This is a genomic window from Geodermatophilus sp. FMUSA9-8 (assembly GCF_037034165.1).
Taxonomy (GTDB): domain Bacteria; phylum Actinomycetota; class Actinomycetes; order Mycobacteriales; family Geodermatophilaceae; genus Geodermatophilus; species Geodermatophilus nigrescens.
This window is the reverse complement of the sequence record NZ_JBAGKE010000003.1, coordinates 113,394-228,736: the sequence shown is the minus strand read 5'-3', so window position 1 is coordinate 228,736 and position 115,343 is coordinate 113,394. Positions and strand designations below refer to the sequence as shown.

General features: G+C 75.0%; 102 protein-coding genes, 5 tRNA genes and 1 pseudogene (2 of these 108 cut by a window edge). 56 read left to right on the top strand and 52 right to left on the bottom strand.

Annotated elements, in window-relative coordinates; translation table 11 throughout:
• Positions 1–27, bottom strand: a pseudogene (locus WA616_RS24475) (SpoIIE family protein phosphatase) (its annotated part extends 291 nt beyond the left edge of the window); the annotation flags it as partial.
• Between the two features lie 192 nt (positions 28–219).
• Between WA616_RS24475 and WA616_RS08210 the strand changes: the two are divergent.
• Positions 220–678 (top strand): MarR family winged helix-turn-helix transcriptional regulator, encoded by a 459-nt coding sequence (locus WA616_RS08210; RefSeq protein ID WP_336028843.1) that lies wholly within the window; start codon positions 220–222, stop codon positions 676–678.
• Between the two features lie 526 nt (positions 679–1,204).
• Positions 1,205–1,591, top strand: a complete 387-nt coding sequence (locus WA616_RS08205; protein ID WP_336028842.1) for a hypothetical protein — start codon at positions 1,205–1,207, stop codon at positions 1,589–1,591.
• Positions 1,592–1,651: 60 nt separating this feature from the next.
• Here the strand turns inward: WA616_RS08205 and WA616_RS08200 are convergent, their stop codons facing one another.
• Positions 1,652–1,885, bottom strand: a complete 234-nt coding sequence (locus tag WA616_RS08200) for a hypothetical protein (RefSeq protein WP_336028841.1) — start codon at positions 1,883–1,885, stop codon at positions 1,652–1,654.
• A 63-nt stretch (positions 1,886–1,948) separates the two neighbouring features.
• Positions 1,949–3,157, bottom strand: a complete 1,209-nt coding sequence (locus WA616_RS08195; protein WP_336028840.1) for a globin domain-containing protein — start codon at positions 3,155–3,157, stop codon at positions 1,949–1,951.
• A 208-nt stretch (positions 3,158–3,365) separates the two neighbouring features.
• Between WA616_RS08195 and WA616_RS08190 the strand changes: the two genes are divergently transcribed.
• Both WA616_RS08190 and WA616_RS08185 read left to right on the top strand, forming a co-directional pair.
• Positions 3,366–5,813 (top strand): molybdopterin oxidoreductase family protein, encoded by a 2,448-nt coding sequence (locus tag WA616_RS08190; protein WP_336028838.1) that lies wholly within the window; start codon positions 3,366–3,368, stop codon positions 5,811–5,813.
• Complete coding sequence (locus tag WA616_RS08185) at positions 5,810–6,292, top strand: hypothetical protein (protein ID WP_336028837.1); 483 nt, start codon at positions 5,810–5,812, stop codon at positions 6,290–6,292. Before WA616_RS08190 ends, WA616_RS08185 begins: the two co-directional genes overlap by 4 nt.
• A gap of 326 nt (positions 6,293–6,618) precedes the next feature.
• On the opposite strand, the gene WA616_RS08180 is transcribed toward WA616_RS08185, so the two are convergent.
• Positions 6,619–6,694: transfer RNA gene (locus WA616_RS08180), tRNA-Lys, on the bottom strand.
• A 173-nt stretch (positions 6,695–6,867) separates the two neighbouring features.
• Here WA616_RS08180 and WA616_RS08175 point away from each other — a divergent pair.
• The 4 genes from WA616_RS08175 (at position 6,868) to WA616_RS08160 (ending at position 9,961) form a co-directional block, all read left to right on the top strand.
• On the top strand, positions 6,868–8,040 hold the full coding sequence (locus tag WA616_RS08175) for an Ig-like domain-containing protein (protein WP_336028836.1): 1,173 nt from the start codon (positions 6,868–6,870) through the stop codon (positions 8,038–8,040).
• A 61-nt stretch (positions 8,041–8,101) separates the two neighbouring features.
• Complete coding sequence (locus WA616_RS08170) at positions 8,102–8,515, top strand: hypothetical protein (RefSeq protein ID WP_073419079.1); 414 nt, start codon at positions 8,102–8,104, stop codon at positions 8,513–8,515.
• Between the two features lie 85 nt (positions 8,516–8,600).
• Positions 8,601–9,683, top strand: coding sequence for a WD40/YVTN/BNR-like repeat-containing protein (locus WA616_RS08165; RefSeq protein ID WP_336028834.1), 1,083 nt, complete (start codon positions 8,601–8,603; stop codon positions 9,681–9,683).
• The gene (locus WA616_RS08160; RefSeq protein ID WP_336028833.1) at positions 9,680–9,961 is read left to right on the top strand and encodes a ubiquitin-like small modifier protein 1; all 282 of its coding nucleotides are present in this window, start codon (positions 9,680–9,682) and stop codon (positions 9,959–9,961) included. Before WA616_RS08165 ends, WA616_RS08160 begins: the two co-directional genes overlap by 4 nt.
• 4 nt (positions 9,962–9,965) lie before the next feature.
• Here the strand turns inward: WA616_RS08160 and WA616_RS08155 are convergent, their stop codons facing one another.
• Positions 9,966–10,211 (bottom strand): hypothetical protein, encoded by a 246-nt coding sequence (locus tag WA616_RS08155; RefSeq protein ID WP_073419595.1) that lies wholly within the window; start codon positions 10,209–10,211, stop codon positions 9,966–9,968.
• 93 nt (positions 10,212–10,304) lie between these two features.
• On the bottom strand, positions 10,305–10,541 hold the full coding sequence (locus WA616_RS08150) for a hypothetical protein (protein WP_073419081.1): 237 nt from the start codon (positions 10,539–10,541) through the stop codon (positions 10,305–10,307).
• Between the two features lie 173 nt (positions 10,542–10,714).
• Between WA616_RS08150 and WA616_RS08145 the strand changes: the two genes are divergently transcribed.
• A complete protein-coding gene (locus tag WA616_RS08145; protein WP_336028831.1) occupies positions 10,715–11,986 on the top strand; it encodes an MFS transporter in 1,272 nt (423 codons plus the stop codon).
• A gap of 4 nt (positions 11,987–11,990) precedes the next feature.
• On the opposite strand, the gene WA616_RS08140 is transcribed toward WA616_RS08145, so the two are convergent.
• The gene (locus WA616_RS08140; protein WP_336028830.1) at positions 11,991–13,616 is read right to left on the bottom strand and encodes a peptide chain release factor 3; all 1,626 of its coding nucleotides are present in this window, start codon (positions 13,614–13,616) and stop codon (positions 11,991–11,993) included.
• A 437-nt stretch (positions 13,617–14,053) separates the two neighbouring features.
• Here WA616_RS08140 and WA616_RS08135 point away from each other — a divergent pair, with 437 nt between their 5' ends.
• The 3 genes from WA616_RS08135 to WA616_RS08125 all read left to right on the top strand — a co-directional run bounded on the left by WA616_RS08135 (position 14,054) and on the right by WA616_RS08125 (position 16,248).
• Positions 14,054–14,404, top strand: coding sequence for a hypothetical protein (locus WA616_RS08135; protein ID WP_336028829.1), 351 nt, complete (start codon positions 14,054–14,056; stop codon positions 14,402–14,404).
• Between the two features lie 94 nt (positions 14,405–14,498).
• Entirely contained in the window at positions 14,499–15,149 is a 651-nt protein-coding gene (locus WA616_RS08130) for a hypothetical protein (protein WP_336028828.1), read from the top strand.
• On the top strand, positions 15,115–16,248 hold the full coding sequence (locus WA616_RS08125) for an ImmA/IrrE family metallo-endopeptidase (protein WP_336028826.1): 1,134 nt from the start codon (positions 15,115–15,117) through the stop codon (positions 16,246–16,248). The genes WA616_RS08130 and WA616_RS08125 overlap by 35 nt, the downstream gene beginning before the upstream one ends.
• A gap of 47 nt (positions 16,249–16,295) precedes the next feature.
• Here the strand turns inward: WA616_RS08125 and WA616_RS08120 are convergent, their stop codons facing one another.
• The 5 genes from WA616_RS08120 to WA616_RS08100 form a co-directional block, all read right to left on the bottom strand.
• Positions 16,296–17,630: a hypothetical protein gene (locus WA616_RS08120; protein ID WP_336028825.1), complete on the bottom strand. Its 1,335-nt coding sequence runs from the start codon at positions 17,628–17,630 to the stop codon at positions 16,296–16,298.
• Positions 17,627–18,001, bottom strand: coding sequence for a hypothetical protein (locus WA616_RS08115; protein WP_336028824.1), 375 nt, complete (start codon positions 17,999–18,001; stop codon positions 17,627–17,629). Before WA616_RS08115 ends, WA616_RS08120 begins: the two co-directional genes overlap by 4 nt.
• Positions 18,002–18,112: 111 nt before the next feature.
• Positions 18,113–18,499 (bottom strand): hypothetical protein, encoded by a 387-nt coding sequence (locus WA616_RS08110; RefSeq protein WP_336028822.1) that lies wholly within the window; start codon positions 18,497–18,499, stop codon positions 18,113–18,115.
• A gap of 209 nt (positions 18,500–18,708) precedes the next feature.
• Positions 18,709–21,858 (bottom strand): hypothetical protein, encoded by a 3,150-nt coding sequence (locus WA616_RS08105; protein ID WP_336028821.1) that lies wholly within the window; start codon positions 21,856–21,858, stop codon positions 18,709–18,711.
• An 88-nt stretch (positions 21,859–21,946) separates the two neighbouring features.
• Positions 21,947–22,168 carry a hypothetical protein gene (locus WA616_RS08100; RefSeq protein WP_336028820.1) on the bottom strand — a complete coding sequence of 74 codons (222 nt, stop codon included), beginning with the start codon at positions 22,166–22,168 and terminating at the stop codon, positions 21,947–21,949.
• Positions 22,169–22,399: 231 nt separating this feature from the next.
• Between WA616_RS08100 and WA616_RS08095 the strand changes: the two genes are divergently transcribed.
• Positions 22,400–23,902: a YfjI family protein gene (locus tag WA616_RS08095; protein ID WP_336028818.1), complete on the top strand. Its 1,503-nt coding sequence runs from the start codon at positions 22,400–22,402 to the stop codon at positions 23,900–23,902.
• 228 nt (positions 23,903–24,130) lie between these two features.
• On the opposite strand, the gene WA616_RS08090 is transcribed toward WA616_RS08095, so the two are convergent.
• The 4 genes from WA616_RS08090 to orn all read right to left on the bottom strand — a co-directional run bounded on the left by WA616_RS08090 (position 24,131) and on the right by orn (position 30,160).
• Positions 24,131–27,496, bottom strand: a complete 3,366-nt coding sequence (locus WA616_RS08090) for a type ISP restriction/modification enzyme (RefSeq protein ID WP_336028817.1) — start codon at positions 27,494–27,496, stop codon at positions 24,131–24,133.
• 191 nt (positions 27,497–27,687) lie between these two features.
• Entirely contained in the window at positions 27,688–29,142 is a 1,455-nt protein-coding gene (locus WA616_RS08085; RefSeq protein WP_336028815.1) for a tyrosine-type recombinase/integrase, read from the bottom strand.
• A gap of 194 nt (positions 29,143–29,336) precedes the next feature.
• Positions 29,337–29,412 (bottom strand) — tRNA-His (locus WA616_RS08080).
• 58 nt (positions 29,413–29,470) lie between these two features.
• Complete coding sequence (gene orn / locus WA616_RS08075) at positions 29,471–30,160, bottom strand: oligoribonuclease (protein ID WP_336028814.1); 690 nt, start codon at positions 30,158–30,160, stop codon at positions 29,471–29,473.
• 168 nt (positions 30,161–30,328) lie between these two features.
• On the opposite strand from orn, the gene WA616_RS08070 reads away from it, so the two are divergent.
• The 4 genes from WA616_RS08070 to WA616_RS08055 all read left to right on the top strand — a co-directional run bounded on the left by WA616_RS08070 (position 30,329) and on the right by WA616_RS08055 (position 36,139).
• Positions 30,329–31,543 carry a hypothetical protein gene (locus WA616_RS08070; RefSeq protein WP_336028812.1) on the top strand — a complete coding sequence of 405 codons (1,215 nt, stop codon included), beginning with the start codon at positions 30,329–30,331 and terminating at the stop codon, positions 31,541–31,543.
• A gap of 118 nt (positions 31,544–31,661) precedes the next feature.
• On the top strand, positions 31,662–33,476 hold the full coding sequence (locus WA616_RS08065; RefSeq protein ID WP_336028811.1) for a hypothetical protein: 1,815 nt from the start codon (positions 31,662–31,664) through the stop codon (positions 33,474–33,476).
• A 175-nt stretch (positions 33,477–33,651) separates the two neighbouring features.
• Positions 33,652–35,517 (top strand): hypothetical protein, encoded by a 1,866-nt coding sequence (locus tag WA616_RS08060; RefSeq protein ID WP_336028809.1) that lies wholly within the window; start codon positions 33,652–33,654, stop codon positions 35,515–35,517.
• A complete protein-coding gene (locus WA616_RS08055) occupies positions 35,510–36,139 on the top strand; it encodes a hypothetical protein (protein WP_336028808.1) in 630 nt (209 codons plus the stop codon). Before WA616_RS08060 ends, WA616_RS08055 begins: the two co-directional genes overlap by 8 nt.
• Here the strand turns inward: WA616_RS08055 and WA616_RS08050 are convergent, their stop codons facing one another.
• Positions 36,140–37,153 carry an NADPH:quinone reductase gene (locus WA616_RS08050; RefSeq protein ID WP_336028806.1) on the bottom strand — a complete coding sequence of 338 codons (1,014 nt, stop codon included), beginning with the start codon at positions 37,151–37,153 and terminating at the stop codon, positions 36,140–36,142. It lies immediately after the preceding gene.
• 123 nt (positions 37,154–37,276) lie between these two features.
• Here WA616_RS08050 and WA616_RS08045 point away from each other — a divergent pair, with 123 nt between their 5' ends.
• The 3 genes from WA616_RS08045 to WA616_RS08035 all read left to right on the top strand — a co-directional run bounded on the left by WA616_RS08045 (position 37,277) and on the right by WA616_RS08035 (position 43,067).
• Positions 37,277–39,133 (top strand): putative bifunctional diguanylate cyclase/phosphodiesterase, encoded by a 1,857-nt coding sequence (locus WA616_RS08045; RefSeq protein ID WP_336028804.1) that lies wholly within the window; start codon positions 37,277–37,279, stop codon positions 39,131–39,133.
• A gap of 76 nt (positions 39,134–39,209) precedes the next feature.
• Positions 39,210–41,069: a putative bifunctional diguanylate cyclase/phosphodiesterase gene (locus tag WA616_RS08040; RefSeq protein ID WP_336028803.1), complete on the top strand. Its 1,860-nt coding sequence runs from the start codon at positions 39,210–39,212 to the stop codon at positions 41,067–41,069.
• A gap of 87 nt (positions 41,070–41,156) precedes the next feature.
• Positions 41,157–43,067, top strand: a complete 1,911-nt coding sequence (locus tag WA616_RS08035; RefSeq protein ID WP_336028802.1) for a glycosyl hydrolase family 28-related protein — start codon at positions 41,157–41,159, stop codon at positions 43,065–43,067.
• An 85-nt stretch (positions 43,068–43,152) separates the two neighbouring features.
• Here the strand turns inward: WA616_RS08035 and WA616_RS08030 are convergent, their stop codons facing one another.
• From WA616_RS08030 to WA616_RS08015, 4 genes are all read right to left on the bottom strand, one after another.
• Positions 43,153–43,698 carry a hypothetical protein gene (locus WA616_RS08030; protein ID WP_336028800.1) on the bottom strand — a complete coding sequence of 182 codons (546 nt, stop codon included), beginning with the start codon at positions 43,696–43,698 and terminating at the stop codon, positions 43,153–43,155.
• Positions 43,695–44,837: a DUF262 domain-containing protein gene (locus WA616_RS08025; RefSeq protein WP_336028799.1), complete on the bottom strand. Its 1,143-nt coding sequence runs from the start codon at positions 44,835–44,837 to the stop codon at positions 43,695–43,697. Before WA616_RS08025 ends, WA616_RS08030 begins: the two co-directional genes overlap by 4 nt.
• Before the next feature lie 71 nt (positions 44,838–44,908).
• Positions 44,909–47,512: a bifunctional FO biosynthesis protein CofGH gene (locus tag WA616_RS08020; protein ID WP_336028797.1), complete on the bottom strand. Its 2,604-nt coding sequence runs from the start codon at positions 47,510–47,512 to the stop codon at positions 44,909–44,911.
• Between the two features lie 79 nt (positions 47,513–47,591).
• Positions 47,592–48,092 carry a flavin reductase family protein gene (locus tag WA616_RS08015; protein WP_336028796.1) on the bottom strand — a complete coding sequence of 167 codons (501 nt, stop codon included), beginning with the start codon at positions 48,090–48,092 and terminating at the stop codon, positions 47,592–47,594.
• A 34-nt stretch (positions 48,093–48,126) separates the two neighbouring features.
• Between WA616_RS08015 and WA616_RS08010 the strand changes: the two genes are divergently transcribed.
• Complete coding sequence (locus WA616_RS08010; protein WP_336028795.1) at positions 48,127–49,551, top strand: dihydrolipoyl dehydrogenase family protein; 1,425 nt, start codon at positions 48,127–48,129, stop codon at positions 49,549–49,551.
• Between the two features lie 28 nt (positions 49,552–49,579).
• Positions 49,580–50,377 carry an SGNH/GDSL hydrolase family protein gene (locus tag WA616_RS08005; RefSeq protein ID WP_336028793.1) on the top strand — a complete coding sequence of 266 codons (798 nt, stop codon included), beginning with the start codon at positions 49,580–49,582 and terminating at the stop codon, positions 50,375–50,377.
• A gap of 29 nt (positions 50,378–50,406) precedes the next feature.
• On the opposite strand, the gene WA616_RS08000 is transcribed toward WA616_RS08005, so the two are convergent.
• Complete coding sequence (locus WA616_RS08000; protein ID WP_336028792.1) at positions 50,407–52,383, bottom strand: putative bifunctional diguanylate cyclase/phosphodiesterase; 1,977 nt, start codon at positions 52,381–52,383, stop codon at positions 50,407–50,409.
• Positions 52,384–52,507: 124 nt separating this feature from the next.
• On the opposite strand from WA616_RS08000, the gene WA616_RS07995 reads away from it, so the two are divergent.
• Entirely contained in the window at positions 52,508–53,545 is a 1,038-nt protein-coding gene (locus WA616_RS07995) for an LLM class flavin-dependent oxidoreductase (RefSeq protein WP_336028790.1), read from the top strand.
• Positions 53,546–53,649: 104 nt separating this feature from the next.
• Here WA616_RS07995 and WA616_RS07990 read toward each other — a convergent pair whose 3' ends face one another.
• Together WA616_RS07990 and WA616_RS07985 are read right to left on the bottom strand one after the other, a co-directional pair.
• Positions 53,650–54,315: a DUF4333 domain-containing protein gene (locus WA616_RS07990; protein WP_336028789.1), complete on the bottom strand. Its 666-nt coding sequence runs from the start codon at positions 54,313–54,315 to the stop codon at positions 53,650–53,652.
• A gap of 127 nt (positions 54,316–54,442) precedes the next feature.
• Positions 54,443–54,515 (bottom strand) — tRNA-Arg (locus WA616_RS07985).
• A gap of 193 nt (positions 54,516–54,708) precedes the next feature.
• On the opposite strand from WA616_RS07985, the gene WA616_RS07980 reads away from it, so the two are divergent.
• Positions 54,709–55,257 carry a single-stranded DNA-binding protein gene (locus WA616_RS07980; RefSeq protein WP_336028787.1) on the top strand — a complete coding sequence of 183 codons (549 nt, stop codon included), beginning with the start codon at positions 54,709–54,711 and terminating at the stop codon, positions 55,255–55,257.
• 116 nt (positions 55,258–55,373) lie between these two features.
• Positions 55,374–57,044 carry an energy-dependent translational throttle protein EttA gene (gene ettA, locus WA616_RS07975; RefSeq protein WP_336028786.1) on the top strand — a complete coding sequence of 557 codons (1,671 nt, stop codon included), beginning with the start codon at positions 55,374–55,376 and terminating at the stop codon, positions 57,042–57,044.
• An 81-nt stretch (positions 57,045–57,125) separates the two neighbouring features.
• On the opposite strand, the gene WA616_RS07970 is transcribed toward ettA, so the two are convergent.
• On the bottom strand, positions 57,126–57,554 hold the full coding sequence (locus WA616_RS07970; RefSeq protein ID WP_336028785.1) for a phosphatase domain-containing protein: 429 nt from the start codon (positions 57,552–57,554) through the stop codon (positions 57,126–57,128).
• 59 nt (positions 57,555–57,613) lie between these two features.
• On the opposite strand from WA616_RS07970, the gene WA616_RS07965 reads away from it, so the two are divergent.
• On the top strand, positions 57,614–58,045 hold the full coding sequence (locus WA616_RS07965; protein WP_336028784.1) for an acyl-CoA thioesterase: 432 nt from the start codon (positions 57,614–57,616) through the stop codon (positions 58,043–58,045).
• Between the two features lie 3 nt (positions 58,046–58,048).
• Here WA616_RS07965 and WA616_RS07960 read toward each other — a convergent pair whose 3' ends face one another.
• The 5 genes from WA616_RS07960 to WA616_RS07940 all read right to left on the bottom strand — a co-directional run bounded on the left by WA616_RS07960 (position 58,049) and on the right by WA616_RS07940 (position 61,044).
• Positions 58,049–58,489, bottom strand: coding sequence for a YccF domain-containing protein (locus WA616_RS07960; RefSeq protein ID WP_073419104.1), 441 nt, complete (start codon positions 58,487–58,489; stop codon positions 58,049–58,051).
• Between the two features lie 68 nt (positions 58,490–58,557).
• Entirely contained in the window at positions 58,558–59,085 is a 528-nt protein-coding gene (locus tag WA616_RS07955) for an MOSC domain-containing protein (protein ID WP_336028782.1), read from the bottom strand.
• Positions 59,082–59,744, bottom strand: coding sequence for an energy-coupling factor transporter transmembrane component T (locus tag WA616_RS07950; protein ID WP_336028780.1), 663 nt, complete (start codon positions 59,742–59,744; stop codon positions 59,082–59,084). Before WA616_RS07950 ends, WA616_RS07955 begins: the two co-directional genes overlap by 4 nt.
• Positions 59,741–60,487: an energy-coupling factor ABC transporter ATP-binding protein gene (locus WA616_RS07945; protein ID WP_336028778.1), complete on the bottom strand. Its 747-nt coding sequence runs from the start codon at positions 60,485–60,487 to the stop codon at positions 59,741–59,743. The genes WA616_RS07950 and WA616_RS07945 overlap by 4 nt, the downstream gene beginning before the upstream one ends.
• Positions 60,484–61,044 (bottom strand): biotin transporter BioY, encoded by a 561-nt coding sequence (locus tag WA616_RS07940; protein ID WP_336028777.1) that lies wholly within the window; start codon positions 61,042–61,044, stop codon positions 60,484–60,486. The genes WA616_RS07945 and WA616_RS07940 overlap by 4 nt, the downstream gene beginning before the upstream one ends.
• 704 nt (positions 61,045–61,748) lie before the next feature.
• Here WA616_RS07940 and WA616_RS07935 point away from each other — a divergent pair.
• Complete coding sequence (locus tag WA616_RS07935) at positions 61,749–62,117, top strand: hypothetical protein (RefSeq protein ID WP_336028776.1); 369 nt, start codon at positions 61,749–61,751, stop codon at positions 62,115–62,117.
• Between the two features lie 90 nt (positions 62,118–62,207).
• Here WA616_RS07935 and WA616_RS07930 read toward each other — a convergent pair whose 3' ends face one another.
• The 6 genes from WA616_RS07930 to WA616_RS07905 all read right to left on the bottom strand — a co-directional run bounded on the left by WA616_RS07930 (position 62,208) and on the right by WA616_RS07905 (position 70,460).
• Positions 62,208–63,800, bottom strand: a complete 1,593-nt coding sequence (locus tag WA616_RS07930) for an ATP-binding cassette domain-containing protein (RefSeq protein WP_336028775.1) — start codon at positions 63,798–63,800, stop codon at positions 62,208–62,210.
• A gap of 149 nt (positions 63,801–63,949) precedes the next feature.
• Entirely contained in the window at positions 63,950–65,539 is a 1,590-nt protein-coding gene (locus tag WA616_RS07925) for a glycoside hydrolase family 13 protein (protein WP_336028774.1), read from the bottom strand.
• 70 nt (positions 65,540–65,609) lie between these two features.
• Positions 65,610–66,044: a globin gene (locus WA616_RS07920; protein ID WP_336028772.1), complete on the bottom strand. Its 435-nt coding sequence runs from the start codon at positions 66,042–66,044 to the stop codon at positions 65,610–65,612.
• A complete protein-coding gene (locus tag WA616_RS07915) occupies positions 66,041–67,327 on the bottom strand; it encodes an MFS transporter (RefSeq protein WP_336028771.1) in 1,287 nt (428 codons plus the stop codon). Before WA616_RS07915 ends, WA616_RS07920 begins: the two co-directional genes overlap by 4 nt.
• The gene (locus WA616_RS07910) at positions 67,324–68,322 is read right to left on the bottom strand and encodes a mechanosensitive ion channel family protein (protein ID WP_336028769.1); all 999 of its coding nucleotides are present in this window, start codon (positions 68,320–68,322) and stop codon (positions 67,324–67,326) included. The genes WA616_RS07915 and WA616_RS07910 overlap by 4 nt, the downstream gene beginning before the upstream one ends.
• A gap of 32 nt (positions 68,323–68,354) precedes the next feature.
• Complete coding sequence (locus WA616_RS07905; RefSeq protein WP_336028768.1) at positions 68,355–70,460, bottom strand: prolyl oligopeptidase family serine peptidase; 2,106 nt, start codon at positions 70,458–70,460, stop codon at positions 68,355–68,357.
• A 200-nt stretch (positions 70,461–70,660) separates the two neighbouring features.
• On the opposite strand from WA616_RS07905, the gene WA616_RS07900 reads away from it, so the two are divergent.
• The 4 genes from WA616_RS07900 to WA616_RS07885 all read left to right on the top strand — a co-directional run bounded on the left by WA616_RS07900 (position 70,661) and on the right by WA616_RS07885 (position 74,120).
• On the top strand, positions 70,661–71,188 hold the full coding sequence (locus tag WA616_RS07900; protein ID WP_073419113.1) for an HNH endonuclease: 528 nt from the start codon (positions 70,661–70,663) through the stop codon (positions 71,186–71,188).
• 13 nt (positions 71,189–71,201) lie between these two features.
• Positions 71,202–72,065 (top strand): SCO6745 family protein, encoded by an 864-nt coding sequence (locus WA616_RS07895; protein WP_336028765.1) that lies wholly within the window; start codon positions 71,202–71,204, stop codon positions 72,063–72,065.
• Between the two features lie 253 nt (positions 72,066–72,318).
• Positions 72,319–73,470 carry a hypothetical protein gene (locus WA616_RS07890; protein WP_336028763.1) on the top strand — a complete coding sequence of 384 codons (1,152 nt, stop codon included), beginning with the start codon at positions 72,319–72,321 and terminating at the stop codon, positions 73,468–73,470.
• Complete coding sequence (locus WA616_RS07885; RefSeq protein WP_336028761.1) at positions 73,470–74,120, top strand: class F sortase; 651 nt, start codon at positions 73,470–73,472, stop codon at positions 74,118–74,120. Before WA616_RS07890 ends, WA616_RS07885 begins: the two co-directional genes overlap by 1 nt.
• Before the next feature lie 6 nt (positions 74,121–74,126).
• Here WA616_RS07885 and kynU read toward each other — a convergent pair whose 3' ends face one another.
• Complete coding sequence (kynU, locus tag WA616_RS07880) at positions 74,127–75,383, bottom strand: kynureninase (protein WP_336028759.1); 1,257 nt, start codon at positions 75,381–75,383, stop codon at positions 74,127–74,129.
• A gap of 38 nt (positions 75,384–75,421) precedes the next feature.
• Between kynU and WA616_RS07875 the strand changes: the two genes are divergently transcribed.
• The 3 genes from WA616_RS07875 to WA616_RS07865 are packed head-to-tail and all read left to right on the top strand — an operon-like array spanning position 75,422 to position 77,815.
• Positions 75,422–76,855, top strand: coding sequence for an amidase (locus WA616_RS07875; protein WP_336028758.1), 1,434 nt, complete (start codon positions 75,422–75,424; stop codon positions 76,853–76,855).
• 30 nt (positions 76,856–76,885) lie between these two features.
• Positions 76,886–77,299, top strand: a complete 414-nt coding sequence (gene ctaJ / locus WA616_RS07870; RefSeq protein WP_336028757.1) for an aa3-type cytochrome oxidase subunit CtaJ — start codon at positions 76,886–76,888, stop codon at positions 77,297–77,299.
• Between the two features lie 60 nt (positions 77,300–77,359).
• Positions 77,360–77,815, top strand: coding sequence for a DUF5130 family protein (locus tag WA616_RS07865; RefSeq protein WP_336028756.1), 456 nt, complete (start codon positions 77,360–77,362; stop codon positions 77,813–77,815).
• Positions 77,816–77,901: 86 nt separating this feature from the next.
• On the opposite strand, the gene pepN is transcribed toward WA616_RS07865, so the two are convergent.
• Positions 77,902–80,451 carry an aminopeptidase N gene (gene pepN, locus WA616_RS07860; protein ID WP_336028755.1) on the bottom strand — a complete coding sequence of 850 codons (2,550 nt, stop codon included), beginning with the start codon at positions 80,449–80,451 and terminating at the stop codon, positions 77,902–77,904.
• A 138-nt stretch (positions 80,452–80,589) separates the two neighbouring features.
• On the opposite strand from pepN, the gene WA616_RS07855 reads away from it, so the two are divergent.
• Positions 80,590–81,252 (top strand): DsbA family oxidoreductase, encoded by a 663-nt coding sequence (locus WA616_RS07855; protein ID WP_336028753.1) that lies wholly within the window; start codon positions 80,590–80,592, stop codon positions 81,250–81,252.
• Positions 81,253–81,284: 32 nt separating this feature from the next.
• A complete protein-coding gene (locus WA616_RS07850; RefSeq protein ID WP_336028752.1) occupies positions 81,285–82,040 on the top strand; it encodes an SDR family oxidoreductase in 756 nt (251 codons plus the stop codon).
• 66 nt (positions 82,041–82,106) lie between these two features.
• Here WA616_RS07850 and WA616_RS07845 read toward each other — a convergent pair whose 3' ends face one another.
• Both WA616_RS07845 and WA616_RS07840 read right to left on the bottom strand, forming a co-directional pair.
• Positions 82,107–82,889, bottom strand: a complete 783-nt coding sequence (locus WA616_RS07845; RefSeq protein ID WP_336028750.1) for an MBL fold metallo-hydrolase — start codon at positions 82,887–82,889, stop codon at positions 82,107–82,109.
• Positions 82,886–83,554 carry a DUF429 domain-containing protein gene (locus tag WA616_RS07840; RefSeq protein ID WP_336028749.1) on the bottom strand — a complete coding sequence of 223 codons (669 nt, stop codon included), beginning with the start codon at positions 83,552–83,554 and terminating at the stop codon, positions 82,886–82,888. The genes WA616_RS07845 and WA616_RS07840 overlap by 4 nt, the downstream gene beginning before the upstream one ends.
• A gap of 25 nt (positions 83,555–83,579) precedes the next feature.
• Between WA616_RS07840 and WA616_RS07835 the strand changes: the two genes are divergently transcribed.
• A complete protein-coding gene (locus tag WA616_RS07835; protein WP_336028747.1) occupies positions 83,580–84,071 on the top strand; it encodes a ribose-5-phosphate isomerase in 492 nt (163 codons plus the stop codon).
• A 19-nt stretch (positions 84,072–84,090) separates the two neighbouring features.
• On the opposite strand, the gene WA616_RS07830 is transcribed toward WA616_RS07835, so the two are convergent.
• From WA616_RS07830 to WA616_RS07815, 4 genes are read right to left on the bottom strand one after another with little or no spacing between them, the layout of a single operon-like run.
• Positions 84,091–85,332 carry a GNAT family N-acetyltransferase gene (locus WA616_RS07830; RefSeq protein WP_336028746.1) on the bottom strand — a complete coding sequence of 414 codons (1,242 nt, stop codon included), beginning with the start codon at positions 85,330–85,332 and terminating at the stop codon, positions 84,091–84,093.
• 48 nt (positions 85,333–85,380) lie between these two features.
• Complete coding sequence (locus WA616_RS07825; protein ID WP_336028745.1) at positions 85,381–86,136, bottom strand: hypothetical protein; 756 nt, start codon at positions 86,134–86,136, stop codon at positions 85,381–85,383.
• 37 nt (positions 86,137–86,173) lie between these two features.
• Positions 86,174–86,845, bottom strand: coding sequence for a response regulator (locus tag WA616_RS07820; protein WP_442901985.1), 672 nt, complete (start codon positions 86,843–86,845; stop codon positions 86,174–86,176).
• Complete coding sequence (locus WA616_RS07815) at positions 86,836–88,128, bottom strand: sensor histidine kinase (RefSeq protein WP_336028743.1); 1,293 nt, start codon at positions 88,126–88,128, stop codon at positions 86,836–86,838. The genes WA616_RS07820 and WA616_RS07815 overlap by 10 nt, the downstream gene beginning before the upstream one ends.
• A 219-nt stretch (positions 88,129–88,347) precedes the next feature.
• Here WA616_RS07815 and WA616_RS07810 point away from each other — a divergent pair, with 219 nt between their 5' ends.
• The 3 genes from WA616_RS07810 to WA616_RS07800 all read left to right on the top strand — a co-directional run bounded on the left by WA616_RS07810 (position 88,348) and on the right by WA616_RS07800 (position 91,706).
• Positions 88,348–89,985 (top strand): hypothetical protein, encoded by a 1,638-nt coding sequence (locus tag WA616_RS07810; RefSeq protein WP_336028742.1) that lies wholly within the window; start codon positions 88,348–88,350, stop codon positions 89,983–89,985.
• Positions 89,986–90,070: 85 nt separating this feature from the next.
• Positions 90,071–91,072 (top strand): sigma-70 family RNA polymerase sigma factor, encoded by a 1,002-nt coding sequence (locus WA616_RS07805; RefSeq protein ID WP_336028740.1) that lies wholly within the window; start codon positions 90,071–90,073, stop codon positions 91,070–91,072.
• A 121-nt stretch (positions 91,073–91,193) separates the two neighbouring features.
• The gene (locus WA616_RS07800; protein WP_336028738.1) at positions 91,194–91,706 is read left to right on the top strand and encodes a DUF4396 domain-containing protein; all 513 of its coding nucleotides are present in this window, start codon (positions 91,194–91,196) and stop codon (positions 91,704–91,706) included.
• A gap of 24 nt (positions 91,707–91,730) precedes the next feature.
• Here WA616_RS07800 and WA616_RS07795 read toward each other — a convergent pair whose 3' ends face one another.
• Positions 91,731–93,122, bottom strand: a complete 1,392-nt coding sequence (locus WA616_RS07795; protein ID WP_336028736.1) for an FAD-binding oxidoreductase — start codon at positions 93,120–93,122, stop codon at positions 91,731–91,733.
• 34 nt (positions 93,123–93,156) lie between these two features.
• On the opposite strand from WA616_RS07795, the gene WA616_RS07790 reads away from it, so the two are divergent.
• Positions 93,157–93,981, top strand: a complete 825-nt coding sequence (locus WA616_RS07790; RefSeq protein WP_336028735.1) for a M55 family metallopeptidase — start codon at positions 93,157–93,159, stop codon at positions 93,979–93,981.
• Between the two features lie 12 nt (positions 93,982–93,993).
• Here the strand turns inward: WA616_RS07790 and WA616_RS07785 are convergent, their stop codons facing one another.
• Complete coding sequence (locus WA616_RS07785; RefSeq protein ID WP_336028734.1) at positions 93,994–94,755, bottom strand: SDR family NAD(P)-dependent oxidoreductase; 762 nt, start codon at positions 94,753–94,755, stop codon at positions 93,994–93,996.
• 147 nt (positions 94,756–94,902) lie between these two features.
• Positions 94,903–94,976: transfer RNA gene (locus tag WA616_RS07780), tRNA-Gly, on the bottom strand.
• A 45-nt stretch (positions 94,977–95,021) separates the two neighbouring features.
• Here WA616_RS07780 and WA616_RS07775 point away from each other — a divergent pair.
• The 6 genes from WA616_RS07775 to clpX all read left to right on the top strand — a co-directional run bounded on the left by WA616_RS07775 (position 95,022) and on the right by clpX (position 101,261).
• Positions 95,022–96,473 (top strand): amidase, encoded by a 1,452-nt coding sequence (locus WA616_RS07775; RefSeq protein ID WP_336028732.1) that lies wholly within the window; start codon positions 95,022–95,024, stop codon positions 96,471–96,473.
• Positions 96,474–96,487: 14 nt separating this feature from the next.
• Positions 96,488–96,561 (top strand) — tRNA-Pro (locus WA616_RS07770).
• Between the two features lie 85 nt (positions 96,562–96,646).
• The gene (gene tig, locus WA616_RS07765; RefSeq protein WP_336028730.1) at positions 96,647–98,143 is read left to right on the top strand and encodes a trigger factor; all 1,497 of its coding nucleotides are present in this window, start codon (positions 96,647–96,649) and stop codon (positions 98,141–98,143) included.
• A 251-nt stretch (positions 98,144–98,394) separates the two neighbouring features.
• Positions 98,395–99,030 (top strand): ATP-dependent Clp protease proteolytic subunit, encoded by a 636-nt coding sequence (locus WA616_RS07760; protein ID WP_425432411.1) that lies wholly within the window; start codon positions 98,395–98,397, stop codon positions 99,028–99,030.
• Between the two features lie 16 nt (positions 99,031–99,046).
• On the top strand, positions 99,047–99,679 hold the full coding sequence (locus tag WA616_RS07755) for an ATP-dependent Clp protease proteolytic subunit (RefSeq protein WP_073419134.1): 633 nt from the start codon (positions 99,047–99,049) through the stop codon (positions 99,677–99,679).
• 307 nt (positions 99,680–99,986) lie between these two features.
• On the top strand, positions 99,987–101,261 hold the full coding sequence (gene clpX / locus WA616_RS07750; protein WP_073419135.1) for an ATP-dependent Clp protease ATP-binding subunit ClpX: 1,275 nt from the start codon (positions 99,987–99,989) through the stop codon (positions 101,259–101,261).
• 63 nt (positions 101,262–101,324) lie between these two features.
• Here the strand turns inward: clpX and WA616_RS07745 are convergent, their stop codons facing one another.
• Positions 101,325–102,245: a DUF559 domain-containing protein gene (locus tag WA616_RS07745; protein ID WP_336028727.1), complete on the bottom strand. Its 921-nt coding sequence runs from the start codon at positions 102,243–102,245 to the stop codon at positions 101,325–101,327.
• A gap of 175 nt (positions 102,246–102,420) precedes the next feature.
• On the opposite strand from WA616_RS07745, the gene WA616_RS07740 reads away from it, so the two are divergent.
• Positions 102,421–103,350, top strand: coding sequence for an oxygenase MpaB family protein (locus WA616_RS07740; protein WP_336028725.1), 930 nt, complete (start codon positions 102,421–102,423; stop codon positions 103,348–103,350).
• A gap of 43 nt (positions 103,351–103,393) precedes the next feature.
• Here WA616_RS07740 and valS read toward each other — a convergent pair whose 3' ends face one another.
• Positions 103,394–105,979 (bottom strand): valine--tRNA ligase, encoded by a 2,586-nt coding sequence (valS, locus tag WA616_RS07735; protein WP_336028722.1) that lies wholly within the window; start codon positions 105,977–105,979, stop codon positions 103,394–103,396.
• A 42-nt stretch (positions 105,980–106,021) separates the two neighbouring features.
• Between valS and WA616_RS07730 the strand changes: the two genes are divergently transcribed.
• Genes WA616_RS07730 through WA616_RS07720 form a run of 3 tightly spaced genes read left to right on the top strand, consistent with a single transcriptional unit; the run spans position 106,022 to position 108,652 of the window.
• On the top strand, positions 106,022–107,362 hold the full coding sequence (locus tag WA616_RS07730) for a bifunctional folylpolyglutamate synthase/dihydrofolate synthase (RefSeq protein ID WP_336028721.1): 1,341 nt from the start codon (positions 106,022–106,024) through the stop codon (positions 107,360–107,362).
• Positions 107,359–107,751 carry a DUF4233 domain-containing protein gene (locus WA616_RS07725; protein ID WP_336028719.1) on the top strand — a complete coding sequence of 131 codons (393 nt, stop codon included), beginning with the start codon at positions 107,359–107,361 and terminating at the stop codon, positions 107,749–107,751. The genes WA616_RS07730 and WA616_RS07725 overlap by 4 nt, the downstream gene beginning before the upstream one ends.
• A gap of 25 nt (positions 107,752–107,776) precedes the next feature.
• Entirely contained in the window at positions 107,777–108,652 is an 876-nt protein-coding gene (locus tag WA616_RS07720; RefSeq protein WP_336028718.1) for a proline dehydrogenase family protein, read from the top strand.
• Positions 108,653–108,654: 2 nt separating this feature from the next.
• On the opposite strand, the gene WA616_RS07715 is transcribed toward WA616_RS07720, so the two are convergent.
• Both WA616_RS07715 and WA616_RS07710 read right to left on the bottom strand, forming a co-directional pair.
• A complete protein-coding gene (locus WA616_RS07715; protein WP_336028717.1) occupies positions 108,655–109,191 on the bottom strand; it encodes a Clp protease N-terminal domain-containing protein in 537 nt (178 codons plus the stop codon).
• Between the two features lies 1 nt (position 109,192).
• Positions 109,193–109,414: a helix-turn-helix domain-containing protein gene (locus tag WA616_RS07710; RefSeq protein WP_336028715.1), complete on the bottom strand. Its 222-nt coding sequence runs from the start codon at positions 109,412–109,414 to the stop codon at positions 109,193–109,195.
• A 73-nt stretch (positions 109,415–109,487) separates the two neighbouring features.
• Here WA616_RS07710 and ndk point away from each other — a divergent pair, with 73 nt between their 5' ends.
• Genes ndk through WA616_RS07690 form a run of 4 tightly spaced genes read left to right on the top strand, consistent with a single transcriptional unit; the run spans position 109,488 to position 112,495 of the window.
• Complete coding sequence (gene ndk / locus WA616_RS07705) at positions 109,488–109,895, top strand: nucleoside-diphosphate kinase (RefSeq protein ID WP_336028714.1); 408 nt, start codon at positions 109,488–109,490, stop codon at positions 109,893–109,895.
• 43 nt (positions 109,896–109,938) lie between these two features.
• The gene (locus tag WA616_RS07700; protein ID WP_336028713.1) at positions 109,939–110,892 is read left to right on the top strand and encodes an ABC transporter ATP-binding protein; all 954 of its coding nucleotides are present in this window, start codon (positions 109,939–109,941) and stop codon (positions 110,890–110,892) included.
• Positions 110,893–110,894: 2 nt separating this feature from the next.
• Entirely contained in the window at positions 110,895–111,668 is a 774-nt protein-coding gene (locus WA616_RS07695) for an ABC transporter permease (RefSeq protein WP_336028712.1), read from the top strand.
• Positions 111,665–112,495 (top strand): ABC transporter permease, encoded by an 831-nt coding sequence (locus WA616_RS07690; RefSeq protein WP_336028711.1) that lies wholly within the window; start codon positions 111,665–111,667, stop codon positions 112,493–112,495. The genes WA616_RS07695 and WA616_RS07690 overlap by 4 nt, the downstream gene beginning before the upstream one ends.
• 9 nt (positions 112,496–112,504) lie before the next feature.
• On the opposite strand, the gene WA616_RS07685 is transcribed toward WA616_RS07690, so the two are convergent.
• Positions 112,505–114,865, bottom strand: coding sequence for a putative bifunctional diguanylate cyclase/phosphodiesterase (locus WA616_RS07685; RefSeq protein ID WP_336028709.1), 2,361 nt, complete (start codon positions 114,863–114,865; stop codon positions 112,505–112,507).
• Positions 114,866–114,981: 116 nt separating this feature from the next.
• Between WA616_RS07685 and WA616_RS07680 the strand changes: the two genes are divergently transcribed.
• Positions 114,982–115,343, top strand: the 5' portion of a protein-coding gene (locus tag WA616_RS07680; RefSeq protein ID WP_336028708.1) for a TIGR03960 family B12-binding radical SAM protein. It continues 1,567 nt past the right edge of the window; the window shows 362 of its 1,929 coding nt (coding positions 1–362); its start codon is at positions 114,982–114,984; its stop codon lies off the right edge, out of view.

Below are 115,343 nucleotides of genomic sequence, written 5' to 3'. Positions count from 1 at the left end.
CGCTGCCCTGGCGATCGAACCGGACATCTCGCTCGACCCGCCGGCCGGGCCGACCCCCGACCGCCATCGCCGACAGCTCAGGACCCGCTGCCCGACCGCCGATGAGCTCGGTGACGTCTCGGGAGGCGACCGAGGGGCGGGTCCTGCTCCGGGGGCGAGAGGCGCACCATGTGCTTCGGCACCTGGCCGTCGGCGTGCCAGCGGTCGAGAAGGAACGTGATGGAGATGGGCAGCACCGAACGGGCGGCCACGGATGACAACGCCGTGCTGGTCGCTCTGCGGCTCGCCATGGGCATCTCGATCCAGGCCGCGGACGAGATCGGCGATCTCTCGACCGTTCAGTTGCGGGCGGTGACCGTCCTGAGCGAGCGGCCCGGCGCGAACCTCGGGGAGTTGGCGCAGGGGATGGCGGTGTCGCCGTCGGTCACCAGCCGCCTCGTCGACCGGCTCGTCGCGGCCGGCTTCGCCGAGCGCCGCCCCTCGGCCAGCAGCGGCCGCGAGATCAGTCTCTGGCTCACACCGGCCGGCGAGCGGATCCTGCGCCGCTACGACGACCTCCGGCTGAGGAAGGTCCACGAACGGCTGCGCGAACTGCCGCCCGAGCGGGCCGCCGAGGTGGTGGCGGCGCTCCAGAGCCTGATCGCGGCGGTCGGCGGCTCGACCAGGATGCCGACGTAGCCCAGCCGCTCACACCCAGCGCGAGGTTTGCCGCCTCCGTGGAACCGCCATCCCCTGACGGTTGCCTGGTGGCAATGGTCCCGGGGTGACGGATCGAGGACGGAGGTCGGCGTGGAGCTGACGACCACGCAGAGTGTCTGGGGTGCCCTGCCGATCGCGGTGCTCCTCGCGGCACTGCACCTGGCGGCGCCACGCATCAGGAAGCTGCCGGTGGTACCGGAGCGCGCGACGGGCTCCTTCGCCGGCGGGCTCGCTGTCGCCTACGTCTTCCTCCATCTGCTGCCGGAGATCGCCGAGGGCAACGAGGCGATCGGGGAGGCGCTGTCCGATGTCGTGCAGCCGACGCCGCTGACCGACCTCGGCATCTTCGTCTTCGCGCTGGCCGGGTTCGCCGCCTTCTACGGCCTCCAGCGGCTGGCGGACCGACGCGCCCCGCGGCCCGTGGGCGGCGAGGGGGGGGACACCCGGAGCCGGAGGAGGCGCCCGGGAACCGGCCGGCGTCTACTGGCTGCACCTGGGCTCGTTCATGGTCTACAACGCGCTCATCACCTACACCATGGCGCTGCGGCTGCGAACCGGGCTCGCCTTCGCGGTCCTGTTCACCGTGGCGATGGGACTGCACTTCGTGCTCACCGACCGGTCGCTGGAGGAGCACTACCCGCACCGGTTCCCGCGCAGTGGGCGACTGCTGCTGGCTGCGGCTCTCCTGGTCGGCTGGCTGGTCTCCGCCGTGCTGGCGCCCAGCAGTGCCCTCGCCGTCGCGCTGCTCACGGCTCTGCTGGGCGGCTCGATCCTGCTCAACGTCTTCAAGGAGGAACTGCCGTCCACCGGCCGGTCCAGCTACCCGTGGTTCCTCGTGGGGCTGCTCCTCTACGGCGGACTGCTGGCGCTGGTCACCGCCATCAGCGGGTGAGGGGCGGACCCGCCGCCACGTCGTCCCGGAGTCGGTCGGCCCAGGGGGGACGAGCAGCCCTCAGCCGTGGACGACGCCGAGCAGGACCACGGTGTCCTCGTCGGCGTGCAGGCTGTGCCGGCGTGGGGGGATCGGTCCGAGCCTGCTCGCGGACAGCTCGCCCGTCTCTCCACCGGCGACCGGCCGCGCCCGGCCACGCGGGACCTGCAGCGTGGCGTGGATCCGACCCTGCCCGAGCGGTGCGCGGCCGAGGTCCAGCAGGTCGGTGACCGCGCCGTCGGATCCAGGTCTCATCCGGTGCCTCGCTCCCGATGAGGTCCCCGTGGCGGCGCCTCGGTCGCCGCCACGGGAGGACGGTCAGGCGGCGGCATCGGCCTGCCACAGGTCGGGCCCGAACACCTCGTACTGGATGTCCCGAGGGGCGACCCCGCGGTCGATCAGCGAGCTGCGGACGGCCTGCAGGAATGGCAGGGGGCCGCACAGGTAGTAGACGGCGCCATCGGGCAGCGTCACGCCGTCGAGGTCCATGGTCCCCTGATGGGCGCTGTCGACGGGCAGGCTGCACCCGGCGCCGCGCTCGAACCAGACGTGGATGCTGCCGTCGGGCAGGGCACGGACGTCGTCGAGGACCTGGCGGCGCAGGGCCCAGGAGGCCTCGTCGACGTCGGCGTGCAGCAGCGTGACGTGCAGGTGGGTGCCGGCGTTGACGAGGTGGGAGAGCATGCCGGCCATCGGCGTGATGCCGATCCCGGCGCTGCAGAAGACCGCCGGGCGGGAGTCGTCGAGGACGACGTCGCCGAAGGGCAGCGACATGGTGATGGTGTCGCCGACCTCGATCCGGTCGTGGAGCAGGTTCGACACCTCGCCGTCGGGCTTGCCGCCACCGTGCACGCGCTTGACCGCGAAGGAGCGGTGCTCCCCGTCGTCGGCCCTGGTGAGGCTGTACTGCCGGGGCTGGCGGATGCCGTCGTCCATGGGCATGCGGACGGTGACGTACTGACCGGGCAGTGACGTCTTGACCAGCCGGTCGTCGATGCGCTTGACGGTGAACCGGACGACCTCGTCGGTCTCGCGGACCTTCTCGACGACCTCCCAGTCGCGCCACACCGTCTCCGGCCGCACGCCCCGGGCGCTGTAGAGGCCGCGCTCCTGGTTGATCAACGCGAACGCCATCAGCCAGTACACCTCGTCCCAGGCTGCGGCGACCTCGGGGGTCACGGCGTCGCCGAGGACGTCGACGATCGCCCAGAAGAGGTTGTCGTGCACCACCTGGTACTGGTCCGGGCGCAGTCCGAGGGACGCGTGCTTGTGCGCGATCCGCGACAGCAGGGCCTCCGGGAGCCGGTCCGGGTGGTCGACCAGGGCGCTGGCGAACACCGCGACCGAACCGGCCAGCGCCTTCTGCTGGGTCCCCTCGGCCTGGTTGCCTCGGTTGAACAGTCCGTCGAGCAGTTCCGGGTGCTCGCCGAACATGTGCGCGTAGAACCGCTCGGCGATCGCGCCGATGTTCTCTCCCACGACGGGCAGGGTGGCCTCGATGACGGGGCGGGACTTCTCGGACAGCACGTGGACGGTTCCTTCCCCTCGGCGGGGCGGCGGGGTGCCACCCCGGTCGTGAGGGCCTGCCCCCAGCCCGGGGATTCAAACCGCATCGGTTCCGCGATGTGCAGCAGCGGCGGCGGATGTCCGTCGAGAGGCGGACGAGACCAATCCTTGCCATGCTGCAAGAGTCGGCGTCAGCGGGCACCGTGGCGCCTCGAGGAGAGGAGCCCGGATGGGCCGCCTGGACCGGATCGCCGAACCGTGGGGGACACGGACGCCGTACGGGGCGGGGGAGACCTGGCCGACCCGGGTCGACACGTACCTCGACGGCGACCTGACCGAGGCCGATGTGGACCGGTGGGTGCAGTCGGCGACGATCCTGCACTCCAACGGCGACGGCCTGGACATCGCGGTGAAGGACGGCCGGATCGTCGGGGTGCGCGGCCGGGCGGTGGACCGGGTCAACCACGGGCGGCTGGGCCCGAAGGACCTGTTCGGCTGGCAGGCCAACAACTCTCCTGACCGGCTGACCAGGCCGCTGATCCGGCGGGACGGCGAGCTGGTCGAGACCGACTGGGACACCGCGATGGACGCCGTGGCCGGCCGCTGCCGGGAACTGCTGGACGAGCAGGGACCGTCCGCGGTGGGCTTCTACACCTCCGGGCAGCTGTTCCTGGAGGAGTACTACACCCTCGGGCTGATCGCGCACGGCGGCATCGGCACCAACCACGTGGACGGCAACACCCGGCTGTGCACGGCCACGGCCGCGGCCGCGCTGAAGGAGACGTTCGCCTGCGACGGCCAGCCCGGCTCCTACACCGACGTCGACCACGCCGACGTCATCGCGCTGTTCGGGCACAACATGGCCGAGACGCAGACGGTGCTGTGGACCCGCGTGCTCGACCGGTTGGCCGGCCCGAACCCGCCCGCGGTCATCTGCGTGGACCCGCGGGAGACGCCGGTCGCCCGCGCCGCCACGGTGCACCTGGCCCCGCGGCCGGGGACCAACGTGATGCTGATGAACGCGCTGCTGCACGAGGTCGTCACGAACGACTGGGTGGACCGCGCCTACGTCGACGCGCACACGGTCGGCTTCGACGAGCTGGCGGAGCGGGTGCGGGACTACCCGCCGGAGGTCGCCGCGGAGGTCTGCGACGTGCCTGCGGCGGACATCCGGGAGGCGGCGCGGATCATCGGGCACGCCGAGAGGCTGCTCTCGACCGTGCTGCAGGGCTTCTACCAGTCCCACCAGGCCACCGCGGCCGCCGTCCAGGTCAACAACCTCAACGTCATCCGCGGCATGCTCGGGCGGCCGGGCTGCGGGATCCTGCAGATGAACGGCCAGCCGACCGCGGAGAACACGCGGGAGGCCGGGGCCGACGGCGACCTGGCGGGCTTCCGCAACTGGAGCAGCGACGCACAGGTCGCCGACCTCGCCCGGGTGTGGAACGTCGACCCGTTCGACATCCCGCACTACTCGCCGCCGACGCACGCGATGCAGATGTTCCGCTATGCCGAGGAGGGGTCGATCCGGTTCCTCTACGTCACCGCCACCAACCCGGCGGTGTCCCTGCCCGAGCTGGCCCGGATCCGGTCGATCCTGTCCCAGGAGCGGCTGTTCCTGGTCGTGCAGGACGTCTTCCTGTCCGAGACCGCGCAGTTGGCCGACGTCGTCCTGCCGGCCGCCACCTGGGGGGAGAAGACCGGCACCTTCACCAACGTCGACCGGACCGTGCACCTGTCGGAGAAGGCCGTGGACCCGCCGGGGGAGGCGCGGCCGGACCTCGACATCCTCATCGACTTCGCGCGGCGGCTGGACCTGCGGGACAAGGACAGCGAGCCACTGGTCCCGTGGACCGATGCCGAGGGCGCCTTCGAGGGCTGGAAGGAGTGCTCGCGAGGTCGTCCGTGCGACTACTCGGGCCTGTCCTACGCCAAGCTGCGGGGCGGGAGCGGGATCCAGTGGCCGGTCACCGAGGAGGCGCCCGACGGCACCGAGCGGCTCTACGTCGACGGGCAGTTCTTCGCCCGGCCGGACTACTGCGAGAGCTACGGCCGGGACCTGGTCACCGGCGCCCCGCTCGACGACGTCGAGTACAGGGCGCTCAACCCCGGGGGCCGGGCGATCCTGAAGGCCGCGGAGTACCTGCCGCCGCACGAGCTCCCGGGCCAGGAGTTCCCCTTCCAGCTGATCACCGGCCGGACCCTGTACCACTTCCACACCCGCACCAAGACCGCCCGCGCGCCGCAGCTGCAGGCGGCCGCACCGGAGGTGTGGGTCGAGATGTCGGCGTCCGACGCCGCCGATCGCGGCTGGGGCGAGGGCGACCTGCTGGAGGTCACCACCCCCCGTGGGCGGGTGGAGGCGCGGCTGCGCGTCAGCGGGATCCGGCCCGGGGTGCTCTTCCTGCCGTTCCACTACGGCTACTGGGACACCCCCTCCGGGCACGAGCCCGACGGCGCCGGCCGGGCGGCGAACGAGCTGACCCTGACCGACTGGGACCCGGTGTCCAAGCAGCCGATCTTCAAGACCGCGGCCGCGGCGGTGACGCGGCTGGCCGCCTCCGACGGCACCCCGGCGCGGGCGCCCACCACCACCGGCAGCCGGCCGGTGGCCGCCGACGTGCCCCTGACGACCGGTGGCGACGCCGCCCTGGTGGACGAGGGGAGCGCGCGGTGAGACTCGGACTGGCGATCGAGGAGCTGCACCGGTCGGAGCACCACCTCGCCAGAGCCCTGCTGGCGGCGTCGGACCGGCACAAGGCCGACCACGAGGTCTTCCACGTCGCCCGTGACATCGCCGGCTGGTCGAGCCGGCACGTCACCGAGCTGGCCCGCATCGGCACCGACCACGGCGTCGAGCTCGATCCCGAGCCGCCCCACGAGCCCGGCCTGCTCGAGCGCGTGCAGCAGGCGACGGCCGACCTGCTCGGCCGGCGACCCGAGCCCGGGCTGCTGCTGCTCGCCGACCTGCGCCACGTCCACCGCGTCGCGGCAGGCGTCTCGCTGGACTGGGAGCTCCTGGCCCAGGCCGCGCAGGGTGCCCGCAAGCGTGACCTGCTCGAGCTGGCCGAGCGGTGCCACCCCGACACCCTCCGCCAGATGCGCTGGGCCAACGCCAAGCTCAAGGAGTCCGCCACCCAGGCCCTCACCAGCTAGGGGCCCGATTCGACACCAGGACCGCGAGCACCGCGCCCAGCGCGGTGCCGCCCAGGAACGCGGGCCCGGTGACTCACCCGCCTGCTGCTGCACCGAGTCCCGGCACCGGCGCGCACGGGTCGTGACTGTGGCCGGGATCACCCCGGGGGGCCGTCCTCGGGTCGTCCGCGTCCGCGACCCCGCCGCTCGCGGACCGTGCTCGGGGGCGGTGGTCGCCCGAGGGGGATGCCAGGAGCAGGCGCGCCGCGCGCACCAGCCGCGGACTGCAGCCTCTCCGGAGGCCGGTCCGGTGATCCATGAACGTTCTGGTCAGAGGCCTGTCGGCCTGGTGCGCCATCAGGGACTCGAACCCCGAACCCGCTGATTAAGAGTCAGCTGCTCTGCCAATTGAGCTAATGGCGCGTGTCGCCCGGCTGACCGGGCTCCGAGGGGAAACGATACCAGCGCCCCACGGGAGGTCGCCGCCGGGGCCGGGACGCCGAGACGGTGCCGTTCCGCACATCGAGGGGACACTGGGCCCGGACGCGCCGTGCCCGACCGGGCCGCGGCCGGCCGGGGACGAGGAGGCAGCAGGCGTGCGACGGACAGCGGCGCTGGTCACGGCGGGGGCGCTGGCCCTGCTGAGCGGGTGCACCGGGGCGGGCGGCGAGACCTCCGCGGCGGCACCGACGACCGAGGACGCCCCGCCGGCGCAGGTGTCGCTGCTGCCCGGCGACGGCGCGGCCGACGTCGCGCCGTCCTCCCCGGTGGAGATCTCCGTCACCGACGGCGAGCTGTCCGAGGTCACCGTCACCGACGGTGCGGGTGCTGCAGTGCCCGGGCAGGTCACCGACGGCCCCGCCGAGGGTACGGAGCTGTGGACGCCGGACGAGGACCTGGCCTACGGCACCACGTACACGCTGACCGCCACCGCCGCGAGCGCCGACGACGAGCGGGCCGAGGCGCGCAGCACCTTCACCACGGTGACGCCCGCGTCGGTGAGCACGCCCTCGATCGGCCCGCTCGACGGCCAGACGGTCGGCGTCGGCATGCCCATCCGCGTCTACTTCGACGAGCCGATCACCGACAAGGCCGCCGTCGAGAGCCACCTGCTGGTCACCAGCTCCACGCCCACCGACGGCGTGTGGAGCTGGATCAGCGACACCGAGGTGCACTTCCGCCCGTCGCAGTACTGGCCGGCGCAGACCGACGTCACCCTCGACGCCGACCTGTACGGCGTCCCGTTCGGCGACGGCGTCTGGGGCGAGAAGGACCGCACGGTCAGCTTCCGCGTCGGCGAGCGGCACGTCTCCGTGGCCGACGCGAGCACCCATCGGCTGCAGGTCTACGACGGCGACACGCTCGTGCAGGACTTCCCGATGAGCGCCGGCAGCCCCGACAACCCGAGCTACAACGGCCCGCACGTGGTCACCGAGCTCAACGCCGACCGCGTCATGGACTCCAGCACCTACGGCGTCCCGGTCGACAGCCCCGAGGGCTACCGCACGCCGGTCAAGTGGGCGGTGCGGCTGTCGAACAGCGGCGAGTTCGTCCACGGCGCCCCCTGGTCGGTGGCGCAGCAGGGGCGGGAGAACGTGTCCCACGGCTGCATCAACCTGTCGAACGAGAACGCCCGCTGGTTCTACGAGTTCTCCCAGCCCGGCGACGTCGTCGAGATCGTCAACTCCGACGCCGGCACGCTGACCTCCGACATCGCCGACTGGACCGTCCCGTGGGACCAGTGGCAGGCCGGGTCCGCCCTGAAGTGATCTCCGTTTCCGGGCGTCCGCGCCCGGGCACCCCCCGCTCGACCCGAGGAGGGGGACCACCGTGGACACCTGGTTGATCGTGCTCATCGTCGTCGTCGCGCTCGCCCTGCTGGCCGTGCTGGCGCTGGCCCTGGCCAAGCGCAACAGGGTCGCCGGGGCGCGGCGCCGCGAGCAGCAGCGCCAGCAGGCGCGCGAGCACCTCGAGGAGGCGCGCCTGCGCGGTGCGCAGGCGGAGAAGGAGCAGGCGCTGGCCGAGGAGCAGGCCGCCCGCGCCCGCCGCGAGCGCGCCGAGGTCGAGGAGCGCACCCGGCTGGCCGAGCAGGAGGCCCGCCAGCGGGCCGCGCACGCGCAGGAGCACGCCACCGCTGCCGAGAAGCTGCGCGCCGAGGCCGAGAAGCTCGCACCCGGGCTGGCCGACCAGAACGGCCGCGCGCACGTGACCGGCGACGGCCCCGGGGGCGCCACCCGCCGCTGAGCGGCCACCGCTCAGTTCCGGCGGCCGGCCCGGTCTGTCCTCCGAGCGGGGCCGGCCGGGCCCCGCCGGGACCGGGAGGACACCCGTGGCCGACCTGCTCGCCATCGGCACGCGCAAGGGGCTGTGGCTGGCCCGCAGCGACGACGACCGGCGCACCTGGACCCTCGACGGCCCGCACCTGGTGGCCCAGGAGGTGGCCGCCGTCGGGCTCGACGTCCGGGGCGCGGCGCCCCGGGTGCTCGCCGGCGTCCAGTACGGGCACTGGGGGCCGACGGTCACCTGGTCCGACGACCTCGGGCGCACCTGGTCGGAGACCGACGAGGGCGCCATCCGCTTCCCGGCCGACACCGGCGCCGCGCTGGCCCGGGTCTGGCAGCTGCGCCCCGACGTCGCCGCGCGACCGGGCGTCGTGTGGGCCGGCTGCGAACCGCACTCGCTGTGGCGCAGCGAGGACGGCGGCGAGAGCTTCGCGCTGGTCCGCGGCCTGTGGGACCACCCGCACCGGCCCACCTGGGAGCCCGGCGGGGGCGGCGGCGCCGTGCACACCGTGCTGCCGCACCCGACCGCCGACCGGGTGGTCGTGGCGATGAGCGCGGGCGGCGTCTACGCCAGCGAGGACGGCCGCGACGGCTGGGCGCCGCGCAACTCCGGGATCACCGCCGCCTTCCTGCCCGACCCGGCGCCGGAGTACGGGCAGTGCGTGCACAAGGTCGCCCCCGACGCCGGCGATCCCGACCGGCTCTACGCGCAGAACCACTCCGGCGTCTTCCGCAGCGACGACGCGGGGGCGGAGTGGACGTCGATCGCTGCGGGACTGCCCGCCGACTTCGGCTTCCCGGTGCTCGCCTCGCCGCGCACGCCCGGCACGGCCTGGGTCGTGCCGCTGGTCGCCGACGCCGACCGGACGCCCCCGGGCGGGCGCCTGCGCGTGCACCGCACCCGCGACGCGGGGGAGACCTGGACCGAGCTCGGCGCCGGCCTGCCCGAGGCGTCGTGGACGGCGGTGCTGCGCGACGCGGCCTGCGTCGACGAGGGCGACCCGACCGGCGTCTACGTCGGCACCCGCGACGGCTGCGTCTACGCCAGCGCCGACCAGGGCGACACGTTCACCACGGTGGCGCAGCACCTGCCCGACGTGCTGTGCGTGCGCGCGGCCCGGCTGCGGTGACCGTCGAGGTGGTGCTGCCCGGCGTGCTGGCCGACCTGGCCGGCGGCGAGCGGCGGCTGCGGGTCGACCCCGCCACGCCGACCGTCGCCGGCCTGCTCGACGCCCTCGCCGCCCGGCACCCCGTCCTCGAGCGGCGGATCCGCGACGAGGCCGGGGCGCTGCGCCGGTTCGTCAACGTCTACGTCGACGGCGACGACGTCCGCTTCTCCGCGGGCGCGCAGACGCCCGTGCACGACGGTGCGGTGGTGCAGGTGCTGCCCTCGGTCGCCGGGGGCTGAGCCGTCAGAGGCGGGCGAGCTCCGCGCACTCGGCGCACAGCTGGTGCTCCTCGAGCTCGGACGGCGGCCACTCCACCTGGTCGTCGACGGCGACGTAGGCGCCGCACAGCGACTTGCGGCTGCGGCCGTGCACCCGGCCGATCGTGGCGTGCGCCGGCCCGATCTGCCGGGGCTGGAGACCCTCCGGGGTGCCGACCGACCCGACCATCACGACGGCGTGGGCGGTCCCGTAGGCGTAGGCAGTCGTCATGGCGCCAGCGTCCGAGGCGCGGGGCGGGTGCGGCGGCACCCTCCGGGCGCGTGTCCGGCAGCCGGGGCGCAGGAGCCCCGGCTGCCCCGGCCGTCACACCCGCGACGGCACCGGCGCCTGCGCCGGGAGCGCGCTGATGCGCGCCGCGGCCGCGCCGACCCACGGCTGGGTGGGGTCGAGCCCCTCCGCCGTGGCGACGGCCCGCACGGCCGACGTCGTCACCTCCAGCGGTGCGCCCGGCACCCGGTCGGAGGCGAGCTCGTAGACGAGCAGCGCCTTGAGCCGGCTCTCCAGCGGGAGTCCGTCGAGGGAGTCACGCCAGTCCGTCATGGAGGTCCGGTGCCCGCCCGGCGCGCCGGGCATGCGGCGACGGGGGACGCCCCGGCGTGTCGTCGCGGCCGGGCGCGTCCGCGTTGCGCCCCGCGCGGATCGGCGCGTGCCGCGGGGCCCCGCGGGGAACGATGGGACGACCGGCCGGACGCGCCGCCGGGGGAGGAGGGCCGGTGACGCTGCTCCGGGCGCTGGTCCCGCTGCGGACGGCGGCCTACCGGCGGCTGGCGCTGTCACTGGGTCTGTCGCTCGTGGCCAACGGGGCGTGGGCGGTCACCGCGGTGTGGCAGGTCGTGGCGCTCGGCGGCGGGCCGGCGGAGCTGTCGCTGGTCACCGGGCTGGCCGCCGCCGGGACGCTGGCGGCCACGCTGCCCGGCGGGGTGCTCGCCGACCGGGTGCCGCAGCGGCACCTGTTGCTGGCGGTCACGCTGCTGTCGGCGGTGCCGGTCGGCGCGGCGGGCCTGCTGTCGCTGGCCGGCGAGCTCCCGCTCGGCCTGCTGTCCGTCGTCGGCCTGCTCGGCGGGGTGGCGCTGGGCCTGCACTACCCGGCGTACTCGGCTCTGCTGCCCGCGCTGCTGCCGGCCGACCAGCTGCTCGCCGCCAACGGCCTCGAGGGCGCCATGCGGCCGGTGCTCTACCAGGTGGCCGGGCCGGCGATGGCCGCCCTGCTGGTGGCCGCCGTCTCCCCGGGCGCGGCGCTGCTGGCCACCGCGGGCGCGTCGCTGGCCGCCACCACGTGCGTGCTCGGCCTGCCGCTGCTCCCCGTCGCGCGCGAGCCCGGCGCCGGACGGCGGCACCCGGCCCGGGCGCTGCTCGGCGACCTGCGGGAGGGCCTGGCGTTCCTCGTCCGCACCCGCTGGCTGCTGGCCACGCTGCTGTTCGGGTCGCTCATGCTGCTCGCGACCACCGGCCCGCTGCAGGTGCTCACGCCGTTCGCGCTGCGCGACCGGGCCGGCGGCGGGCCGTTCGAGCACGCGCTGGTGCTCGCCGGCTTCGGCGTCGGCGGGGCGCTCGCCTCCCTCGCCGTCGCCTCCCGGCCGCTGCCGCGCCGCTACCTGACCGCGACCATGGCGCTGTGGGCCGCCGGCTGCGTGCCGCTGCTGGCCTTCGGCCTCGCCACGCACGTCGGCGTCATGGTCGGCGCGGCCGTGCTGGCCGGCGCCGGCATCCACGGCGGCATGGTGCTGTGGGGCACGCTGCTGCAGCGCCGGGTGCCGCCCGCGCTGCTCGGCCGGGTCTCCAGCCTGGACTTCGTCGTCTCGGGTGCGCTGGTGCCCGTGTCGGTGGCGCTGGCCGGGCCGCTCAGCGAGGGTGCCGGCGTCGGGCCGGTGTTCCTCGTCGCCGGGCTCGCGCCGCCGGTGCTCGCGCTCCTCACCGTGCTGCTGGCGCGGATGCCCGCCGACGAGGCGGCGCACCCGCTCGACCGGCCGGCGCGGGTGCCCTGACGGCTCAGGCCAGCTGCGCGGCCACCAGCGGCTCCAGCGTCAGGTGCGGCTTGCCGTTGCGCACCATGCCCATGACCCACTTCGTGGTGAACAGCGCGAGCAGCTCGCCGTCGCTGCGCCGCATCACCTCGGTGCCGGAGCTCGCGGTGATGCCCGCGACCGACTCCTCGTCGGTGCGCATGGCCAGCGTGTACGGCAGCGGCTCCAAGTGCACCGGCGCGGAGAACTCCTGCGCCATGCGGTGCGCGGCCACCTCGAACTGCATGGGGCCGACGACGGCGAACACCGGGGACGCGTCCCCGCGGCGGTCGGAGCGCAGCACCTGCACCACGCCCTCGGACTCCAGCTGCTCGATGCCGCGGCGGAACTGCTTGTGCTTGGCGGTCTCCAGGCTGCGGACGACGGCGAAGTGCTCGGGCGCGAACGTGGTCAGCGGCGGGAAGGTGACCGCGTGGCCGGCGTACAGCGTGTCGCCCACCCGCAGCGCCGAGGCGTTGACCAGCCCGACGACGTCGCCGGGGTAGGCGGTGTCGATGCTCTCCCGCTCGCGGCCGAACACCTGCTGGGCGTACTTGGTGGCGAAGGGGCGGCCGGTCGGGCCGTGGGTGACCACCATGCCGCGCTCGAAGACGCCGGAGCAGACGCGGACGTAGGCCAGCCGGTCGCGGTGGGCGGCGTCCATGCCCGACTGCACCTTGAAGACGAAGGCGCTGAACGGGGCGTCGACCGGGCGCGGGACGCCGCCCTCGTCGGGCCGCCCGTCGGGCGCGGGCGCGAGGTCGACCAGCACGTCGAGCAGCGCGGCCACGCCGAAGTTCGACACCGCGGAGGCGAACAGCACCGGGGTGGTCTCGCCGGAGAGGAACAGCTCCTGGTCGTGCGCGCCGGAGGTCTCGTCCAGCAGCTCGACCTCCTCGCGGGCCTGCGCCCACGCCTCCGGCTCGCGGGCGGCCGCGGCCTCGGCGGAGAGGACCTCCTCGGGCGCGATCGTCGCCCCGCCGGCGGTCCGGGTGTAGCGCCGGTAGGAGCCGTCGCGCCGGTCGAGGACGCCGCGGAAGTCGCCGGCGATGCCCACCGGCCACGTCAGCGGGGTGGGCGTGAGGCCGGTGCGCTCGGCGACCTCGTCCATGAGCTCCAGCGCGTCCTTGCCGGGGCGGTCCCACTTGTTCACCACGGTGACGACGGGGATGCCGCGGTGCCGGCAGACGGCGAAGAGCTTCATCGTCTGCTCCTCGAGGCCCTTGGCGGCGTCGATGAGCATGACGGCGGCGTCGACGGCGGTGAGGACGCGGTAGGTGTCCTCGGAGAAGTCGGCGTGCCCCGGGGTGTCGAGCAGGTTGACCACCGCGTCGCGGTAGGAGAACTGCAGCGCCGCCGAGGTGATGGAGATGCCGCGGGCGCGCTCCATGTCCATCCAGTCCGACACCGTGCCGCGCCGGCCGGCCTTGCCGTGTACCGCGCCGGCCTGGCCGATGACCCGGGCGTGCAGGGCCAGCGCCTCGGTGAGCGTGGACTTGCCGGCGTCGGGGTGGCTGATGACGGCGAAGGTCCGCCGCCGCGCGGCCTCGGCGACGACGTCACCGGGGGAGGTCCCGGCGTCGTCGGGGCGGGGCGGGGCGGTCGTGGTCATGCGGAGGTCTCCCGGGGTGGTGCGGTGGTCGCCGGAGCGGCGGGGGCGGCAGCGCGCAGGCCCACCGCATCCTCGTGCAACAGCCGGGGCACCCGCCGCAGTCCCGGGCCGGTGACGCCGGCGCGGCACGCGGAGAGGCCCCGGTCGGCGTGCCGACCGGGGCCTCTCGACGAGGGTGAGTGACGGGGCTCGAACCCGCGAGTGAGGCCGGTCCCGGGCCTGGTGGCCCGGCGTGTGCCCAGGTTAGGCGGTTGATGTGCGTCCTTGACCGTCCCTGAGCCTTGCTGAGCCCTCCTGGGCCTGGCCATTGCCCCCCAATCTGCCCCCCAACTCGCCGAGGCGTCCGGGAGGCGGGGGCGCCCCGGGGGAGGGGTCGCCTGGCGTCGCCGTTCCCAGCCGTCATTGCCCAGCCGAGCCAGGAGCGGACCGGTCCGGCCATGACCGACGAACAGCTCGCCGAACTCCGCGTCTACAAGCCGGCCGAGGTGGCGCGCATGCTCAACATCCCGATCACCCGGGTGGAGACCTGGGTCCGCGAGGACCGTGTCCGTCACCTGCGCGCCGGTGAGGTGCGCGGTGTGGAGTTCACCGCCGAGCACGTCCGGGAGCTTGCCGGGAGGCTGCCCGAACTGATGGGCGGACACCGCGGCGGGCGCGCGGGCGCGTCGGACGGACGGCAGGCTGTCTCGGCCCCGGCTGGTGTGCAGCCGACGCCGGAGATCATCGCCGGGTGGGCACAGCTGACCCCGCACCGGCCCGTACCCCGAACCACGGCGCGGCGCCGCTGACGTCGACCGGCGGGGTCGTCGGCACGCGCGGCTTCAAGTGCCGACACGCCGACGTGTGTCTGGGTGTGACGATGTGTGTAATAACATCACCAGCGTGGACACACCTGGCGTCGAGTTCATCAAGGCGCACCTTGCGCCGCTCTGTGACGACCTGCACGACCTGTTCGAGGACGCCGGTGCGCGGGCGGCCCGGTTCCGACAGCAGAGCGGCCTGACAGCCGCCGTCTACAACTCGCTCGGAGCTGACCTCACTCGGGGACTGGCGCACCGTGCCATCGACGATGCCGGCGGCCTGGGCCCGTGGGAGCTGACCGGTGACCACAGCCGGCGTGGTCAGCTGATGCTCCGACGGGACATGGTGCGACTCCGGTTTCTGCACGACTCGGCCGGGGAGGTCCCGGCCGCGGGTAGCAACGCCGCCCGGCAGGCCTACTACCGCAACACGCCGTTGCTGCCGGACTCGATGTTCGGCGTTGAGGACAGCAACCTCATCGCCGTCTGGCGCATCCTCGACGACGAGACCGGTGAAGTCGGCTTCCGGGTCGTGCGCACGCTCGATCCGGGCGCCAGGCGCGCACCACACGGCGTCACCAACTTGGACCTCGACTTCTCACTGCCGCGCACTGCTCCTGCCCTGGTCGGGCTGGAGTTCTCGCCGGTAGACGACCTCGAGCTGCACATCAACTTCGGTGACGAGGAGGGCACCGGCGATGCTGACGGCGACGCCTCCACCGGCCGCGCCTGAGCGCATCACCGCGGCGCTCGACCTGCTGTCCATGACCCAAGCCGAACTGGCCGACCGGGTAGGCCTCCGCCAGCCCACCATCTCGGCGATCATCGGCCGTACCCGACCGCTCACCCCACAGGTGTACGACAGGCTGCTCACGGCCACCGGACTGCCATCGAGCTTCTTCGCAGTTCACGATGTCATCGACCCAGATCGCGTTCTGTTCCGCCGGCGCAGAACGGCTCCCAGTCGCACAACTAAACGCGCGAAGCGGATGTTCGCGGAGCTTTTCCGGGTGTCGACTGCGCTGATGGAGTCCTCTCGACAGCCGGTGCCTGACCTGCCGATTATCCCATTCGGTGAGCGCATTGACGGGGTTCTCTCCGAGAATAAAATCGAAAGGGCAGCACAAGCCGCGCGCGACGCCCTCGGCCTGAAGGCCGAGGGGCCAGTCTCCAACGTGTTGCGAGCGCTCGAACGCGCTCACGTACCCGGTGCACCGATCGTCTTCGACGACGACCCGGAGGAGCGACCAGCTCACGACATCGGTCACGATGGGATCAGCGAGCGCCTGTCCGATGGACGCGCCGTCATCGCGTACTTCCCGTCCCGCGGCGACCGACAGCGGTTCACGCTCGCGCACGAGCTCGGGCACTTGATCCTGCACCACGATCGCGAACATCTTGACGATCTGACCGCAGAATCCGAGGCCGACCGTTTCGCCGGCGCGTTCCTTGTGCCTCTGGGAACTGCGCGACGCATTCTCGACCAACGCCTCGACCTGCGAGAGTACGCCCGGGCCAAAGCCGAGTTGGGCGTGTCGATTCAGGCCCTCGTCCAGCGCGCGTTCGCGCTGAACTTCGTGGACGAGTCACGACGGACATCGCTGTTCAAGCAGCTTTCCGCGCGAGGGTGGCGCCGAGAGGAGCCGGTGACGGTCCGCGCCGAGCAGCCGTTGTTGCTGCCCAAGCTGCTCGCACACCAATACGGGCCCGAACTGTCTTATCGCGGCCGGGTGTCGGAACTCGGACTCCCGCCCATGCTCCTTCGTTCCTTGATCCCGCCCCCCGGGGCAGAGGCCGTTGAAGGGGCGGCGGCGGTCGTTCGGCTGAAGTAGGGACGTGAACTGGGGGGAGGAGCTCGATGCTCCTCCCCCCAGCGGCGTTACTGCGGCGGTGCGCCGTCGGTGAGGGCGCGATGGGCGTCCTGAACCTGCGCGGCCAGGCTGGCTCGGAGGCCGTCGGCAGTGCCGCGGATGTTGGCCAGCGCCTTCTCCGCGGTGGACACGTGCTTGCTGACGTCCTCGAAGCGGGCCAGCAGGTCGAGCAGGTGCCCGACGGCTGTCCGGGCGCGGCCGACGTCGACGGCGGGGTCCGCGCCGGTCTGTGCGGCGGCCAGCACGGTGAGCTCGCGGACCACTCCGAGGACCAGGTTCATCACCTGTAGATCCTCCGCGGCTACCACCCAGCTGGCGGTGTCCACGCGCGCCCAGCTGCTGCCGGGCGGTCCGGGGACCTGGTCCGCAGTGGGGACGACTGCGAGGGCGGCGTGCGCGCCGCGGACCCGTCGGGCCTCGGCGAGCTCGTCGCGGAAGGCACGCATGCTCGCCCGCCGCTGTCGGTGCTTGGCCTCGACGACCAGCACCGGCTGGTCGCCAGTCATGATGCGGACGAGGACGTCCCCGGTCTTGCGGGTGCTGCTGCCCGGTGCAGGCGTCGATCCGATGTGCTCGACGCAGTCGCCGGTCGCCTGCACCCAGCCGGCCACGGCCAGGGCGACGCTGTCCTCCCAGTCCCTGCCGATGGCGGCGGAGGTCCTGGTCGCCGCGGCCTGGCTGGCCTGCTGGGCCTGCACCAGGGCGCGCACGGTCGCGATGCCCTCCGTCAGTTCGCGCCTGGCGTCCTGCACCTGAGCGGACAGATCGCGCCGCAACGCCGCGATGGGTGAGCCCGGGTTCTCGGTGGAGACGACGGCGCGCACCTGCTCGCTGTGCAGCGCCACCACCCGCTCCAGGGCGGTGACCGCCTCGGCCTGCGCCGTGGCGGTGGCCTGCCGCACGGCCTCGCGGACGTCGCCGGCGCCGGCGGCCAGTGCCGTGGTCAACCCGCGCTCCACCTGAGCCGGAAGCTGGGCCAGCGTCGCCGCGACCGCCTCCCGGGCGGCCTGCTCAGTGGTGTCGACCCGGCCGAGCAGATCGTCGAGCTGCGCGATGGTGACCGCGGCGCGGTTCTGCATCGCCTCGTCGAAGCCGGCGAGGACCCGCTGCATCGCGGCGGTGGTGTCACCGGTGCCGCGTTGCAGCCCGGTGGCCACCATGCCGACGACGACGGCGCCGGTGACGGTGCCGGCCAGCGCGGCCGGCCCGTGCTCAGCGAGCTCGCGCCGGGCGATGGCGACCGTCTCCGGGTGGGTGATCCGCAGGTGCGAGATCTCCACGGCGTCATCGGTCACCGCGACGGGTTCGATGCGCCGCCCGCGCTGCACCGGGACGGCGGTCATCGGGCCGGCTCCAGGCCGACCAGCCGCCGGACGCCGTCCGGCAGGCCGTCGGCCAGCCGGCGGCAGACCAGGCAGCCGGGCGATGACGTCGACCTGTCGCCGGCGTGCTCGGCGTCGAGCATCACCAGCAGCAGGTCGGTCTGCACCGCCTCCCACATCAGCGGGTGCCGCGAGGCCAGCGCCTCCTCGACGGCCCGGAGGGCGTCGGTGAGGTCATCGGCCTCGTCAGCGCCGCCGTGCGCCTGGACGGCGAGCAGGCGGGCGCTCAGCGTCCACCACGAGGTGAGCAGCCGGTGCAGGTCCCGGCGGCGGTGTGCCGGGTCGAGGCTGCGCCTGGCCAGCGCGGTGGTGGTGTGGATGGGTTGTGTCACGGGACCCCCTGGGGTCGCGCGGCGCGGGGGACGGCCCCCCGCATGTCCCGCGGGGTGGCGCTCGTCCACCGCCGGGGACCGTCGCTGCGGCGACCCCAGCCGCAACCCCTCTCAGCGGCCGGAGTCCGGCTGCTGTTCGCGGACCCACAGCAGGCCCACGACGCCGCCGTTCCACACCTGCTCGGCCCAGCTCTCCAGCTGGTCCCAGTCGGTGTCGCTGAGGACCGTCGGCCCGCAGGCCTCGTAGATCGTGTCGACCGCCAGGCGGGACTGGGCGCTGAGCAGCCAGGACGGCGCGCAGCAGCTGACCTCGAGGCGCGCGCAGGGGCAGTGCGTCCCCTCCACGGTCAGCGAGCACGCGTAGCAGGTCGCGCACACCAGCGTCGTCGAAAGCGCCAGGGTCTCCTCGACGGGCAGGCGGTCGCGCACGGCGTTCAGGCACTCCGTGTCGCAGACCATGACATGCGCACCACGGGTGCCGACGGGGATGAAGAACACGGGAGCCTCCACGGGCCCGGCCGGCGACCCGCCGGCGAGGACGGCACCGCTGCCGGCACCGCGGCCGCACCGTGCCGCTCCCTGGTGCGCCGGCATTCGCCTTCGTGGGGTTCCGCGAGCCCCGTCGACGCCTGACAGCGGGCAGGACGAGAGCCCCCACAGGCAGTTCGGCCTGTGAGGGCTCTCGGTCAGGCTGCTGAGGCGGTGGCCTACATGCGCCTGCCCGGGGTGCACTGCACGTGACGGGTCTCCTGCGATGAGGGGGTGTCGTCCCATCGCCAGAGCACCCCGGCGCCGGCGCCGAGGTCCAGGACACATCCGTGACCGGCGCAGTGAGCCCAGGCGCCAGTGCGCACCGGACGGTCCTCCAGCAGCGTCCCGTAGGCCGCCGGGAAGCGCTGGTTGCGGGTCGGCGGCCGCAGGCACGTCCGGCAGAGGACCGTGGTGTCGCTGCCGAGGACCAGTTCGGGGAGGAGCAGGACGCCGGTGGCGACCGGGGAGGGGCAGTCCGGCCACGGGCAGCGGGGGAGGGCCACGGTGCGGTCGGTGAGGGGCAGGGTGCTCGATCCCTTGCCAGACCAGCCGCCGGGCCGGACCAGCGTCGCCGGGACGACGTGCCCGCCGCGCCGCAGCTCGGTGCTGATGGTGGTCAGGTAGGTGACCTTGATGCCCATGAGGGCGGCGAGGTGGGCGACCGGCACGGCGACCGTCGGGTCGGGCAGCGCGGAGAGGACCGTGACGGCGTCCTGGCGGTGGTCGGCCCGGTGGTCGAGGTGGGGGCTTCGGGTCGTCCAAGTCGCGGTGAGCTGGTAGGTGTCGGCGACGAACTCGGCCCAGTCCGGGTCGACCGCGGGGGGCAGCGGGTCCTCGGGGTGGAGACGGCACCAGACCGCGGCTCGCGCGGCCGCTGCCGGGTGGCCGGCGATGGCGGCCTGCAGCCCCTGGCTCGGCAGCGGCCGGGCGGACGCCGCACCTGCAGGCGCGGCGGCGGGGGTGCCGGCGACGAGGTGCTCCCGCATCATGCGGCGGGCGTACTTGGCGTTGTCGCTGCCGGAGAGCGCGAGCATCTCCTCGACGCCGATGCCCTGGTAGTACCAGCGGCGGGTGAGGGCGTTGTACGCCGCTTCGCGGCGCTTGCGCCCGGCCTTCGTGCCGGTGTGCGGCCGGCTGCGGCGCAGCAACGTGCTGCCGGTCTTGCTGGCGAGGGCTCCGTCGTCGCGGCGGACCCGGACGGTGACGGTCATGCGCACGGTGGCCGCGTCGACGAGGTCCAGCCGCGTGTCCGCCGCACCGACCTCGCGGAGCGCGTCCCGGAAGGCCGCCGGCGCCGGCCCAGTCGTGTACGGCCCGGTCAGCCCGGCGAGCACGGCCGCAGGTGTGCCGAAGTCCGCCTTCGGCGGTGCGACCGGGACCGCCGGAGGCGGCGGCGCGGCGGCGAGCCGGTCGGCCTCAGCGTTCAGCCGCTCGGCCTCCACGTCCGCCTCGGTGGCCTGGCGGTCGTAGTTGTCGGCGGCCCGCTCGTCGCCGGCGCGCAGGCGCCGGGAGGCGGACAGCCGCAGCGCGTCGGCGTCGTCTCGACGCTCCTTGACCTGCGCACGCAGCCGGGCGATGGCGCGGTGGTGGGCATCGCTTGCCGCTTCCGTTCCGGAGTCCGGCACGGTGAGGGCGTCGGGCGGCGGCAGGAGCCGGGTCTGGGCCAGCGCCGGCTCGTCGGCGATCAGCTGCTCGTAGAGCTCGAGCGCCAGTCCCGACCACCGCGTGTGGAACTCGGCCACGGTCCAGCTGCTCATCGACTCGCCGTCGACGTCGCGCATGCTGTACGGCGCGCCGGTGGCCTCCGAGCGGCGGGCGTCGGTGTGGGCCTCCCGGCGCCACTCGTACCGCTCGGCTTCGGCGGCCTGGGCCCGGCAGTGCAGCAGGTGGCGGTGTGTTCCGTCGCTCCAGCGCATCATCCCGGAGAACGGGCGGTGCGCGCCGCCGTCGGCGTCGCGGCCGCGCGGCTGGGCGGGCTGCGCGCGCTCGGCGGCCGCCAGGATCTGCTGCCAGTCCCAGCGGTCGGCCGGGTCGGTCCACGCCCAGCCGTCCGGCTCGAAGGTGTCCGGCAGCCAGAACTTGCGCAGGATCCGAGCCCAGCGGGCCGGCTCGACGTCCCAGCTCCACCCGTGGTCCTCGGGGCGCCCCACGCGGATGTCGTAGGTGACCGCGCCGAGGGCGTCGCCCGGGAAGCGCGGGGTCAGCTGGTGCCGGTCGCCGGGGCTGAACTGCCCGGGGGTCACGCCGGTCTCGGTGTGGGCGAGGAGGCCGGTGCAGTAGGCGCGGATCTTGACCGGGGTGAGCAGGAGGCGGCCGGCGCTGGCCAGGTCGCTGAGCTTGTCGATGGTCTGTCCGCGCTCGTCGACGCCGCGGGAGGTGATGCCCAGCTGGCCGCACGCCTTCGCGGCGGCGGCAAAGGTGCGGATGCCGGGGCGGTCGTAGACCGCGGCGATCGTCTGCACCGCCCACCGCTGCTGCGGATCGGGCTGGGGGCGGCTGACGTGCCGCTGCTCGCCGGTGGGGTGCAGGTTGTAGCGGCCCTCAGCGTCGGGGTCAGCCGACGCGCCGAAGCCGCGGGGGAGACCCGCTTCGTTGCCCGGCCAGTTGCCGCTGCGGGCGCGGTTGAGTCGGTTGACGAGGAACCGGCGGGCGGTGTCGTCGCGGCCGCGGGCCGCGCCGAAGGTGATGAGCGTCCACTCGTCCTTCGCGTTCGGTTGGAGTGCGTCGAAGGGGCGCCCGGCGGCGTCGACGAGCGCGTAGGTCTGGGTGAGCGTGGTGTAGATCTCCCAGGCGAAGCCCTCGTTGCGCAGGATGCGGTCGAGCGCGTGCGCCCGCAGGATCGGCCGGCCGGTCGGGTCGTGCGGATCCTGGTGGGCGACGGCCAGCAGGAAGGCCTTGATGACCTCGGTGGCGGCGTTGCGGCCGCGGGGCAGGTCGACCTTCGCCGCCGACGACAGCAGGAAGACGAAGATCCACGAGCCGCGCACCAGCCATCCGCCGATCAGCCGCTCGGACCCGGGCGCGTACAGGGGGTGGACGCCGATGCCGGCGCGCAGCCGGTCGCCGGCGGGGCCGGCGCGGAAGACCTCGACGTCGGTGACGTGCGACTTCACCCAGGCCGCTTCCGGTGCCCAGGTCAGCCAGTCGAGGTCGGTGTCGAGGTTGGCCTGGAACTTCGTCCGGTTCTCGTGCGACACCCGGAGCAGGGCGAGCTCGAACCGGCCGGAGCAGGACCCCGGGCCGGTCGGGGAGGGCTGCAGCGCGGCGCGGATCTGGGTGACGAGGGCGGCCACGTCGGGGTGGTGCTGGTCGAGCAGGCTGCTCATCGAGGTCTCCTCCGGTGGTGGGGGAGGGGACCGTGACGGCGGACCCGACGGACGCAATCACCTCGGCCGCAGGTGCGAGACCGGGCACTCAGTGCGGGACTTGCGGAGACCGCCTCGCTTCATCGTTTCCGCAGCTCAAGGCGGCCTGGGCGCGCTCCGTGCCGGCGATCTCCGCCTTCGAGGCCTCGGTGACGGCCAGCCCCAGCCACAGGGGTTGCCCCGCGAGCACCTGATCGTCGAAGGAAGCGCGGTCGAGCTCGCGCAGCCGCGCGATGCGCGTCAGGAAGGCCTGGGACGAGGCGGTGGTCATGGCCACGACCGTGGGCGGGCCAGGCATCAGGCCAAGTCGGTAGCACCAGCGACCGACTGCTGACGCCCGGCCTCGCCTCGCTCCCATGACGTCGACCGCCGACGCGGTCGCCGGAGGGCCACGGGCCTGATTGCCGTCCGGCGACGTTCTCGGACCTTCACCGCCGTCCGGGATCACCCGGTCGCCGGGAGACGCCCGGAGGCCGCCCCGGCGGAACAAGGGACATGAACCGTGATCGAGCCCGACTGCGTCGCCGACTGGCCGGCACCGACCCCGCTGCGCTCCGTCTCCCAGTTGCCGGCCTTCCCCGTGGGTGTCTTCCCCGGCTGGCTCGCGCAGATGGTGTGCGCTACCGCGGCCGACGTGCAGGTGCCCCAGGACCTGCCGGCGATGCTCGCGCTGGGTGTCATCTCGGCTGCCGCCACCGGATCGGTGGAGGTGGAGATCCGGCGGGACTGGACGGAGCCGGTCCACCTGTACCTGGCGGTGGCGATGGCCCCGGGGTCCGCGAAGAGCCCGGTGTTCCGCCGCATGACCGCGCCGGTGAAGAAGGTCGCGGCCGCGCTGCGGGAGGAGGTGCAGCCGCTGATCCAGGCCGGCGCGGCGCGCAAGCGGATCTTTGAGGACATCGCCGAGCGTGCCGAGCGGACCGCCGCGCGGGAGGCGACACCGGAGGCGGTCGAGCAGGCCGTCAGCGCCCGGATGGCGGCCGACGCGGTGACCGTGCCGATCGACCCGCGGCTGCTGGTCGACGACGCCACGCCGGAGGAGCTGACCTCGCTGCTGAAGAAGCACGGGGGCCGGCTGGCGGTGCTCTCCGACGAGGCCGCCATCTTCACGCAGATGGCCGGCCAGTACGGGGACAAGGCGAACCTCGACGTCTACCTGAAGGCCCACGACGGCGGCGAGCTGCAGGTCAACCGCCGGGAGCGGGACGAGACGATCACCCGGGCGACGATGACGATCGGCGTGGCAGTGCAGCCAGCGGTGCTCGAGCAGCTGGGCGGCAACGCCCAGCTGCGCGGCCGCGGGCTGACGGCGCGCTTCCTGTACTGCCTGCCGCCCAGCCTGGTCGGCTGGCGGGAGATCGAGACGCCCCTGGTGCCGGGGGACGTGCGGGCGCGCTACGACGAGCAGGTCGCGGCGATCGCACGGGCCCTGCTGCCCGACCCCGGCAAGCCGCCGATGCTGCTGCGGGTGGACGCCGAGGGCCTCGCGGTGCTCAACGACTTCCGCAGGCAGATCGAGCCCCGGCTGCGCCCCGACGAGGACCTGGCGAGCCTCGGCGGCTGGATCGCCAAGCTCGCCGGGCACACGGCCCGCATCGCTGCCCTGCTGCACCTGATGTACCTGCCGCCGGAGCAGTGGGCCACGGTCGCCATCGGCGGCACGACGATGCGCGGCGCGGTGCAGCTGGCGTGGTTCTTCATCCACCACGCGCTCGCCGCCTTCGACGTGATGGGAGCGGACGACACGCTGCGCACCGCACAGCGCGTCCTCGACTGGGCCGAGCGCAAGGGCTGCACCCGGTTCAGCCACCGCGACGCGTTCGACGCCCTGCGGAACGGCGGCCTCCGCAAGACCACCGACCTCGACGCTCCGCTGGCGCTCCTCGTCAGCTTCGGGTGGCTGAGCCCCCTCCCGCCCCCACCTCCCGGCCCGCGGGGCGGCCGCCGGCCGTCGCGCCAGTACGCGGTGCACCCGTCCGTGATCAGCGGCTCGGTCGCGCGGTAGCGCCGGCCGTCCGCGGCATCCCGTCCGTGGTTGTGCGGGTTCTGCGGGCTGTGTGGGCCGTGCGGCGGCGATCCGCGTAGACCCTCCGGTCGACGACCCTCCCCCCGGGTAGGTGCGGCCCCCACGGAACCCGCATAACCCGCACAACCACGGAGGGAGGAGGCGCTTGCTGGCGGCCTGCCGACACACCCGACGAGGTGAGGCGGCGGGGAAGGCGGTACCCCGACGTCAGACCCCGGGCAGCAGGTCCTCAGCCGGCGACGCCGACTCAGGCGGCGCCTTCGGCAGGGTGCGCCGCTCCACCGGCACCGGCAGGACGCCCGCCGCGGTCAGCGTCGCCACGCTGATGCGCGGGCCGGCCATGACCAGGTCCAGCACCTGCGCCTGCTCCGGCTCCATCCCCGTGACCAACGTCAGCACCTCGAGCAGCTGCAGCAGGTCCGTGGTGTACGCCGCCGGCCACGAGGTCGGGCGGAGGTCGTCGAGCGCGGACTGCTCCCCGCGGGTCTTCGGCCGGGTCGCCCGCCGGTAGCCGAACCACTTCCGCAGCACGTGCATCCCCGACACCTGGTACTCCCACACCGCCGGCGCGACCGGGCCGATGCGGCCGGCGCCGATGCACAGCACCCGCGTGACCGGGTCGTAGCTGATGTCGTCCGGCATCCCCTCCGAGGTGTCCGGGATGGCGACGAGCACCTTCGGCCGCGCAACCTCGTCGGGGTTCCGCGGCGGACCGGCCGGCCGACCCGCCGACGCGTCGGCCATGCGCTCGCCGCGGGTGTGCAGCCACAGCACCCGTCGACCGATGGCGACGGCCGTCGACCACACCTCCGAGTCGGCGGTGAGCGGCACCCGGATGCCGGGGGTGCGGAGGTCCTCGGCGAAGCGGGCGGTGAACGCAGGGTGCGCGGTCACCGCGGCGACGTAGGCGACCAGGTCCTCCGGCGCCACCGGTGCCCCGAGGCTCTCGCCGAGCAGCTCCAGCAGGCCCGGTGCCACGTTCGGCCGGTCGGTGCCCGACGAGGCGTACAGCGGCAGGACCCGACCACCCGCACTGCCCTTGTAGTGGTCGTTGTCGGGTGTGTGCGCCGTGAAGGTCAGCGCCGGCCCCGGCCGGATGGCCTCGGAGTGCAACTCGGTGATGTACAGCTGGTGGTCGCCCCGGACCCGCCACAGGTCGGTGCGCGGCGTCGAGAGGATGCGGTCGTCCGGGACGAGGTACTGGACGTCGAAGGATCGGTAGGCGACCGGTACGGGGGACAAGCAGGCGCCGCCCTCGTCCGCCACGGGTCGTGCCGGGTGCGGGAAGCCCGGAAGCCCCGGCTTGGCACGGGTCAGGGTCGCGTCGCGCGACTCTCGGAACAGCGCCGGCTTCTCGGCGTCCGGCGCGGTGACCAGGGTGCGCCACCGGTCGTGCAGCGTGTCGGCCAGCGGTGCGTAGACCCAGGTCCGGTTGGGCTTGACCCCGGGGCTGTGCCACGAGAACAGGTCACCCAGCGCGGGGCTGGCCGCCCACTCATCGCCGCCGGCCGGCAGGAACGGCGCGGTCCACTCCGTCGGGCAGGTCTCCCAGACGTCCGGGTCGTCGATGCTGAGCGCCTTGAGCTCGTCGAACTTCTCCGACTGACGGCCGTGCAGCGCCCGGTAGTGCACCGCCGCGGGGGTGTCCGGGTCGGTGTCGCCGCGCCGGACGAACAGGCCGATCGCCACCGGCTGCTGTACGCCGCCGAAGATGCGGGTGTTCACCTCGGGCTGGTGGCCCTCCGGGGTGCCGTCGATGATCCAACCCTCGGAGGCGTGCGCCCGCAGGTAGCGGCGCATGCCGGCGAACCCGGGGCCCTTGAGGTAGCCGGAGGTGGTGATGAAGCAGATGACGCCGTCGCCGCTGTCGGGGTGGGCGTCGAAGACCTTCCAGGTGGCCCACCGCCAGAAGTACACGTACAGGTTGCTCAGCACGTACTCGGCCAGGCCGTTGCCGGGCTCCCGGAAGGCCGCCAGCGGCGGCGTCGTCCACTGGGCGGTGTTCGGGGCACCTTCCTCGATGAAGCCGCCGGAGCCCTTCGCGCGCTCCCGGTACGGGGGATTGCCGAGGACCACGACGACGGGCTCCTCAGCCTTCATCCTGTTGGCGTGGCGGCGGGAGACCGCGATGGGGTCCAGGGTGGCGGCCAGACGGGCCTGCTCGGCGAACGGGTTGTCCAGGGTGTCGGCGACGTAGAGCCGTACGCCGCCGGGCGGGGCGGTGGCGCCGTGGCGGCGCAGGGTCTCGGCGACCCGGAGCTCGGCGACGGCGAACGGGCCGGTCTGCTTCTCCACCCCGACGATGCGGGCGGCGGCGTCCTTGAGCTGAGCGGGGACCGCCCCCGGGCCCTGCTGGGCGCGGGCCGTGTCGGCGACGGTCTCCAGGACGTCGAGGACGTAGGCCCCGGTGCCCATCGCCGGGTCGACGATGGTCACCGTCGGGTCAGCCAGGCCGGCGGTGCGGCCGAGTCGGGTGCGTAGCACCTCGTCGGTCAGCCGGGTCATCGCCGTGACCACCGCCGGCGGGGTGTAGTAGGAGCCGGTGAGCTTGCGCAGCTCCGGGTCGTAGACGGCGAGGAAGTGCTCGTACAGGTGGAGGTAGGGGTCGGCGCGGTGGTGGGCGAACCGGCCGAAGTCGACCACCCCGATGACCCGCACCAGAGTGTCCAGAGTGACGGTCAGCACGCCGATCGTCTCGTCGGTGAGCACCGCGAGGGCCTTGCCCAGCAGCGAGTGCGTGCGGCCGAGCTCGCGGGCGATGCCGTCCACGGACTTGCCGGCGAAGTCGATGTCCTCGGTACGCGCGAGCAGCAGCGCGAAGGTGACCGCCTGGGCGTACTGGTCGGCGAAGGCGGCATCGTCGGCGTCGGGGAACAGCAGGGCACGCCAGTCCCGAGCGATCCGGGTGAAGGGGCCGTCGCCGACGCGCTGCTCGCGAGCGAGGGTGTCGGTGACCTCCTCCCGCAGCAGCCGGGTAAGCGGCGCGACCGAGTTGACCAGCTGGTGGATCGTGCGCGGCCGCTCCGGGCTCCACAGCAGGAAGTCCGCCAGCAACCGGGCGAGGCCGTCGTCCACCACGCTCAGGTGCGCGCCAGCGTCGTGCACGTCGCCGACCAGCGTCACGATCTCGCCGACGCGCTCGCCGGTGCGGTACAGCGCCCACTGCTGCCCGTCGGTGTAGACGACGTTGGGCAGCGCCCGCAGCTTGGCCCACTGCACGCCGTCGTGGCCCCCCGCGGGCCAGCGCGTCGGATCGGCGCCCTTCCCGGGACGCTTGACCTCGACGTAGCCGGTGATGGCACCGTTGACCAGCGTGGCGTAGTCAGGGCGCACCCGCAGGTCGGCCAGGGACGCCTCGCCGACAGCCGAGAACCGGACGCCCAGCGAGGCCGCGGTCGCGTCCAGCAGGCCCTCCAGCGGGCCGCGCATCTGGTCTTCCGGCTCGCCGACCCGCGTGGCCAGCCGCGGGGTGACAGCCGCGCCGAAGGCGGACACGGCGGCCGCGACATCTGCGGCGAGCCGGGCCGGCTCGCCTGCGCCGGATGCGGTCGACCGGGACGCCGTCGTCGTCATGTGTCCCGTCTCGGCAGGCCCGCGGCCCGGCGGCACCGGGTCACTGTGTTCTCCGTGCCCCTGTCGCCTGGCGGGTCGCATGGTGCGTGTGGGGCTGCCGCGTGGCGGTCCTGGAGCCGGCTCCGCCCCTGGCCCTGCAGGCCGGTGCGCCCCCGGTCCGAGGGGACCGGGGGCGCTGCCGCGTCGCGATGTCAGGCGGCGACGTCGTCCTCGTCGTCGATGTCCTCGAACACCGGCAGCCGCTGCTCCGCCTCGGTGAGCTGGATGACTGTCGCGCCCTCGTCGTCGCGGGCGAGGACCTCGGGCAGCCGGCCGTCGACGATGTCGATGGCCTGGTCGTTGGCCTCGACGGTGATGTGCCCGTAGACGTTCTGCGTGGTGGTGGCCGAGCTGTGCCCGAGCCGGGCGGCGACCACCAGCGGCGCCACGCCGGCGGAGAGCAGCCAGGAGGCGTGCGTGTGCCGCAGGTCGTGGATGCGGATCTTCTTCGGCACTCCGGCGCCGGCGGCCTTGACGGCCTCCTTCCAGTACCGGTTGAAGAAGTTGCCGTGGTGCAGCGGCCCGCCCTCGACCATCGTGAACACGTGGTCGTCGGCTCCCTTGCCGGCGACCAGCGGGCGCAGCACCTCGACCAGGCGGGACGGCAGCAGGATGCGGCGGATGGACGCCCTGGTCTTCGGCCGGCCGAGCTTCCACTTCTTGCCGCGCCACTTCAACGCCAGCCGGATGTCGACGTAGGGACGGGCGGCGTCCAGGTGCAGGTGGCGCACCATCAGCCCGGCGGCCTCTCCGTAGCGGGCACCGGTGCCCACCAGGAAGTCGAGCAGGACCTGGAAGTGGCCGTGCATGGCGGCACGGAGGGCGGCGTAGGCGGCGGCGTCGTCGAGGAAGTGCATGTCGCGGCGGTCGTGCTTGGGCAGCCGGATGCCGCGGGCGGGGTTGTCGTTCAGCAGCGGCGGGCGCTCGGACAGGGCCACGTCGAAGCACTGGCCCAGGACGTCGAGCACGTTGTTGATGAACTTGTGGCTGAGGAAGGTGCCGGCGATCGGCCGGCCGACGTTGTTGCGCCGCTCCTTCTTGCGCATCTCCTTGAGCCAGCCGTCCTCGATGTACACGGCGCCGGCCGGGACGTCGGCGGCGCGCAGCGGCCTGGTCCGCAGGATGAGGCCGATGTCGGTGTCGCCGAAGAAGGGCAGCAGGTGGTAGATGCCGTAGCTGGTGTAGTCCGCGAGCGTGCCCTCCTCCACGTGGTGCTGGCGGTCGAGGAAGGTGTGCCACAGCGTGCCGAACGTCACCCCGGTCAGCCGGGGGTCGGCCGACGCGGCGAACGCCGGCGGCGTCCCCAGGGGCGCCAGCGGCAGCCGGTCGGGCGCCGGCGGCGGCGCCGGGTCGGCCGGCGCGAGGCCGCGCTCGGCGAGCGCGGCCTGCAGCAGCGCCGCGGCGATCTGGGGATCCTCGGTGTCGAGGACGCGGCGGGCGGTGTCCAGGCCGAGCAGGCCGGCCATGCCGACGAACCGCTCGGCCTCGGCGCGGCCGTAGAAGGGCAGGTAGGACCGGGCGGGCAGGCCGGCAACGCCGGTGCGCCAGTACACGCGGTGCTGGCGGCCGCGCTGCTCGATCCACAGGCTGGGGGGCTTGAGGGACATGGGGTGTGCTCCGTGCGGTCGGTCGGGAAGGACCGGCCGCACGGTGCGCAGCGGGAGTCGCTGCGCAGTCGCCCCGCCACTGCCCCCCGATCTGCCCCCCAATCGAGGGGGCACCCGGGTGCCGATCGCCGTCGTGAACGGCGCCGGAACGGATGAAGGCCCTGGTCAGCGAACCGACCAGGGCCTCCACCGCGTGGGGTGAGTGACGGGGCTCGAACCCGCGACACCCAGGATCACAACCTGGTGCTCTACCAGCTGAGCTACACCCACCGCGCGCACTCCCGGGACCGTGCGGTGCCGGGGAGCAGGTCGAGGATACCGGAGGCGGTCAGCCCTCCGTCGCGGCCGGGGGTGTGGCGCCGGCCGCGGGGGCCGGCGGGGTGGCGTCGGCGGCGCCCAGGACGCCGGCGAAGGCGCCGGTGACCTCGCCCGCCGCGCGCTGCGCCTGCGACGTCGACGGGCCCGGGGCGTCGACGAACAGCGTCCGCCGGTAGTAGGCCAGCTCGCGGATCGACTCGATGATGTCGGCCAGCGCCCGGTGCGCGAGGCCCTTGGGCGGCTGGGCGAAGTACACCCGCGGGAACCAGCGGCGGGCCAGCTCCTTGATCGAGCTGACGTCGACCATCCGGTAGTGCAGGTGGTCGTCGAGCTCGGGCATGTCGCGGGCGAGGAAGCCGCGGTCGGTGCCGATCGAGTTGCCGCACAGGGGGGCGGTGCGCCGCTCGGGCACCCACCGCTTCACGTAGGCCAGCACCTGCTGCTCGGCCTCGGCGACGGTGAGGGTGGAGGCGCGCACCGCCTCGGTCAGCCCCGACTTCGCGTGCATCTCCGTGACGACGTCGGCCATGCCCTCCAGGTCGGCGTCGTCGGCGGAGATCACCAGGTCCAGGCCGGGGTCGAGGACGTTGAGCTCGGAGTCGGTCACGACGACGGCGACCTCGATGAGCTTGTCACGGCCGAGGTCCAGCCCGGTCATCTCGCAGTCGATCCAGACCAGGTGCCCGCCGTTGTCCGCCACGGCGACCGACCCTACGTCGCCTCCGCCGCGGCGTCCCCTCCGTCCCGGCCGTCCCGTGCGTCCGCCGTCTACCGCACGCGGCACACCGGTGCCACTCGAGGGGTCGGAATCCGCCGTCCGCGCCGGTAGCCTCGGCCCATCCCGACCCGCTTCCCTGGGAGTCCCGTCGTGCCCCGACCCGCCCCCTCCGCGCCTGCCCGGACCGTGCCGCCGGCACCGGGCTCCCTGGGTGCCGGGCTCCGGCACCCGGTCGCGCTGCTGCGCTGGCTGTGGCCGGCCTACATGACGCCCGGCCGGCCCGGGCGCGGGACCACCCAGCAGGAGCTGCGCTGGATCTACACCGCCTGGCTCGGCGCGTTCCTGCTCAAGATGCTCGGCTCGTCCTGGGACGTGTCCTGGCACTTCAAGTGGCTGCGCGACGACCTGGCGCCCCCGCACCTGCTCAACTCGGCGGGCACCGCGGTGGTCATCGCGCTGGTGGTGTTCCACAGCTACACCGGCTACGGCGTCGACCGCCGCGCCCTGCGGCTCATGCAGGCCGGCATCGCCACCTTCCTGGTGGCCATCCCGATCGACATCCTCAACCACCGCATCAACGGGCTCGACATCACCAGCTGGAGCCCGAGCCACGCGCTGCTCTACATCGGCACGGCGATCATGCTCGCCGGCGCGATCCGCGCCTGGTGGCTGTACGCGGCGCCGGGCCGGGTCCGTGACCTGGTGTCGCTGGGGCTGTGGCTGTTCTTCGCCGAGAACGTCGTCTTCCCGAACCAGCACCAGGAGTACGGCGTCCTGTCGCTGCGCGCCTACGAGGCGGGGGAGACGACGGCCGAGCAGCAGCTGCTGGACTTCGCCGCCTCCCAGGGCCAGACGCCCACGATGTTCATGCTGCCGGTGCCCTCCTGGGTGCACCCGGCGTGGTTGCTGTGCGCCGGGCTGCTCTCGCTCGTCGTCGCGCGGAAGGTCGTCGGCCTGCGCTGGACCGCCACCACGGTCGCCGGGGTCTACCTCGCCTACCGCGCCGTGATGTGGCTGGGCCTCGTGGCGCTGGACTTCCCGCCGTCGGTGCTGCCCCTGGTGCTGCTCGTCGGGGCGGTCTGCATCGACCTCGCCGTCACCTTCCGGCTGCCCGGCTGGAGCGCGGCCCCGGCCACGGCCGCGGCGGTCTACGCCGCGGGCCGGCTGCAGGACGCGGCCGGGCTGCTGCCGCCGTGGAACTGGTCCTGGGAGTCGATCGCGCTGGTCCTCGCCACCTTCACGGCGCTGTGGACGGCGGTGGACCTGGTCGCCCGCAGCCGCTGGCTGGCCACCTGGCGGGAGCCGGTCGAGCCCGGCCGCGCCACCGAGCCGGCACCGGCCCTGGGCGGCGCGCCGACCCGCTGACGTCCCGGACCGTCCCGTCACATGACGTAGCGTCGGTCGCGGACGCCCGTGCGGGCCCGTCCCCGGTCCGCGCCGCGCCCGTGCGCCCGCGCACCCCACCCGTTCCCCGGAGGACCCCGTGCTGCCCCTGACCCCCGTGCCGCCGCAGACGGCGGGGGAGCGCGCACTGTTCGCCGAGCTTGCCCGCTGGGACCGCGGGGGCGCGGTGCGCGGCGCCGTCGTCGCCTCGCTCCCCGTCGTCGACGGGCCGATGGAGCGCCGCATCTCCGACGCCGTGCTCTTCGTGCCCGAGGGCGTGGCCGTCGTCCGGGTGGCCGAGGTCCGCCAGGGCGGCGTGGTCACCGCGACGCCGGAGGGCTCCTGGACGATCGGCCCGGGCGCCGGCCCCGGCGAGGTGCTGCACATCGCCGGGGGCGGTTCCACGCCGCTCGACGGCCTCATGCGCGCCGGGATGGACGCCGCCGTGCGGCTGCGCCGCGCCGGGCTGGAGCCGGGGCGGATCGCCCGGCTCACGGTGCTCGTCGGCGACCTCACCGGCCTCGTGCCCGCCGACGGCGACCTCGGCGACGGCGACCAGGTGGCGCTCCTCGAGTCGCGCTCGCTGCTGCTCGGCATCTCCCGCGCCGCCCGCTACGCCGGCGTGGACAACCCGCGGCTGTGGACCACCGCCGACGTGCGCGCCGCGCTGTCCGCGCTGGGCTACGAGGGCCGCGGGCCCACGGTCGAGGAGCTCAACGGCGAGGGCTTCCCGTACTCGCCGTACGTCCTGCGCCGCCGCGAGCTGCTGGCCCCGGCGGCGATGGCGGCCTCCGCGGCGGGCGCCTCCCAGGCGGCTCCGCCCGCCCCGTCCACCCCCGCGCCGCCTCCGGCCGTCCCGGCGCCCACTCCGGCGCGGGCGCCCGGCGGGCCCCTGGTCGACCCGGTGGCCGCCGCGGCCGTGGCCGCCGCCGCCATCCGCGCCGACGAGGAGGCCGCGGCGCGGGCCGCCGCCGCAGGGCTGGCGCCGGCGCCCGACGGACCCCTCGCGCCTCCCTCGGCGCCCTCCGCCGCGCCCGTCCCGCCCCCCGCGGCGCCGGCCACCGCCCGCTTCGACGCGCCCGCCGTGCAGTCCGGCGCCGCCGTCCCGGCACCCGCACCCGCTCCCGCGCCCGAGCAGCCCGCCGACCACACCGGCGGGCTCGGCGGCCTGTTCGCCGACGACCCGACCGGGCCGCCCGGTGGCGGCTGGCCGCACGCCGTCCCGGCCGCGCCCGCCGCGCCGCCGCCGGCCCCGCTCGCCGGCCCGCGGGACCGCCCGCCGTCCGACCGCCGCCGGCTGGCCCTGCTCGCCGTCGCCGGCCTGGTCGTCGTCGCGGTGCTCGTCGGGCTCGTCGTCGGCCTCACCGGCGGCGGGGACGGCGACGCCGCCGCGCAGGAGCCGCCCGCCCCGACCAGCGCGCCGGCCACCCCCACGGCGACCGGGCCGACGCCGGGGGCCACCAGCGTCCAGGACGGGCGCACCTACGTCCTGCAGCAGGTGCAGACGGCCGACACCTGCCTCGGCAACGCGTACGGCGACGTCGCCACCTTCTTCGAGTCCACCGACTGCGCCGGGCTGGCCCGGGCCCTGTGGTCGACCGACGTCGAGGGCCGCGACGTCGTCGTGTCGGTGTCGACGGTCGACATGGGCGACGCTGCGGCCGCCCGCCAGCTGCGCGCGCTCGCCGACACCAACGGCAGCGGCAACGTCAGCGACCTGCTGCGCGAGGGCGTGCGCTACCCCGGCGGGCCCGGGGAGCTCTCCGGCGCCGAGTACGCCAGCTCCGTCGCCGGCACCGTGGTGACGATCGTGGAGTCCTCCTGGGTGGACGGCGGGGACGGCGACACCGCCGACCTCGACGTCGTCGCCGGCACCGGTCTCGCGCTGCCGATGCCGGAGCCGTCCGCCGGCTGAGCGGTCCGCCGGACCCGGACGGTCACGTCCGGCCCGAGTGACCGGTGGGAACGACGGGACGTCGCCGCAGGTCGTGGCGGCGTGTCGGGTCTCCCAGGGCTGTCGGCGCCGGGGCGCGCGGCACCCTCCGTCCGGCTCCTGACGACGGTCGCAGGAGACCGCGTCAGGAGACCCCATGCCCGCCCAGCTCGCTCGATCCCCGTGGCGCCGCGGCGCCTCCCGCGGTGCCGCCCTCGGCCTGGGACTGGTGGTGGTGGCCGGCGCGACCGCCGGCCCCGCGCTGGCGGGCCCGGACAAGGGCGCGGGCAACGGCAACGGCAACGGCGGCGCGAACAACGGCAACGCGCCCGGGCAGAACAGGCCGGCCGACACGGCGCTCCCGTTCAACCCGGTTCCCGGCACGGGGGGCGGGAACGGCAACGGGCAGGGGACCGGCGGCGCCGGCGGCTCGGGCCAGGGCGCGACGAACGGCCAGGGTGTCGGCGACTCGGTCCCGGGGGGCAACGGCGCGGCCAACGGCAACGGCAACGCCACCCAGCCCGTCGTCCCCGCGCCGACGGTGCCCACGACCGAGCCGACGCCGGATCCCACGCCGGAGCCGGCGCCCGAGCCCGGTCCGGAGCCGATCGTCCCCGTCTTCGGCACCGGCAAGGACGTCACGTTCACCGTCGCGCCCGACGGGCCCGTGCCCGCCGACCTCGACCTGTCCGGCACGACCGTCACGCTCACCGCCGTGGACGGGACCGACTGGTCGGCGTCCTGCACCACCGACCTGGAGGGCACCTGCACGGTCGCGGCGACCATGACCGGGCTCTGGGTCACGCCGGAGGCGGATCTCCTCGTCAGCGGCGTCTACGAGGCGGTCGTCACCGGGGCGGGGACCGGGTTCGCCGACCCGGCGGACCTCGTCCTGGGCACCGTCGGCATCTGCCAACCCGACTTCTGGCTGACCGTCCTCGGGGACGGGGACCCGGACTGCCTGCCCGGCGCCACCGTGGACGCGCCCGTCGAGTCGGTCTTCCGCACCGCCCTCACCACGACCGTCTCCACCCCCGACGGCGACGACGAGCTGCCGGTGGAGGGTGCCGCCTACGCGCTCACCGGGACCGGCTACCCGGCGCGGACGACGGTCCCCGGCGAGGACGGCGAGCCCGTGCCGGCCTCCGCCACCGGCGGCGCGGACCTCGGCACGGAGACGAGCGACGCCGAGGGCGTCCTGGTCCACTCCGGGTACTTCCTCCCGGGCTCCGCGTGGACGCTGCAGCCGGGCGACGCCCCGGCCGGCTTCGACGCCGACACGGCCGTCACCGTCACGGTCCCGGCGGACCCGTCGCTGCCCCTGGCCGCGGCGCGCTCGCTGACCCGGACGCCCCGGGGCGACACCGGTTCGTCGGGCGGGGGCACCGCCGGCGACGGCGGGACGGTCCCCGTGCCGGGCGGTGGGGACACCGGGTCGACGGGCGGCGACACCTCCACGGGCGGGGACACCGGGTCGACCGGTGGGGACACCGGGTCGACCGGCGGGGACACCGGGTCGACCGGCGGGGACACCGGGTCGACCGGTGGGGACACCGGCTCCACGGGGAGCGACACGGGCGCCCCCGACGGGACCGGCACCGGGACCACCACCGGCGGCACCGGGACCACCACCGGCACCGGGCCGACCACCGGCACGACGCCCGGCACCGCGGGCACCGGCACCGCCCCCGCGGGTGGCGACGCCGGCACCGCGGCCGCCGCGCCGGCCGGGACCGGGCGGACCGCGACCGGCGGCACGGCCGGCACCGCCGGCGACGTCCCCGGCGACACCTCCGGGGTGGCGGACGGCGCGTCCGGTGCCGCGGCCGCGGGCGGGCGGACGCTCGGCACGGGATCGGGCGGCGGCACCTCGCCCGCGCCGGTCGCCGACGCCGTCGACGAGCCCGCGCTCGAGACCACCGGCGGCGGCTCCGAGCTGACGCTGTGGGGCTTCGGCGTCCTCTTCGTCGCCGTGGTGGTGCTGCTCATCGGCGCACTGCGGCGCCGCGCCCGCCGTGCCTGACGGTCCGCGCACCGGCTGGTGGGCCCGGCTCCCCGTCGAGGGGGAGCCGGGCTCGCCGGCGCAGCGGATGCTGGCCGCCGTCCTCGGCGACGCCTTCCCCGCCGGCAGCGTCGTCGACCTGCCCGACGGCCGCCTGCCCGGCGGCTGGCAGCTCCTGGTGCGCGCCGACGCCGCCGGGGACCGCGTCCGGTCGGTGCAGGTGGCGATGCCCACCGCGCCGCTGCTCTGGTACGTCGAGCTGCCCGAGCCGGCGGCCGCCCCGCCGGCCACGACGCTCGTCGCCTTCTCCGACGCCCGCTTCGCCGACGGCACGCTGCTCACCGCGGCGGAGGCCCGCCGCGCCGGGGTCCGCGGCGAGGAGCAGGTGGCCGCCCTGCGCTGGTGGACCGGGCCGGGCCTGGTGCACCAGGTCTACGTCGGCCCGGCCGCCCGCCGGCGCGGCGTGGGCACCAAGCTCGTCCAGGTCGCCTACGGCGTGCAGCACGCCCGCGGCGGCACCCCGCTGCACGGCGACGGGCGGCGCACCGACGACGGCGAGGCGTGGAGCCGCGCCCTGCCCGCCCACGCCGCCTGGCGGGTGGCGGAGCGGACCGAGCGCCTGCCCTCGATGACGCCCGCCTGATCAGGCGGTCACGTCGACGAGCACCTTCCCGGTGATCCCGTCCTGCACCGCCCGGTGCGCCTGCGCGGTCTCGGCCAGCGGGAAGACGTGCAGCGGCAGGCCGGCGTCCTCGCCCACCCGCACGGCGCCGTCGAGCACCGCGGCGTTGACGTCCTCGACGCCGATGACCTTGGCGCGCTCGGGCTCGGTGTAGACGAGCACGAAGTTCCACCGGGCGTTCGGGGCCATCTGCGCGCGCACCGGGATGGTCACCTCGGCGCCGCCGTCGTCGGCGTACATGGCCACCGCGGCGTGCATGCCGACGACCTGCGCGTCGACGGCGGCGTTGCGGGCCGCCGACACCTCCACGACGACGTCCACGCCCCTCGGGGCCACCTTCCGGACCTCGGCGACGACGTCCTGCTGCCGGTAGTCGACGACGTGCGAGGCGCCGGCCGCGGCCGCCAGCTGGGCCTTGCGCGGGCTGCTCACCGTGGCGATGACCGTGGCGTCGGCCCAGCGGGCGAGCTGGATCGCGGCGTTGCCCACGGCGCCCGCGCCGCCCTGCACCAGCACCGTGCGGCCGGTGAGCGAGCCGGGGCCGACCCGGTCGGGCACGGACTCGCCGAGGGTCAGGCAGCGGTGCGCGGTCAGGAACGGGATGCCGAGGGCCGCGCCGAGCTCGAACGAGGGGTCGGGCCCGAGCAGCACCGCCTGGCGCAGCGGCACGACGGTGTACTCGGCGGCGGTGCCCCACGGGCGCTGCCAGGCGGCCTCCCACACCCACACGGCCTGGCCGGTCACCGCGGCGTCGACGCCCTGGCCGACCGCCTCCACGGTGCCGGCGCCGTCCTGGCCCGGGACCTGCCCGTCGGGGCCGGGCTGGGTGCCGGCGCGGGACTTCCAGTCGGTCGGGTTCACGCCGGCCCGCGCGAGGCGCACGAGCACCTCGCCGGGACCGGGCTGCGGGGTGGGGCGGTCGGTCAGCTCGAGGACCTCGGGACCGCCGGGCCGGGTGTAGGTGATGGCTCGCACGGCGCCGTCCTACCCGGTGCCGGCGGGCTGTTGCGCACGGCCTCGTTCCGCTCCGCTCACCCCGCGGGGTGAGCGGAGCGGAACGGAACTGATCCGGTGTGGAAACGCGCCGATAGCTGTCCCATGGACGTCCCCGTGCTCGGCCGCCTCCGCCGCTGGCTCCCCGAGGGCCGGCCGCTGCCCGACGAGGTCTGGCAGCGGCGGCACACGGTGCTCCTGCGCCTCGCCGCGGTGCAGGCGGTGGCGATCGGCGTGCTCGCGCTGCTCCGGGACTGGTCACCGGCGGCGGCGCTGGCGGCGTCCGCGGCGGCGGCCTACCCGCTGTCGTTCTGCCTGCTGCCGGGCGCGTCCCGCACGCTGCGCGCGGCCGGCACGACGGCGAGCCTGCTGGCGACGTCGGTGCTCCTGGTGCACGTCTCGGGCGGGCTGACCGAGGCGCACTTCCACTTCTTCGTCGTCGTCGGCCTGGTGTCGCTGTACCAGGACCGGCTCCCGTTCGGCCTGGCGCTGGCGGTCGTCGTGCTGCACCACGGCGCCGTCGGCACGCTCTTCCCGCACTCCGTGTTCGACCACGTCGCCGCCCACCGCCACCCCTGGCTGTGGGCCGTGGTCCACGGCGGCTTCGTGCTGGCCGCGAGCCTGGCCAACCTCGCCTCCTGGCGGCTCAACGAGCGGCAGGGCCTGCACGACCCGCTCACGGGCCTCGCCAACCGCACCCGCCTGGTGCAGGGCATCGTCGCGCGGCTGGCCCGCCGCGGCGGCCAGGTGAGCGTGCTGTTCCTCGACCTCGACGACTTCAAGGACGTCAACGACACCCGCGGCCACGCCGCGGGCGACGAGCTGCTGGTCACGATCGCCGAGCGGCTGCGGACGTGCACCCGGGAGGACGACGAGGTGGGGCGCCTGGGCGGCGACGAGTTCGCCGTGGTGGTCGACGGCGACGCCGACGAGGCCGCCGCCGTCGGCGAGCGGGTGCTCGCGGCGCTGGCCGAGCCGATCGACATCGGCGGCCGGCCGTTGGCCGTGCACGTGAGCATCGGCGTCGCCGACACCGCCACCGCCGGCGACCGGCGGCCCGGCACGCTGCTGCGCAACGCCGACCTCGCCATGTACCGGGCCAAGTCGCTCGGCAAGAACCGGCTGGTGCGCTACCTGCCGGGGATGGCCGAGGCGGCCCAGGACGAGGTCGACCTGCTGGCCGACCTGTCGCTGGCGACGTCGTCGGGGCAGTTGGAGGTGCACTACCAGCCGACGGTCGACCTCTCCGACGGGCGCACCACCGGCTACGAGGCGCTGGTGCGCTGGCACCACCCCACCCGCGGCCTGGTGCCGCCGGCGGAGTTCATCCCGCAGGCCGAGGCCGGCGGGCAGGTGGTCGAGATCGGTGCCTGGGTGCTCGAGCAGGCGGTCCGCCAGGCGGCGGCCTGGTCGGCGGAGGGAGGACGGCCGGTCGGCATGGCGGTCAACCTCTCGCCGCGCCAGCTCGACGACGACGGCGTCGTCGCCCTGGTGGCCGCGACCCTGGCCGACGCCGGCCTGCCCGCGGGTCAGCTGACGCTGGAGGTGACCGAGGGCGTCCTGCTGCGCGACGTCGACCGCGTCGTCGGCAGGCTCGCGGCGCTGCGGGAGCTCGGCGTGCGGATCGCCATCGACGACTTCGGCACCGGCTACTCGAGCATGGCCTACCTGCGCCGGCTGCCCGCCGACGTCCTGAAGATCGACCGCAGCTTCGTCGCCGAGCTCGGCAGCGACGGCCGCTCCACGACGCTCGTGGCCTCGATGATCGAGCTGGCCCGCAGCCTCGGCCTGGAGGTGGTCGCGGAGGGCGTGGAGACCGCCCGGCAGCACGCCCTGCTCGGCGACCTCGCCTGCTCGCACGCGCAGGGGCACCTGTTCGGCCGCCCGCAGCCGGCGCACGACGTGCCGGCGGCGCCGGTGGCGGTCCCCGCGCCCCGGGCGGAGCCGGTCACGACCGGCTGAGCGCCGCCCACCCCGGACGGGGGAGCGGAACGAGATCGATCCTGTCGTGCACGACCGGTCGTGCCGATGGGAGCGCATGGCCCCCCGCGTGCTCGCCCGTGTCCGCGCCCTGCTCCCCGAGGGCCGGCTGCTGCCCGACGAGATCTGGCAGCGCCGGCACGCGATGATCCTGCGGCTGTCGGTGCTCTCGGCGGCCGGTCTGGCCCTGCTCTCCTGGGCTCGCGGTGGATCGGCCGTCGAGGTGCTCGTCTCGGTGGCGCTGACGCTGTACCCGCTGTCGTTCAGCCTGCTGCCCGGGGCCGGCCGCCGGATGCGCGCCGCCGGGACCTCCCTCAGCCTGCTCGTCGCCTGCGCGCTGCTGGTGCACGTGATGGACGGCCTGACCGAGGCGCACTTCGCCTTCTTCGTCGTCGTCGGGGTGGTCTCGCTCTACCAGGACTGGTGGCCCTTCGGGCTGGCGCTGGCCGTCGTCGTCCTCCACCACGGCGCGCTCGGCGCGCTGTTCCCGCACGAGGTCTTCGGGCACGCCTCCGCGCAGCACGACCCGTGGCTGTGGGCCGTCGTGCACGGGGTGTTCGTGCTGGCCGCGAGCCTGGCGCACCTCGCCTCCTGGCGGCTCAACGAGCAGCAGGGCCTCCACGACCCGCTCACCGGCCTGGCCAACCGCACGCTGCTGCTCGAGCTGACCGAGCGGCTGCTGGCCGCCCGCCCCGGCCCGGTCAGCGTGCTGTTCCTCGACCTGGACGACTTCAAGGACGTCAACGACACCCGCGGCCACGCCGCCGGGGACCAGCTGCTGACCGCCATCGCCGAGCGGCTGCGCGCCAGCACCCGGCCCTCGGACGCCGTCGCGCGGCTCGGCGGCGACGAGTTCGCCGTCGTCGTCGACGGCGGCGCCGACGTCGCCGCGCGGGTCGGCGAGCGGGTGCTGGCGTCGCTGGCCGAGCCGGTGGACGTCGGCGGCCGGCCGCTGTCGGTGCACGTGAGCATCGGGGTGGCCGACACCGCGACCGCGGGCGACCGGCGGCCCGGCACGCTGCTGCGCAACGCCGACCTGGCGATGTACCGGGCCAAGACGCTCGGCAAGAACCGCCTGGTCCGCTACTCGCCGGGCATGGCGCAGGCCGCCGAGGACAAGGCCGCGATGGTCGAGGACCTCGCCGTCGCCGCGGCCGCGGGCCAGCTGACCGTCCACTACCAGCCCACGATCTCCCTGGCCGACGGCGTCACCACCGGCTACGAGGCGCTGGTGCGCTGGCAGCACCCCGAGCGGGGGCTGGTGCCGCCGGCGGAGTTCGTGCCGCTCGCCGAGGAGTCCGGCTCGATCGTCGGGATCGGCCGGTGGGTGCTCGAGCGGGCGGTCCGGCAGGCCGCCGCGTGGACGGCGGAGTCGGGCCGGCCGATCGGCATCGCCGTCAACCTCTCGCCGCGCCAGCTCGCCGACGACGACGTCGTCGGGACCGTCTCCCGGGTGCTCGCCGCCGCCGGCCTGCCCGCCGGGCAGCTGACGCTCGAGGTCACCGAGGGCGTGCTCCTGCGCGACGTCGACCAGGTGGTCGGCCAGCTGGCGGAGCTGCGGGAGCTGGGCGTGCGGATCGCCATCGACGACTTCGGCACCGGCTACTCCAGCCTGTCCTACCTGCGCCGGCTGCCCGCCGACATCGTGAAGATCGACCGCAGCTTCGTGCAGGACCTCGGCTCCGAGGGCCGCTCGACGACGCTGGTGGCCTCGATCATCGAGCTGGCCCGCAGCCTGAGCCTGGAGGTCGTCGCGGAGGGCGTGGAGACCAGCGAGCAGCACGCACTGCTGGGCGACCTGGCCTGCTCCCACGCGCAGGGCTACCTCTTCGGCCGGCCGCAGCCGGCGCCGGCGCACGACCACGAGCCGCTGCCCGCAGCGGCGCCCGCCGACCGGGAGCTGCTGTCCGCCACCTGAGCCGGGCGGGGAGTGGCAGGCGAGACGGGATCGTCTACGTTGTGACCGCACCGTGACAGCAGTCACACCGTGCGTACACCCTCGACGATGAGGACGTCCGTGCAGCCAGCAGCTCCCTCTCCCGCCCGGCGCCGCCTCGGCGCCGCCCTCGCGGTCGCGACGGCCCTGTCCGTCTCGCCCCTCGCCGCGGGCGTGGCCACCGCCGCCCCGCCGCCCGCCACCAGCCCGACCGCGCCGGCCCTCGGGCAGAACGTCACGGTCTTCGACCCGTCCATGCCCGTCAGCCAGATCCAGGCGACGCTCGACGCCACCTGGGAGCGCCAGCGCGACAACGAGATGGGCACCGAGCGCTACGCCTACCTCTTCCGCCCCGGCACGTACGGCACCGACGAGCAGCCGCTGCAGATCAAGGTCGGCTACTACACCGAGATCGCCGGCCTGGGCGAGCAGCCCTCCGACGTGGTCATCAACGGCAAGGTCGAGAGCTACAACCGCTGCCTCGACGGCGGCGGCACCAGCAACTGCATCGCGCTGAACAACTTCTGGCGCACCGTGTCCAACCTGACCGTCGACGTGAACGCCGCCGGCCAGGACGGCTGCCGCTCCACCGCCAACTTCTGGGCGGTCTCCCAGGCGGTCTCGCTGCGCCGGGTGCAGGTCACCGGCGGCACGCTGTCGCTGATGGACTACTGCACCGCCGGCCCGCAGTACGCCAGCGGCGGGTTCATCGCCGACTCGGCCTTCGGCGACGTCGTCAACGGCTCGCAGCAGCAGTGGCTGACCCGCAACAGCTCGCTCGCCTCCTGGTCCAACGGCGTGTGGAACCAGGTGTTCGCCGGCGTCGAGGGCGCGCCGTCGGAGGCGGGCTTCCCGAACCCGCCGTACACCACGCTGGACACCACCCCGGTCAGCCGGGAGAAGCCCTACCTGTTCGTCGGCGACGACGGCCGGTGGAACGTCCGGGTGCCCGCGGCCCGGCAGGACACCCGCGGGGTGAGCTGGGACGAGGGGACGACGACGGGGCGCACCATCCCGATCGGCGAGTTCCTCGTGGCGACGCCGTCGACGCCGGTGCAGGAGATCAACAACCACCTGGCCCGCGGCGGGCACCTGCTGCTCACGCCCGGCGTGTACGACATCGCGCGCAGCATCGACGTCAAGCGCGCGGGCACCGTGGTGCTCGGCATCGGCCACGCGACGCTGACCGCCGCCCGGGGTGCGGTGCCGATGACGGTCGCCGACGTCCCCGGCGTGGTCGTGGCCGGCGTGACCATCGACGCCGGCACCGTCGAGTCGCCGGCGCTGCTGCAGGTCGGCAAGCCGAACGGCAACGGCGGGCGGTCCGACGCGGCCGACCCGACGACGCTGTCCGACGTCTACTTCCGCGTCGGCGGCCCGCACGTCGGCAAGGTGGACACCGCGCTCGAGGTCAACAGCGACGACGTGCTGATCGACCACACGTGGGTGTGGCGCGCCGACCACGGTCTCGAGCCCTTCACCGCCGGCTACCTCGGCGACACCGACCGGTGGCGCACGAACACCGGCCGGGTGGGCGCGGAGGTCAACGGCGACCGGGTGACCGCGACCGGGCTGTTCGTGGAGCACTTCCAGACGTTCAACACGATCTGGAACGGCGAGGACGGCACCACGGTGCTGTACCAGAACGAGCTGCCCTACGACCCGCCGTCGCAGGCGGAGTGGACCCAGCCCGACGGCACGCTCGGCTACCCGGGCTACAAGGTGGCCGACGACGTGCAGCGGCACGAGCTCTACGGCGGCGGGGTCTACGACTACCTGCGCAACGCGGGCCCGATCGTGACCGAGAGCGGGTTCGAGGTGCCCGAGACGCCCGGGGTGCGGCTGCACCACGTGCTGACCGTGCACCTCGACGCGACCACCGTCGGGGTCATCCGGCACGTGGTCAACGACGTGGGCGCACCGGTGAGCCAGTCCACGGCGGGCACGCCGTCCTACGTGGCCGACCACCCGGTCGGCTGACGGGGTGAGCCCGGTGGGCCGTCGCGGGACCCCCGCGGCGGCCCACCGGTGCTCCGAGCGGTACAACGAAAGTGGGATCGGCCGGCTAGGTGGCGCTTGGTGCTGTGGTGGCCATCTGTAGAGCGGTGAAGTGAGACACGATCCAGTCGGCCACAGTGACGGCCGCTTCGCATCCCTCGAGCGCTCGGGTCAATGTCACCGGATCGCCCTCGCCGTGCGCAACCTTCTTACGGGCGGCTATAAGAGCACCTACGCGAGAACGCAACTCGCCATCCCGTGCATCGAAGGCTTCGTCCAGTAAGGTCGCCCATGACGGCGAGAAGGTTCGCAGGAAGTCGCTGAGCTGCTTTGGCGCGGCGCCCTGGCCGCGTCCTAGTGCGTCATCAACCCTCCGTACGACCTCCGCTGGTGCGACGGACGCAACAAACTGCGAAGCCGCCGTGTCCCGCGTCGACTCTAGGAATCCCGCCGAGCGAATGACGATGTAGCGCGAGAGGTGCAGGACGTGCGGCTGCAGCCAGTCATGCTCACCCGATCTCCAACGCTCATCGGCACCAACTAATGCTGTGTACGTGTCGCGCAGGTCGAGGTAGCGGTCGCGATTGAGGGCATGGTTCCAATCTGGAATCATGCCGCGAAGGCTTGAGTGGCTAGTGCAACCCGCTCGATGACCGCCTCGCGCCCGGCGGTGGACCTGGATGTAACGGCTTCGAATTCTTCGCTCGCCAGCAGATTGCCTAGCGAATCACCCAGGTTGCCGGTCAGGTTGCCTTCCTGTAGCGCTCGCATGATGCCAACCAGAACGGCTTCAGCCTGAGCGGCGTTCACTTGACCTGAGCTGTACTTTCGGAATGCGCTGCGCCCCGGCCCTTCAGCTAGCAAGCGGCAAGCCTGCAGAAAGAGTTGGCCGGCGCTTCGCACAGCATCATCGGCGGCCATGTGTCTTGCGGTGAAGGAATTCAGGAATCCCTTAAGCGGCCTGCTGTATGAGTCGACGTCTAGAAATAGCGCAAGCGTCCTGAGGATTACTTCCTGGTCTCGGATACGCGCTGAAGGGGGGCCGTAGAGTGCTCGCCAGCCTTCGTCCACATTGAGTTGCTCAAGGAACGTCATGAACGGCCCAGCATAGAGCGCCACCCGAATTTCGTGGGGTGTCAACTGAGTGCCGCCAGAGTTCAGACGCTCGAAGATCTGATAAACAGCCGAATTCAGCTCATTTGAGCCGTCTGCCACAACGATAGTGGCTTGCATGTATGAGTCGTCCAACTTGTACCGCAAGCCTTCTTCCAAGGTCTTGTAAGTCAGTCCTTGAAACTCCTGCCCCACGTACTGGAGCGTGAACTCGCGTCCGCTATGTATCCCGTTATAGAACTTCTGGAGTGTTACCAAACGCTGCTGACCATCAAGTACGAGCATGCGATTGTCGGTCGTCTGCTTGACCAAGAAGATGCCAGGGATTGGATATCCCAGGAGCAGTGACTCGATGAAGCGATCCATCTGAGCCTTCGTCCAAACGAAACCTCGTTGAAAGCCTGCTGTGACGATGCGGGGGTCGTCGTTCCCGTAGTTCGGGATGAGCATCGACCCGCGGTTGAGTCGACTTACCAGCCCCGCGATATCAAAATCCTGAGTTGAGTAGGTGACCGTCGCAGGCGTCAATTCCGCGTCAACAAGGTCAGTCAACTCTTCGTCGGACAGAGTGCGATCGACAAGATCAGGAAGGTCTTCCGGCGTTCCGCTTGCTTCTGGCTTTGGTTCCGTCTGGGTCACAACGGTAACCGTATTGGGTATCGGCCGCTTTGGCGTGAGCACAGATGGAGCCGCGCCGTAGCAGACGATGATCAGGTGGGCGTGATCGACAGGGTCAGCGCGCGGCGGCCCTCCTCCGAGCGGGCGGTGGCGAGCCGCTCCTCGGACGGGGTGCCGTACCCGGTGGTGCGCTGGCGGGCGGGCCGGCCGATCGCGGCGGCCATCGCCTCCAGCTCCGCGATGGTCTTGAGCGAGCCGTTCTCGCTGCCGGCCATCCGGCTGATCGTCTCCTCCATGAGCGTGCCGCCGAGGTCGTTGGCCCCGCCCTGCAGCACCGCCTGGGTGCCGACGTCGCCGAGCTTCACCCACGACGTCTGGATGTTGGGGATGCGCCCGTGCAGCAGCAGCCGGGCCACGGCGTGCACCGCCCGGTTCTCCCGCACCGTCGGCCCCGGCCGGGCGACGCCGGCCAGGTAGATCGGCGCGTTGTGGTGCACGAACGGCAGCAGCACGAACTCGGTGAACCCGCCGGTCTCGTCCTGCTGGCGGGCGATCGTGCGCAGGTGCGCCACCCAGTGCGCCGGGGTGTCGACGTGGCCGTACATCATCGTCGACGTCGTCGGGATGCCCACGCGGTGCGCCGTCCCGATGATCTCCAGCCAGGTCGCCGCGGGCAGCTTGCCCTTGGTCAGCACCCAGCGGACGTCGTCGTCGAGGATCTCCGCGGCCGTGCCGGGAACCGAGTCGAGCCCGGCCTCCTTCGCCGCGCGCAGGAAGTCCTCGAACGACAGCCCGGTGCGGGCGGAGGCGTTGACGATCTCCATGGGCGAGAAGGCGTGCAGGTGGATGCCGGGCTGGCGGCGCTTCACCTCGCGGGCGAGGTCCAGGTAGGCCGAGCCCGGCAGGTCGGGGTGGATGCCGCCCTGCATGCAGATCTCGGTGGCGCCGGCGGCCCACGCGCGGTCGACCCGGTCGCCCACCTCGGACAGCGAGAGCGTGTAGGCGTCTGCGTCGGTGCGCCGCTGGGCGAACGCGCAGAACCGGCAGCCGGTGTAGCAGACGTTGGTGAAGTTGACGTTCCGGTTCACGACGTAGGTGACGTCGTCGCCGGTGACGTCGCGGCGGACGCCGTCGGCCAGCGCGGTCAGCGCCTCCAGGTCCGCGCCGTCGGCGCCGAGCAGCGCCAGGTACTGCGCGTCGGAGAGCCCGGCGGGGTCGCGCTCGGCGGCGCGCAGCGCGGCGTGCACCTCCGGGTCGCCGACGGCCAGGGCGGTGGAGGAGCCGTCGCGGGCCGCCGTCGTCCGGTCCCGGAGGTCCGCCCAGTCGCCGTAGACGGCGTCGAAGTCGCCACGCCGGTCCGCCGTCCGCCCGACGGTGTCGACCTCGACGTGCAGGTCGGTGCGGCCGGTGGAAACCCACGCCTCGTCGGGCTCCTGCCAGGGCAGCCCGGCCGGGACCCGGCCCTCGACGGCGAGCCCGTCGGGCCCGGCCAGCGCGGCCACGTGCGGGCGCACCCGCGGGTCCAGCCACGGCTCGGGCTCCAGCACGTACCGCGGCTGCGCGGCCAGCCGCTCGCGCAGCGTGAAGCCGCCCTCGGCGGTCAGCGCGGCCAGCTTGTCGATGTTCGGCCAGGGCCGCTCGGGGTTGACGTGGTCGGGCGTGAGCGGGCTGACCCCGCCCCAGTCGTCGACGCCGGCGCGCAGCAGCAGCCCGAGCTCGGTGGAGTCGGAGAGGTTCGGCGGCGCCTGCACCCGCGCCCGCGGGCCGAGCAGCAGCCGGGTGACGGCCACGGCGGCCACGTACTCCTGCAGCGCGAGGTCGTCGTGCGCGGCCATCGCGGTGCGCGGCTTGGCGCGGAAGTTCTGCACGATCACCTCCTGCACGTGCCCGTGCCGCTGGTGCGCGGCCCGGATCCGCAGGACGGCGTCGACGCGCTCGGCGGCGTCCTCGCCGATGCCGAGCAGCACGCCGGTGGTGAACGGGACGGCGGAGCGGCCGGCGTCCTCCAGCACCCGCAGCCGCACGGCCGGCTCCTTGTCGGGGGAGCCGAAGTGCGGGCCGCCGGGCTCGGACCACAGCCGGGTCGCCGTCGTCTCGAGCATCATCCCCATCGACGCCGACACCGGCTTGAGCCGCTGGAGCTCCTCCCAGGTCATGACCCCGGGGTTGAGGTGCGGCAGCAGCCCGGTCTCCTCCAGCACCCGGATGGCCATCGCGCGCAGGTAGCCGAGCGTGGAGTCGAACCCGTGCGCCTCCAGCCACTCCGCGGCGACCGGCCAGCGGTCCTCGGGGCGGTCGCCGAGGGTGAACAGCGCCTCCTTGCACCCCAGCGCCGCGCCCTGCCGGGCGATGTCGAGCACCTCGTCGGGGGAGAGGAACGGCGCCTTCCCCTGGGCGCGCAGCTGCCCGGGCGTGGTCACGAACGTGCAGTAGTGGCAGCGGTCGCGGCACAGGTGGGTGAGCGGGATGAACACCTTGCGGCTGTAGGTGACGACGCCGGGGCGGCCGGCCGAGGCGAGGCCCGCGTCGCGCACCCGGGAGGCGACGGTGAGCAGCCGGTCGAGCGGCTCGCCGTCGCCGAGGCCTCTCGCCGAGAGCAGCGTCCCCGCCTCGCCGGCGTCGAGGGTCACCCCCCGCTCGGCGCGCGCGAGGGCGCGCCGGAGCGCGGACGGCACGGGGGTCTGCGGCTGGCTCATCGCCCCCGACGCTAGACCTGCCCGGGCCGGGAAGCGCCTGTGTCCCAGGTCACGCAGCCCGTCGGGGGCCCTCGTCGCGCTAACGGCCCTCGGGGGCGTCGACGTAGCGGCCGCCCAGGCGGAGCAGGGGAGCGGCGTCCTCCCGCAGCACCGGTACCCCCTCGACGGCGAGCAGCGCGAGCACGTGGTCCCCGGCCTCCACCATCCGGTCGAGGCGGCAGTCCAGGCCGACGACGCCGCCGTCGAGCAGCACCGCCCCGCTGTGCGGCGCCCGCGACCACGGCACGCCCTCCAGCAGGTGGCGCGCCGAGGGCCGCCCGGCCGAGGAGAACCGGCTGGCGAGGATCGCCTGCCCGGCGGCGAGGACGCTGACCGCGCACGAGCCCACGGCCTCCAGCACCTCCGCCGGGTAGCCGTCCGCGGTGAGCCCGACCGCCACCAGCGGCGGGTCGGCCGACACGCTCATCACCGAGGTGACGGTCGTGCCGACGTCGTCGATGTCGTCGCGGACGGTCAGCAGCCCCACCCCCGCCGCGTACCGGCGCAGGGCGGCGCTGAACTCGGCGGGGGGCACGGGCATGCGGCCAGTCGACCACACCGGCCAGGATGGGCCCGTGAGCAGCGCAGATGAGAAGACCTACGACGTCGTCGTGCTGGGTGCCGGGTCCACCGGCGAGAACGTGGCCGACGTCGTCGTCCGCGGGGGGCTCAGCGCCGTGCTGGTGGAGGAGCACCTCGTCGGCGGTGAGTGCTCCTACTACGCGTGCATGCCGAGCAAGGCGCTGCTGCGCGGCACCGAGGCCATCGCGGAGGCGCGGGCGGTCAAGGGCGCGGCGGCCGCGGTCACCGGCGAGCAGGACGTCGCGGCCACCCTCGAGCGGCGCGACTCCTTCACGAGCAACTGGGACGACGCCGGCCAGGTCTCCTGGGTCGAGGGCGCCGGCATCGACCTGCTGCGCGGCACCGCCCGGCTCGACGGCGAGCGCACCGTCGTCGTCACCGGCCCCGACGGCACCGAGACCCGGCTCCGCGCGCGGCACGCCGTCGCCGTCTGCACCGGGTCGGCCGCGGCGGTCCCGCCGGTCGACGGCCTGCCCGACGTGCAGCCGTGGACCCCGCGCGAGGCCACGAGCGCCAAGGAGGCGCCGCGCCGGCTGCTCGTGATCGGCGGCGGCTACGTCGGCTGCGAGATGTCCTTCGCCTGGCACGCCCTCGGCTCCACCGTCACCCTGCTGCAGCGCGGCGACCGGCTGCTGCCCGGCGCCGAGCCGCAGGCCGGCGACGCGGTGCTCGCCTCGCTGCGCGACCGCGGCGTCGACGTCCGCCTCGACGCCGACGTCACCGCCGCCCGCCGCGACGGCGACGAGGTCGTGCTCACCGTCGGCGGCGAGGAGCTGCGCGGCGACGAGGTGCTCGTCGCCACCGGCCGCGAGGCGCGCACCACCGGGATCGGCGTGGAGACCGTCGGCCTGGAGCCGGGGGAGTACCTCGACGTCGACGACACGCTGCAGGTGCGCGGGCTGCCCTGGCTCTACGGCGTCGGCGACGTCAACGGCCGCCGCCAGCTCACCCACATGGGCAAGTACCAGGCGCGCCAGGCCGCCGCGGCGATCGTCGCCCGCGCCCGCGGCGAGGAGGTCTCCCTCGAGGACTGGTCGCCGCACACCGCGACCGCCGACCGGGCCGCCACGCCCGCCGTCGTGTTCACCGACCCGCAGGTGGCCAGCGTCGGGCTCACCAGCGCGCAGGCTCGCGAGGCCGGCGTGCCGCACCGGGTCGTCGAGTACCCGATCGGCTCGGTCGCCGGCGCGTCGCTGTTCGCCGACGGCTACGAGGGCACCGCGATCGCCGTCGTCGACACCGAGCGCGAGGTGCTGCTCGGCGTCACCTTCGTCGGCCCGGCGGTGGCCGAGCTGCTGCAGGCGGCCACCATCGCCGTCGTCGGGGAGGTGCCGATCAGCCGGCTGTGGCACGCCGTCCCGGCCTACCCCACGGTCAGCGAGGTCTGGCTGCGGCTGCTCGAGACCTGGCGCGGCTGACGCCGGGGGCGCGTGCTGAGGTGGGCGGGTGCCCGCACCGTCCCACACCTCCTGGCGCCGCTACGTCGCCCTCGGCGACTCCTTCACCGAGGGGCTGAGCGACGCCGACCCCGACCGCCCCGGCGAGTACCGCGGCTGGGCCGACCGGCTGGCCGGTCACCTGTCCGCCGCCGCCCCGCACGACGTCGAGTACGCCAACCTCGCCATCCGCGGCCGGCTGCTGCCCCAGGTGCTCGCCGAGCAGGTGCCGGTGGCCCGCGCCGCCCGCCCCGACCTGGTCAGCCTGGTCGCCGGCGGCAACGACCTGCTCCGCCCGGGCGCCGACCCCGACCGGCTGGCCGCCGCCCTGGAGGAGGCGGTGGCCGGCTTCCGGGCCGACGGCGCCGACGTGCTGCTGGCCACCGGCGTCGACCCGCGGCTGACGCCGATCATCCGGCGCACCCGCGGCCGGGTCGCGGTGTTCAACGCCTCGCTGTGGTCGATCGCGGCGCGGCACGGCGCCGTCGTGCTCGACCAGTGGGGCGCGGACTGGCTGCTGGACTGGCGGCTCTGGGACAGCGACCGCATCCACCTCACCGCCGAGGGGCACCGGCGGACCGCCCGCGCCGCGGCGGAGGCGCTCGGCGTCCCCGTGACCGGCGACGACGACTGGCGCACCCCGCTGCCCCCGGCCCCGCCTCGCGCGCTGCGGGCGGCGCTGGCCGAGGAGGCGGCGTGGGTGCGGGGCTTCGTCGCCCCGTGGATCGCCCGCCGGGTGCGCGGCCGGTCCTCCGGCGACGGGCGCGCGCCGAAGCGGCCGGTGCCGCTGGCGCTGCCCCGCGCCTGAGAGCCAGGCGCGGGGGTCAGGCGCGGGGGTCAGGCGCGGGGCTCGTCCTCGGGCTCGTCGGTGTCGTCGACGACCTTGAGGAACGGGCGCGGGGGGAACGGCAGGTCGTCGTCCTCGAGCGCGATGAGGTCGATGCCGTCGCCGCCGGCCACCGGCAGGTCCGGGGCGGCGACGGCCTCGAGCTCGCCGGTGACCGCCTCGAGCACCGCGGCGGCCTCCTCGGCGGCCTTGCCGACGATGACCTCCGCGGAGGTGGTGTCGGCGCGGCTGGGCAGCGGCGCGGGCCGGCCGAAGGCGTAGCCCTGGGCCATCGCGCAGCCGTGCCGGCGCAGCCACTCGGCCTGGTCGAGGTCCTCGATGCCCTCGGCGATGACCTGCAGGCCCATGCCCAGGCCCAGCTGCAGCAGCCCCTGCACCAGCGCGGCCGACGACGGCTCGCGGACCACCCCGGCGACGAACGACCGGTCGATCTTCACCGTGTGGATCGGCAGCCGGTGCAGCGCGGTGATCGCGGAGTAGCCGGTGCCGAAGTCGTCGAGCGCCAGCGTGACGCCCCGCTCGGTCACCTCCTGCACGGCCTGCAGGGTGGCCTCGGCGGCGAACAGCGCCGTCGACTCGGTGATCTCCAGCTCCAGCCGCTCGGGCGGCAGGCCGGACTCGTCGAGGGCGTCGGCGACCAGCCGGCTGAAGCCCTCCTCGGCCAGGTGCCGCGCGGAGACGTTGACGTGCACCCGCAGCCCGGCCGGCCAGCCGGCGGCGTCGGTGCAGGCCCGGCGGAGCACCCAGGCGCCCAGCTTCGACGTCAGCCGGTTGTTCTCCGCGGCGTCGAGGAAGGCGCCCGGCGGCAGCAGCCCGCGGGTCGGGTGCTGCCAGCGGATCAGCGCCTCGTAGCCGAGCAGCGTCTCGTCGGAGAGGGACACGATCGGCTGGTAGAAGAGCCGGAGCTCGTCCTCCTCCAGCGCGCGGCGCAGGTCGGTCTCCAGCTGCAGCAGGTCGACCTCGTCCTCGGTGAGGCCGCCGTCGTGCACCTCGATGCGGCCCTGGCTGCCGTCGCGCTTGGCGCGGGTCATCGCGCTGTGCGCCTGCTTGAGCAGGTCGTCGGGAGCGACGTCGGAGCCGAGGGTCAGCCCGACGCTCGCCGACAGCACGATCTCCCGGCCGCCGAGCTGGAACGGGTCGTCGAGGACGGCGAGCAGCCGGTCGGCCAGCGCCCGCAGGCCGTCGAGGTCCTCGACGTCCTCGGCGAGGATGAGGAACTCGTCGGCGCCCAGGCGCACGGCGGTGTCCTCGACGCGGGTGCTCCAGCGCAGCCGGTCGGCGACCTGGCTGAGCAGCTGGTCGCCGGCCTCGGTGCCGAGGGTGTCGTTGACCGCCTGGAACCGGTCGAGGTCCAGGTGCACCAGGCCCACCTGCAGCCCGCGGCGGCGGGACAGGGCGAGGGCGTGGGCGAGCCGGTCGGTGAGGGCGCGGCGGTTGGGCAGGCCGGTCAGCGGGTCGGTGAACGCCCGGCGGACCAGGTCCTCCTCGGCCCGTCGGCGGTCGGTGACGTCGACCAGCGACAGGACGGCGAACTGCGGCTCGCCGGTGCTGCGGTGGACGACGTCGTGGCTCTGCTGCACCCACAGCTCGGTGCCGTCGGCGCGGCGCAGGCGGCGCTCGCCGTCCTGGCGCAGCCACGGGTCGAGGGCGCCGTCCTCGCCGGCAGCGGGGGCGTCGGGCAGCGGGGCGTCGTCGGGGTGGGCCAGCAGGTCGACGTGCCGGCCGACCATGTCGTCCATCCCGCGGCCGGCCAGCGCGCACAGCGCGTCGTTGACGACCAGGAGGTGCCCGTCGAGGTCGACGAGGGCCTTGGGGACGGGGGAGGAGAGGAAGAGGGCCCGGAACATCTGGCCGCGGTCGGCCAGCAGCGTGTCGATGGCCCGCAGCCTCGTCCCCGCCGGTGCACTGCCGCGCTCGCCGGGCTGGTCGGCCCGGGGCCGCGGCACGTGGGGGGCGCTGAGAGTCACCCGGACAGCCTCGCCGACGTTCCCGCCGGAGTGACGGAACCCGCCCTCGGAATGTCGTGGTCGCCTGGTCACATCCGGTGACGACGGCGTCCCAGCGGGAACATCCGCCCCGCCCCTCGCGCTGGTGTCCGGCGTGGACAAGAAGATCGGGTTCCTGAGCTTCGGTCACTGGCAGCCGATCGCCGGCTCGCGAGTGCGCACCGCCCGCGACGCGCTGGTGCAGACCGTCGAGCTCGCCGTCGCCGCCGAGGAGCTCGGCCTCGACGGCGCGTTCGTCCGGGTGCACCACTTCGCCCGGCAGCTGGCCTCGCCGTTCCCGCTGCTGTCGGCGATGGCGGCGCGGACCTCGCGCATCGAACTGGGCACCGGCGTGATCGACATGCGCTACGAGAACCCGCTGTACATGGCCGAGGAGGCCGCGGCCACTGACCTGCTCGCCGACGGCCGGCTGCAGCTCGGCGTGAGCCGGGGGTCGCCGGAGACGGCGCTGCGCGGCTCGGAGGCGTTCGGCTACGTCCCGCCGGACGGCGCCACCGACGCCGACCTGGCGCGGGAGAAGACGGCGCTGTTCCTCGCCGCGGTGCGCGGCGCGACCGTCGTCGACGCCGACCCCGGCATGACCGGCGGCGCCCGCGGCCGGCTGGCCGTCCAGCCGCAGTCGCCCGGCCTCGCCGAGCGCATCTGGTGGGGCGCCGGCACCCGGGCCACGGGCGAGTGGGCGGCCCGCCAGGGGCTGAACCTGATGAGCTCGACGCTGCTGTCGGAGGACACCGGCGTGCCGTTCGACGAGCTGCAGGCCGAGCAGATCGCCCGCTACCGCGCCGCGTGGGCGGACGCCGGCTGGGAGCACGAGCCGCGGGTGTCGGTGAGCCGCAGCGTCGTCCCGATCGTGTCCGACCTCGACCGCGTCTACTTCGGCGACGAGCGCCGCTCCTCCGACCAGGTCGGCCTGCTGGAGGGCGTGCGCGCCCGCTTCGGCCGCAGCTACGCCGGCGAGCCCGACCAGGTCGCCGAGGAGCTGGCCAAGGACGCCGCCGTCCGCGAGGCCGACACCCTGCTGATCACCGTGCCGAACATGCTCGGCGTCGAGTACAACGCCGCGCTGCTGGAGAACGTCGCGCGGCACGTGGCCCCGGCGATCGGCTGGTCGCCCTCGCGCTGACCTCCGCGACGACGAGTGGCCCGGGACCTGTGCGGTCCCGGGCCACTCGTGTGTGAGGAGGTGTCGCGGCGCCCGGGGTCAGGGGGCGCCCGCGGGGCGGTCGGTCAGGAGGCGTCGAAGGTGACGTTGCCCGCGGCGTCGACGTTCGCCAGGACCTCGCCGGTGTCCGAGGGGTCCTCGGCGAGGGCGACGGTGCAGGTCAGCTGCAGGCCGTCGGCGGCGACGAGCACGGTGCGCTCGCCGGCGTCGCAGGTGGAGCTCACGGTGAGGCCGGCCTCGGTGGCGAACTGCTCGGTCAGCAGCGCCTCGACGTCGGCGACCGGCACGTAGACCTGGTCGCTCTCGATGGTCACGTTGCCCTCGTCGTCGGTCTGCTCGACGGTGAAGGTGACGTCCTGGCCCTCGAGCGAGCCGGTGCAGGTGGTGACGGTGCCGGCGGCGAGGTCGACGTCGTCGGGGCAGCTGACGCCGGTGACCGTCACGCCGGCCTGCTCCTGCGCCAGCGAGGCGATCTCCCGCTCGGCCGCGGCGGCGTCGAGGACCCGCGGGGCGAAGAGCAGGAACGCGCCGATGCCGAGGCCGGCGAGGACGAGGACGGCGACGACGCTGCCGACGATCGCGCCGGTGCGCTTCTTCCTCGGCTGCTGCGCCGGGGCGCCGAAGCCGGGGGCCGGGAACGGCGGCGGGGCGTAGGGGCCGTGTCCCTGGGGCGCGTGTCCCTGGGGGGCGTACGGCTGGGCGGTGTAGCGGGGGTCGTGGACCTGGGTCATGTCCGGCTCCTCGATCGGGCCCGGGACCGTCCCCGGGTGCTCGGGAGCACCGTGCCGCGCGCCACTTGCGGCGACCTTCGGCGTCACTTGCACGCGACGACAAGTGCGCCGCGACCGATCGGAGGAGCGCGCCCGGCAGGGATCGAACCTGCGACCAAGTGCTTAGAAGGCACCTGCTCTATCCGCTGAGCTACGGGCGCTCGGTCGCCGATGATGACACCTCCCGCGGCACCCGTGTGCGCCGTGGCACGGCGGGGTGACGTCCCGGTCGTGCGGTGTCCACAGGCGCCGGTGGGTCCACAGGCCGCCGCGGTCGCCCTCCGCGGGCCGCCGGCGGGCCCAGGGTCGTCGTCGGGCCGGCACCGCGCCGGCCGCGAGACCCCGAGGAGCACCGTGAGCGCCACCGAGATCACCGTCACCGGCAACGTCGTCGCCTCACCCACCCGCGTGCGCACGCAGAACGGCGCCGTGACCAACTTCCGCGTCGCCTCCACCGAGCGTCGCTACGACGCGGCCACCGGCACCTACGTCGACGGGTCCAGCTTCTTCGTCGACGTCGAGTGCTGGAACGAGCTGGGTGCCAATGTGGCGTCCAGCGTCAGCAAGGGCGACCCGGTCGTCGTCCGCGGCCTCCTGCGCACCGAGGAGTGGGAGACCGAGAAGGGCCGGGGCAGCCGGCCGCGGATCCGGGCCCGGGCCGTCGGCCTCGACCTGAGCCGGGGCACGGCCGAGTTCCGCAAGACGCAGCGGAGCACGACCGCCGCGCCCCCGGTGCAGGAGGCCGTGGACGAGGCGCTGCGGGAGGCGCTCGACGGGACGCCGGAGGACGAGATGGACGGCCGGGACTACTCCGGGCCCTCCGAGCCGTTGTACGAGCTGGACCCCGACTCGTCCGCGGGTGGCACGGCGCACGGCGCCCTGCCCGAACCGGCTCTCCACTAGCCGCCCGCGACTGGGAGGATCGGGACCGAGAACGCACGGGGGCCGGGCCGGACCACGCACCGGCCCGCCCTCCCTGCGCACGGACACCGCGCACCGACGGAAGGCTCGAACGCCCAGTGGCTCAGTACATCTACACCATGGCCCGTGCCCGCAAGGCGCACGGCGACAAGGTCATCCTGGACAACGTCACGCTGTCCTTCCTGCCCGGCGCCAAGATCGGCGTGGTCGGCCCCAACGGCGCCGGCAAGTCGACCGTCCTCAAGATCATGGCCGGCCTCGACCAGCCCTCCAACGGCGACGCGTCGCTGGCGCCCGAGGCGACCGTCGGCATCCTGCTGCAGGAGCCGCCGCTCAACGAGGAGCTCGACGTGCGCGGCAACGTCGAGGAGGCGGTCAAGCCGCTGCGCGACGCGCTGACCCGCTTCGAGGAGGTCAGCGCGGCGATGGGGGAGCCCGACGCCGACTTCGACTCGCTGCTCGCCGAGCAGGGCGAGCTCATGGAGGTCATCGAGCAGAACGACGGCTGGGAGCTCGACAACCGCATCGAGCAGGCCATGGACGCGCTGCGCTGCCCGCCCGGCGACGCCGACGTCACGGTCCTGTCCGGTGGTGAGCGCCGCCGCGTCGCGCTGTGCAAGCTGCTGCTCGAGGCGCCCGACCTGCTGCTGCTCGACGAGCCCACCAACCACCTCGACGCCGAGAGCGTCGCGTGGCTGGAGCAGCACCTCGAGAAGTACGCCGGCACCGTCGTCGCCGTCACCCACGACCGGTACTTCCTCGACAACGTCGCCCAGTGGATCCTCGAGCTCGACCGCGGCCGGGCCTACCCCTACGAGGGCAACTACTCCACCTACCTGGAGACCAAGGCCACCCGCCTCAAGGTCGAGGGCGCCAAGGACGCCAAGCGGCAGAAGCGCCTCGCCGAGGAGCTCGAGTGGGTGCGCTCGGGCGCCAAGGCCCGCCAGGCCAAGAGCAAGGCCCGCCTGCAGCGGTACGAGGAGATGGCCGCCGAGGCCGACAAGTTCCGCAAGCTCGACTTCGAGGAGATCCAGATCCCGCCGGGCCCCCGGCTGGGCAGCGTGGTCGTCGAGACGAAGGACCTGACCAAGGGCTTCGGCGACCGCCTCCTCATCGACGACCTGTCCTTCACGCTGCCGCGCAACGGCATCGTCGGCGTCGTCGGCCCGAACGGGGCCGGCAAGACCACGCTGTTCAAGATGCTGGTCGGCGAGGAGAAGCCCGACGACGGCGACATCAAGGTCGGTGAGACGGTCAAGGTCTCCTACGTCGAGCAGAGCCGCAGCGGCATCGACCCGAAGAAGACGCTGTGGGACGTCGTCTCCGACGGCCTCGACCACATCAAGGTCGGCAACGTCGAGATGCCCTCGCGGGCCTACGTCGCGGCCTTCGGCTTCAAGGGCCCGGACCAGCAGAAGCCGGCCGGCGTCCTGTCCGGCGGTGAGCGCAACCGGCTGAACCTGGCGCTGACGCTCAAGCAGGGCGGCAACCTGCTGCTGCTCGACGAGCCGACCAACGACCTCGACGTCGAGACGCTCAGCAGCCTGGAGAACGCGCTGCTGGAGTTCCCCGGCTGCGCCGTGGTGGTCAGCCACGACCGGTGGTTCCTCGACCGCGTGGCCACCCACATCCTCGCCTACGAGGGCGACTCGAAGTGGTTCTGGTTCGAGGGCAACTTCGCCGACTACGAGAAGAACAAGGTGCAGCGGCTCGGCCCCGAGGCCGCCCGCCCGCACCGGGCCACCTACCGCAAGCTCACCCGCGACTAGTCCGCGGCCAGTCCGCGGCGAGGCCCTCCGACGGCCGGCCGGAGCACCCGCTCCGGCCGGCCGTCCGCGTCCCCGGGCCGCTCAGGGGCGGAACGCGGCGACGAGGCGGGCCTGCCGGCGGGTCTCCACGGCGCGGGCCCGGTAGCCGCGGCGGACGAACGCCACCGCCTCCTCCGGCGGGACGCCGTCGAGCACGGCCAGGCAGGCCAGCGCCGTCCCCGTGCGGCCCGTCCCGCCGCCGCAGGCGACCTCGACCCGCTGGGTCGCCGAGCGCTCCCAGGCCTCGGCCAGCGCGGCCCGCAGGTCGTCGGCGTCGGCCGGCAGCCGGAAGTCCGGCCAGCGCACCCAGCGGCCCTCCCAGGCGAGGGCGGGCGGGCGCCGCCCGAGCAGGTAGACGCCGAAGCCCGGCTCCGGCCCCGCCTGCAGGGGACGGCGCAGCCCGCGGCCGCGCACGCGGCGTCCCGACGGCAGGACGAGCACGCCCGGCGCGCCGTCGTCCCACGGGTCCACGGTCCCGACGGTAGGTCGCGGTCGACGGGCACGGGACCGGTGCGGCAGGGTGTCGGACCGTGCGGTTCACGGTGCAGGTCCCGATGCGCTGGTCGGACATGGACGCCTACGGGCACGTCAACAACGTCGTGTACCTGCAGTACTTCGAGATGGCCCGCGTGGCGCTGTTCTTCGAGCGGGCGTCGCTGGAGGAGCGGACCGGCCTGCGCCGCGGGACCGTCGTCGCCGCCCACGAGATCGCCTACAAGCGGCCGGTCGTCTACTCCGCCCGCCCGCTCGACGTGCAGATCTGGGTGTCGGGCATCCGCGCGGCCGCCTTCACCTGCCACTACGAGGTGTTCGACCACGAGCGCCTGGCGGTCACCGGCAGCACCCTGCTCGTGCCGTTCGACTTCACCATCGACCGGCCGCGCCGGCTCAGCCCCGACGAGAAGGAGTTCCTGCTCCGCTGGGCCGACGAGCCCGAGCCGGACGCCGCCGCGGGGGAGTAGGCCTCAGCGGTACGCGCCGGCCTGCACCACGCCGCCGCCGGCGTGCATCCAGTCGCGCGGCGGCGCCGTCTCGACCACCCGCTTGCCCAGCGGGAACAGTCCGACGGCGGCCAGCTTGAACGACGCCACGCCGAACGGGATGCCGACGATCGTCAGGCAGAAGACGACGCCCGCCGCGAGGTGCACCAGCGCCAGCCACCAGCCGGCGACCAGGAACCACAGCAGGTTGCCCACCGCCGACGCCACCCCGGCGCCCGGCGCGCGCACCGTCGTCCGCCCGAAGGGCCAGACCACGAAGCCGGCCAGCCGGAACGCGGCGATCCCGAACGGGATGGTGACCACGAGGACGCAGGCGATCAGCCCGGCCAGCGCATAGGCCAGCGCCAGCATCCAGCCGTGCAGGACGAGCCAGACCAGGTTCAGCAGCGTGCGGAGGGTGTCCACACCGGTTCCACGGACCGGCGTGCGCCGGGGTTCCGTCGGGCGGCCGGGCGGACGGAGGAGCCGACGGCTCAGCCCGCGACCAGCCGCGGCACGGGCCGGTCGGCACCGGTCGGCGCGCCGCGGCGGGCGGCCTCCTCGTCGGTCACCGGCCGGACGACGGCGCCCTCGGCGATCTCCGCGCCGGCGAACACCGCCGCGTTGATCCCGCCCCGGTGCACCATCGCCTTCACCAGCCGCGCGCCGGTCAGCCGCTCCAGGTGCGCGCACGGTGGGCAGCGCTTCATGCCGAACAGCAGCGCGTCGCCCACCGCGAAGAAGCGGCCCACCAGCGCGGGCAGGTCGACGCCGGTGGTCACCAGGTTGCGGCGGGTGTCGCCCGGCGTCAGCGGCACCCCCACCTCGGCGGCCACCGCCGCCACGTCGGCGCCGTCGATCAGCGTCAGCTGCTTCTCCAGGTCCGGGTACCGCGCCCAGGTGCCGCCGCCGAGCGCGTAGCGGTCGCCCTCGAGCCCCTGCCCGGCCACCAGCCGCGCGGTGGGCACCCGGCGCATCGGGGCGGCGGCCCGGTCGGTCAGCCAGATCTCGGTCACGGTCACGGGGAGGCCTCCGCAGGAGCCGGGCGCCGGCGGCGCCGGGGCGGGTCGTCGTCGGCGCCGCGGGCGTCGAGCGCCTCGCTGACGTCGTGGGCCATCTGCAGCACCTGCACCAGCAGCGGGGCGACCGTCGTCCGCAGCGCCCGCACCCCGCGGGGGGACCCGCCGCGCGCGGCCTGCGCGGCGCGGATCCGGTCGGCGCGCTCCACGAGCACGGGGATGAACCGCAGCGCCATCGCCACCACGAGCCCGATCCGCGCCGGGCGGACGCCGACCAGGCGCAGCGGCCCGCACAGCCGCTCGACCACCGCGACCATCGCGCTCACCCGCGTCGTCGCCGTCACCACCGCGGCCGCCAGCACGAGCGCGAGCAGCCGCAGCGCCACGTGCGCCCCGGTGCGCAGGTCGGTGGTCAGCGCGTGCACCACGAGCAGCGCCAGCAGCCACCAGCGCACCGCCCGAGCCTGCCGGGCCAGCACGGCCGGCGGCAGCCGCGCGACGACCAGGCCCACCACCAGCACGCCGGCCAGCGCGGCAGCGGCGGCGGGCAGCGTCGGCAGGAGGAACAGCGCGACGGCGAGGGCCGCGAGGCACAGCAGCTTCGCGCCGGCCGGCAGCCGGTGCACGACGCTCGCCCGCGGGACGTACAGCGCGAGGGTCACCGGCCGGCCATCAGCGCGCGGTAGGCGGCGACCGCCGGGCCGGGGGAGGCGTCCTCGACGACGCGGCCGCCGTCGACCACCAGCACCCGGTCGAAGCCGTCGAGCAGGTCGAGCTGGTGGGTCACCACGACCACCTGCTGCTCCAGTCCCGCGATCAGCTCGGCCACCCGGCGCGTGTTCACCAGGTCCAGCAGTGTCGTCGGCTCGTCGAACACGATGCGGGCCGGGCGCATGACGAGCACCCCGGCGATGGCCAGCAGCTGCTTCTGCCCGCCGGACAGCAGGTGGGCGGGGTGGTCGGCGTGGCCGGCCAGGCCGTACCGCTCGAGCACCTCCGCCACGCGCGCGGACCGCTCGGCGGGCGGCACGCCCTGGTTCTCCAGCCCGTAGGCGACGTCCTCGGCGACCGTCGGGTGCACGATCTGCGCGTCGGGGTCCTGGAAGACGAAACCCACCCGCCGGCGCACCGCCCGCACCTGGGTGCGGGTGTCCAGCCCGTCGACGGTGACGCTGCCGGAGGTGGGCAGCACCAGCCCGTTGAGGAGCCGGGCGAACGTCGACTTGCCCGACCCGTTGGCGCCGACGACGCCCACGCGCGCCTCGGTGAGGGTCAGGTCGATGCCGTCGAGCACCACGCGCTCGCCGTACCGGTGCCCGACCCCGCGCAGCTCGATGCCGCGGCCGGGGTCGGCGACGTCGGCCGCGGCGGGCGCCCCGGCCGTCCCGGGGCGGCGGAACCTCACCGGCTGCCGACGGCCCGCCGGGGACGCTCGATCACCGGGTAGCTGCGCCGCACGACGTCGGCGATGGCCGCCGCGACGAACGCCTTGAGCAGGTCGCCGGGGACGAAGGCGAACGCGCTGGTGGCCGTCGCCCACAGCGGAGCGTCCAGCACGGCGGCGGACACCGGGATGCCGACCGCGTAGACGAGCACCATGCCGCCGAGCACGTTGACGGCCATGCCCCAGGCGACGTTGTAGCGGTCCCACAGGCGCTCGGTGAGCCAGCCGATGAGCGCCGCGGCGAACGGCCAGCTGAACAGGTACCCGGCCGTCACACCGGCGAAGGGCGCGAGGCCGCCGGCGCCGCTCGACAGCAGCGGCAGGCCGACCGCGACCAGCAGGAGGAACAGCAGCACGGCGAGGAAGCCGCGGCGGGCGCCCAGGACGGCGCCGGCCAGCATCACGCCGAGGGTCTGCGCGGTGATCGGCACGGCGCCGACGGGGATGGCCGGCAGGGTGCCCAGCACCGCGATGATCGCGGCGAAGAGGGCGACGTAGGCGAGGTCCCGGGTCTTCACGGCGTCTCCTCCACAGGCGGCGGGCGGGCCCGCGAGTTCCCGGCGGAAGGTACCGGAGTGCGCCGGGGCGGCGGCCGGGCGGGCGCGCCCGCGGGCCCGCCGGACCGCCTCCAGCGGGTCGCCGGGACCGTCGCGGTGGGTGGCGGCCCGCTCACCTGCAGAGACGCCCGCCGGTTTGCCCGCCCCTCCCAGGACGTGTTGTCTGGGTGGTACAAGGCCCTCGGCGAAGGCGGAACACAGGCATGGCAACCGGGTGGTGGGCATCGCTGTGGTCGTGGGGACGCCATGACCTGGTGGACCCCGTCGATCCCGCGGACACAGGAGGACCGGGGCGGTCGCAGGTCCCCGACCGGGACCCGCGACCGGGGCCGGACGCGGGTCCCGGCCCGGAGGAGCGCCCGGCGGCACCACCGGCCGAGCCCCCGCCGGCGGCCCCGGCAGCGCGGCCGGGACCACCACCGGGACCCCGACCGGGACCCCCGCCCCCGGATCCCGCACCGGCCCGTCCCGCCGTCGCCGTACCGGCCCAGCGTCAGGCTCCGCACCCGGCTCCGGCCGGGGCGGTGCGGAACGGGACGGGGGCACCGCCCCGGCCCGGTCCGCAGCACCACCCCGCCGGCCCTCCCGGCCGGCCCGGGTCACACCCCGACCCGGTGCGCAGCGCCCCGCTGCGTCCCCCTCCGAGAACGACAGGAGCCCCATCCGTGGCACAGCTCGACAACGTCATCGCCGACCTGCTCTCCATCGACGGCGCCAGCGGCGCGGCCATCGTCGACATCGACAGCGGCATGGCCCTCGCTTTCGGCGGCACGCCCGGCTTCGACCTCAACGTCGCGGCCGCGGGCAACTCCAACGTGGTCCGCGCCAAGCTCCGCACGATCTCCGACCTGGAGCTCAAGGACGAGATCGAGGACATCCTCATCACGCTGGCCGGCCAGTACCACCTGATCAACGTGCTCAAGGGCCAGGGCAACGCCGGCCTGTTCATCTACCTGGTGCTCAACCGCGTCACCGGGAACCTGGCGCTGGCCCGGCACAAGCTGCGCGCCGTCGCGGGCGCCGTCGCCGTCTGACCCGCTCCGGCGCTCTCCCCGGACGGGGGCCGGGGAGAGCGCCGGGCAGGGCGCTGGGCAAGGACGGCCGGGGCGGGGTGACCCGGCCGCTCAGGCGGCGGTGGCGGCCTCGACGATGCGGTCGCGGACGGCGTCGACGGCGAGCTCGCTCGTGTCGATCCACCGCGCGACGCGGCCGCCGGAGACGATGCCGACGCGGTCGCAGCACTCGGCGAGCTCGTCGGGGTCGACCGAGACGACGACCACCGAGGTGCCGTCCGCGGTGGCCTCGTCGAGCAGCCTGCGCACCTGCGTGCGCGCCCGGACGTCGAGGCCGCGGGTCGGCTCGTGCAGCACGACGACGTCGCGCGGCGCCGAGGACATCCACCGCGCCAGCGCCAGCTTGTGCTGGTCGCCGCCGGACAGCGCCCCGAACATCGTCGTGATGCTCAGCGTCTTCACGTCGAGCTGGTGCACGGTGCGGATGACGCCGCGCAGGGTGGCGATCTCGCTGCGCACGTCGGTGAGCGCGCCCCACGCCTCCTGGCTCAGGGTGCGGGCGATCGTCTCGCCCGGGTCGACCCCGTAGGCGTCGTCGTCGGGCCGGTAGGCCGGCAGGTGCAGCGCGGAGTCGTCCTCGCCGAGGCAGCGCTCCTCGCCGTGCAGGACCAGCTCGTCGGTGATCGCCGGCAGCTCGCCGCTCAGCGCGCCCGCGATCTCGCGGACGCCGGAGGAGCGGTGGCCGGTCAGGCCGATCACCTCGCCGCGGCGCAGCACGAGGTCCACGCCCTCCACGGCGCCGGGCACCCGCAGGTTGCGCACGCGCAGCGCCACCTCGTCCGACGGCGCCAGCCGCGGGGAGGTGCGCGCCGGCACCGGCGCCGGCTCCGGGACGGCGGGCTCCGGGACGGCGGGCTCCGGGACGGCGGGCTCCGGGACGGCGGGCTCCGGGACGGCGGCCGACGCCGACGCCACGCGGGGCGCCGGCAGCGACACCGGCTCGCCGACGGTCTCGGCGGCCAGGCGGACCGGGTCGAGCTCGGCGGCGGGGCGGTCGAGGGCGATCCGGCCGTCGCGCAGCACGAGCACCCGGTCGACGACCTCGAGCATCTCGGGGAGCCGGTGGCTGATGTAGAGGACGCCGCGGCCCTGGCGGCTGAGCCGGCCGGTGACGGCGTGCAGGCTCGACACCTCCATCGGCAGCAGCGCCGCGGACACCTCGTCGAGCACGACCATCCGGGTGTCCTCGGCGAGCACCCGGGCGGTCTCCACCAGGCCGTGCACGAAGTGCGGCAGGTCGCCGACCGGGGTGTCGGGGTCGACGTCGAGCGCCACCTCGGCGAGCAGCACCTGGGCCTGCCGGCGCAGCTCGGCCTGCGGGCGGCCGGCCTGCGGGGTGCCGCGGAAGACGGCCTGGGCGACGGTGAGCGCGGGGTCGATCCGCACCAGCTGCTGGACCACGCCGACGCCGAGGTGGCGGGCGTCGTCGGGGGACAGCGGCGCGTACGGGTGGCCCATGAGCGTCATGGAGCCGGCGTCGGCGGCGGTGATGCCCGCGAGGACGTCGCCGAGGGTGGACTTGCCGGCCCCGTTGGTGCCGACGAGCCCGACGACCTCGCCGTCGTCGACGGTGAAGGAGACGTCCCGCAGGACCCGGCGGGCCCCGAAGGACTTCCGCAGACCCTGGACCTGCAGCAGCGCCATGGCTGGGCGAGCCTCCCCCGGAGAAGGTCACCCGACCAGGGGTCGAGGACCGCGTGGCAGCGTCCCCCGTGACGCTCTGTTCCGTTCCGGATGCTACCCGCGCGGGCCGGAGGCGCCTCCCGGGACGGCGAGTCCCGGGAGGCGCGCCGTCAGGCGACCAGCCAGGCCGCCGCGTCGACCGGCAGGGTGCCCCCGGCGACGTCCTCGCTGGCCAGCAGGACCCGCCCCTCGGGCAGCGGGACCGCCGCCGCGGAGAGGTTCACCAGGCACACCAGCCCGCCCGGGCGGCGGAACGCCAGGCACCGCTCGGGCGCCGGCAGCCACTCCAGCGACTCGCCGTCGAAGGCGGGGGAGGTGCGGCGCAGCGCCAGCGCCGCCCGGTACAGCGAGAGCACCGAGCCGGGGTCGGCGGCCTGCGCCTCGGCGGTCAGCGGCGCCCAGCCCGCGGGCATCGGCAGCCAGGTGTCCGGCGAGGTGGAGAACCCGTAGGACGGCGCGTCGCCCGACCACGGCACCGGGATACGGCAGGCGTCGCGGCCGCGCTCGGTGTGCCCGGACCGCTCCCAGATCGGGTCCTGCAGCGCCTCGTCGGGCAGGTCGACGTCGGGCATGCCGAGCTCGTCGCCGTTGTAGACGTAGGCAGCGCCCGGCAGCGCCAGCTGCAGCAGCGCGGCGGCCCGGGCCCGCCGGGTGCCGGTCTCCCCGCCGCCGTAGCGGGTGACGTGCCGCGGCCGGTCGTGGTTGGACAGCACCCAGCAGGCGGGCGCGGGCACGTCCGTGACCGACTCCAGCGAGTGGACGACGGCGTCGCGCAGGTCGTCGGCGTCCCAGTCGGCGGTCAGCAGCTTGAAGTTGAACGCCAGCTGCAGCTCGTCCGGGCGCAGGTAGCGGGCCAGCCGGGCGTCGTCGGACACCCAGACCTCGCCCACGGCCATCGTGCCCGGGTAGCCGTCGAGGACGGCGCGGACGCGGCGGTGCACGTCGTGCACGCCCTCCTGGTCGAAGCGCAGGTCGCCGGGGCCGTGGTCGTCGAGCAGGCCGGTGTCCTCCATCGGCTGCATGTCCGGCAGGCCCGCGGGCTTGGCCATGCCGTGCGCGACGTCGATGCGGAACCCGTCGACGCCGCGGTCGAGCCAGAACCGCATCGTCGTCTCGAGGTCGGCGACGACCTCCGGGTGCGTGAAGTCCAGGTCGGGCTGCTCGGGCGCGAAGATGTGCAGGTACCACTGGCCGTCGGGCACCCGCGACCAGGCCGGCCCGCCGAAGACCGACGGCCAGTTGTTCGGGGGCTGCGACCCGTCGGGCCCGCGGCCGTCGCGGAACAGGTAGCGCGCCCGCTCCGGGGAGCCGGGGCCGGCGGCCAGCGCCGCCCGGAACCAGGCGTGCCGGTCGGAGGTGTGGTTGGGCACCAGGTCGACGGTGATCCGGATGCCGGCGGCGTGCGCCTCGGCGAGCAGCGCGTCGAACTCCGCCAGGTCGCCGAAGACGGGCTCGACGTCACGCGGGTCGGCGACGTCGTAGCCGTGGTCGGCCATCGGCGAGGGGTAGAACGGCGTGATCCACAGCGCGTCCACGCCGAGCGCGGCCAGGTGCGGCAGGCGGGCGCGGATGCCGGCGAGGTCGCCGACGCCGTCGCCGCTGCCGTCGGCGAAGCTGCGGATGTAGACCTGGTAGAAGACCGCGTCGCGCCACCAGTCGGCGTCGGTGCGGCGGAACGGGGCGGGGGCAGGGGAGGTCACCGGGCTCCTCGGGGGTGCGGGCGCGCGCTCCTGACCGGCGTCGGTGACGGCGGGCGGCAGGGGTCGGGGCTCAGGCGGGGGAGAGGTCGCCGGGCGCGTCGTCGGGCCAGCGGTTCTGCATGCTGTGCGCCGCCATCGTCAGGTAGCCCCACAGGGCCGCGTCCTGCTCGGCGGTCAGGTCGAGGGAGTCGACGGCGTCGCGCATGTGCCGCAGCCACGCGTCGCGCTCGGCCGGGCCGATGGCGAACGGGGCGTGCCGCATGCGCAGCCGGGGGTGGCCGCGCTCCTGCGAGTACGTCGTCGGGCCGCCCCAGTACTGCTCCAGGAAGCGGCGCAGGCGGGTCTCGGCCCCCTCCCAGTCGTCCTGGGGGTACAGCGGCGCCAGCACCGGGTCGCTGCGGACACCGGTGTAGAAGCGGGCGACCAGCCGACGGAAGACCGGCTCGCCGCCGACCTCGTCGTAGAAGGTCCGCGCCGAGGGCAGGGACCGGCTCGCCTCGCTCATGACACCGATGGTCCCGCAGCGCGGTGCCGTCCCGCCACGCCGGGTCGGGTGCGGACCAGCCCGAGCAGCCCGGGGAGGACGGCGACCAGGCCCAGCCCGCCCGCGACGGCGACGACGGCGGCGGGCGGCACCCGTTCGGCGGCCAGCCCCGCGCCCAGCGCGCCGAGGCCCTGCACGCCGTACAGACCGCTGACGGCGACGCCGAAGGCGCGGCCGCGGAACTCCGCCGGCACGGCCTGCACGAAGGCGACGTTGAGCGGGATGAGCCAGCTGCAGCCGAGCCCGCCGACGAACAGCAGGACGACGACCGTGACGAACGCCGCACGCCCGGGGCCGGCCACGAGCGCGACCAGCCCGGCCAGGAGCACCGGCACCAGCGACGCGACGACGAGCCCCGGGACCATCCGCCCGGCCCGCTCGGTGCCGAGGAACCGGGCCACCACCAGCCCGCCGACGGTCTGCCCGAGCGGGTTGGCGGCGAGCAGGACGCCGAGCTGCAGCGCGGCGCCGCCCAGGTCGTCGGTGAGCGGCGCGGCGATGCCCTCGGCCACGTTGGTGAACAGCACGCCGGGCCACAGCAGCGCGATGATCGCCGTCAGGCGCGGGATCCCGCGGATCAGCCGCAGGCCCTCGGCGGTCTCCCGCCACACCGACGCCGGCTCGTCCGACGGCGCGGCCGGCGCCGGCCGCCGCTGCAGGCCGGCGGAGAGCCACACCGCCGAGACGGCGAAGGTGGCGGCGTCCAGCAGCAGCACCGCCGACGGGTCGAGCAGGCCCACGAGGGCGCCCGCGCCGACGAAGCCGATGACCTGGGCGAGCTGGGAGCTGGTGTTGGTCAGCGAGGAGGCGACGGCGTAGCGCTCGCCGTCGAGGACGTCGGCCATCAGCGCCGACCGCGCCGACTCGAACGGCGGCGCGCACAGCGAGACGGCGAGCAGCAGCGCCAGCAGGGCCCACAGCGGGAGGCCGGGGAGGGCCATGAGCCCGACGAGCACGGCCCGGACGACGTCGCTGACGATCAGCACGCGGTGCCGGGGGAAGCGGTCGGCGATGGTGGCCAGCACCGGGCCGCCGACCACCCAGGGCAGGAAGCTCAGCCCGAAGGTGACCGCCGCGAGCAGCGGGGAGTCGGTGCGCTGGTAGACGAGGACGGTCAGCGCCACCCGGGCGAGCTCGTCGCCGATCGTCGACAGGGTGTACGTGCCGAACAGCGGCCGGAACTCCGGGACGGCGAAGACCGCGCGGAAGGAGGGCCGCTCGCCTCCGCCGGCCTCCCCGGTCACGGGACGCCCGTCCCGGACGCGGTGCCCGCCCCGAGCAGCGGGGGAGGCGTGCGGATGCCCTCGGTGGCGAACCGCTCCTGCAGCCGCATCCGCAGCTCGCGGGCGACCCGCCACTGGTCGGCGCTGGTGGAGCGGACCTGCAGCCGCATCGTCACGCCGGCGGCGGTGATCTGCTCGGCGCCCAGCGACTCCGGCTCGGCCAGCAGCACCGCCGACCACTCCTCCTCGGCGTACATCGCGTCGGCGACCTCCTGCATCACCGAGCGGCAGCGCTCGAGGTCGGTGTCGTGCGCGACGGGCATGTCGATGACCACCTGCGCGAAGCCCTGGCTCTTGTTGCCGACCCGCAGGACCTCGCCGTTGCGGGCGTACCAGACGATGCCGTTGACGTCGCGCAGCCGGGTGATCCGCAGGCCCACGGCCTCGACCGTGCCGCTGGCCTCGCCGAGGTCGACGACGTCGCCGACGCCGTACTGGTCCTCGAGGATGATCCCGATCCCGGCGATGAAGTCCTTGACCAGGTTCTGCGCGCCGAAGCCGAGCGCGACGCCCACGACGCCGGCGCTGGCCACGATCGGCGCGAGGTCGAGGCCGAGCTCACCGAGCACCAGCACGACGGCGATGCCCATGACCACGAACGACGCGACGCTGCGCAGCACCGAGCCGATCGCCTCCGCGCGCTGCGTGCGGCGGGCGGCGACCTGCTCGATGACCTGCCCGGCGGCGCCCCGGTTGCGCAGCGGGCGCAGCAGGGTGGGCACCCCGCCGGTGGCGGTGCGGTCGGTGAGCCGCCGGATGGCGCGGTGGAGCATGAACCGGGCGACGAAGGCGACGACGAGGACCAGCAGGATCCGCGCCGGCTTCGCGATCAGCGCCTCGGCGTTGTTCGCCAGCCAGTCGATCCCGGACAGGTCGTAGACCTTCGCGCACAGCGTCGTCGGGTCCGAGACGCACGCGGGCATCGAGTCGGCCAGCCGCGAGTCGGCGGCCGTCACGGAGGGTAGGGCAGTCATCACCGCCCATCGTGTCAGGTCGCGGCGCCGTCCCCGCCACCCGCCGCACCCCACCCGGACAGCCCGGTGGCCGCCGCGAGGAACGCCAGCTGGTCGGCCGCGAGACCCACCGTGCGGCTCACCGCCCGGGCGCCGTGGCCCACCGACGTCTCCCGCCGCAGCAGCACCGGCGCCTCGCCGCGCGTCGCGGCCTGCAACGCCGCGGCGAGCTTGCGCGCGTGCAGCGGGTCGACCCGGGTGTCGGACTCGAACGTCGTGAACAGCGTCGCCGGGTAGGCGGTGCCCTCGCGGACCGCGTGGTACGGCGAGTAGCCCAGCAGCCAGCCGAGCTCCTCGGGGTCCTCGGCGGTGCCGTACTCGTCGTTCCAGGTGCGCCCGAGGCCGAAGCGCTCGTACCGGACCATGTCCAGCAGCGGCGCGCTGCACACGACGCCGGCGGCGAGATCGGGGCGCTGGGTGAGCGTCGCGCCGACGAGCAGCCCGCCGTTCGAGCCGCCCATCACCGCGAGCTGCGCGTGCGTCGTCCAGCCCTGCGCGACCAGGTGCTCGCCGGCCGCGGCGAAGTCGTCGAACACGTTCTGCTTGCGCTCGCGCATGCCGGCGCGGTGCCACTCCTCGCCGTGCTCGGAGCCGCCGCGCAGGTTGGCCACCGCCCAGACGCCGCCGGCGGCGACCCAGGCCAGCGCCTGGGCGGAGTAGCCCGGCGTCAGGGCCACGTCGAAGCCGCCGTAGCCGTAGAGCACGGTCGGCCGCGGGGTGTCCGGCGTCTCGGTGGCCGACAGCACGAACAGGTGCACCGGGGTCCCGTCGCGCGAGGTCGCGTGCGTCTCGACGACGGTCACCTCCGGCACCTCGCCGGCCACGGGGGCGCGCTCGTCCTCGGCCAGCGCGGTGGGCTCGGCGGCGTCCCAGCGCAGCACCGACGGCGGGGTGGAGTGGTCGGTGTACCCGACCCAGGCGGTCGTCCCGCCCTCCGGCGGGGCGCTCACGCCGGAGACGCTGCCGACGCCCAGGCCGGTCACCTCGGCGAGGCGGCCGGAGCCGTCCGCGGCCCAGACCGAGAGCCGGTCGGTGGCGTCGACCGAGTGGACGGCGAGCACCAACAGCGTGCCGTCGGCGCCGTCGACGAGCGCGACGTCGGAGAGCACGCCGTCCTCGGACTGCGGGACGACGTCGCGCCACGCCTCCACCGGCCAGGTGGCGGGGTCGGCCGGGTCGGCGACGGCGAGCCGCCAGCGCGGGGTGCCGCGGTCGCTCATCAGCCACAGCCGGCCGTCGCGGGCGACCCAGGCGGCGGTCTGCGCGTCGACGCCGACCTGCAGATCGCGCAGCTCCCCGGTCCCGCCCAGGTCGGCGAGCCACACGTCGTCGCGCGGGGCGGTGCCGGCCGAGGCCGAGACGACCAGCCAGCGGCCGTCGCGGCTGGTGCGCACGCCGTAGTAGTTCGTGGGGTCGAGTCCCTCGCCGTGCACGAGGACGTCGCCGTCGGGGTCGGCGCCGACGCGGTGGCGCCAGACGCGGCGGTGGAACTGCTCCTCGCCGGCGGGCACCTGGTCCGGCGCGAGCCGGCGGACGTAGAAGAGCTCCTCGCCGCCGGGCAGCCAGGCGACGGGGGAGTAGCGGCAGCGGTCGACCGGCCCGTCGAGCTGCTCGCCGGTGGCGACGTCGAGGACGTACAGCCGCGACTCCTCGTCGCCTCCGGTGGACAGCTGGTAGGCCAGCCGGTCGCCCTCCCAGGACGGTGACCAGGCGTCGAGCGTCGTCGTGCCCGACGGGTCGAGCGCCATCGGGTCGACCAGGACGCGTACCGTGCCGTCGGGCTCGCGGACCCGCAGGACGGCGTGCTCCTGGCCGGGGTCGCGGCGGGTGGAGAAGGCGCGGCCGCCCCGGTGCACCGGGACGCCGACGGCGCCGGCGTGCACCAGGCGCTCGAGCCGGGCGGCGAGGTCCGGGCGCAGCGGGAGGGCGCCGAGGACCCCGGCGGTCAGCGCGTCCTCGGCCTCCGTCCACGCCCGCGTCCGCGGGTCGGCCGGGTCCTCGAGCCAGCGGTAGGGGTCGGCCACGCGGTGGCCGTGCAGGTCCTCGACGAGGTCGAGCCGTTCGGCGTCGGGGTAGCGCACCGCCCGACCGTAACGGGCCTGTGGATTTCCCCCGCGCGCCGTTCCCGCTCGTCAGGGCAGGATGGGCACAGCCCTGCGGGCCGCCCCGGTACGGCGGTCCGGGGTGTCGGAGGTGCTCCGTGTCGCGTTCCGCGTCCGGGTCGTCGCCGGTGGGCCACCCAGGTCCGCGACGCGACCCCGTCCCCGTCCCCCGGCTGCCCGTGCCCTCGTCCGGCACGACGGCCGCCACGTTGCTGCTCAACGCCACCTACGAGCCGCTGTGCGTGGTCTCCAGCCGCCGCGCGATCGTGCTCGTGCTCGCGGAGAAGGCGGTGCCGGTCGACGCCGCCGCCGAGGTGGTCCACGCCGAGCGGGTGAGCCTGCCGGTGCCCGTCGTCGTCCGGCTGACCCGCTACGTCCGGGTGCCCTACCCGGCGCAGGTGCCGCTGTCCCGCCGGGCGGTGTTCACCCGCGACGGGCAGACCTGCGTCTACTGCGGGAGCTCGGCCACCAGCATCGACCACGTCGTCCCGCGCAGCCGCGGCGGCACCCACACCTGGGACAACGTCGTGGCGGCCTGCCGGAAGTGCAACCACACCAAGGCCGACCGGTCGCTGGCCGAGCTCGGCTGGAAGCTGCCGCACCCACCGCGGACGCCGAGCGGGGCGGCCTGGCGGCTGCTCGGCGCCCGCACGGTCGACCCGCGCTGGCGGGAGTGGCTCGGCGTGCCCGAGAGCGTCAGCGCGTGAGCGGGGCCCCGGCATGACGTCCGCGGGCACCGCCCGGCGGCTGTGGGCGCTGGCCGAGCCGTTCCACGCGCTGACCTACTTCGCCGAGGAGGCGCGGGCGGCCGGGGAGGCGGCCGGCACCACCGGCTTCTGGTCCACCTACTTCGCGCTGCGGGCGGCACCCCTGGGCCCGGTCGGCCCGGAGGTGGTGACGGCGGTCTTCTACAACTTCGCGCCGTCGTTCGTGGCCCGACGGGTCCCGGCGGTGTGGGACGCGGTGTCCCCGGCCGCGGCGCTCGACGCGCGGCTGGCCGGGGTCGACGCCGCGGTGCGCCGGGTGCTGGGGGAGTGGGCGGCGTCCCCGGAGGCGGCCGAGGCGGCCGCGCTGGCGTCCACTGCCGCGGCGGCCGTCGACCTGCCCGGCCGGCCGCTGGCGGCGGCCAACGCGGGGCTGCCCGCGCCCGGCGAACCGCACCTGGCGCTGTGGCAGGCGCTGACCACCCTGCGTGAGCACCGCGGCGACGGGCACACCGCGGCGCTGCTCGGGCGTGAGGTCTCCGGTGCCGGGGCCCACGTCCTGGTCGCGGCGGCCGGCCGGGTCGACCGCGAGTGGCTGCAGCGCGCCCGCGGCTGGGACGACGACGCGTGGACCGCAGCGGCCGACGAGCTCCGGACCCGCGGCTGGCTCGACGGCGACGAGCTGTCGGCGGAGGGCCTGGCGATGACCACCGCCATCGAGGCCGACACCGACCGGCTGGCCCTCGAGCCGTGGCGCGCGCTGGGCGACCCGGGCTGCGACCGGCTGGGCGAGCTGCTCGTGCCGGTGCGCCGCGCCGTCGTCACCGCCGGCCTGTTCCCCGACCGCAACCCGATCGGCGTCGCCCCCGACGAGGCCTGAGGGCCGGCAGCGCACCGTCAGCTGCCGACGTCCTCCGGCGGCGCGCTTCGGCAACTCGCGCCCTTCCGCGGCGCCGCCGGGGGCTCGCGGACGGCAGATCGTGTCGAGGCCCGCGCCACCCGATCGCACCACCCGCCCGTCCCGTCCCACGCGTCCCACAGTGCGTGTCCTCCACCCAGCGAGACTGTCCGGTGACGCTACGTTCCGCGGCAATCGGCGCCGACCGGGCGCTGCGGTCGACAGAGGTGTCCCCGTGACCAGCTCCACCCCCGTGCGCCGGCAGGTCCAGCGCTTCGGCCTCGCCGGCATCGGCTCGGCCGTGCTCTTCGTCTCCATCGCCGGTCCCGCCGCCGCGGCGACCGACGTCGTCATCCCGCTGCAGCCCTCCGAGGTCGTGCTGAGCGCCCTCCCGGTCGAGAACTTCGGCGCCATGGACCCCATGACCATGGCCGACCCCAGCGCCGGTGGCGTCTTCACGCCCGTCGAGGTGCAGTACTCCGGCACCCTCGAGGTCGAGGTGCCCGCCGACCTCGACGACACCGCCGCCGAGGTCGAGCTGTCCTTCGACGACGACGGCGACGGCAGCTACGACGTGACCTACTCCTCGGCCCTGCTCCCCGCCGACCCGTTCTTCCTCGCGGTCACCGGCCAGGGCACCGGGACGCTGTCGGTCACGCTCCCCGCCGACGACTCCACCGGAGTCGACGACGCCACGCTGTTCGTCGAGCCCCTCACCGACACCCTCGGCACGGCGCTGGAGTACTACGACCCGGTCGCCTACGAGCTGACCTTCGACGCCGCGGCGCCCGCCACGGTGACGGTCACCCCCGAGCTGCTCGCCTTCTCGCAGGTGCCCTGTGACGTGACCTCCGGCGTCCGGTGCCCCTTCCCGACCCCGGTGACGGCCGGCTCGACCGTGACGCTCGACCTCACCGCCGCCTCGCCGCTGCGCGAGCTGGGACTTCCCGACCTCACCGGCGTCGAGGTCGGCCTGGTGGACCTGGACGCCAACGGTGACCCGACCGGCGCCGCCGCGCCGCTCGCCACGCAGGTCGCCGGGTCGCGCGCCACGTTCGTGCTGCCGGCCGGCACGGCCGCCGGCCAGTACGGCGTGGTCGTCGCCCAGCAGGCGCCGTCCGGCGCGGTCTCGGTGGTCCTCGTCGAGGTCACCGTCGTCGCCGCGGACACCCCGGCCGTCGTGCCGCCGGCCGCGCCGACCACCCAGGCCGTCACCGGGAACGCGGGCCTCCGCTCGAACACCGGCGTGACCGCCCCGGCGGCCGAGGGCGCGACCGGCTTCGCCGCCGCGGGTGCGGGCCTGCTGGTCCTCGCCGGCGCCGGTGGCCTCGCCCTCGCCCGCACCCGCCGCCGCCCCGCGGTGGAGGACGGCACGGACCAGGCCTGATGCGACCGGGGCGGCGCACCGCCGCGATCACGGCGGTCGCCGCCCTGGGCGTCGCCGGCAGCGCACTGCTCGCCGTCGGCGTCGCCCCCGACGGGCGGTCCGCCGCGGCCACCGGGTCCCTCGACCCGGTGGCCGCGGCCCCCGCGGGGGAGCCCGCCCAGCCGACCCTGCCCCCCGAGGGGACGGTCCTCCCGACGCCGTCGTCGGACGTCCACGTGGCGGTGCCGGCGCTGAGTCTCGACCTGCCCGTCCTGCCGCTCACCCCGAGCGGCGGGGTCATCAACCCGCCGCTGCTCACCGCGGCCTACTGGATCGACTCCTACGGCGACCCGGTCGGCGACGCCGCGCAGGCCGACAACACCGTGTACATCGCCGCCCACGCCACCGGCACCGGCGAGTACGGCTTCGACGCCCTGGTCGACGCCGAGGCCGACGACGAGGGCCTGCGCGCCGGCGACGTCGTCGAGGTCAGCACGCCCGAGGGCACGGTCGACTACACCGTCGAGCGCACCCAGCGCTACGACAAGGACGAGCTCGCCGGCGCCGCCGACATCTGGGCGGCGGTCCCGGGGCGGCTCGTCCTCATCACCTGCTTCCAGCGCGCCGGCCAGGCCTCGACCGAGAACCTCGTCGTCGTCGCGCACGCCTGACCGGGCTCACGTGACGCGGGACCGCTCCTCGGGGTAGCCCTCCCAGGAGCGGTCCTCGAGCACGCCGCGGAACACGTCGAGGGCGTCCCACACGTCCACGAAGCGCGTGTAGAGCGGAGCCGGGCCCAGCCGCACCCGGTCGGGCGTGCGGAAGTCGGGCACCACGCCGCGGTCGACCAGCGCCTGGGTCAGCTGCCAGGCGTGCGGGTGCGCCAGCGTCACGTGCGCGCCGCGGCGGGCCGGGTCGCGCGGGCTGGCCAGCGCCACCCCGTGCGGGGCGAGCCAGGCGTCGGCGAGGTCGACCAGCAGCCCGGTCAGCGCGCGCCTCTTTGCCGCCAGCCGGCCGATGCCCGCCTCGGCCACGAGCCGCACCCCCACCTCCACCGCCGCCGCGGCCAGCACCGGCGGCGTGCCCACCGCGAACCGGCCGATCCCCGGCACCGGGTCGTAGGCCGGGCCCATGGCGAACTGGTCGCGCTGCCCGAACCAGCCCCAGATCGGCTGCCGCAGCTCCTCCTGCAGCTCCCGCCGCACGTACAGGAACGCCGGGGCCCCCGGCCCGCCGTTGAGGTACTTGTACGTGCAGCCGACGGCGAGGTCGGCGCCGGCGGCCGCGAGGTCGAGCTCCACCGCCCCGGCCGCGTGCGACAGGTCCCACACCACCAGGGCGCCGGCCTCCCGCGCGGCCGCCGTGACCGCGGCGAGGTCGACCAGCGCGCCCGAGCGGTAGGCCACCGCCGACAGCACGACGACGGCGACCCGCCCGTCCAGCGCCCCGGCCAGCACCGCCGGGTCGAGGCCCTCGTCGACGTCGGCGGGCACCTCCCGCACGGTCATCCCGCGGGCGGCGGCCACCCCGGCCACGACGTAGCGGTCGGTCGGGAAGTCGTCGGCGCAGCAGACGAGGACGTCGCGGCCCGGCCGGGCATCGGCGGCGGCCACCAGCAGCTTGTAGAGGTCGACCGAGGTGGAGTCCGCCAGCAGCACCTCGCCGGGCCGGGCGCCCAGCACGCCGGTGCCGATCAGGTCGCCCACCCGCGTGCCGACGTCGATCCACGACGCCCACGAGCCGACCAGGCCGCGGCCCCACTCCTGCTCGGCCACCCGGGCGAGGGCCGCGGGGGTCTCGCGCGGCATCCGGCCGAGCGAGTTGCCGTCGAGGTAGCGCAGGCCGTCGTCGCCCGCCCCGGTGAAGCGGGCGCGGAAGCCGGCGAGGGGGTCGGCGTCGTCGAGCGCCTGGGCCGCGGCGCGGGTCGGGTCCACGGCGCCGGTTCTACATGCCGGGGCTAGCGTCGCCGTCCGTGACGCAGCTGCACGACCTCACCGCGCTCGAGCAGGCGGCCGCCGTCCGGGCCAGGGAGGTCTCTCCGACCGAGCTCGTGCGGCACGCCCTGGACCGGGTCGCGGCCCTCGACGCCGGGCTCGGCGCGTTCGTCACCGTCACCCCCGAGCGGGCGCTGGCCGCGGCCGCCGCCGCGGAGGCGCGGGTGCGGGCCGGGGGCGAGCTGCCGCCCCTGCTCGGCGTGCCGACGGCCATCAAGGACCTCAACAACACCGCGGGCGTGCGCACCACCTTCGGCTGTCCGGTCTTCGCCGACTTCGTGCCCACCACCGACGACGCCGTCGTCACCAAGCTCGCCGCCGCCGGGACGATCAGCCTGGGCAAGACCAACACCCCCGAGTTCGGCTTCCCCTGCTACACCGACAACGACCTCGTCGGCCCGGCCCGCAACCCCTGGGACCCGCAGCGGCTGGCCGGCGGCTCCAGCGGCGGCGCGGCGGTGGCGGTGGCCGCCGGGATGGTGCCCTTCGCGCAGGGCAGCGACGGCGGCGGCTCCATCCGCATCCCGGCGAGCGTCAACGGGCTGTTCGGCATCAAGCCCACCCGCGGCCGGGTGAGCAACGCACCCTTCGGCAGCGACGTGACCGGTCTGGGCACCAACGGGCCGCTGGCCCGCACCGTCCGCGACGCCGCGGCCATGCTCGACGCGATGGCCGGCCCCGTCACCGGCGACGCCGCGTGGGCGCCGCCGCTGCCGCCGGGGGAGACCTTCCTCGCCGCCGCCGACCGCCCGGTCGGCCGGCTGCGGATCGGGCGGGCGCTGGAGTCGCCGATGCCCGGCGCCGTCCTGCAGCCGGAGGTCACCGGCGCCCTCGACGACGCCGCCGCCCTGCTGGAGTCGCTCGGGCACGAGGTGGTCGACGTCCCCGGCGGGCTGCTCACCCCCGACGTGCTGGCCGCCTTCGAGCGGGTGTGGTCGCTGTCGGGGACGCTGCTGCCCGTCCCGCCCGAGCGGGTGGGGGAGCTGCGGCCGCTCACCCGCGAGCTGCGCAGCCGCGGCCTGGCGCTGTCGGCCCAGGCGGCGATGGAGGCGCTCACCGCGCTGCGGCTGTTCTCCCGCCGCTACGTCGCGGCCACCGACGCCTACGACGTCCTGCTCTCGCCCGTGACGACGATGACGCCGCGGCCGCTGGGCTGGTTCGACGCCGACGGCGACGGCGCGGCCGACTTCGAGCGGCAGAAGGCCTACGCCGCCTTCACCGCGCTCTACAACGTCACCGGGCAGCCCGCCGTCAGCGTGCCGCTGCACTGGACCGGCGACGGCCTGCCGGTGGGCACGATGCTCGTCGGGCGCCCCGCGGACGAGGTCACGCTCGTCGCGCTCGCCGCGCAGCTGGAGCAGGCCCGCCCGTGGGCGCACCGGCACCCGCCGGGCTGGCATGCCGACGCATAGGTGATCTCCCCGGACGGTAGATTCCGGGGCGTGACCGTCGTCGAGACCCTGCTCGTCTTCCTCGTCGCGCCGCTGGCCGTCTACCTCCTCCTGTGGGCCCTCACCTACCTCCCCGGCGGTCGCAAGCGCCAGGGCGTGCGGTACCGGCCCGGCCAGGCGTGGGACCACGAGCCGGTCTGGTACGAGCCGCAGCCCACGGGCGCCCCGACCCACGCGGCCGGTGAGGGCGACACCCAGGCCGTCGGCTCCTCGCTCTACGGCGAGCCCGCGGCGATCGGCTCCGGCGACGGCCACGGCGGTGCACACGGCGGCGGGCACGGCTCGGGCGCCGTGGGCTCGCACGTCATCGCAGGCGGTGCCTCGCACGGTGCCACCGCCGTCTCGGCCGGCGCGCCGGCCCCCGCGGCGGGCGGCCCGCTCGGCGGCGCCCGCGGCACCTGGTGACCCGGGGACGCGTGACCCGGTGACCCCGACCTCCCCGACGACACTCCCCGGAGACCCGCGATGACCCGCGTGCTGGATGCCGACGCCCACGACACCGGAACGGTCGACACCGCGCCGAACCGGGCCGACGAGGGCTACGACACCGTCTTCAGCTACCGCGAGCTGGCCCGCCTCGACGAGGCGCTGACCATGTCCTCGCGCGAGACCGGCCTGCGCTTCACGCTCTGGATCGGCGACCTCGGCCCGAAGACCCGCATCCGCGCCGAGGAGCTGCACGCCCGCGGCGGCCACCCGGCCGACTCGGTGCTGCTGGCCGTCTCGCCGGGCCAGCGGGTGATCGAGGTGGTCACCGGCGCCTCCGCCGCCCGCCGGCTGCCCGACCGCGCGTGCGCCCTGGCCGTGCTGTCGATGACGAACTCCTTCGCCGCCGGCGACCTGGTGGGCGGCATCGTCAACGGCCTGCGCCAGCTGTCCGACCAGGCCGGGCACCCGCGGAGCTCCCGCGCCGCCCACTGAGCGACCCGCGCGCCCCGGGCGCACGGCCCCTCCACGACCGAGGCCCAGGACCCCGCGGGGTCCTGGGCCTCGGTCGTCCCTGCCGGTCAGCCGGCGGCGGCGTCCCGCTCGCGGGCGCGCAGCGCGCGGGCGATGCCGTCGCGGCCCTCGCTCACCAGCCGGCGCAGCGGCGCGGGGTGCTCCCCGCCGGACAGCCAGGCGTCGGCCGCCTCGACCGTGCGCTCCTCGACCACCGGCGGGAACAGGTACTGGACGGCGTTCTTGGCGATCTCCCCGGGGCGGCGGTTCCACATGGGGCCGATCTCGGCGAAGTAGCGGTCGACGTAGCCCGCGGTGAGCTCGCGCTGCGCCGGGTGCCAGAAGCCGGCCACCAGCGCCTCGTGCACCGCGTTCGGCACGTCGGCGTCGTGGAAGGCCTGCTGCCACGCCTCCTCCTTGGCCTCCGCCGTCGGGCGCAGCGCCCGCGCGGTGGCCGCCCGGCGCACGCCGGTGGCGGTGGCGTCCCGCTCGGCCTCCGCGTCGATCTCCGCGTCGCCGGCCGCGCCGATCGCCACCAGCCCGTTGAGGAACGCCCAGCGGGCGTCGGCGTCGACGGCCAGCCCCTCGTACGCCCGGGAGCCGTCGAGGAGGCCGCGCAGCACGGCGGCGTGCTCGTCGGTGCGCGCGGCGGCGGCGAAGGTGCGCGACCACTGCAGCTGCTCGTCGCTCTCCGGCGCGGCGGCCTCGAGCGCCTGCAGCGCCTTGTCGGCCAGCGCCGTCCAGCCGGTCTCGGCCCAGGCCGGGTCGGCGTAGGACGTCAGGGCCGACTGCACCCGCATCAGCAGCGACTGCACGACGCTGATCTCGGTCTCGGCGTCGATGCCGGCGAGCACCAGCCGCACCCAGTCGCGGGCGGGCAGTTCGGCGTCGCGGGTCATGTCCCACGCCGCCGACCAGCACAGCGCACGGGGCAGTGAGTCGGGCAGCGCGCCGATGTCGGTGCGCAGCGTGGCCAGCGACCGCTCGTCGAGCCGGAGCTTGGCGTAGGTGAGGTCGTCGTCGTTGACCAGCACCAGGTCGGCCACCGGGTGCCCGACCAGCTCGGCGACCTCGGTGCGCTCGCCGTCGACGTCGAGCTCCACCCGGGTGGTGCGGGTCAGCCCGTCGGGGCCGCGGTCGTAGAGGCCGACGGCCAGCCGGTGCCGGCGCAGCACGGGGTGCTCGGCGACGGCGGTCTGCTCGATGGCGAACGAGGCGTAGCGGCCGTCGTCGGTGAGCTCGAAGACCGGGCGCAGGGTGTTGACCTGGCTGGTCTGCAGCCACTGCTGCGACCACTCGGTGAGGTCGCGGCCGGTGGCCTCCGACAGCGGGTCGAGCAGGTCGGCGAGGGTCGTGTTGCCGTACTCGTGGGTGCGGAAGTAGCGGCGGATGCCGGCGAGGAACTCCTCGCGGCCGACGTAGGCCACCAGCTGCTTGAGCACCGAGGCGCCCTTGGCGTAGGTGATCCCGTCGAAGTTCACCTCGACGGCGGCCACGTCGACCATGTCGGCGGCGATCGGGTGGGTGGAGGGCAGCTGGTCCTGCGCGTAGGCCCAGGCCTTCTCCGCGTTGGCGAAGGTGGTCCACGCCGTCTCGTACTCGGTGGCCTCGGCCTGGCACAGCGTGGAGATGTAGGTGGCGAAGGACTCGTTGAGCCACAGGTCGTCCCACCAGCGCATGGTCACGAGGTCGCCGAACCACATGTGCGCGAGCTCGTGCAGCACCGTCTCGGCGCGGCGCTCGTAGCGGGCGCGGCTGGTGCGCGAGCGGAAGACGTAGTCCTCGAGCACGGTGACCGCGCCGGCGTTCTCCATGGCGCCGGCGTTGAACTCCGGCACGAACAGCTGGTCGTACTTGTCGAACGGGTACGGGTAGTCGAACACCCGGTGGTAGAACTCGAAGCCCTGCTTGGTCACCCGGAACAGCTCCTCCGGGTCGAGGTGCTGGGCCAGCGACGCGCGGCAGTACAGCCCCAGCGGGATGCCCTCGTAGGCGTCGGTCACCCGGGCGTACGGGCCGGCGATCAGCGCGACCAGGTAGGTCGACAGGCGCTTGGTCGGCTCGAAGTGCACGAGCTGGCTCCCCTGCGGCCCGGCCTCGATCGTGCGCCCGCCGGTGTTGGACACGACCTGCCAGTCGAACGGCGCGACGACGTGCACCGTGTAGGTGCCCTTGAGGTCGGGCTGGTCGAAGCAGGCGAAGACCCGCTTGGCCTCGGCCGGCTCGAAGTGCGTGTAGAGGTAGACCTGGTCGTCCTCGGGGTCGACGAAGCGGTGCAGGCCCTCGCCGGAGTTGGAGTACCGGCAGTCGGCGTCGACGACGAGGGTGTTCTCGGCGGCGAGACCGGGCAGCGGCAGACCGCCCTCCTCGGTGTAGGTGGAGACGTCGAGCTCCACCCCGTTGAGCGTGGCCGAGCGGACGGTCTCGGCGACCAGGTCGACGAACGTGCCGGCGCCGGGCTCGCGGCAGGTGAAGGTCACCGTCGTCGTCGAGCGGAAGGTGCCGGCGCCGGGGCGACCGTCCCCGTCGGTCAGGTCGAACTGCAGGTCGTAGGCGTCGACGGCGAGCAGGCGGGCGCGTGCGGCGGCGTCGTCGCGGGTCAGGTTGGGTACGGCCACGACCGGCAGCTTCCCACGGACGCCCGACACGCCCGGCGGGCACGGGGAACAAGCGCACGTCCGGGGCACTTGGCAGCCGGCAGGGACGCGGGGCGCACGGGTGCTCCGGCGTCGCGGACGACGAGAGGGAGACGACGGATGACCGAGGCAGTGCAGAGCGCCCCCACGAAGGCCCGGGTGGACTTCTGGTTCGACCCGCTGTGCCCGTGGGCCTGGCTGACCAGCCGCTGGGTCCTGGAGGCGGCGAAGGTCCGCGACATCGACCTGCACTGGCACGTCATGTCGCTGGCGGTGCTCAACCGCGGGCGCGACCTGCCCGAGCAGTACCAGCGGATGATGGAGCAGGCGTGGGGCCCGGTGCGGGTCGCGATCGCCGCCGCCCAGCAGCACGGCGACGAGGTCCTCGGCGACCTCTACACCGCCATGGGCACGCTGCGGCACCACGAGGGCCGCGAGCTCGACGAGATCATCGCCCCGGCCCTGGAGAAGGTGGGCCTGCCCGCCGAGCTCGCCGGGGCCGCGACCTCCACCGAGTACGACGAGGCGCTGGAGAAGAGCCACCACGAGGGCATGGACCCCGTCGGCGACGACGTCGGCACCCCGGTCATGCACATCGACGGCGTCGCGTTCTTCGGCCCCGTCATCAGCAAGGTGCCCACGGGCGAGGACGCCGGGCGGGCCTTCGACGGCGCCGTCCTGCTGGCCAACCTCCCCGACTTCTGGGAGCTCAAGCGCACCCGCACGTCCGACCCCGACATGTCCTCGGTGCCGGCCGACGCCCTGGAGCTCACCCGGCGCTGAGCCGGTGCGGACGGGCGCGGCATGCTGGGGGCGTGCCGCGACCCGTCCGCCAGCGCATCCTGGTCACCGGCGCCAGCTCCGGCCTCGGCCGGGGCATGGCCCGCCGCTTCGCCGCCCGCGGCCGTGACCTCGCCCTGGTCGCCCGCCGCGGCGAGCTGCTCGAGGAGCTCCGCGACGAGCTGCTCGCGGCGTCCCCGGGCATCCGGGTCGTCACCGCCGCCATCGACGTCGACGACGCCGAGGCCGTCGCGCGCGGCGTCCCGGAGCTCGCGGCGGAGCTCGGGGGGATCGACCGGTTCGTCGCCAACGCGGGCATCGGCCGGGGCGCCTCGGTGGGCACCGGCGCCGGCCGGGACAACCGGGCCACGCTGCTCACCAACGTGCTCGGCACCCACGCGCAGTGCGAGGCGGCCGTCGAGCTGTTCCGCGCGCAGGGCTCCGGGCACCTCGTCGTCATCAGCTCGGTGGCCTCGGTGCGCGGGATGCGCGGCACCCGCACCGCCTACGGCGCCAGCAAGGCCGCGCTCAACGCGCTCGCCGAGGGCATCCGGTCCGACCTGCTCGGCACCGGCATCCGGGTGACCACCGTGCTGCCCGGCTACATCGAGACCGACATCAACGTGGGCCGCCGCGGGCCGTTCACCGTCGACCTCGACACCGGCGTCGACGCGCTGGTCGCCGCGATCGAGCGGGAGCCGGTGCGCGCCTACGTGCCGGAGTGGCCGTGGCGGCCGGTGTCGGCGCTGCTGCGGGTGCTGCCGCTGCCGGTGGTCCGCCGCCTCACCTGAAGCAAGGACCCCCCTGCCCCCCACCCCTCGCAGGCTCGCGGCGGGATCCTGCAGAGGGGCCGCGTGCTATTCGCCCCTCGCACGCTCGGGACGGAGCCGATGGGCGGCGACGCGCATCGTCGCCGCGTCGTAGGGGCCGCGGTCGGGCCGGCCCGCGCGGACGGCGGACAGGACGGCGAGCAGCTCCTCCCGCTGCGCCCCGACGAAGTCCGCGTCCACCACCGCACCGTGCCCCGGCACGACGGCGCCGCGGGCCATCGCGTGCAGCCGGCCCAGCGTCGCCGGCCACTCGGCGGGGAAGGCGTCCTCGAACGCCGGCGGGGCGCCCTGCTCGACGAGGTCTCCCGCGAACACGGTCCCGTCCTCGACCTCGACGACGAGGTCGTGGCCGGTGTGCCCGCGCCCGAGGAACCGCAGGACCACCTCGACGCCGCCGACGTCGAGCACCGCGACGTCGTCGACGAGCGCGTCCGGCGGGTCGAGGGGCGCGCCGGCGACCTCCGCCGCTCCCTCGGCGTCCCCGGCGGCCGTCAGCTCGGCCACCCGGGCGGCACGCTGCGCCTCCCCGGTGGCGCGCAGGTCCGCCGCGCAGCCGCGGCTGCCCCAGACGGTCGCCGGCCGGAACGCGGCGTTGCCGAAGCAGTGGTCGTAGTGGGCGTGGGTGTTCACCACGGTCCACGGGTGCGGCGTCACCCGGCGCACCGCGGCGGCGAGGTCGGCGGCCTCGGCGGGGGAGGAGCGGGTGTCGACGACGAGGCAGGCGCCCTCGCCCACGACCAGGCCGCAGTTGAGGTCCAGGGAGGCGTGCCGGCGGACGAAGACCCCGTCGCCGACCTCGCGGAAGGTCACCAGCAGATCCGCATCGGCCGGCCGCGGGAGTCGCGGGCGCCGTCGCCCACGCACGCGTTCGTGCCGTCGGCGACGCGCCGGGCCGACCACGCGGCGGCGCACGCGTCGAGCGCGTCGACCGCCGGCACCCGCGGCGGCGCGGCGAGCATCGCCTCCTCGACGTCCATGACCGCGCGCAGGGCGGCCAGCCGCTGCGCCGCCCCGCGCGCGGTGCCCTTCGGGTCGGTGACACCGCCGAGGCCGACGCGGAACGCGAGTTCCGGGTGCACCTCGACGACGTGGTCCGGCGGCGGGTCGCCGAGGGCGTCGTCCAGCGCGCGGATGGACGGGACCAGCTGGAAGGCCTGCGCGGACAGCGACGTGCCGCCGGTGGCGGCGACGGAGAGCTCCCGTGCGTGGGCGTGGTCCCGCGCGCCGAGCACCGCGCGCACCGGGGCGGGGAACACCGAGCTCCCGGCGCTGCCCAGGAGGGCCTTGGCCTCCTGGTCGCAGGCGCGGGGGCCGTCGTCGGACAGGCCGATGGGCATGTCGATCGCGACCACCTCGACGTCCGGGACCGCGAGGACCGCCCCGGCGTCGCGGAGGTGCAGGAGGGTCACCCTGCGGCCGTCGAGCAGGGCCCCGACCCAGGCCCCGCGCCAGCCGTCGACCCCGAGCACCGCCACGCGCCGACCCTGACAGACTCGGGCCATGCGCGTCTTCGTGGGCACCGATCACGCCGGCCTGGAGTTCAAGGAGCACCTCAAGCAGGCGCTCACCGAGGCCGGCCACGAGCCGGTGGACTGCGGCGCCTTCGAGTACGACCCGGTCGACGACTACCCGCCGTTCTGCTTCGAGGTGGGCGAGCGCGTCGTCGTCGAGCCCGGCACCCTCGGCGTGGTCATCGGCGGCTCGGGCAACGGCGAGCAGATCGCGGCCAACAAGGTGCCCGGCGTGCGCGCGGCGCTGGTGTGGAACACCGAGACCGCGCAGCTCGCCCGCCAGCACAACGACGCGAACGTCGTCTCCATCGGCGCCCGGCAGCACTCCGTGGAGGAGGCCACCGGGCTGGTGCTCGAGTTCCTCCGGACGCCGTTCAGCGGCGACGAGCGGCACGTCCGCCGGATCGGCCTGGTCAGCGACTACGAGCAGGACCGGCACCGGCCGGCGGGCGGCCTGCCCACCCGCGAGGACGTCGTCTAGGACCCGCCGCCGGCACGGCTCAGAACTGGTCGGGGCACCACGGGGTCACCGGCCAGGAGAACGCCGTCGCGGCCTGGGTGACCGCGCCGGGGCTCACCTCGGTGACCCGGCCGGCCGCCTGCAGGGTGCCGAGCGACGTGCCGCCGAGGTAGGCGGCGGCCAGCGCGTCGACGTCGACCACCAGGTCGGGGTCGCCCTCGCTCGGCGCGCAGAACGCCCCGGCCGGGTGGCCGCGCAGCCACCAGCGGCCGTCGTTCCACGGGCACAACGGGTCGCGCACCTCGAGCACCATGTCGATCGGCGCCGGGTAGCGGCGCGCCGCCAGCGCCCGGCCGACGTCGACCAGCCGCAGCCACATCCCGTCGAGGGGGCGGGTGTGCAGCGCGCGCGGGTCGGCGAGCAGGTGGCGCAGCGGGTCGTCGACCGGGCCGTAGCCGAACTCGGCCGAGCGCACGAGGTCGAGGTCGAGCAGGTACCGCCACAGCGCCGCGTAGCCGGCCGTGCTGCGCGCCCGCACGTCGTCGACCAGGACGGTGCCGTCGGCCTCGCCGTCGTCGGTCCAGCGGGAGCGCACCCGGTAGGCGGCGTAGCCGGTCACCTCGCCGTCGGCCTCGCGGTGCAGCAGGAACCGCAGCGCGCTGGCCCCGTTCCGCCGCCCGGCCGGGTCGCGCAGCGAGCGCCGCCACCACCGCTCGTCGCGGTCGAGGACGCCCGGCGTCCAGCGGCGCAGCGCCTCGGCCACGCCCGCGGCCCCGGCCAGGTAGGTCTCGGCGTCGGCCGGCGCGACGGTGCCGGCGCCCAGGTCGACGCCGGGCCGGAAGCCCAGCTGCCGGGTGCTGCCCCGCCAGTTGCCGCGCAGGGTGCCCGGCGCGTATCCGAAGCGGCCGTAGATCGAGCCCTCCGAGGCCCACAGCGCCGCCAGCGGCTCGCGCTCCTGCTCGTGCAGCTCGGTGAGCTGCCGCCGCATCACCGCGGTGAGCACGCCCCGGCGGCGGTGGGTGGGGGAGACGGTCACCCAGGTGACGCCCGCGCACGGGACGACGGCGCCGGGCACGGTGAGCTGCCGGCTGTAGAGGCCCGCGGTGGCGGCGACCCGGCCGTCGGCGGACCACAGCGACAGCGACCGGTCGAGCTCCGCCGTCGCCGGCACCTTCTCGGTGAAGTCGTCGATCGGCTCGTCGCCGAAGACCTCGAGCATCGCCCGGCTGAACGCGGGCCACTCCTCGGCGGTGACGGGGCGGAGGTCGGCGGGATCGGTCACCTCCGCTGTCTACCGGGCGGCACCGACGGCCCGCGACCGCGTTCCGGCTCAGCCGGGCAGCGCGACGCCGTCGTCGAGCAAGCTGAGGTCGCCGCAGGTGACCGAGCGGGCCGCCTCCACCTGGGCGGGCGGGGCATCGGAGACCGTGATGCTGACGTCGGTGCTGCTCGCCCGCGGCCCGTCGAGGCGCACGGCGGTGGCGGTGTAGCCGGTGCCGTCGTCGGCGGCGTCGAGGCCGGCGAGGTCACGCACGCCGTCGCCGTCGACGTCGACGCAGCCCACCCCGGTGCCGAAGCCGGTGAACCCGAGGTCGAAGGCGTACGGGGCGCCCTCCGGGTCGGTCACCGGCAGGATCTCGCAGCCGCTGAGCGCGAACAGCAGCACCTGCCGGCCGTCGTCGGCGAGCGCCACCAGCTCGCCCTCGCCGGTGACGTCGGCGACCAGGACCGAGCGGGTGACCGGGCTGCCCGACGGGAACGGCGCGGACGCCCCGCCGCCGGAGGCCGTCGCGACGCCGAAGCGCACCTCGCCGTCGCCGGCGTCGGCGATCCAGGCGGTGTCGGGCCGGTCGTCGCCGTCGACGTCGATCGTCGGCCGGGAGGCCGCGCCGTCCGGGACGCCGGCCGCACCGTCGACGGGGCAGCCGGCCGGGTCGCCGGAGGCCGGGGGAGCCGAGGGGGTGGCTGAGGCCGACGTCGACGACGGCGCCGCGCCCGGCAGCTCCTCGTCGTCGGGGGTGGCCACGTCGGCGCAGCCGGCGAGCAGGACGGCGGTGAGCAGCAGGAGCACCGGTCGGCGGGTCACGCACACCACCGTGGTCCGCCGAGGGGCCGGGGGCCAGTCAGCCACGCAGGTAGGCCAGCGTCGCCATGACCCGGCTGTTGCGGTCCTCGTCGGGCGCGAGGCCGAGTTTGGCGAAGATCCGCTGCGTGTGCTTCTCCACCGCGCCCGGGGTGACCACCAGCGTGCGGGCGATCGCGGTGTTCGAGTGGCCCTCGGCGATGAGGCCGAGCACCTCCCGCTCGCGCGGGGTGAGCCGGCGCACCGGGTCGTCGCCGCGGCGGCGGGCGAACAGCTGGGCCACCACCTGCGGGTCGAGCACCGTGCCGCCGGCGACCACCTCGGCGAGGGCGGCGAGCAGTTGGTCGAGGTCGGTCACGCGGTCCTTGAGCAGGTAGCCGGCGCCGCCGCGGCCGTCGGCGAGCAGCTCGTCGGCGTAGGCCACCTCGACGTACTGCGACAGCACCAGCACCGCCGTCCCCGGCACCGCCCGGCGGACCTCGACGGCGGCGCGCAGCCCCTCGTCGGTGTGGGTGGGCGGCATCCGCACGTCGACGACGGCCACGTCGGGCCGGTGCTCGCCGACGGCGCGCACCAGCGACGGGCCGTCGCCGACCGCGGCCACCACGGTGGTGCCCGCCTCCTCGAGCAGCCGGACCAGCCCCTCGCGGAGCAGGACCGAGTCCTCGGCGAGCACCACCCGCAGCGGCCGGCCCTCCGGGGTCAGCCCCACGGCAGCTCGGCGGTGGTCCGGGTGGGGCCGCCGCGCGGGCTCTCGACGGTCAGCACGCCGTCGACGGCGCGCAGCCGGTCGGCCAGCCCCGCCAGACCGTGCCCCGGCACCGGCTGCGCCCCGCCGACGCCGTCGTCCTCGACGACGACCCGCAGCGCGTCGCCCGCCCGCGCCACCTCGACCCGGCACACCCCGGCGCCGCTGTGCTTCGCCACGTTGGCCAGCGCCTCGCTGACGACGAAGTAGGCGGTGTTCTCGGTGACCGGGGCCAGCCGCTCCTCGGGCAGGTCGACGGCGAGCTCCACCGGCACCGGCGAGCGGGCGGCCAGCGCGGCGAGCGCGGCGGCCAGGCCGCGGTCGGCGAGCACCGGCGGGGCGATGCCGCGGGACAGCGCCCGCAGCTCCTCCAGCGCCTCGCGGGCGAGCACGCCGGCCTCGGCGAGGGTGGTGCGGGCGGCGGCCGGGTCGCGGTCGAGCTGCCGCTGGGCGCGGGAGAGGTCCATGCCCAGGCGCACGAGGTGCTGCTGCGGGCCGTCGTGGATGTCGCGCTCGAGCCGGCGCAGCGCCACCGCCTCGGCGGCGACGGCGGCGTCGCGGCCGCGGGAGAGCCGGCCGATCTCGGCCTGCGTGGCGGCGCGGGAGGTCAGCAGCACCCGGCCGAGGGAGGCCTGCAGCACCGCCACGGCGCGGACGGCGAACGGCAGCACCAGCGCGCCGAGCAGGCCGATGAGCGTGTAGCCGGTGATCCGCAGCAGGCTGCCGCCCTCGAACCCGAGCAGCTCGAACAGGTCCTCGTTGTCCCCCTGGGGCAGCGCCCAGTCCCACAGGCCGTAGGTCAGCCCGCCGAGGGCCAGCGCCCAGAACGCGACGGTGACCGAGAACGCGAGGACCGCGAGCGGGAAGCGCAGCACCGCGTGCAGCACGTCGAGCCAGGACTGCGGGTCGCGCAGCGGCGTGAGCATCCTGCGCACGCGGCCGCCCTCGGGCCGCAGGTAGGCGGGGCGGGGGAGCGGGCGGCCGAGCACCGCGGGCAGCTGCGCCCGCTCGATGCCGGCCAGGCCGCGGGCGGCGAGCAGGGTGACGGCGAGGACGGCGACGCCCACCCAGATCACCAGCGTGCCCACGCCGAGGGCGATCCCGGTGACGGCGAGGACGAAGCCGGCGATCCCGAGCGGGAAGGACAGGAGGGCGTAGCCGGAGTCGACCAGCAGCTGGCGCACGCGCGGGGACCGGGCGTGCGACGGGGCGGTGTCGGCGGGCATCACGAGGGTGTCGGTGGTCATGTCCCGAGCCTGGCGACGCGGCGGCGCCCGGCCGATCCCGTCAGCCGGTCGATCCGCTGTCGGGCTGGCCCGACACCCTGCGCCGCCGCGTCCATGTCGGGCGCGATGCTCCCGGCACCCGGGCCGCGGTGTCCAGCACCTCGTAGGGTCGTCGGCGTCGGGCGAGCCGCCGTCGTCGCGTCCCCCGCGACCGGGCGTCCGGCGGACGGAGGTCCCCGCGTGCGACACCGGGCCGCGCCCCTCGCCGTCAGTGCCCTGCTGCTGGCCGCCGGCTGCACCTCGTCGGCGTCCGGCGGGGACGACGACGCCGGCCCCGCGTCCGTCACCGCCGCGGCGCCCGCCGAGCGGCTCACCGTGGTCGCCGACGCCGAGCCCGTGGCCACCGCGGTGAGCACCAGCCGCGCGCTGTTCGAGGAGGCCGGCGTCGTGGTGGTCGCGCCCGACGGCGACCGCGCCGCCACGCTGCTCGGTGCCTCGGCCGCCGTCGGCCTCGGCGTCCCGCTGCTGCTCGACCCCGAGGGCGGGGACGGCGACGACGCCGTCGCCGGGGAGCTCGACCGGCTCGGCGCCACCACCGTGCTCGCCGTCGGCGCCGACACCGCGCCCGGGGACGCCGACGTCGTCTCCGTGCCCGCCACCGCCGACGCCGTCGCCGCGGCCACCGGCCTCGACCTGGCCGAGGCCGACCCGGTGGCCGACGGCGGCGAGGCCGCGGCGGTCGCCGCGCTGGACCCGGACGCGCCCACCGCGCTGCGCCCCGAGGACGGCGACGAGGCGGCCGAGGGCGAGGCCTCCGGGGAGCTGCCCGGGGTCGAGCGGGCCGAGCCGCTGGAGGGGACCGTCGTCCTCTCCGACGGCGACCCCGCGGCGCTGGCCGGCGTCGCCACCGCGCGGGCCGCCGGCGCCACCGTCCAGGTGACCGACGGGCAGACCGACCCGCGTGTCTCGGCCGACGTCGTCGACGCGGTCGCGGGCGCCGACACCGTCGTCGCGCTCGGCGCGGGCTTCGCCGCCGAGGACGGGCTGGACTGGAAGCTGGAGACCGCGGCCACCGGCGCCCAGCTCCCCGGCGGTGGCCAGGTGCTGTTCCCGCAGCACTTCCTCGTCGCCCTCTACGGCCACCCCGGCACCGGCGCGCTCGGCGTGCTGGGCGAGCAGGACGTGCCGGCCACCGTCCAGCGCGCCCGCGACACCGCGGCGCCCTACGAGGCGCTGGTGCCCGACGCCACCGTCGTCCCGGCCTTCGAGATCATCGCCACCGTCGCCTCGGAGTTCCCGACGGAGGGCGGCGACTACTCCTACGAGGCGCCGGTCGAGGAACTGCGGCCCCTGGTCGAGGCCGCCGGCGAGGCCGGGATCTACGTCGTCCTGGACCTGCAGCCCGGCCGCACCGACTTCGTCACGCAGGCCGAGGTCTACCGGCCGCTGCTGGAGCTGCCGCACGTCGGGCTGGCGCTGGACCCCGAGTGGCGGCTGGGCCCCAACGAGGTGCACCTGACCCAGATCGGCTCGGTCGACGTCGAGGAGGTCAACCGCGTGGTCACCTGGCTGGCCGACCTCACCCGCGAGAACCGGCTGCCGCAGAAGCTGCTCGTGCTGCACCAGTTCCGGGTGGACATGATCCCCGGCCGCGAGCGGGTGGACCTCTCCCGCGACGAGCTCTCGGTGATGGTGCACGCCGACGGGCAGGGGCCCCAGCCGAGCAAGCAGGACACCTGGCGGGTGCTGCGCGGCATCGGCCCCGAGGGGCTGACCTGGGGCTGGAAGAACTTCTACGACGAGGACGCCCCGATGCTCACGCCCGAGGAGACGATCGCCCAGGTCTCCCCGCGCCCGGAGCTGGTCACCTACCAGTAGCCCGCCGGGGACTCCCGTTCGGTCGGTGCCCCGTGGTGGACTGACGCCCGCCGACGGGGAAGTCGACGAGGAGAGGTGGTCTGCGGTGACCAGCGTGCTGCGCGGGGTGTCCGGCGAGCTCGACCCACGGCTGCTCGAGCACCGGCGCGAGCTGACCGGCTACTGCTACCGGATGCTCGGGTCGAGCTTCGACGCCGACGACGCGGTGCAGGAGACGATGGTCCGCGCCTGGAAGAGCCTGGGCGACTTCGAGGGCCGCTCGTCCCTGCGGTCCTGGCTGTACCGGATCGCCACCAACGTCTGCCTCGACCAGCTGTCCGGCCGCCAGCGCCGCGCGCTGCCCATGGACCTCTCGGGCCAGTCGTGGTCGCCGGTGGAGGCGTCACTGGCCGCCAAGCGGCCGGCCGAGGCGTGGGTGGAGCCGGTGCTCGACCGGCAGGTCCTGCCCGAGGACGGCGACCCGGCCGAGCGCGCGGTGGCCCGCGAGTCGGTGCGGCTGGCGTTCGTCGCGGCGCTGCAGCACCTGCCGCCCCGTCAGCGCGTGGTGCTGCTGCTGCGCGACGTGCTGCGCTGGCGGGCCGACGAGGTGGCCGAGCTGCTCGACAGCACGGTCGCCTCGGTGAACAGCGCGCTGCAGCGGGCCCGCGCCACGCTGGCGGCCGTGGGCGGCGACCCGGAGGAGCGCCCGCTCGACGCCGACCACCGCGAGCTGCTCACCCGCTACCTCGACGCGTTCGAGCGCTACGACATCGACGCGTTCGTGAAGCTGCTGCACGAGGACGCCACGCAGCACATGCCGCCGTTCGAGATGTGGCTGGGCAGCGCCGCCGACATCGGCACCTGGATGCTCGGCCCGGGCAGCGGCTGCCGGAACTCCCGGCTCATGCTCACCGAGGCCAACGGCTCCCCGGCCGTCGCGCAGTGGCGGCCCACCGACGAGGGCGGCCACGTGCCCTGGGCGCTGCACGTCCTGGAGATCGAGGACGGCCGGATCCGGCACATCACCAGCTTCCTCGACCTCGACAACGACCTGTTCGCCCGGCTCGGGCTGCCCGTCGCGGCCCCGGAGGGTGTCGCCGTTCCCTGACGCCCGCTCCGCTCGCCACCGCCGCTCCGCCCGCCCGGGTGGGGCGGCGGTGCCGTGTCCGGGGTGGTTGCGCCGGATACCCCTGGGGGGTACAACGGTCGCGTCGACCGGAGGAGGGGACATGCACACCGATCACGCACCCGCGACGACCTACGGCGCGGCGGGCCACGCGGCGCACGGACACCGATCCCACGGCGGCCCGGTCAGCTGGGCCGCGGCCGCGCAAGCCACGCTGCACTGCCTCCTCGGCTGCGCCGTCGGCGAGGTGCTCGGCATGGTGATCGGCACGGCCCTGGGCTGGTCCGCCGGCGCCACGGTCGTGCTGGCCGTCGGGCTGGCCTTCGTCTTCGGCTACGCGTTCACCGCGCGCGGTGTGCTGCGCGCAGGTCTGCCGTTCCGCCGGGCGCTGCGGGTGGCGCTGGCCGCCGACACCGTCTCGATCGCGGTCATGGAGCTCGTCGACAACGGCGTCATGCTCGGCGTCCCGGGTGCGATGGAGGCGGGCCTGGACTCGGCGTTCTTCTGGGGCGCGCTCGCCGTCGCGCTGGCCGTGGCGTTCGTGGTCACCACGCCGGTGAACCGCTGGCTGATGGGCCGCGGACGCGGGCACGCCGTCGTCCACGCCCTGCACTGAGCGGGCCGCCGGCCCGCCCGGGCCTCACTCGTCGGGCAGCACCTTGCCGGGGTTGAGGATGCCGAGCGGGTCGAGCGCCGCCTTGACCGCCCGCTGCATCGCCACCACCGCGGGGCTCTGCTCGAGCGCCAGGCCCGAGCGCTTGAGCAGGCCGACGCCGTGCTCGCCGGTGACCGTCCCGCCGAGCTCGACGGCGTCGCGCATGATCTCGGCGAACGCCACCTGGGCGCGCTCGCGGGCGGCGTCGTCGCCGGGCGGCGTGATGATCAGCGGGTGCAGGTTGCCGTCGCCGGCGTGCGCGATGTTGGCGATGAGCACGTCGTTGCGCCGGGCCGCGGCCTCCACCCGGCCGAGCATCTCCGGGACGGCGGCCTTCGGCACGCAGACGTCCTCGGTGAGCACCGGCCCCAGCCGCTCGACGGCCGGGTAGGCGAGCCGGCGGGCGGAGAACAGCGCCTCGGCCTCCGCGGAGTCGGTGGATGCGGCGGCCCAGGTGGCGCCGGCGCCGGTGAAGCAGCGCAGCATCCCGTCGGCCTCGGCGTCGCCGGCCGGGCCGGGTGCGTCGGAGCGGCCGAGCAGGACGACGTCGGCGTCGACCGACAGGCCCATGTTCTTCCACGCGTCGACGGCGGCCAGGCAGTGCCGGTCGACGAGCTCCAGAGCCGACGGCACGATGCCTGCCGCGCCGACCGCCTCCACCGCGCGGCCGGCGTCGACCACCGAGGCGAAGTAGCCGACGACCGTGCGCTCGGCGGGGCGGGCCGGGCGCAGCCGCACGGTCACCTCGGTGACGATCCCGAGCGTGCCCTCCGAGCCGACCATCAGGCCGGCGAGGTCGTAGCCGACGACGCCCTTCGCCGTCCGCCGGCCCAGCCGCACCAGCTCGCCGGTGCCGGTGACCACCTCGAGCTCGAGGACGTAGTCGCGGGTGACGCCGTACTTCACGCAGCACAGGCCGCCGGCGTTCGTGGCCACGTTGCCGCCGATGGTCGACCACGGCGCGCTCGCCGGGTCCGGCGGGTACCACAGGCCGTGCGCCGCGCACGCCGCGCGCAGGTCGTCGTTGACCACGCCGGGCTGGACGACGGCGTAGCGCTCGACCGGGTCGATGGCCCGGATCTCCCGCATGGCCTCGGTGGAGACGACCACGCACCCGTCGACGGCGTTGGCCCCGCCGGACAGGCCGGTGCCGGCGCCGCGGGTCACGACCGGCACCCGGTGCTCCCCGCAGGCGCGCACGACCGCCTGCACCTCGGCCGACGTCCGTGGCCGGACGACGGCGACCGGCCGGCCGTGCGGCGCCCACTCGGCCTCGTCGTGCACGTAGGAGGCGACGACGTCGTCGTCCAGCAGCAGCCGGTCGGCGGGGAGCGCGGCGCGGAGGGCCTCGACGACCCCGGCGCTGAGGGTGGTCACGGGGACAGTCAACCCCGCGGTCGAGGATGGGCCGGTGAAGGTCTACCTCTCCTCCGACATGGAGGGCACCGCCGGCGTCGTCGACTGGGACCAGTGCCGCGGCCCGGGCGGCGAGTACGAGCACTACCGGCGGCTGCTGCAGGACGAGGTGAACGCGGCGATCGCCGGCGCCCTCGACGCCGGCGCGACGCAGTTCCTCGTCAACGACTCCCACTCGACGATGCAGAACCTGCGGCCCGGCGAGCTGCTCGGGCGGGCGCGCTACCTGTCGGGCCGGCACAAGCCGATGTACATGATGGAGGGCCTCGACAGCTCCTTCGACGCCGTCTTCCTGGTCAGCTACCACGGTTCGATGGCCGCGGAGCCCTCCACGCTGTCGCACACCTACAACCCGCGGGCGATCGCGCGGGTGACGCTGAACGGCGTCGAGGTGGGGGAGTCGGGCATCAACGCGCTGGTGGCGCTCGGCCACGGCGTGCCGGTGGTGCTGGTGACCGGCGACGACACGACGGCCGCCGAGGCGCGGGCGGTGTGCCCGGGGGTGACCGCCGTCGTGGTCAAGCGGTCGGTGAGCCGGTTCGCCGCCGACAGCCTGCACCCCGAGGAGGCGTGCCGGCTGATCCGCGAGGGCGCGGCCGCGGCCCTGCGCGGCCTCGACGGCGCGCGGCTGCCGGCGGTCGACCTGCCGGCGACGCTGGAGGTCACCTTCCGCAACGCGGACCTGGCCGAGATGGCGACGCGGGTCGTCGGGGTGGAACGGGCCGGGACGCTCGTGGTGACGATCACCGGCGAGGACCCGGTGGAGCTCTACCGGACGTTCGTCACCGTCGTGCTGCTCACCCGGGGGATCGCCGAGTAGGGGCGGCCGTCGTCACCAGGGGACGGGCACGCCCTCCCACGTCGTGAACGTGCCCGTCGGGCCGTCCGGCCCGAGGCGGGCGACCCGCACCACCTCCCGCGCGGCGTCCTCGACCGGGTCCGTCCCCTCGAAGTTGGTGAGGGCGGTCCGGGCGAAGCCCGGCGAGACCAGGTTGACCTTGATGCCGGTCCCCTCGAGCTCGAGCGACATGGCCAGCGTGACGGCGTTGAGGGCGGTCTTCGAGGCGCCGTAGACCGGCTCGAACGCCGCGCGGAGCGGGGAGGCCGGGTCGGCGACGGTCGTCAGGGAGCCGAGCGCGCTGGTGACGTTGACGATGCGCGCGTCGGGCGACCGCCGGAGCAGCGGCAGGACGGCCTGGTACAGCGCCAGGACGCCGAAGACGTTCACCTCCCACACGGCGCGCACGTCGTCGAGCGGGGCGGTGCTGGGCCTCGACGTCGCGCGGAACGCGGCCACGTCCAGGCCGGTGCGCGTGGTGGAGGTGCCGGCGTTGTTGACGAGGAGGTCGAGCCGGCCGACCTCCTCGCCGATCCGCGCGGCGGCCGCCGCGATCGAGACCTCGTCAGTGACGTCGAGCTGGAGCGCGGTGGCGCCGCCGCCGATCCCGGCCGCCGCCTCCCGGCCGCGGGCCAGGTCGCGGGAGCCGACGTAGACGGCCACGCCGTCGGCGGCCAGCTCCCGGGCCACCTGCCGGCCCATCCCCTGGTTGGCCCCCGTGACGAGGGCGGTGCGTGTGGCGGACATGGTGGACATGGCGGGACCTCGTCTCGTCGGCGGTCGGAGCCGGGCGGACGGAGTCGGCGCCGCGCCCTCGACGACGAGCCTGCGCGACCGCCGAGGGGCGAGGGAGGGCCCGCGGGTCCTGGGACTGGGCGGTCCCCGCGGAGGGGGACGGAGGTGTGGAGCGGGTGACGAGAATCGAACTCGCGTAGCCAGTTTGGAAGACTGGGGCTCTACCATTGAGCTACACCCGCGAGGTGCCCGCCCAGCGTAGCGGCACCCTCGATAGCGTCCGCGGGGTGACGCAGACCACCGAGCTCGACGCCACCACGCAGGCCGACCTCGTCCGCCGCGGGGAGGTGTCCCCGGCCGAGCTGGTCGACGCCGCGATCGCCCGGATCGGGGCCACGAACCCACAGCTCGACGCCGTCCTCCGGGACCGCTTCGACGCCGCCCGCGCCGAGGCCGCGGGCGACCTGCCCGACGGCCCGTTCCGCGGCGTGCCGCTGCTGCTCAAGGACATGGGCGCCCACATGGCGGGGGAGGAGACCGCCTACGGGCTGGCGCCGCTGCAGCGGGCCGGCATCCGCTGGCGCCGCGACAGCCACCTCGCCACGGCCTTCCGCGCCGCCGGGTTCGTCGTCCTCGGCCGCACCAACGTGCCGGAGCTCGGCACCACCGTCACCACGGAGCCCGCCGCCAACGCGCCCGCCCGCAACCCGTGGGACCCGTCCCGCTCCACCGGCGGGTCCAGCGGCGGCTCGGCCGCGGCGGTCGCCGCCGGGATGGTGCCGGTCGCGCACGCCAGCGACGGCGGCGGCTCCATCCGGATCCCGGCGAGCGAGTGCGGCCTGGTCGGCCTCAAGCCCACCCGCGCCCGGGTGAGCCAGGGCCCCGACGTCGGCGAGGGGTGGGCCGGCGCCACCATCGACGGCGTCGTCACCCGCACCGTCCGCGACACCGCCGCCGTCCTCGACGTCATCGGCCGCCCGATGCCCGGCGACCCCTACGCCGCCCCGCCGCTGCCGCGCCTGCTGCTCGAGGAGCTCGGCGCCCCGGTCGCCGGGCTGCGCGCCGGCCTGTGCGCCTCCCCGCCCGACGACCGGTGGCTCGACGACCCGGCCTGCCGCGAGGCGGTCGCCGTCGCCGGGCGGCTGCTCGAGGCCCTCGGCGTCGTCGTCGAGGAGGCGCACCCCGCCGCCTTCTTCGAGGACGACTTCTCCCGGCACTTCAACACCACGATCGCCGCCGACACCGCCCGCACCCTCGCCGACCTCGAGCGCGTCGTCGGCCGCCCGATCGCCGACGACGAGATCGAGCCGCGCAACGCCCGGTACCGCGTCGCCGGCGGCCGGCTGAGCGCCCCCGACTACCTCGCCGCCCGCGCCTGGCTCGGCTCCTGGTCGCGCCGGATGGCCACCTTCTGGACGCCGGCCCCCGACGGCGGCCAGGGGTTCGACCTGCTGGTCACCCCGACCGTGGGGGCCCCGCCGCCGGAGCTCGGCTGGTTCACCGCGGCCGGCCCGCGGGAGGAGGGCCGCCGCGTCTCCTCCTTCATCCCCTGGACGGCGCAGCTCAACGTCACCGGCCAGCCCGCCGTCAGCCTGCCCCTGCACACCACCGACGGCGGCCTGCCGGTCGGCGTCCAGGTGGTCGCCGCGGCCGGCCGGGAGGACCTGCTGGTCCGCGTGGCGGCCGCGCTGGAGGAGGCGGCCCCGTGGGCGGGACGGCGTCCCGCGCTCCCCGCCTAGACTCGACGGCGCCACGGGGTGTGGCGCAGCTTGGTAGCGCACCCGCTTTGGGAGCGGGGGGCCGTGGGTTCGAATCCCGCCACCCCGACCCCGCCCCCGGCGTCTCTAGACTCGGGGGTCGACCCGGCGCCGTCCCGGCGTCCCCGTCCGTCGTACCGAGGAGCACTGCCGCTGTGAAGAGCACCATCGAGGAACTGGGCCCCACGCGGGTCCGGATGGCGATCGAGGTGCCGTGGGGGGACCTGGACCACGCCTTCGGTGAGGTCTACAAGGAGCTCAAGAAGCAGGTCCGCGTCCCCGGCTTCCGCCCCGGCAAGGTGCCCGAGCGGGTGCTCGACCAGCGCGTCGGCCGCCCGGTCGTCCTCGAGCAGGTCGTGCAGCACGCGATCCCCGAGGTCTACTCCGAGGTCGTCCGCGAGAACCAGGTCCGCGTCCTCGGCCAGCCCGACATCGAGGTGACCCGCCTCGACGACAACGACACCCTCGCGTTCACCGCCGAGGTCGACGTCGCGCCGAAGATCGAGCTGCCGTCCTTGGACGACCTCTCGGTCACCGTCGACGACGTCGAGGTCACCGACGAGGAGATCGACGAGCAGGTCGCGGTCATGCGCGAGCGCTTCGCGATGCTCACCGCCGTCGAGCGGGCCGCGGAGGACGGCGACCACGTGTCCCTCGACCTCGAGGCGCGCGTCGACGACGAGGTCCTCGAGGACGGCACCACCAGCGGCATGTCCTACGAGGTCGGCTCCGGCTCCCTCATGGAGGGCCTCGACGACGCCGTCCGCGGGCTGTCGGCCGACGAGTCGGCGACCTTCCGGACCGACCTGCACCAGGGCCCCTACGCCGGCCAGCAGGCCGACGTCACCGTCACCGTCCGCTCGGTGAAGGCCAAGGACCTGCCCGAGCTCGACGACGAGTTCGCCTCCACCGCGAGCGAGTTCGACACCCTGGCCGAGCTGCGCGACGACGTCCGCACCCGCCTGGGCCGCGCCAAGACGATGCAGCAGGGCGCGCAGGCCCGCGACAAGCTGGTCGAGCACCTGCTCGAGGCCACCGAGGTGCCCGTGCCCGAGGGCCTGGTCGCCCGCGAGGTCGAGTGGCGCAACCAGTCGCTGTCGCAGGAGCTGCAGCGCGCCGGCATGACCTGGGACACCTTCCTGCAGGCCGGCGGCGTCGAGAGCCGCGAGGCCTACGACGCCGACCTGTCCAAGCAGGTCGAGGAGGCCGTCCGCACCCAGTTCATCCTGGACGCGGTCGCCGACGCCCGGGAGATCACCGTCGACAACGACGACCTCTCCGCGCAGATCATGGCCCAGGCCTCCCGCCAGCGCGTGAGCCCGGAGCAGTACGCCCAGCAGCTGCAGCAGGGCGGCAACATCGCCGAGTTCGTCGCCGACGTGCGCCGCACCAAGGCGCTGGCCCAGCTGCTCGAGCAGACGACGATCACCGACGCGTCGGGCAACACCGTCGACCTCGACGCGCTGCGCCCGCAGACCGTCCGGGCCGGCGCGGACGCCGAGGACTCCGAGGGGACCGCCGCCGCGGAGGCCGCCGCCGAGGAGACCGCCGCCGACGCCGACGAGGCGCCCGACGCCGAGGTCGCCGACGCGGCCGCCGTCGAGGCGACCGAGGGTGCCACCGAGGACACCGAGGACGTCGCCAAGGGCTGACGCCCCGCACCGTCCGACGACGCCGTCCTGCCCCGCACGCGCGGGGGAGGGCGGCGTCGTCGCGTCCGGGGCCGGGCCCCGCTGCGCCGACGGCGAACAGGCCCCCGCGCCGGGACTCCGGGCCCGGGGGTGCGCGTTAGGGTCGACGTGACTCGGGGTGGAGGCCGGGGGTACGGCCCGCCAGGGCCGCCGGCCCCGCTCCCGCCCACCGAGACCGACTCGAACCACCGCCAACGGAGGTCACCACACCCGTGAGCACCGACCCGAACCCGGCGTACTCCCCGCTCCTGCGGGGCGGCGCCGGTGGGATGAACCTCAACGACTCGGTCTACGAGCGCCTGCTGCGCGAGCGGATCATCTTCCTGGGCACCCAGGTCGACGACGTGATCGCCAACCAGCTGGCCGCGCAGATGCTCCTGCTGTCGGCCGAGGACCCCAAGAGCGACATCCACCTGTACATCAACTCGCCCGGCGGCTCCGTCAGCGCGGGCATGGCCATCTACGACACGATGCAGTTCATCGACTGCGACGTCGCCACCTACGGGATGGGCCTGGCCGCCTCGATGGGCCAGTTCCTGCTCACCGCGGGCACCAAGGGCAAGCGCTACGCCCTGCCGCACGCGCGGATCATGATGCACCAGCCCTCCGCCGGCGTCGGCGGCACCGCGGCCGACATCGCCATCCAGGCCGACCTGTTCCGCCGCACCAAGCGCGAGCTCAACGAGCTGCAGTCGCTGCACACCGGCCAGCCGGTCGAGCAGATCGAGCGCGACTCCGACCGCGACCGGTGGTTCACCGCGCAGGAGGCGCTCGAGTACGGCTTCGTCGACCACGTCGTCAGCCGCGCCACCATGACCGACAGCGCCAACCCGGTCACCGACAACTGAGTCCGGAGGGATCCCGATGAGCAACCCCCAGATGCCCTCCAGCCGTTACGTGCTGCCCTCCTTCGTGGAGCGGACCAGCTACGGCATGAAGGAGTCCAACCCGTACAACAAGCTCTTCGAGGAGCGCATCATCTTCCTCGGGGTGCAGATCGACGACGCGTCGGCCAACGACGTCATGGCCCAGCTGATCACGCTGGAGTCGGCCGACCCGGACCGCGACATCACCATCTACATCAACTCGCCCGGTGGCTCGTTCACCTCGCTGATGGCCATCTACGACACGATGATGTTCGTCCGGCCCGACATCCAGACCGTGTGCATGGGCCAGGCCGCCTCGGCCGCCGCCGTCCTGCTCGCCGCCGGCACCCCCGGCAAGCGGCTGGCGCTGCCGTACTCCCGCGTGCTGATCCACCAGCCCTCCGGTGAGGCCGGCGGCCAGGTGTCGGACCTCGAGATCCACGCCGCCGAGATCGAGCGGGTGCGCACGCAGATGGAGGAGATCCTCGCGCGGCACACCGGCCGCACCGCCGAGCAGGTCCGCTCCGACATCGACCGCGACAAGATCCTGACGGCCAACGAGGCCAAGGAGTACGGCCTCGTCGACCAGGTCGTGCAGAGCCGGAAGCTCAACGCGTTCGCCACGGCGTGAGCCGGTCGTCCCCCGGGCGGTGCGGGAAGAGTTCGCGCGTGTCGCGTCCGCAGCCCGTACCGTTCGGGGGGCAGTGCCGGGAGTGACGAGCGAGTCGAGCGCCCCCGGCGCACCGGGGCGTCGGAGCCCCGCGGCGTCGGCGGCGACAGGTACCGTCGGCGAGCGCCCGATCCCCGGCCGGCAACGCCGGGAGGACCGTCCTCGCGGCACCCGCCACCAGCGGGACCGAGCACGGGCACATCAGTGACACATCATCTGCAGGTCCGCTTCCCCAGGGCCTGCATCCCCCCGAGGTGGAGGTCAGCAGGTGGCACGAATCGGTGAGAGCGGTGACCTGCTCAAGTGCTCGTTCTGCGGGAAGAGCCAGAAGCAGGTCAAGAAGCTCATCGCTGGCCCCGGCGTCTACATCTGCGACGAGTGCATCGACCTCTGCAACGAGATCATCGAGGAGGAGCTCTCGGAGTCGTCGGACCTGAAGTTCGACGAGCTGCCGAAGCCCCGGGAGATCCACGACTTCCTCGAGCAGTACGTCATCGGCCAGGAGAAGGCCAAGCGCACCCTCGCCGTCGCCGTCTACAACCACTACAAGCGGGTCCAGGCCGGCGGTGAGCGCTCCAGCCGCGACGACTCCGTCGAGCTGGCGAAGTCCAACATCCTGCTGATGGGCCCCACGGGCTGCGGCAAGACGCACCTGGCCCAGACGCTGGCCCGGATGCTCAACGTCCCGTTCGCGATCGCCGACGCCACGGCCCTCACCGAGGCCGGCTACGTCGGCGAGGACGTCGAGAACATCCTGCTCAAGCTGATCCAGGCCGCCGACTACGACGTCAAGCGCGCCGAGACGGGGATCATCTACATCGACGAGGTCGACAAGATCGCCCGCAAGAGCGAGAACCCGTCGATCACCCGCGACGTGTCCGGCGAGGGCGTGCAGCAGGCGCTGCTGAAGATCCTCGAGGGCACGACGGCGTCGGTGCCGCCGCAGGGCGGGCGCAAGCACCCGCACCAGGAGTTCATCCAGATCGACACGACGAACGTGCTGTTCATCGTGGGCGGTGCCTTCGCCGGACTGGAGAAGGTCATCGAGCAGCGCGTGGGCAAGCAGGGCATCGGCTTCGGCGCGGAGATCCGCGGCAAGAAGGAGATCGAGGCCTCCAGCGCGTTCGCCGAGGTCATGCCCGAGGACCTGCTGAAGTTCGGCATGATCCCCGAGTTCATCGGCCGGCTCCCGGTGATCACCAGCGTGCAGGCGCTCGACCGCGACGCGCTGATCCAGATCCTCACCGAGCCGAAGAACGCCCTGGTGCGCCAGTACCGGCGGCTGTTCGAGCTCGACGGCGTGGAGCTGGAGTTCACCGACGACGCGCTCGAGGCGATCGCCGACCAGGCGATCCTCCGTGGCACCGGCGCCCGCGGGCTCCGGGCGATCATGGAGGAGGTGCTGCAGTCGGTGATGTACGAGGTGCCCAGCCGCGAGGACGTCGCTTCCGTGGTGATCTCCAAGGAGGTCGTGCTGGAGCACGTCAACCCGACGATCGTGCCGCGCAAGCCCTCCCGCGAGCGCCGCGAGAAGAGCGCCTGACCCAGCACTGACACCGCTGTACCCCGGTGGCCCAGGACCCGCGTGGTCCTGGGCCACCGGCGTTCAGAGCTCCGTGCGACGCCGGCGCAGGACCGCCTCGATCTCGCGCCGGCAGGCGTCCGGGTCCGTGGTCAGCCGCCGGTAGCTGAAGCGGAGGACGACCCACCCGAGCGCCGCGAGCGCCGTGTCCCGGCGCAGGTCCCGCTCCCGCTGCTCCCGGCTGCCGTGGAAGGCGGCGCCGTCGAGCTCGACGGCCACCCGGAGCTCCGGCCAGGCGGCGTCGAGGAACACCCGCCGCCCGTCCGCCAGCGCCACGGCGTGCTGCTGGACGAAGGGCGGGATGCCGGGTCCGCCCAGCACCTGCAGGACACCCCAGATCTCGAGCTCGCTCTGGCATCCGCCGGCCACCAGGTCCAGCAGCGCGCCCAGCGCCGCCCGGCCGGCGTGGCGCCGCTGCGCATCCGACGCCGACCGCAGGTCATCGACGTCCACGGCGCGGGTGCGCACCGCCTCGATGACCGCCTGCCGGACGACGGGGACCTCGGACGCCGCTCGCGGGTTGCGGCCCGGGGTGGCCGCCCACGCCCAGGCGTCGACCAGGCTGCGGGCGGCGGCGAGCACCGGCAGGCCCGAGACGGCGACGGGGCGCATCGGCAGCGTCGTCCCGTGGGCGACGACTCCGGTCGATCCCCGTGGCCAGCGGTCCGCGGGGACGGTGACGTGGAGGGGGCCTGGGGGCGCGGGGACGAGCTGATGAACGGCCAGCGCGGAGAGGTGGCTCAGCGGGCCCCGTGCCCACAGCACGGCAGCTCGTGCCCGGACCGGCCACTCGAGGGCGCGCTCGGCGAGGGCCAGCACCCCGGGGTGGAGCAGGACGACGTCGCCCTGGGCCATCCACCGGCTGACGCTGCTGGAACTGGTGGCCAGGGTGAGCCGGTCGCGGCGAGCGGCACCGTGCGGGACGAGGGCGGCGAGATCGTGCACGGCGGGCAGCCTGGCCGGACGGAGGTCGATCGCGCCGACGCCCTGTGGACAGCAGCACCGCTGTACCCGAGTGGCCCGGAACCGGCGCCGAACCGGGCCACTGGTGTCCAACGGTCGTGGACGGCACGAGGCGGTCGGCGGGCCGGGAGAGCGGGCGGCTGGCACCCTCGGAGGGGTGCGCGCGCTGACGTCCCTGCCGGAGATGGCGCGCGAGGCGTTCCGCGCCCGCGTCTCGGGTGACCCGACCGGGGCGCCGGACTGGGTGCGCGACATCGCCCGCGTCGGCAGCGGCCCCGGCTGGTTCGAGCCCGACGGCGTCGTCTGGCGGGTGCACGGCGACCTGTCCACGCTGGTCGGCGGGGTCGCGGCGCTGCTCGGCCAGGCGGCGCACCCGCTCGCGCTCGCCGGCGTCCAGCAGCACTCCGCCTACCGCGAGGACCCGTGGAAGCGCCTCGCCGGCACCGCTCGCTGGCTCGTGGTGAGCACCTTCGGGTCCGAGGAGCTCGCCGAGCGGGAGGCCGCTCGCGTCCGCGGCATGCACGCCACGGTGCGGGGCAGGGTGCGGGGCCGGCCCTACTCCGCGTCCGACCCGGGCCTGCTGCGCTGGGTGCACCTGGCCTTCACCGACGCCTTCCTCGCCGCCCAGCAGGCCGTCGGCACCGACCTCACCGCCCGCTTCGGCCGCGGCTGGCCCGACGTCTACGTCCGCGACTGGGCCCGCAGCGCCGAGCAGCTCGGCACCACCGACCTCCCGCGCAGCGCCGCCGAGCTGGCCGAGGCGATCGCCGAATACCGCTCGCAGCTCGCACCCGTCCCCGACTCGCTGCGGGCCTTCCTCGCCGCCCCGCCCGGGCTCAGCACGCCCGAACGGGTCTTCTACCGCGGCCTGTCCGGCGCCGCGGCGCACCTGGTCTCACCGACGCTCGCCGGGTGCGCCGGCGTCCCCGGCCGCGGCCGCGGCGGCGCCCCGCAGATCGCCGTCGCCCGGGCGCAGCTGCGCGGGCTGCGCCTGGCGCTGGGCAGCCACAGCCCCTCGGAGGAGGCGGCCCGCTGGCGGCTCGGCATGGGACCCGCCCCCGCCTGGGCCACCGAGGACGCCGCCTGAGCAGTGGGCGCCAGGATCAGGTCACCTGATCGTCGAACGGCGGTCAGGCCTCGGCGGGCGAGGCCAGCACGACGTCGACCGACAGCGGACCGTCGCCCGCGACCAGCGACAGCGACGCGATCCGGCCGGCGTCGGTGAGGTCGGCGCGGCCGGCCTCCAGCAGCGGCAGCTGGGCCTGCGGCGCGGTCACCGTGGCCGACTCGACGTCGGCGCGCATCGACACCTTGGCGTCGGACTTCGCCTTGCGGACGCCGGCCAGCGCGGCGGCCACCACCGGCACGACCTCCGGGTCGCCGCCCTCGGGCAGCTCGGCGGCGGCCGGCCAGGACGCGCGGTGCACCGAGCCGGCCTGCCACCAGGACCAGACCTCCTCGGTGACGAACGGCAGCACCGGCGCGAACAGCCGCAGCTGCACCGACAGCGCCAGCGCCAGCGTGGCCTGCGCCGACTCGGCCGCCGCCCCGGTGCCGTAGGCGCGGGACTTCACCAGCTCCACGTAGTCGTCGCAGAACGACCAGAAGAACGACTCGGTGACCTCGAGGGCGCGGGTGTAGTTGTAGGCCTCCATCGCGGCGGTCGCCTCGTCGACGACGCCGGCCAGCCGGCGCAGCAGCCCGAGGTCGATCGGCTCGGTGACCTGGTCCGCGGAGAGGTCGGCGGTGACGCCCAGCCCCAGCACGAACTTGCCGACGTTGAGGATCTTCATGGCCAGCCGGCGGCCGACCTTCATCTGCGCCTCGTCGAACGGCGAGTCCGCGCCCGGGCGGGCGCCCGCGGCGCGCCACCGGACGGCGTCGGTGCCGTAGCGCTCGAGCACGTCGACCGGGGTGACGACGTTGCCCTTCGACTTCGACATCTTCTTGCGGTCGGGGTCGACGACGAAGCCGGAGATCGTGGCGTGCGTCCACGGCACCGCGCCGAACTCGAAGTGCGAGCGGACGACGGTCGAGAACAGCCAGGTCCGGATGATGTCGTGCGCCTGCGGCCGCTGGTCCATCGGGAAGACGTGCGCGAACAGCTCGGGGTCGGTGTCCCAGCCCGAGGCAACCTGCGGCGACAGCGACGACGTCGCCCAGGTGTCCATGACGTCCGGGTCGGCCATGAACCCGCCCGGGACGCCGCGCTGCGACTCGTCGTACCCCTCGGGCACGTCGGAGGACGGGTCGACCGGAAGGGACGCCTCCGGCGCGAGCAGCGGCGCGGAGTAGTCCGGCTCGCCGGCCTCGTCGAGCCGGTACCAGACCGGGAACGGGACGCCGAAGAACCGCTGCCGGCTGATCAGCCAGTCGCCGTTGAGGCCCTCGACCCAGTTCTCGTAGCGGTGCCGCATGTGCTCGGGCACCCACTGGATCTCCCGGCCGCGGGCGACCAGCGCGTCCCGGAGCTCGGGGGAGCGGCCGCCGTTGCGGATGTACCACTGCCGCGTGGTGACGATCTCGAGCGGGCGCTCGCCCTTCTCGAAGAACTTCACCGGGTGGGTGATGGCCTTCGGCTCGCCCTGCAGGTCGCCGGACTCGCGCAGCAGCTCCACGATCCGCTGCTGGGCGCTGAACGCCGTCTTCCCGGCGAGCTCGGCGTAGACGTCGGCGGGCACGCCGTCGGGGGCGTCGGCCACGAACCGGCCGTCCCAGCCGACGACGGCGCGGGTGGGCAGCTGCAGCTCGCGCCACCAGGTGACGTCGTTGAGGTCGCCGAAGGTGCAGATCATCGCGATGCCCGAGCCCTTGTCCGGCTCGGCGAGGCGGTGCGCGACCACGGGCACCTCGACGCCGAACAGCGGCGTGCGCACCGTCTGACCGAACAGCGGCCGGTACCGCTCGTCGTCGGGGTGGGCGACCAGCGCGACGCACGCCGGCAGCAGCTCGGGCCGGGTGGTCTCGATGGAGACGGGACCGGACGGGCCGGCGAACGCGATCCGGTGGTAGGCGCCGGGCCGCTCGCGGTCCTCGAGCTCGGCCTGGGCGACGGCGGTGCGGAAGGTGACGTCCCAGAGGGTCGGCGCCTCCTGCGCGTAGGCCTCGCCGCGGGCCAGGTTGTGCAGGAACATGCGCTGCGCGGTGGCCCGGGAGGTGGCCGAGATGGTCCGGTAGACGTTCGACCAGTCCACCGACAGGCCCACCCGGCGCCACAGCTGCTCGAAGGCGCGCTCGTCCTCCTCGGTCAGTCGCTCGCACAGCTCGACGAAGTTCCGCCGCGAGACCGGGACCTGGTCCTTGCCGGGCTTCGCCGGCGGCTCGAAGGACGGGTCGTAGGGCAGGGCCGGGTCGCACCGCACGCCGTAGTAGTTCTGCACCCGCCGCTCGGTGGGCAGGCCGTTGTCGTCCCAGCCCATCGGGTAGAAGACGTGCTTGCCGCGCATCCGCTGGTAGCGGGCGACGATGTCGGTGTGCGTGTAGCTGAACACGTGGCCCACGTGCAGCGACCCGCTCGCGGTCGGCGGCGGGGTGTCGATCGAGTAGACGTCCGAGCGCGGGGCGGCCAGCGCGGCCGCGCGGTCGAACGCGTAGGTGTCCTGCTCGGCCCAGCGGGCCACCCAGGTGTCCTCGAGACCGTCGAGGGTGGGTTTGTCGGGTACGCCCGCTCCGGCTCCCGGAGCGGTGCTGACCGGGGTGCGGGTGTCGGCGACCATGGCCTCCATCCTAGGAACCCGGCGGCTGGCATCCTGGGGAGGATGAGCAGCGACCTGTCACGCGTGGAGAAGGAGCTGCTGGCGCGCTGGCCGGAGACGCGGCTGGAGCCCTCGCTCGGCCGCATCGCCGCCCTCGTCGACCTGCTCGGCAACCCGCACCGGGCCTACCCGGTGGTGCAGGTGGCCGGCACCAACGGCAAGACGACGACGGCGCGGATGGTCGACGAGCTGCTGCGCGGCTTCGGCCTGCGCGTCGGCCGGTTCACCAGCCCGCACCTGCAGTCGGTGCGCGAGCGGATCGTGCTCGACGGCGAGCCCGTCGACGCCGAGCGCTTCGTCGAGACCTACGACGACATCGCGCCCTACGTGCAGATGGTCGACGCCGCCGGCGAGCACCCGATGAGCTTCTTCGAGGTCACCGTCGGCATGGCGTACGCGCTGTTCGCCGAGGCGCCGGTCGACGTCGCCGTCATCGAGGTCGGCATGGGCGGCACCTGGGACGCGACCAACGTCGTCGACGCGCGGGTCGCCGTCGTGACGCCGGTGTCGCTGGACCACGCCGAGTACCTGGGCCCCGACGTGACGACCATCGCCGGCGAGAAGGCCGGGATCATCAAGCCCGACGCGATCGCCGTCCTCGCCCGCCAGCAGCCCGGCGCGCTCGACGCCCTGGTGCGCCGCGCCGTCGAGGTGGAGGCCGTGGTGGCCCGCGAGGGCACCGAGTTCGGCGTGCTCGACCGGAAGGTCGCCGTCGGCGGGCAGCAGCTGCGGCTGCAGGGCCTGGGCGGGGAGTACGAGGACGTCTACCTCCCGCTGTTCGGCGCGCACCAGGCGCAGAACGCCGCCACCGCGCTGGCCGCCGTCGAGGCGTTCCTCGGCGCGGGCGCGGCCACCGGGCCGGTCGACGTCGAGACGGTGCGCGCCGCCTTCGCCGCCGTGCGCTCGCCCGGCCGGCTGGAGCGGGTGCGCACCAGCCCCAGCGTGCTCGTCGACGCCGCCCACAACCCCGCCGGGATGGCCGCCACCGTCGAGGCGATCCGGGAGTCCTTCGACTTCACCCGGCTCGTCGGCGTCGTCGCCTGCGTGCGCGGCAAGGACGTCGAGGGGATGCTGCGCGAGCTGGAGACCGTCTGCGCCGAGCTGGTCGTCACGGAGAACGGCTCGGCGCGGTCGATGCCCGCCGACGAGCTCGGCGCGCTCGCCGTCGACGTCTTCGGCGCCGACCGGGTGAGCGTGTCGCCGCGGCTGCCCGAGGCGATCACCGAGGCGATCGAGCTGGCCGAGGCCGGTCCCGACGACGCCCTCGGCGGCTCCGGCGTGCTCGTCACCGGCAGCGTGATCACCGCGGGGGAGGCCCGCACCGTGCTCGGCGGGACCGCGTGACGGCGCCCGACCCGGTCCGCGCCGCGCGGGCGCTGCGCGGCGCGGCCGCCGCCGTCCTGCTGCTCGAGGGCATCGCGGTGCTGTTCGTGCCACGGGCCATCGCGCAGACCGAGGCAGGCCTCGGTGGCGTCCGGCTGACGATCCTGCTCGTCCTGGCGCTGCTCCTGGTGCTGTCCAGCGGCATCCAGCGGCGGCCGCGCGGCCTGGAGATCGGCACCGCGCTGCAGGTCCCGCTGCTGCTGACCGGCCTGATCGACGCCTCGATGTGGTTCGTCGGCGGGCTGTTCCTGCTGATCTGGCTGTACCTGCTGCAGATCCGCAAGGACCTGCTGGGCTCGCCGTTCCGCGAGCCCACCGCGCCCCCGGACCGGGACGCCCCGCCCGCCTGAGCCCCGGCTCTGCCAGGGTGGCCCGGTGGGCCTCGACCGCGCGGTGCTGTTCCGGCTGGCCACGAGCACGCGCCTGGAGCGTGCCGTGCGCGCGGTGCCCGGCGGTGCGGCGCTGACCTGGTCCGCCGCGTCCCGCTACGTGGCCGGCCGCGGCCGCGCCGAGGCGCTGGCGGTGACCGGCCGGCTGCTGGCCGCCGGGCGGGGGGTCAGCGTCGACCTCTTCGGCGAGCACGTGACCGACGTCGGCACCGCCGACGCGGTCACCGCCGACTACCGGTCGCTCGCCGCCGCGCTGCCGCCGCCGCCGGCCGACGCCTGGCTGTCGGTCGACCTCAGCCACCTGGCCCTCGACACCGACCCGGCCGGGACCGCGGACCGCCTCGCCGCGATCGCGGGCGCCCTGCCCCCGGGGCGCCGGGTGCAGGTGGGCGCCGAGGAGGCCGAGCGCACCGACGCGGTGCTGTCCTGCGTCCTCGACGTCGCCGGCCGCGGCCTGGCCGACCGGCTGGGGGCCACGGTGCAGGCCAACCTCCTGCGCTCACCCGCCGACGCCGACGCCCTCGTCGCCGCCCGCGTCCACGTGCGGCTGGTCAAGGGCGCCTACGTCGAGCGGGCCGGGGTGCACCGCTACGGGGAGCCCACCGACGTCGCCTACCTGCGGCTGGGGGCGCGGCTGGCGGAGCGGGGCGCGGCCTGGTCGATGGCCACCCACGACGGGCGGCTGCGCGAGGCGCTGCTGCTGACCGGCGCCCCGGGAACCGTCGAGCAGCTCCTCGGGGTGCGGCCCGAGGTCCTCGACGACCTGGCCGGCCGGGGGATCCCGACGCGCGTCTACGTGCCGTACGGCGCCGACTGGTTCCGCTACTGGATGCGGCGGGTCGCCGAGTCCCGCGGGGCCTGAGCTCAGGCGGCCGGGCGGGCCTCGAGCTCCTCCCGCAGCCGCACGACGTCGGTGCCCAGCGAGCGCAGCACCCGCCCGACCACCGGGTCGGCGACGGCGAGGACGCCGACGACGAGGTGCCCGGTGTCGATGACCCGCACCCGGCGCCGGCGCGGCTGCGCCAGGACGTGCCGGAGCGCGGCCTCCAGCGCCCGCTTCGCACCGTCGGTGACGGGCAGGTGGCCGGTGCGGACGCCCGGCGCCCGGTCGAGCGCGCCGGCGCCGAACGCCGACTCCGCCGCCGCGCGCACCCGGTCGAGGTCGATGCCGACGGTGGCCAGCGCGTCGGCGTCCAGCGGCCCGGCCGACCGGGCCAGCGCGTCCCGGACGGTGACGTGGTCGAGGCCGGCGGCGCGCAGGGCGGCCCCGCCGCGACCGGGGTCGCGGGCCAGCGCGAGCAGCAGGTGCACCGGCTCGATGCGGCCGGACCTCAGGTCGCGGGCCTCCTCCTGGGCCACGACCACCGCGGTGCGGGCCTCCTGGGCGAAGCGTTCGAACACCTCAGACGTCCTTCCTGCTCCGGGCGTGCTTCTTGTGGACGGCCTGCCTGCTGACGCCGAGGGCCCCGGCGATCTGCTGCCACGACCAGCCGCGCGCCCGCGCGTTGCCGACCTGCAGCGCCTCGAGGCGCTCGGCCAGCTCGCGCAGCGCCCGGACGGCACGCAGGCCGGTGTCCGGGTCGTCGGCCGCGGCGGCGGTGGTGACGTCGGTGTGGGTGGCCATGTGTCAACCATCGTTGACACGGCGAGCAATGTCAACCCGGGTTGACACGCGTCGTCCCGTAGGGTGCCGCCTCGTGACTGATCGCACCCTGGTCCTCGTCAAGCCCGACGGCGTCGCCCGCGGCCTGGTCGGAGAGGTCGTCTCGCGGCTGGAGGCCAAGGGCCTGCGCCTGGTGGCCACCGAGCTGCGCACCCTGACCCGCGAGGTCGCCGAGGAGCACTACGGCGAGCACCGCGAGAAGCCGTTCTTCGGCTCCCTGGTCGAGTTCATCACCGGCGGCCCGCTGCTCGCCCTCGTCGTCGAGGGCCCGCGCGCCGTCGAGGCGTTCCGCGCGCTGGCCGGCGCCACCGACCCGGTGAAGGCCGCCCCCGGCACCATCCGCGGCGACTTCGCCCTCGAGGTGCAGTCCAACATCGTCCACGGCTCGGACTCCGCCGAGTCGGCCGCGCGCGAGATCGGGCTGTTCTTCCCGAGTCTGTAATCGGGTGGACCGCGCCCCTGGGGCCCGGGTGAGCATGGGAGCCATGGCAGAACCGCTCGTCCGGGCCCGGGGGCTGGTCAAGCGCTTCGGCACGTACACCGCCGTCGACGGCATCGACGTCGACATCGCGCCGGGGGAGGCCTTCGGCTTCCTCGGGCCCAACGGCGCGGGCAAGAGCACGACCATGCGGATGGTGGGTGCGGTCTCCCCGCCGACCGCGGGCGAGCTGCGCATCCTCGGCATGGACCCGGCCGTCGACGGCCCGGCCATCCGCGCCCGGCTCGGCGTCGTCCCGCAGACCGACAACCTCGACCTCGAGCTCACGGTGGCCGAGAACCTGCTGGTCTACGGCCGGTACTTCGGCCTGCCGCGGGCCGTCGTCCGCGAGCGGACGGCGGAGCTGCTCGACTTCGTCCAGCTCACCGACCGGGCCGGCGACCGCGTCGAGCCGCTGTCGGGCGGCATGCGCCGGCGGGTGACCATCGCCCGGGCGCTGGTCAACGACCCCGACGTCGTCCTGCTCGACGAGCCCACCACCGGCCTGGACCCGCAGGCGCGGCACGTGCTGTGGGAGCGGCTCTACCGGCTCAAGCAGCGCGGGGTCACCCTCGTGCTCACCACGCACTACATGGACGAGGCCGAGCAGCTGTGCGACCGGCTGGTGGTCATGGACCGCGGCCGGATCGCCGCCGAGGGCAGCCCCGCGGAACTCATCGCCACCTGGTCGACCCGCGAGGTCTGCGAGCTGCGCTTCCCGCTGACCGAGGGCGGGCCCGGGCCCGCCGCGCACGCCGACGCCCTGGCGCCGCTGGTCGCCCGCGGGCTGGCCGAGCGGGTGGAGGTGCTGCCCGACCGGCTGCTGCTCTACACCGCCGACGGCGACGCGGCCCTGTCGGCGGTGCTGGCGCACGGGCTGCAGCCGGTCTCCTCGCTGGTGCGGCGCAGCTCGCTGGAGGACGTCTTCCTCCGCCTCACCGGCCGCACCCTGGTGGACTGACCGTGCCCGGCGCCGCGGCGGTCTCCTTCTTCCGGCAGCGCCTGACCGCGCACCGCCACTACTGGCGCAGCAGCGCGATCGGCAGCGTGCTGGAGCCGGTGCTCTTCCTCGCCGCGATGGGCCTGACGCTCGGCACGCTGGTCGACCGCGGCCCCGGCGTGCCCGGCGGCGCCGGCTACCTGGCGTTCCTCGCGCCCGGCCTGCTCGTCGCCGCCGCCATGCAGACCGCCACCGGCGAGTCGAGCTACCCGGTGCTCGGCGCCATCAAGTGGGACCGGGTCTACGAGGCGGTGCTGGCCACCCCGGCGCGCGCCGTCGACCTGCTCGCCGGGCACCTGCTCTACGTCGGGTTCCGGGTGACGACGTCGGCCACCGCCTTCCTCGTCGTCCTGCTGCTCTTCGGCGCCGCGCAGAGCCCGCTCGTCGTGCTCGCCGTCCCGGTGGCGCTGCTGACCGGGCTGGCGTTCGCCGCGCCGGTCACCGCCATGGCCGCCCGGCTGGAGGAGGACGCCGCGTTCGCCGCGCTGCAGCGCTTCCTCGTCGTCCCGCTGTTCCTGTTCAGCGGCACGTTCTTCCCGGTCAGCCAGCTGCCGGCGGCGCTGGAGTGGTTCGCGTACGCCACCCCGCTGTGGCACGGCGTCACCCTGGCGCGGGAGCTGGCCCTGGGCACCGTGGACGGCGGCTCGGCGCTGCTGCACCTGGGCTACCTGCTGGCGTGGACGGCGGCCTGGGCGGCGCTGGCGGCCCGCGCGCTGCAGCGGCGGCTGGTCCGGTGACGGCGTCCCCGGCCCCCGCCCCGGTCGCGCTGCTGCTGCGGGTCGTGCCGCTGTACCCGCTCTCGCCCCGCCGGGCCGGCCAGCTCGTGTACCGCAACCTGCTCGTGGCCCGGCGCAGCTGGCTGGTGTTCGTCTCCGGCTTCTTCGAGCCGTTCTTCTACCTGCTGTCGATCGGCGTGGGCATCGGCGGCCTGGTCGGCGACGTGGTCACCGACACCGGCGCGGCGCTGACCTACCAGGAGTTCGTCGCGCCGGCGCTGCTCGCCTCGGCGGCGATGAACGGCGCGGTCTACGACGCCGTCTTCAACCTCTACTTCAAGCTGAGGCACGCCAAGACCTACGACGCCGTGCTGGCCACCCCGCTGTCGGCCGCGGACACCGCGGTGGGGGAGACGGTCTGGGCGCTGCTGCGGGGCGCGGTCTACTCGACGGCGTTCCTGCTGGTGATGCTCGCGATGGGCCTGGTCGGCTCGTGGTGGGCGCTGCTCGCGCTGCCCGCCGCGGTGCTCATCGGCTTCGCCTTCGCCGCGGTGGGCCTCGCCGCCACCACCTGGCTGCGCGGCTGGCAGGACTTCGAGTTCGTGCAGGTCGCCGTCCTGCCGCTGTTCCTCTTCTCGACCACCTTCTACCCGCTGTCGACCTACCCGCGGGCGCTGCAGGTGCTGGTCGAGTGCACGCCGCTCTACCACGGCATCGAGCTGGTCCGGGGGCTGGTGACCGGCGACGTCCGCTGGGGCCTGCTCGGGTCGGCGGCCTACCTGGTGGTCATGGGCGTCGCCGGCCTGGCCGTCGGCGCCCGCCGCCTGGAGCGGCTGCTCCTGCGGTGAGACCCGCGCTCAGGCCACCGCGATGAGCGGGCGGCCCGAGCGCACCATGTGCTCCACGGCGGACGCCGGCACCGGCGAGCCGAAGAGGTGCCCCTGGGCGGCGTCGCAGCCCAGCGACCGCAGCGCGGCGAGCTGGCCGGGCTGCTCGACGCCCTCGGCGACCACCTGCAGGCCGAGGCTGTTGCCCAGCGCGATGACGGCGTCGGCCAGCGAGCCGGCCGCCTGGCCGGCCGCGAGCAGCGCCACCGACGACGAGTCGATCTTCAGCCGGTCCAGCGGCAGGTCCTGCAGCCGGGCAAGCGAGGAGGAGCCGGTGCCGAAGTCGTCGATCGCCACGTGCACGCCGAGCGCCCGGACGTCGCGGATGCCGGCCGCGGCGTCGGGCCCGGACGCCACCGCCTCGGGCACCTCGATCTCCAGCCGGGACGGGTCGACGCCGGAGGCGCGGGTGGCCGCGGCCAGCGTGACGGCGAGGTCGCCGGTGGCCAGCCGCCGCGGCGACACGTTCACCGCCATCCGCAGCTCGGGCAGGCCCGCGTCGTCCCAGGCGCGCAGCTGTCCGCAGGCCTGGCCGATCACCCAGTCGTCGATCGCGTCGATGACGCCGGTGGCCTCCGCGACCGGGATGAACCCGGCCGGCTCGACCAGGCCGCGGCTGCCCGACTGCCAGCGGGCGAGGGCCTCGACGCCCGTGACCGCGCCGGTCCGCAGGTCCACCTGCGGCTGGTAGAGCACCCGCAGCTCCCCGCCGTCGACGGCGGCGCGCAGGTCGCGCACCAGCTCGTCCTGCGCGGCGACCTCCTCGCGCATGCCCCGCTCGAACACCCGCACCCGGTTCTTGCCGCCGGACTTGGCGACGTACATCGCGAGGTCGGCGTCGCGCAGCAGGTCGTCCATGCCGCGGCCGTCGGTCGGGTCGGTCAGCGTGACGCCCACGCTCCCGCCGACGGTGAACCGCTCGTCGCCCCACGGCACCGGCTCGCGCAGCGCCCCGAGCAGCCGCTCGGCCACCGTGACGACGTCGCGGCGGCCCTCGACGTCCTCCATGAGCACCACGAACTCGTCGCCGCCGAGGCGGGCCACGGTGTCGGCCGGGCGCACGTGCGACTCCAGCCGCCGGGCCACCGCGACCAGCACCGCGTCGCCGGCCTCGTGGCCGCACTCGTCGTTGACCGCCTTGAAGTCGTCGAGGTCCAGCAGCAGCACCGCGTGCCGGCGCACCCGCCGGTCGGCGAGGGTGTGCTCGAGGCGGTCCTGCATGAGCGCGCGGTTGGCCAGGCCCGTGAGCGGGTCGTGCAGCGCGCGGCGGGCGAGCTCGCCGGCCTGCACCTCGAGCTGGCGGGCGGCGGCGCGGGCCTCGGCCTCGCGGCGCTTGGTCCCGGTGATGTCGCGGCTGATGCCGGCGACGCCGGTGGGCCGGCCGTCCTCGCCGCGGATGAGGGAGAAGGTCACCAGCGCGTCGAACGCCGAGCCGTCGCGGCGGCGGTGCACCCGCTCCTGGGCGCCGGGCGGCAGCGTCGTCATGTCGGCGGGCAGCGGGGCGCCGCCGGACAGCAGCGAGGCGTGCCGGCCGAGCACCTCCTCGGGCCGCCAGCCGTAGAGCCGCTCCGCGCCGGGGTTCCAGCTGGTGATCGTCCCGTCGACGGTGGTGGTGACCACGGCGTCGTCGGTCGACTGCACGACGGCGGCCAGCCGGGCCAGCTGGTCGCGCTGCGCCCGCAGCTCACCGGTCCGCTCGGCGACCACCTGCTCGATCTGCTCGCGCCGGTCGTCGAAGCGGCGCCAGGCCGCGAGGCACGCCCAGCTCTCCAGCAGGACGAACCCGGCGTGCAGGGCGGCCATCGGCAGCGGCGCGGCGGAGTGGGAGAAGACGGCGTGCGGCACGAGGGTGCCGAGCAGGAGGTGGTGCGCCGCGACGAAGCCGACGGCGAGCAGGAACGGCGCCCGCGCGGCGTACAGCGCGGCCAGCGGCAGCAGCGCGAAGAACAGGAAGTGCGCCTCGGTCGCGCCGTCGGACAGGTACACCACCACCGCGGCGGTGGCCATGAGCCCGAGGGCGGCGGCGCCGGCCCGGGTGCTGCGGTGCAGCGAGGGCAGCCGGGCGGCGAGGGCGAGCGCCAGCAGGGGAGCGGTGGCCAGCACCGCCGCTCCCGGCCCGGCGCCGCGCAGCAGCGCGTAGACCGGCACCGCGACGACGAGGACGGTCAGCGCGCGCAGGACGAAGGCGTGGTGGGCGTCCCACTGCTCGGCCGGCATGGCGCGGCCGTGCGGGAGCGCGGGGAGGGCGGCCCGCGCCCAGCCGCGGGGTCGGGTCGGACCGACGCTCTCGGCGTCGAGCTGCGTACCGGTGATCCCGGCCGGCTGGGTCATGCTCCCCCTCGGAACCGCCCCCGCTGGTCACCGTCAGTGTAGAGGCGATCACGCATCGGCGCCTCCCGGCGGAGGCGGTCGGAGCCGGGCCGGACGGCGTCTACCCTGGACCGGTCATGAGCGGAGAGAGCCTCTACCCCCGTCTCGAGCCCCTGCTGGCCCAGGTGCAGAAGCCCATCCAGTACGTGGGCGGTGAGCTGAACGCCCAGGTCAAGGCCTGGGACGACGTCGCCGTGCACTGGGCGCTGATGTACCCCGACGCCTACGAGGTGGGGCTGCCCAACCAGGGGCTCATGATCCTCTACGAGGTGCTCAACGAGCGCCCGGATGCGCTGGCCGAGCGCACCTACGCCGTCTGGCCCGACCTCGCCGCCCTCATGCGCGAGCACGGCGTCGGCCAGTTCACCGTCGACGCGCACCGCCCGGTGCGCGACTTCGACGTCCTGGGCGTCAGCTTCGCCACCGAGCTCGGCTACAC

Excerpts from the sequence above, each read along its gene's own strand:
- WA616_RS08015 (WP_336028796.1), bottom strand. The coding sequence starts at position 48,092 with ATGCCCGTGCCCCCCGCCGAGTTCAGCGCCGCCCTGCGCCGGTACGCG.
- WA616_RS07685 (WP_336028709.1), bottom strand. The coding sequence starts at position 114,865 with ATGACCCAGCCGGCCGGGATCACCGGTACGCAGCTCGACGCCGAGAGC.
- WA616_RS07930 (WP_336028775.1), bottom strand. The coding sequence starts at position 63,800 with ATGGCGCTGCTGCAGGTCCAGGGTCTGCGGAAGTCCTTCGGGGCCCGC.
- valS (WP_336028722.1), bottom strand. The coding sequence starts at position 105,979 with ATGGTCGCCGACACCCGCACCCCGGTCAGCACCGCTCCGGGAGCCGGA.
- WA616_RS08020 (WP_336028797.1), bottom strand. The coding sequence starts at position 47,512 with ATGAGCCAGCCGCAGACCCCCGTGCCGTCCGCGCTCCGGCGCGCCCTC.
- WA616_RS07785 (WP_336028734.1), bottom strand. The coding sequence starts at position 94,755 with ATGTCCACCATGTCCGCCACACGCACCGCCCTCGTCACGGGGGCCAAC.
- WA616_RS07730 (WP_336028721.1), top strand. The coding sequence starts at position 106,022 with ATGAGCAGCGACCTGTCACGCGTGGAGAAGGAGCTGCTGGCGCGCTGG.
- WA616_RS08200 (WP_336028841.1), bottom strand. The coding sequence starts at position 1,885 with ATGAGACCTGGATCCGACGGCGCGGTCACCGACCTGCTGGACCTCGGC.
- WA616_RS07755 (WP_073419134.1), top strand. The coding sequence starts at position 99,047 with ATGAGCAACCCCCAGATGCCCTCCAGCCGTTACGTGCTGCCCTCCTTC.
- WA616_RS08120 (WP_336028825.1), bottom strand. The coding sequence starts at position 17,630 with ATGACCGCCGTCCCGGTGCAGCGCGGGCGGCGCATCGAACCCGTCGCG.
- WA616_RS08205 (WP_336028842.1), top strand. The coding sequence starts at position 1,205 with ATGGTCTACAACGCGCTCATCACCTACACCATGGCGCTGCGGCTGCGA.
- WA616_RS07815 (WP_336028743.1), bottom strand. The coding sequence starts at position 88,128 with ATGACCACCGACACCCTCGTGATGCCCGCCGACACCGCCCCGTCGCAC.
- WA616_RS08090 (WP_336028817.1), bottom strand. The coding sequence starts at position 27,496 with ATGACGACGACGGCGTCCCGGTCGACCGCATCCGGCGCAGGCGAGCCG.
- WA616_RS08140 (WP_336028830.1), bottom strand. The coding sequence starts at position 13,616 with ATGACCACGACCGCCCCGCCCCGCCCCGACGACGCCGGGACCTCCCCC.
- WA616_RS08060 (WP_336028809.1), top strand. The coding sequence starts at position 33,652 with ATGCCCGCCCAGCTCGCTCGATCCCCGTGGCGCCGCGGCGCCTCCCGC.
- WA616_RS08045 (WP_336028804.1), top strand. The coding sequence starts at position 37,277 with ATGGACGTCCCCGTGCTCGGCCGCCTCCGCCGCTGGCTCCCCGAGGGC.
- WA616_RS08155 (WP_073419595.1), bottom strand. The coding sequence starts at position 10,211 with ATGACGACTGCCTACGCCTACGGGACCGCCCACGCCGTCGTGATGGTC.
- WA616_RS08190 (WP_336028838.1), top strand. The coding sequence starts at position 3,366 with ATGGGCCGCCTGGACCGGATCGCCGAACCGTGGGGGACACGGACGCCG.
- WA616_RS08035 (WP_336028802.1), top strand. The coding sequence starts at position 41,157 with ATGAGGACGTCCGTGCAGCCAGCAGCTCCCTCTCCCGCCCGGCGCCGC.
- WA616_RS07865 (WP_336028756.1), top strand. The coding sequence starts at position 77,360 with ATGACCCGCGTGCTGGATGCCGACGCCCACGACACCGGAACGGTCGAC.
- WA616_RS08135 (WP_336028829.1), top strand. The coding sequence starts at position 14,054 with ATGACCGACGAACAGCTCGCCGAACTCCGCGTCTACAAGCCGGCCGAG.
- WA616_RS07700 (WP_336028713.1), top strand. The coding sequence starts at position 109,939 with ATGGCAGAACCGCTCGTCCGGGCCCGGGGGCTGGTCAAGCGCTTCGGC.
- WA616_RS07835 (WP_336028747.1), top strand. The coding sequence starts at position 83,580 with ATGCGCGTCTTCGTGGGCACCGATCACGCCGGCCTGGAGTTCAAGGAG.
- WA616_RS07855 (WP_336028753.1), top strand. The coding sequence starts at position 80,590 with ATGACCGAGGCAGTGCAGAGCGCCCCCACGAAGGCCCGGGTGGACTTC.
- WA616_RS08040 (WP_336028803.1), top strand. The coding sequence starts at position 39,210 with ATGGCCCCCCGCGTGCTCGCCCGTGTCCGCGCCCTGCTCCCCGAGGGC.
- WA616_RS07895 (WP_336028765.1), top strand. The coding sequence starts at position 71,202 with ATGACGTCCGCGGGCACCGCCCGGCGGCTGTGGGCGCTGGCCGAGCCG.
- WA616_RS08030 (WP_336028800.1), bottom strand. The coding sequence starts at position 43,698 with ATGATTCCAGATTGGAACCATGCCCTCAATCGCGACCGCTACCTCGAC.
- WA616_RS07990 (WP_336028789.1), bottom strand. The coding sequence starts at position 54,315 with ATGACCCAGGTCCACGACCCCCGCTACACCGCCCAGCCGTACGCCCCC.
- WA616_RS08085 (WP_336028815.1), bottom strand. The coding sequence starts at position 29,142 with ATGTCCCTCAAGCCCCCCAGCCTGTGGATCGAGCAGCGCGGCCGCCAG.
- WA616_RS08210 (WP_336028843.1), top strand. The coding sequence starts at position 220 with ATGGAGATGGGCAGCACCGAACGGGCGGCCACGGATGACAACGCCGTG.
- WA616_RS07920 (WP_336028772.1), bottom strand. The coding sequence starts at position 66,044 with ATGAGCGAGGCGAGCCGGTCCCTGCCCTCGGCGCGGACCTTCTACGAC.
- WA616_RS08100 (WP_336028820.1), bottom strand. The coding sequence starts at position 22,168 with ATGACCACCGCCTCGTCCCAGGCCTTCCTGACGCGCATCGCGCGGCTG.
- WA616_RS07710 (WP_336028715.1), bottom strand. The coding sequence starts at position 109,414 with ATGGCCACCCACACCGACGTCACCACCGCCGCCGCGGCCGACGACCCG.
- WA616_RS08125 (WP_336028826.1), top strand. The coding sequence starts at position 15,115 with ATGCTGACGGCGACGCCTCCACCGGCCGCGCCTGAGCGCATCACCGCG.
- WA616_RS07885 (WP_336028761.1), top strand. The coding sequence starts at position 73,470 with ATGCGACCGGGGCGGCGCACCGCCGCGATCACGGCGGTCGCCGCCCTG.
- WA616_RS07800 (WP_336028738.1), top strand. The coding sequence starts at position 91,194 with ATGCACACCGATCACGCACCCGCGACGACCTACGGCGCGGCGGGCCAC.
- WA616_RS08105 (WP_336028821.1), bottom strand. The coding sequence starts at position 21,858 with ATGAGCAGCCTGCTCGACCAGCACCACCCCGACGTGGCCGCCCTCGTC.
- WA616_RS08150 (WP_073419081.1), bottom strand. The coding sequence starts at position 10,541 with ATGACGGACTGGCGTGACTCCCTCGACGGACTCCCGCTGGAGAGCCGG.